Genomic DNA, 115,343 nt, shown 5'->3' on the forward strand with positions numbered 1-115,343 from the left:
AATCATTATAACTTATTTTAGAAAGAAAAACAATTACGAATGAAAGTTATTTTTATTTTATTTTTAAGACGTCTTTTGTTACAATAATAGCAGAGGTGATAGAATGGAACGTTTAGATGAAATTGTTAAATTAGTATCTGAATTTGAACGAATTGATGTCAATACTTTGTCTGACCGCTTAAAAGTGTCCAAAGTAACGATTCGTAAAGACTTGGATAAGCTGGAAACCAAAGGTCTGCTGCGCAGAGAGCATGGCTATGCTGTTTTAAATAGCGGCGATGATCTGAATGTCAGACTTTCCTTTCATTATGATACCAAGCGCCGAATTGCCCAGGAAGCAGCAAAAATCGTTCAGGATAATGAAACCATTATGATTGAATCTGGATCGACCTGTGCCTTACTAGCTGAGGAAATTTGCCGAACGAAGAAGAATGTCAAGATTATTACCAATTCTTATTTTATTGCGGATTATATAAAACAAACTGATTCTTGTAAAATTATCTTACTGGGCGGAGAATTTCAGAAAGATTCTCAAGTGACAGTAGGGCCTCTTCTCAAGGAAATGATCCGCTTTTTCCACGTAGAACATGCTTTTGTCGGAACAGATGGCTATGATGAAAATCTAGGCTTTACAGGCAAGGATCTGATGCGGAGTGAGGTTGTGCAGTATATGTCAGAGGCATCTGACCGGATGATTGTCTTGACGGACTCAAGCAAGTTCACCAGGAAAGGTACGATTAAGAGATTTGGCTTCAAGCAGATTGCTCAAGTGGTGACTGACAAGGCGATTCCGAAAGAGGCTGTTGAGCGCTTGAAAGCTGCGGATATCAAACTGACTCTGATCTAGCAGAGAAGGAGATAAGATGAAAAATGAAAGAAAAAAACTATTGGCAAAAATTGCTTATCTCTACTATATCGAAGAAAGAAGCCAGTCTGACATTGCGGCTGAGACAGGGATTTATCGCACCACCATCAGCCGAATGCTGGCAGAAGCGAAAAAAGAGGGCATTGTAAAGATTGAGATTGAAGACTTTGATACCCGCTTGTTCCATTTGGAAAACTATGTAAAAGAAAAATATAGGCTCAAGGGAATCGAAATTGTTAGTAACTTAGTAGATGAATCTCCAGCAGACCTAGAAGAGAGGTTGGCTCAAGCTGCTGCAGGTATGCTGCGTGGCCTGATTAAAGACAATGATAAAGTGGGATTTTCTTGGGGAAAGAGCTTGAGCCTTTTAGTAGAGCACTCCAGCAGCAAACATTTGACAAATGTCCATTTCTTTCCTTTGGCAGGTGGACCGAGTCATATCCATGCACGCTATCATGTGAACACCCTCATCTATAGCATGGCTGGAAAATACCATGGGGACTGCCGTTTTATGAATTCCACGATTATTCAGGAGAATGAGCAACTGACAAATGGAATATTGGCTTCTAAATATTTTGAAGATCTGAAAAGCAGCTGGCAGGAGCTAGATGTGGCTGTAGTTGGTATTGGAGGGCAGGTTGACACGGGAAATCGCCAATGGCTGGACATGCTGACCTCAGAGGATTTTCTTGCTCTAGAGAGTCAGGATGCTGTCGGAGAAATCTGCTGTCGCTTCTTTAATAAAAAAGGGGAGATGGTCTACCAGCATTTGCAAAATCGAACGATTGCCATCTCTTTGGAAAATTTGAAAAATGTGCCGCTTAGTTTGGCCTTTGCCTATGGCAGTCAAAAATCTGCTGCTATCTTAGCGGTGTTGCGAGCTGGCTATGTTAATCATTTGGTGACAGATGAAGCGACGATTCTAAAAATGCTAGACTTGGACGGAGATAGGAGTTTCCTCACTTCTTGATAGTAGCGGCATCTCAGGTGCAAGAGATTTCCAAGACGTAATTTAGGATCCCGTTTTTAATAGTGATTAGCACTTATATATGGAGGTGGGTTGTTGATTTGAAAAAGTTAATGAAACGAAAATTGACTAGTTTAGCCACAGGAGAGCTAGTCGCTGTGCTAGTATTTTGGATGAATTTTTTCCTTCTCAAAAAATGGATTCTTACTACTGGAGCTTTGATTTCTATTTCTTTCTCCTTGTTTGTACTGAGTTTTATTTTGATACAGGGCTCTGTTTTCTGGTGGATTTTGATAAAAAGGATTTCCAATCCAAGATTTGCTGAAAGATATACAGGCAAGATTTACAGAATACTAAAGATCTTAGACTTTATTTTACTAGGTGTAGGGGCCCTGATAATTATGTTAAATTACAGTGAATTTCCCACATCCATAATCTCTTTAGCAATTTGGTTTTTTGCTGTCATCGAGTGGATGAATTATTTTAAATTGCAATTATCCTACAGTCTGAATCCTGCTGTTTTATTGAAATACATCTTTCAGAGGAAATTGCGGAAAAGTAAAATAGCAAAGGAAATTGAGAAGGCCGTATAAAAAGATAAGTTTCGGTTTCTTAAAATAGCATATATGAGGAAGTAGAAGCAAATAGCTGCTGCTTCTTTTTTTGTGTCGAATCTGCTTATCGTTCTTATCTAATAGAGTGCCTTTGATTCGCAGATGAATACAGCTGTATAGGAGTTTTTTTGCGGAGGCCCTTTTTGCACAAATGTGCGAAATAATTTAAATAAGCTAATTTGTTCTATAATATATTGACGGACTGAGATAAAGGTGATACATTCTAGTTACAAACAAAAATAAATCACTTTCAAACAAAAGAACAGGTTTTTGTTAATTATAAAGATAGGAGCGGTTGTAACATATGGAAATGATTGTAGCAGATCAAATTATCATGGGTCTTATCTTAGACGCCGGTGATGCCAAGCAGCATATTTATCAAGCTTTATCACTAGCTAAAGATGGTAAGTTTTCAGAATGTGATGAGCAGATTGAGCTGGCAGATAAGGCGCTGTTAGAGGCCCATAACTTGCAGACCAAGTTCCTAGCTCAGGAAGCTGGAGGAACGAAAACAGAGATTACAGCGCTGTTTGTTCATTCTCAGGATCATTTGATGACCAGCATTACAGAGATTAATCTCATCAAGGAAATCATCGACTTGAGAAGAGAATTACAAGGGGAAAAATAAATCATCAGGAGGATGAAAAGATGGTTAAGATTGGTTTGTTTTGCGCGGCAGGTTTTTCAACAGGGATGTTGGTCAACAATATGAAAATAGCTGCAGCTGAAAAAGGGCTGGAAGCTGAGATTGAAGCCTACTCTCAGGCTAAGTTGGCTGATTATGCAGCGGATCTGGATGTCGCTTTATTGGGCCCGCAGGTAGCCTATACACTAGACAAATCTACAGCTATTTGCGACAGTTGCCATACTCCGATTGCAGTTATTCCGATGGCTGATTACGGTATGCTAGATGGCGAAAAAGTGTTAAACCTCGCTTTGAGTTTGTTGGATAAACATTAAAATCAAGGAGCTTCGTTATGTCTAAAGTGGATACTCAAAAAATCATTGCGCCGATTATGAAGTTTGTCAATATGCGCGGGATTATCGCCTTAAAAGACGGTATGTTGGCAATTTTGCCTCTTACAGTTGTGGGAAGTCTATTCTTGATTGTAGGGCAATTACCTTTTGAAGGTTTAAATCAAGCCATTGCTAGTGTGTTTGGGGCTGACTGGACAGAACCGTTTATGCAGGTTTATTCAGGAACCTTTGCCATTATGGGGCTGATTTCTTGTTTTTCAATTGGTTATTCTTATGCCAAGAACAGCGGTGTAGAGCCTCTGCCGGCAGGAGTGCTGTCTCTTTCTTCCTTCTTTATCCTTTTGAAATCCTCTTATATACCAGAAAAGGGTGAGGCGATTGCAGATGCGATTGCCAAGGTCTGGTTTGGCGGTCAAGGAATCATTGGGGCCATTCTCATTGGTCTGGCAGTTGGCAGTATCTATACGATTTTCATTCAAAAGCATATTGTCATCAAAATGCCAGAGCAGGTTCCGCAAGCGATTGCCAAGCAGTTTGAAGCCATGATTCCAGCTTTCGTTATTTTCTTGCTGTCGATGCTGGTTTATATTATTGCCAAGATAGCGACTGGTGGCGGTACCTTTATTGAGATGATTTACGATGTCATTCAGGTGCCTCTGCAAGGTCTGACGGGCTCTCTGTATGGAGCTATCGGTATTGCTTTCTTCATTTCTTTTCTGTGGTGGTTTGGTGTTCATGGGCAATCCGTTGTCAATGGCGTCGTAACAGCCTTGTTGCTGTCAAATCTGGATACTAATAAGGCCCTGCTTGCTGCAGATAAGCTGTCTGTCAGCCAAGGTGCCCATATTGTGACCCAGCAATTTTTGGATAGTTTTCTTATCTTATCGGGATCCGGTATCACTTTTGGAGTGGTCGTAGCCATGCTCTTTGCTGCCAAGTCCAAACAGTATAAGGCTCTGGGGAAAGTTGCTGCTTTCCCGGCAATCTTTAATGTCAATGAGCCAGTTGTCTTTGGCTTTCCGATTGTGATGAATCCGGTCATGTTCCTGCCCTTTGTTTTGGTTCCGGTTCTGGCTGCTTTGATTGTCTACATGGCGATTGCAGTCGGCTTTATGCAGCCATTCGCAGGTGTGACTTTGCCTTGGAGTACACCGGCTATCATTTCTGGATTTATGGTCGCTGGCTGGCAAGGGGCAGTCATTCAAATTGTCATCTTAGCCATGTCCGCCTTTGTCTATTTCCCATTTGTGAAGTTTCAGGATAAGATTGCCTACAATAACGAGTTGAAAAATGAAGAATAATCTGATTTTGATGGATAAAAACACAAAAGTTTCTTGGCTCAGATGGCACAAATGTGCAAAAAATCTTTAATTCAGTAATCGCCTATAAATGATTGAATTCTAGGATTTTGCATGTTACAATAGTTACGAAAGAAATAAATTAAATTTCATAAGAAAGGTCGTAGCCAAATGATCCAAGTAAAAGAAGTAGAAAGAACAACAATAAAAACAGACTATTTTGGCAGCTTAACAGAGCGGATGGATAAGTATCGGGAAGATGTTTTAAATAAAAAGCCCTATATTGATGCAGAGCGCGCTGTCTTAGCTACCAAGGCTTATGATAAGCATAAGGAAAAACCAAATGTGTTGAAGCGTGCTTACATGCTCAAAGAGATTTTGGAAAATATGACGCTTTATATCGAAGATGAAACGATGATCGTCGGCAATCAGGCTTCATCTAATAAAGACGCGCCTATCTTCCCAGAGTATACTTTAGAGTTTGTACTCAATGAACTAGATCTTTTTGAGAAGCGGGACGGAGACGTCTTCTACATCACAGAGGAAACCAAAGAGCAGCTCCGCAGTATTGCTCCTTTCTGGGAAAACAATAACCTCCGTGCGAGAGCTGGAGCTTTACTTCCAGAGGAAGTTCAGGTTTATATGGAAACTGGCTTCTTTGGCATGGAAGGAAAGATGAACTCTGGGGATGCCCACTTGGCGGTCAACTATCAAAAACTCTTGGCCTATGGACTGAAAGGTTTTGAAGAAAAAGCTCGCGCAGCTAAGGAAGCCTTGGATTTGACCGATCCGGCTAGTATTGACAAATACCACTTCTATGATTCCATTTTCATCGTAGTAGATGCTGTGAAAGCTTATGCGGAGCGTTTTGTGGCCTTGGCCAATCAGCTTGCTGAAAAAGCAGAGCCTAAGCGCCGTCAGGAGCTCTTAGAAATCGCTAGAATCTGTTCTAAAGTTCCGTACGAGCCAGCATCAACCTTTGCTGAAGCTGTTCAGTCTGTTTGGTTTATCCAGTGTATCCTTCAGATTGAGTCCAACGGACATTCACTCTCTTATGGACGCTTTGACCAGTACATGTATCCTTATGTCAAGGCAGATTTGGAAGCTGGACGTGAGACAGAGGCTAGTATTGTGGAACGCTTAACCAATCTCTGGATTAAGACGATTACCATTAATAAAGTGCGCAGTCAGGCCCACACATTCTCATCTGCAGGCAGTCCCCTTTATCAAAATGTGACAATCGGGGGCCAAACGAGAGATAAGAGAGATGCAGTCAACCCACTTTCCTACCTTGTCTTGAAATCTGTAGCTCAAACTCATCTTCCTCAGCCGAATCTGACCGTTCGTTATCATGCAGGCTTAGATGCTCGCTTTATGAATGAGTGTATCGAAGTCATGAAGCTTGGCTTCGGTATGCCGGCCTTCAATAATGATGAAATCATCATTCCGTCCTTTATTGCTAAAGGAGTTTTGGAAGAAGACGCATACGACTACAGTGCTATAGGCTGTGTGGAAACTGCTGTGCCTGGTAAATGGGGCTACCGTTGTACAGGTATGAGCTACATGAACTTCCCTAAGGTGCTCCTTATCACTATGAACGATGGGATTGATCCAGCATCTGGCAAGCGCTTTGCGCCAAGTTTCGGTCACTTTAAAGATATGAAGAGCTTTGCTGAGCTGCAAACGGCTTGGGACAAGACCTTGCGCCACTTGACCCGCATGAGTGTCATCGTGGAAAATTCTATCGACCTATCTCTTGAAAGAGAAGTGCCGGATATCCTCTGCTCAGCTTTGACAGATGACTGTATCGGACGCGGCAAGCATTTGAAAGAGGGCGGAGCTGTCTATGACTATATTTCCGGTCTTCAAGTCGGTATTGCCAATCTATCAGACTCACTGGCGGCTATCAAGAAGCTGGTCTTTGAGGAAGGCAGGCTGACTCCAGCTGAACTCTGGCATGCACTTGAAACGGACTATGCAGGTGAGCGTGGTAAAGAAATTCAAGAAATGCTGATTCATGATGCACCGAAATATGGTAATGATGATGATTACGCAGATAAGCTAGTGACAGATGCTTATGATATTTATGTGGATGAAATCGCTAAATATCCAAATACCCGTTATGGCCGTGGTCCAATTGGCGGTATCCGATACTCTGGAACATCTTCTATTTCAGCCAATGTAGGTCAAGGTCGCGGTACTTTGGCGACACCAGATGGCCGCAATGCCGGAACACCACTCGCTGAAGGTTGCTCTCCATCCCACAATATGGACAAGAACGGCCCAACCTCCGTATTGAAATCTGTTTCCAAATTACCGACAGACGAAATCGTAGGTGGCGTTCTGCTCAATCAAAAAGTCAATCCTCAGACCCTGTCTAAGGAAGAAGATAAAGTGAAACTTATTGCCTTGCTTCGTACATTCTTTAACCGTCTGCATGGCTATCATATCCAATACAATGTCGTTTCTCGGGAAACATTGATTGATGCTCAGAAGCATCCTGAAAAACACCGCGATTTGATTGTTCGCGTTGCAGGCTACTCTGCTTTCTTCAATGTGCTTTCCAAGGCGACGCAAGATGATATTATTGGACGTACGGAGCACACATTGTAAAAGAGGTCCAATTTATGGAATTCATGCTTGATACCTTAAATTTAGAGGAGATAAAAAAATGGTCGGAAGTCCTCCCCTTGGCGGGAGTGACTTCTAATCCGACCATCGCAAAAAAAGAAGGAAAAATAGACTTCTTCGAACGGATTCGCGCTGTTCGGGAAATCATAGGAGAAGGTCCATCTATCCATGTGCAGGTTGTTGCCAAGGATTATGAGGGAATCTTGAAAGATGCTACTGAAATTCGAAAAAAATGCGGCGATGCTGTCTACATTAAAGTTCCGGTCACACCGGCTGGGCTGGCAGCTATCAAAACTCTCAAAGCAGAGGGCTACAAGATTACAGCGACAGCCATTTATACAACCTTTCAAGGGCTATTAGCCATTGAAGCGGGGGCTGACTATCTTGCTCCTTACTATAACCGCATGGAAAATCTCAATATTGATTCAGATGCTGTCATCAGCCAGCTGGCTCAGGCGATTGAGCGGGATCATTCCGCCAGCAAAATATTGGCAGCTTCCTTTAAGAATGTTGGACAAATCAATCGTGCTTTTGCTGATGGGGCTCAAGCCATTACAGCTGGACCAGATATCTTTGCAGCAGCCTTTGCCATGCCGTCTATCGCTAAGGCAGTAGATGACTTTGCTACTGACTGGTCAGCAATTCACAATCAGGAATACATTTAAAAGGTATATATAATGCTCTATCTATAAAAAAGAAAGAGGTGTTCTATGAGAATTTTTGCAAGCCCGTCTCGTTATATTCAGGGAGAAAATGCCCTGTTTGAAAATGCAAAACAGATTCTTCAGTTAGGAAGCCATCCAGTCTTGCTTTGTGATGATGTGGTTTACCAGATTGTTGGGGAGAAGTTCCATGACTATCTTACTCGTTATGGTTTTCATGTGCTGCATGTCGCTTTTAACGGAGAAGCTTCTGACGCTGAAATAGAACGGGTCGTTGCTCTGGCTGAAAAAGACGGAGCAGACTTAGTTATTGGTCTAGGCGGTGGGAAAACGATTGACAGTGCGAAGGCGATTGCAGACATACTAGGACGTCCTGTGGTCATTGCGCCAACCATTGCCTCTACAGATGCCCCAACTTCAGCACTTTCTGTTATCTATACAGAAGATGGCGCCTTTGAAAAGTACATTTTCTATAGTAAAAACCCCGAACTAGTCTTGGTGGATACGAAAGTGATTGCTGGAGCGCCAAAACGACTTCTGGCTTCTGGGATTGCAGATGGTTTAGCGACTTGGGTAGAGGCGCGTGCCGTCCAGCAAAAAAATGGCACTACCATGCTGGGACAAAGACAGAGCTTAGCTGGTGTAGCAATTGCGAAGAAGTGTGAAGAAACCCTGTTTGCAGATGGCCTGCAGGCTATTGCAGCCTGTGAAGCAAAAGTCGTGACCCCAGCTCTGGAAAATATCATTGAAGCTAATACCCTTCTCAGTGGCGTCGGCTTTGAGAGCGGCGGTTTAGCAGCAGCCCATGCTATCCACAACGGCTTTACAGCTCTTACAGGCGATATTCATCACTTGACCCACGGCGAAAAAGTAGCCTATGGAACCTTGACCCAGCTCTTCTTAGAAAACCGTTCTAAAGAAGAATTGGAAAAATATATTCGCTTCTATCAAAAGATTGGTATGCCGACAACTCTGAAAGAAATGCATTTAGAAAATGCCAGCTATGAAGATTTGCTCAAAGTTGGTCAGCAAGCGACGATTGAGGGCGAAACCATCCATCAGATGCCATTTGAGATCTCAGCTTCTGACATTGCAGGTGCCATCCTAGCGGTTGACCAATATGTCAGGGATTTGGATAAATAAAAGCAAAATATAAAACAAGCCACCTTCCAACCGCAGGGTTGACAGCGTGGCTTGTTTTTTGGTGAGATTACCAGATGTAAGGAAAAACTCGGTATCTAACCTTTTGGCAATAAGCTTCGTAATTTTTCCCAAAGTGATTGCCTAAAGCTTTTTCTTCTACTCTAAGTCGAATGCTATATCCTAACACGAGTAAAATAAGACTGATAATGATTGTAAGAGGATTTAATGAGGTAATCGATAGGCCAAGGATAGACAAGATACTGCCAGTATAGGCAGGATTTCTTACAATAGAATAAGGGCCATGGTCTACTAATTGTTGACTATCGGTTGTTTGAACGGCCAGTGTGAAGTTTTTTCCGAGATAATTGACTGCATAGACCCGCAATGCGAACCCTGCTAGAGAGATGAGGATTCCAAGATAGATAGTGAGGCTGGGTAAGTGGGGGACAAAGTCGAGAAATTGTCCGTTTATCAAAAATAAGCAGCTGATAACACTGCCGATAATGATGTAGCGGCTCCCTTTATCTGCAGAGTCGTTTACATTGTTTGACTTAGTTTTATTTTTAATCCACATTTCTGTGCTAATAAAAATAACAAAGAAAATATAAGTGAAAATAGTTTGTAAATTCATGATTATTCCTCCGGTCAGAATTATACAACTTTTAATTTTAGAGGTCAATCAGAGATTAACTCTTTAGAAGTGAGTTATAGTTTTTGTCAGTGAAAACTGGATTCCATCTTTCAAAATCCCTTGAAAATGGTATAATAGAAACAGTACAAAAAATGGAGAAAAGAATGGCTTATTATAATCACAAAGAAATCGAACCCAAGTGGCAGAAATATTGGGCAGAGCACCATACATTTAAGACAGGTACGGACAAGGACAAGCCTAACTTTTATGCGCTGGACATGTTTCCTTATCCATCAGGAGCGGGACTCCATGTAGGGCATCCGGAGGGCTACACAGCGACAGATATCCTCAGCCGCTACAAGCGGGCTCGGGGCTATAATGTCCTGCATCCTATGGGCTGGGATGCCTTTGGTCTGCCGGCTGAGCAATACGCTATGGATACAGGCAATGACCCAGCTGACTTTACAGCAGAAAATATTGCCAATTTTAAGCGTCAAATCAATGCTCTAGGATTTTCGTATGACTGGGACCGAGAAATCAATACAACTGACCCTAACTACTACAAGTGGACCCAGTGGATTTTCACCAAGCTTTACGAAAAAGGCCTGGCTTATGAAGCTGAAGTGCCAGTAAACTGGGTTGAAGAGCTGGGAACGGCTATCGCCAATGAGGAAGTCCTGCCAGACGGCACATCTGAGCGCGGTGGTTATCCAGTTGTGCGCAAACCTATGCGTCAGTGGATGCTGAAAATCACGGCCTATGCAGAACGTTTGCTCAATGACTTGGAGGAGCTGGACTGGCCTGAGTCTATCAAGGATATGCAGCGCAACTGGATTGGTAAGTCAACAGGTGCCAATGTAACCTTCAAGATTAAGGACACAGACAAGGACTTCACTGTCTTTACGACTCGTCCGGACACCCTTTTTGGAGCGACCTATGCTGTTTTGGCTCCAGAGCATGCTCTCGTTGATGCCATTACAAGTGCAGAACAAGCCCAAGCAGTTGCAGACTACAAACACGCAGCCAGCCTCAAATCCGACCTAGCTCGGACTGATTTGGCTAAGGAGAAGACCGGTGTCTGGACAGGAGCTTATGCCATTAATCCTGTCAATGGCAAGGAAATCCCCATCTGGATTGCCGACTATGTGCTTGCAAGCTACGGAACAGGAGCCATCATGGCTGTTCCTGCCCACGATGAGCGCGACTGGGAGTTTGCTAAGCAGTTTGATTTAGAGATTATTCCTGTTTTAGAGGGGGGCAATGTTGCTGAAGCTGCTTACACAGAAGACGGTCCGCATATTAACTCTGGCTTCCTAGATGGCTTGGACAAGGCTGCCGCTATCGAAAAGATGGTTGCTTGGCTGGAAGCAGAAGGTGTCGGAAATGAAAAAGTCACCTATCGTCTGCGCGACTGGCTCTTTAGCCGTCAGCGTTACTGGGGTGAGCCGATTCCAATCATTCATTGGGAAGATGGTACTTCAACATCTGTCCCTGAAAATGAACTGCCACTTGTTCTGCCTGTAACCAAGGATATCCGCCCTTCTGGTACCGGTGAAAGCCCTCTGGCCAATCTGACTGATTGGCTGGAAGTGACTCGGGAAGATGGTGTCAAAGGACGCCGCGAAACCAACACCATGCCTCAATGGGCTGGTTCCAGCTGGTATTACCTGCGTTACATTGACCCGCACAACAATGAGAAATTAGCAGACGAAGACTTGCTCAAGGCTTGGCTTCCAGTTGATATTTACATCGGAGGTGCGGAGCACGCCGTGCTCCATCTTCTCTACGCTCGCTTCTGGCACAAGTTCCTTTATGATATCGGAGTGGTTCCGACCAAAGAGCCTTTCCAAAAACTCTTTAACCAAGGGATGATTCTGGGGACTAGCTACCGTGATAGTCGCGGTGCTCTAGTGGCGACAGACAAGGTGGAAAAACGCGATGGTTCTTTCTTCAATATCGAAACTGCAGAAGAACTGGAGCAAGCGCCTGCTAAGATGTCTAAGTCTCTGAAGAATGTAGTCAACCCAGACGATGTAGTGGAGCAATATGGTGCCGATACGCTTCGTGTCTATGAAATGTTCATGGGGCCGCTGGATGCATCTATCGCTTGGAGCGAAGAAGGGTTAGAAGGCAGCCGTAAGTTCCTTGATCGGGTTTATCGTCTCCTTAACTCTAAGGAGCTGGTCACTGAAAATAGCGGAGCTTTGGACAAGGTCTACCATGAAACGGTCAAGTCTGTCACAGAGCAGATTGAGGAGCTCAAGTTTAACACAGCCATTGCCCAGCTCATGATCTTTGTCAATGCAGCCAACAAGGAAGAAAAGCTCTATGTCGAATATGCCAAAGGCTTTATCCAATTGCTGGCGCCTTTTGCACCGCACTTGGCTGAAGAACTCTGGCAGGCAGTCGCTCAAACTGGCGAGAGCATTTCCTATGTAACTTGGCCAACTTATGACGAAAGCAAACTGGTCGAAGCAGAGGTCGAAATCGTAGTTCAGATCAAGGGTAAAGTCCGTGTTAAGCTAGTCGTAGCTAAGGACCTGAGCCGTGAGGAACTGCAGGAAATCGCTCTGGCAGATGAGAAAATCAAATCCGAAATCGCCGGCAAAGAAATCGTCAAAGTCATTAGCGTGCCGAATAAACTAGTTAATATCGTGGTGAAATAATTAGTTTGTTACAGCATTATAGTGATGATAAAGAAAGGAGTCGTTTAAAACGGCTCTTTTTTCAATGCCTTTCTTTCTCTTAAATAGTAGAACTTTTCTAATTTTTCGATTTTCTCTTGTATTAGCTAGGCACTTTATTTATAATGATTATAAATAAAAAAGAAAGAGAAAAGTTTAACAGTGGAAGAACATAAAATTGATACGAACTTTAGTGGTCGGCTGAATATCTTGCGAGCTGGGGTTTTAGGAGCTAATGACGGCATTATTTCCATAGCAGGTGTGGTTATTGGGGTGGCTAGTGCGACGGACGATGTCTGGATTATCTTTCTGTCTGGTTTGGCGGCAGTCTTTGCGGGTGCCTTTTCTATGGCTGGTGGAGAGTATGTTTCTGTTTCTACCCAAAAGGATACAGAAGAAGCTGCTGTTGCCAGAGAGCGGGAGCTATTAGAAAAAAATCCAGATATCGCTAGGCAGTCTCTCTATGCTGCCTATGTTCAAAATGGCGAGTGTGAGACTTCTGCCCAACTCATGACCAACCGAGCTTTTCTCCAAAATCCGTTGGAAGCCTTAGTGGTGGAAAAGTATGGCATCGAGATTGAGGAGTTCACTAATCCCTGGCATGCTGCCGTATCAAGCTTTTTAGCCTTTGCTGTTGGTGCGCTTTTCCCTATGATTACCATTATCCTGCTTCCAGCCAGCGTCCGTATCTGGGCAACCGTTCTAATCGTGGCCTTGGCCCTTTTGGGAACAGGCTATACCAGCGCTAGATTGGGCAAAGCACCACTCAAAAATGCTATGATTCGCAACCTCGTAATCGGCCTTCTAACCATGGCAGTTACCTATGCTGTAGGGCAGGCTTTTGCCATATAAGAATAAGAAAAATTGAAGTCAGTGCTTTTACTGACTTTTTGAGTTGTCAAATCTAGAGAAAAATCCAGCTTTAACTATTGTCTGAATGAGTTTAGCGCCCTTTTTCCTATTTTCTAATTCCAAAGTTCGAGAGAAAGAAGTGCGTGGCACTTCTTTTTTGTGAAAATTTTCCTTATATCAAGAAAACTTTTGGGAAATATGATATAATAGTTGCGTATAAAATATGAAAAGGAGTTTTTGTAACATGGCAAAACTTACTGTTAAAGACGTTGATTTGAAAGGTAAAAAAGTCCTCGTTCGTGTAGACTTTAACGTACCATTGAAAGACGGAGTGATTACGAATGACAACCGTATCACTGCCGCTCTTCCAACTATTAAATACATTATTGAGCAAGGCGGTCGTGCAATTCTCTTCTCTCACCTTGGCCGTGTCAAAGAAGAAGCGGACAAAGAAGGTAAATCTCTTGCGCCAGTAGCTGCAGACTTGGCTGCTAAATTGGGTCAAGACGTTGTTTTCCCAGGTTTCACTCGTGGTGCTGAATTGGAAGCAGCTATCAATGCTCTTGAAGATGGACAAGTTCTTTTGGTTGAAAATACTCGTTTTGAAGATGTGGACGGCAAGAAAGAATCTAAAAACAATCCTGAACTTGGTAAATACTGGGCATCTCTTGGAGATGGTATCTTCGTAAATGATGCATTTGGTACAGCTCACCGCGCACACGCATCTAACGTAGGTATCTCAGGCAACGTTGAAAAAGCAGTTGCTGGCTTCCTTCTTGAAAACGAAATTGCCTATATCCAAGAAGCAGTTGAAACTCCAGAACGCCCATTCGTAGCTATCCTTGGTGGTTCAAAAGTTTCAGATAAGATCGGTGTTATCGAAAACTTGCTTGAAAAAGCTGATAAAGTTCTTATCGGTGGTGGTATGACTTACACATTCTACAAAGCACAAGGTATCGAAATCGGTAACTCACTTGTAGAAGAAGACAAATTGGATGTTGCAAAAGCTCTTCTTGAAAAAGCAAACGGTAAATTGATCTTGCCAGTTGACTCAAAAGAAGCAAACGCATTCGCTGACTACACTGAAGTAAAAGACACTGAAGGTGAAGCAGTAGACCTAGGTTTCCTTGGTTTGGATATCGGTCCAAAATCAATTGCTAAGTTTGACGAAGCCTTGACTGGTGCGAAAACAGTTGTATGGAACGGACCTATGGGTGTATTTGAAAACCCAGACTTCCAAGCTGGTACAATCGGTGTCATGGATGCTATCGTGAAACAACCTGGTGTGAAATCAATCATCGGTGGTGGTGACTCAGCTGCTGCAGCCATCAACCTTGGCCGTGCAGACAAGTTCTCATGGATTTCTACTGGTGGTGGTGCATCAATGGAACTCCTTGAAGGTAAAGTATTACCAGGACTTGCAGCACTGACTGAAAAATAAGCAGTAAGTTTGGAATCTTTGATTTTGTAGAGAACAAGTACAAAACTGTAATAAGGAAAGGCTAGCGAAAGCTGGTCTTTTTCTTGTATTTTCATTGTTCATTTGAAGGAAGATAGAGTAAAGAAGAATAAAAATAGACAATATGCAGAAAAGTGTATAAATTTGTTCCAAGGTAAATAAAAGGAGCAAAAAATGCTTGCAAAACGAGGCAAAACTTGTTAGGATTAAGATACATATATATTCTGATGCTTAAAGAGAGTTAAATTAAACTGGAACTTCTGACAGGAGGTTTCAATTGTTTTGGATTTTCTGAAGGCATGGGAAAACTGCAGACTGTAAAAGTTAGCAGGGGGAGGAGAAAAATGAAGAAAAAAGAAGTTTTTGGTTTGCGGAAAAATAAGGCTGTTAAAACTTTATGCGGTGCTGTTCTAGGTGCGGCTTTTTTAACGTCAACGATGCAAGTAAGAGCAGATGAAGTGGTATCTGATACCAATGGTTCTGTCAATACTGAAATGGTAGGTACTGGAAATGCAGCGACCAATCTGCCTCAAGCTCAAGGGCCAGCCAGTCAGGCATCTCAAGAGAGTCAGGCGCGAGCAGGTCAGGCAGATGGTGGTGTGACAGTGATTGTTCCAACAGCTGGTTTAGATGAAAGCGTCAAAAAGGCTCAAGAAGCTGGGCTGACAGTGGTCAAAGACCCAGCTGTTGACAAAGGAGTGGCCCAGACTGCTCAAGAAACCGCAGAAAAAAAGGCAGGGATTGCAGCAGATTATCAGGCACAAGCAGTAGAGATTGATGCCAAAGTCAAGGAGTACAAAGACAAAGTATCAGTCTATGAGGCGGAAGTGGCTCGGATTAAAGCAGAAAACAAAGCGACTGCCGACCAATACGCTAAAGATTTAGCTGCTCATCAGGCAGAAGTAGATCGAATCACAGCAGAAAATGCTCAGCTGAAAGCAGATTATGAAGCAGCACTGAGCAAGTACAAAACTGATTTAGCAGCGGTTCAAAAGACGAATGCGGATAATGCGGCAGCCTATCAAGCAGCTAAAGCGGCCTATGATGCAGAATTAGCTCGTGTTCAAAAACTAAATGCGGAAACAAAGGCTAATTATGATACGGCTCTGGCTGCTTATGCTAGTGAGCTGGACCGTGTTCAGAAGGCGAATGCGGCGGCTAAGGCCCGGTATGAAAAAGCTTTAGCGGATACTCAAGCTGCCAATGCTAAGATTGTTGCTGATAATGAAGCTATTAAACAGAGGAATGCGGCTGCAAAAGCGGCCTACGAGGCAGCACTTGCCCAATATCAAACAGATTTAGCAACTGTCCGAAAGACGAATGTGGATAATGAAGCGGCATATCAAGCGGCTCAGGCAAATTATCAGGCAGAATTGGCCCGTATCCAAAAGGAAAATCAAGATAAAAAAGCTCAATATGAAGCAGATTTAGCAGCTTATGAAGCGAAAAAGACTCAAATTGAAGCTGAAAATGCAGCAGCTCAAAAAGAATATGAGCAAAAGCTAGCAGAGAATCAAGCTAAGAATGCCACTATAGCAGCTGAAAATGAAGAAATCAAGAAGCGTAATGCTCAAGCCCAAGCAAACTATCAAGCTCAGCTAGCCCAGTATAATGCTGATTTGGCTGTCTATAACACAAAATTAGCCAAGTATCAGCAAGATAAGGCTAAATATGATGCTGAACAGGCCAAGATTAAGGCTGGTCTGGCTCTCGCAGAAACAAAGAAGACTGAAGACGGGCATTTGAGCCGTCCAATTGCGCAAAGTCTGGTTTTCAAATCAGAACCTAATGCTGATCTGTCACTGACTACAAATGGTGAGTTCGTCAGCTATGCTGGCATGGAAGCCGCTGTGAAGAACACTGCAGAGTTTTCTAAGAAATTCTTCCAGTTGGACAACTTCAAAGTAACAGATATTCAAAATGCTAACTATCAGACCAATCAGCAGGAAAGCTTTGGTACGGTTGGTAAGTATGCAGACTATAGTTCTAACGTAACAAGTGGTAAAGGGCCAACTGAATGGTCTTCTGTCTTGTTGCGTCGTGGTGAGTCTGCTACAGCAACCTATACAAATCTCCAGGGGACTTATTATCGAGGGAAAAAAGTTTCTAAAATTGTCTATACTTATACCCTTGATCCAAGCTCTCAATTCCGCAATGATAAGGCCTGGTTAGGTATTTTTAAAGACCCGACAATGGGAGTGTTTGCTTCAGCTTATACAGGAAATTTTGAAGATGCAACCTCTCTCTTTGTGAAGACGGAATTTGTCTTTTATGATGATAAAGGCCAACCGATTAATTTTGACCAGGCCTTGATGTCCGTGGCTTCCCTCAACCGTGAAGCTAACTCTATCGAAATGGCCAAAGATTATACCGGAACTTTCAACAAGATTTCGGGTTCATCTATTGGTGAAAAGAACGGCCAAATCTATGCGACCGAGTCTGAAAACTTCAAAAAAGGAGTTGGCGGATCTCGCTTTACCATGTATAAGAATGCTCAGCCGGACTCAGGCTGGGACACTACAGATGCTCCTAACTCATGGTATGGGGCAGGAGCGGTGGAAATTTCTGGTACAACCAACAGCATGACGATTGGAACGATTTCCTCTTCTGAAGTGTTAGGCCAGCCAGAAGCTACTGATCCACGTAGGGCTGACAAACTAGCTCCTAAGAAACCAAATATTTGGTTTGCGATTAATGGTGATGTTCGAGCGAATGATCTGCCAATCATCACAGTAGAAGAACCGGAAGCGCCCGTAGCTCCTACAGCTCCTGCAGTGCCAAGCGAAGAAGCGCTTAAGCCTTTGGATCCAGCTCCAACTACACCAACACCGAAGGCTCTTCCAACACCTCCGGCAGCACCGACTTATGAAAAAGATCCGACGCCACCGACGCGTACACCGGATACACCAGAGCCTAGTAAGCCATCTGAGCCAAGCTATGAAGTGGAAAAAACTGTTCGGCCAGCAGTGGTAGAACCGACCTATGAAAAGGAGCCAACACCTCCGGCAACACCGACTTATGAGAAGGAGCCGGAAGCGCCAACTCGTACACCAGATACACCGGAGCCTAATAAGCCGGTAGAACCAACTTATAGCCCGCTGCCAACCTCACCAGCAGAGCCTGTTTATCAAAAAGAGCCAGCAGCGCCCGTATCTCCGACTGTGCATTATCATTATCATCTCTTGCAATCTCAACCGCAGATTAATAAAGAGATTCAAAATGACCAAGGCACCAATATTGATAAGACTCTGGTGGCTAAGCAGTCCGTCGTTCAGTTTGCTCTAAAGACAGAAGCTCTTCCAGCTGGACGCAGTGAAACGACTTCATTTGTCATTGCTGATCCGTTGCCAAGTGGTTATGAAGTTGACTTAGAAGCAACAAAAGCTGCTAGTGCAGGTTTTGACGTCAGCTATGATAAGGCTAGTCACACAGTAACATTCAAGGCAACTGCCGCAACATTAGCTACTTATAACGCTGATAGGACCAAAGAAGTTGCTACGCTCTTTCCGACGGTAGTCGGCCGAGTTCTCAATGATGGCGCAACCTATACTAATAATTTCACCCTGACAGTCAATGATGCCTATGGTGTCCGTTCGAACGTAGTACGCGTGACCACTCCAGGCAAGCCTGATGATTCAGACAATCCAAGCAATAATTACATCAAGCCAACCAAGGTCAATAAAAACAAGGCAGGATTGGTGATTGATGGTAAGGAAGTCTTGGCTGGTTCGACCAATTACTACGAGCTGACTTGGGATTTGGATCAGTATAAGGGTGACAAGTCATCTAAGAGCACGATTCAAAAAGGTTTCTACTATGTAGATGACTATCCAGAAGAAGCACTTGAACTTCGTCCGGAATCAGTCAAGCTAGTAGATGCGGATGGCAAAGCTGTGGCAGGTGTGACAGTGACCCACTACGAAAGCCTTGAAACAGCCCCTGCAGCAGTTCGAGAGCTCCTTCAAAAGGCGAATATCACTGTTAAAGGTTCTTTCCAACTCTTTGCAGCAGACGATGCCCAAGCCTTTTATGACCAATATGTCGTAACAGGTAAGTCTTTAACGATAACAAGCCCTATGGCAGTCAAAGAAGGAATGGGTCACACAGGCGGCAAATTCGAGAACCGAGCTTATCAAATTGACTTTGGAAATGGTTATGCGACAGACGTAGTCGTGAACAATGTTCCTAAAATCAGTCCTGAAAAAGATATTACATTGAGTCTTGATCCAACAAGTGCAGAGAACTTGGATGGCAAGGAACTGACTTTGGGACGGCATTTTAACTATCGTCTCATCGGAGGCTTGATTCCTGCTAACCACTCTGAAGGTTTGACAGACTATAGCTTTATGGATGATTATGACCAACGAGGAGATGAGTACACGGGTGCTTACAAAACCTTTGCCAAAGTGGACATCACGCTCAAAGATGGTAAGGTGATAAAGGCTGGTACAGATTTGACTGAGTATACAGCTGCGAATGTTGATCTTGAGAAAGGCTTGATTTCTATTCGTTTCAAGGAAGAATTCTTAGAGACTATTTCTTTGGATTCAGCTTTTCAGGCTGAAACCTATCTACAGATGAAGCGGATTGCTGCGGGTACTTTTGAAAATACCTACATCAATACTGTCAACCACGTAGTCTATGCTTCAAATACAGTTACAACAGTCACTCCTAAGGCACAGCATCTGCTTGTTTCGGATATAAACGATCCAAGAAGAGCCAATCCAACTCCAGCAGCTAAAAAGATTCCTGTTTCTCTTCTGCCAGAAACGGGAGCCAAAGATACAGTCTATCTTCCATATCTAGGTTTAGCAGCCATTATCGGTGCTTTAGGTCTAGGAAAATTGAAAGGTAAAGAAGATTGATAATGGATGAGGCTAGGGAATCCCTAGCCTTTTTATCTTTAAAAATACTGCAAAATCTTATGTAGCAAAAGTCTAAATCATTTGTAACATGACAAAAACATAACTCTAAAAAAACTGACATGTAAATGAGGTATGATTTTTTTATCATCAAATTATACGGAGAAAAACAGTTATGAAAAAAACATTTGCTAAAGCGACTCTTGGTTTAACTTCCACAGCTTTTTTGGCGACAATCGGCGCTCAAGCTGTTCATGCAGATTCTTATGTTGTCCAGCAAGGGGACTCTTTTTTTGCCATTGCTAGTGCCAATGGAATGAATCCTTACGAACTTGCTGCCAATAATGGAAAGACAATTTTTGATACGATTAACCCAGGAGATGTGCTGCAAGTAAATGGTACAGCTTTGGCTCAGACTTACAATCCTTACAGCGCTCCAGCTTATGAAGCGACAAGTGATGCTGCTTTGGTATCTGATACTGAAGATGTTGTCTTAAATACGCCAACTGACTATGGCAATTCTTACCCAATCGGCCAATGTACCTGGGGCGTGAAAGAAATGGCTCCCTGGGCAAGCAACTGGTGGGGCAATGCTAATACTTGGGCAATTAATGCTGGTGCTCAGGGTTATGCAACAGGAAATGTTCCAGTACCAGGTGCTATTGCAGTTTGGGATGGTGGCGAATACGGACATGTTGCTTATGTGACAGATGTGCAAAGCGACAGCTCAATTCAAGTTCTAGAAGCGAACTACAATCGCCAAAAGCAAATTAACAACTATCGTGGCTACTTTAACCCAAATGAATTTATGGGTGGCGTTACCTACATTTATCCAAACTAAAGATAATAAAAATGCGGCTGGGACAGATAATGTCTCAGCTTTTAAATAGTCGATAGCTCTTGATGCGGTAGCTGATAGGGCTTTTTCTTTGTGTGGGAAAAGTCCTGAGCAGAAAGAGTTTTTTTGAGACGAAATATGTTAAAATGAAGAGAGGGAGGATTTCCTGGAAGGAGACTAATGAGTTATTTCAATAAGTACAAGTTTGATAAATCGAAATTTCGTCTGGGCATGCGTACCTTTAAAACCGGTCTGGCTGTTTTCATCATTCTACTGCTCTTTGGGCTTTTTGGTTGGAAAGGCCTGCAAATTGGTGCTTTAACGGCGGTCTTTAGTCTTCGTGAGGATTTTGATAAGAGTGTCCACTTCGGGACATCGCGAATCTTGGGAAACAGCATCGGTGGTTTTTACGCTCTGCTCTTTTTCATTGTCAATAGTGTCTTTAAGGAGCAGTATTGGGTCACCCTCCTTTTAGTGCCGGTCTGTACCATGCTGACAATTATGACCAATGTCGCTATGAACAACAAGGCGGGAGTCATTGGCGGAGTATCTGCTATGCTGATTATTACCCTGTCCATTCGGCCGGAAGATACCATCTTGTATGTCTTTGCCAGAATCTTTGAAACCTTTATGGGAGTCTTTGTTGCAATTCTGGTAAATTCTGATATAGATCGGCTGCGAACCATCTTTGAAAAGAAAAAATAAAATCCGTGTAAGAAAATCTGACATTATTTCTTGACATAAGATTTATTTCGTCCTATAATAGTGCGTAGAGAGGAATTTGAATGAAGGAAAAAGAGTTTCGCCGAAACATGGCAGTCTTTCCCATCGGCAGTGTTATGAAACTGACGGACCTATCTGCCCGTCAGATCCGTTATTATGAAGACCAGAATCTGATTACCCCTGCTCGAAATGAGGGCAATCGTCGGATGTATTCTTTGAATGATATGGACCGTCTTTTAGAAATTAAAGATTATATTTCGGAAGGTTATAATATCGCTGCAATTAAGAGGAAATATGCTGAGCGTGAAGCCAAGTCCCACAAGACCATTAGTGAAAAAGATGTCCGCCGTGCTCTGCATCATGACATCTTGCAGCAAGGCCGTTTTGCTTCTTCTCTACCAACTTTTGGTCAGATGCGTCGACCATAGCTATTTTGTTTGAATTACAAGGAGAAATTTAATGTCTATTACAGCAGCTGATATCCGTCGCGAAGTAAAAGAGAAAAATGTTACCTTTATTCGTCTTATGTTCTCTGATATTTTAGGGACTATGAAGAATGTGGAAATTCCTGCCACGGATGAACAGCTTGACAAGGTCTTATCCAATAAAGCCATGTTTGATGGTTCTTCCATCGAAGGTTTTGTCCGTATCAATGAATCAGATATGTATCTTTATCCTGATTTGGATACTTGGACAGTCTTTCCTTGGGGGGATGAAAACGGTAGTGTAGCGGGTCTGATTTGCGATGTTTACACGACTGATCATGTACCGTTCCTAGGGGATCCTCGCAGCAACCTCAAACGCGCTCTCAAGCATATGGAAGAACTGGGATTCAAGTCCTTTAACCTCGGACCAGAGCCAGAGTTCTTCCTCTTTAAGCTGGATGAAAATGGCGATCCGACGCTGGAAGTAAATGATAAGGGTGGCTATTTTGACTTGGCGCCGACTGACTTGGCAGACAATACTCGTCGAGAAATCGTCAATGTCCTGACCAAGATGGGCTTTGAAGTAGAAGCTAGTCACCATGAGGTAGCTGTCGGCCAGCACGAGATTGACTTTAAGTATGATGAAGTACTTCGGGCTTGTGATAAGATTCAGATTTTCAAGCTGGTCGTGAAAACTATTGCTCGTAAGCATGGTCTGTATGCAACCTTTATGGCTAAGCCTAAGTTTGGCATTGCGGGATCTGGTATGCACTGTAACATGTCCCTCTTTGATCAAGACGGCAATAATGCCTTCTTCGATCCAGAAGATCCAAAGGGTATGCAGCTGTCAGAAACAGCCTACCATTTCTTGGGTGGTTTGATTAACCATGCCTATAACTACACAGCTATCATGAATCCAACGGTTAACTCATACAAACGTCTGGTTCCTGGCTATGAAGCACCAGTTTATATCGCTTGGGCAGGACGCAATCGTTCACCGTTGGTGCGCGTGCCGGCTTCTCGTGGTATGGGTACTCGCTTGGAGTTGCGCTCCGTTGACCCGATGGCCAATCCATATATTGCTATGGCTGTTCTCTTGGAAGTTGGACTGCACGGTGTTGAAAATAAAATCGAAGCTCCAGCACCAATCGAAGAGAATATCTATATCATGACTCCAGAGGAGCGTAAGGAAGCAGGAATTACAGACCTGCCATCAACTCTTCACAATGCCTTGAAAGCCTTAACAGAAGATGAAGTTGTGAAAGCAGCACTTGGCGAGCATATCTATACAAGCTTCTTAGAAGCTAAGCGTATTGAGTGGGCTAGCTATGCAACCTTTGTCTCTCAATGGGAAGTGGATAATTATCTAGATTTATACTAAGCATAGAGCAGGAGGATTGGTATATCCCCTGCTTTTTCGTGGAGGAGGAGAAAGATGGAAAAATTTCATGATTTTATTAAGCGGGTTTTTGATGAGCAATATGAGGCTTGTTTTGGTTCAGGTATGCTTGAAAAACTTGAACCTCAAGATTATTATCTAAGGCGGGAGGAAGATGGCCAGTTAATTGCCTTGCTCCATGCCCAACAGGTGTTGGCAAACATTCATATCAAGGCTTTGGTGGTGGATAAAGAACATCAGAAAAAAGGTTTGGGAGCCAGTCTGCTGGCAGAATTAGAAGAAAAGGCTGCAGAAGTTGGAGCTACTAATATTACCTTGTCCACTAAATCTTATCAGGCCAGAGATTTTTACATCAAGCAAGGCTATGAAATCTATGCCAGTCTAACAGATGTCCCGCAAAAGGGCATTACCAAATATCATTTTATCAAGCGCTTAGACGGAGCCATTCTCAAATAGATGGAAGCCAATTTGGCTTCTGTTTTTTAATATTCATTTGCATACATTCGATATGTATGTTAAAATAAAACTTAAGAAAAGGAGAGTAAATGATTACCAGTTTATACCCCGTTTTAATGAGCGAAGATGTCCATCAAGCTGCACAATTTTTCATTGACTATTTCCAATTTCAGGAATCTTTCCGTTCAGATTGGTATATTGGTTTAAAGAATATCGAGAGTGGTTTTGAGCTTGCTTTTATTGATAGCAAGCATGGGACAGTGCCACAAGCCTACCAGTCTGAGACGAGTGGCTTAATCATCAATATCGAAGTTGACAATGTGGATTGTCTTTATGAAGAATTGCGTCAGCAAGAAGAAATGGAGTTCCTTCTTCCCATTAAGAGTGAAGATTTTGGTCAGCGCCATTTCATTGTGAAAGCGCCGGGTTCTGTTTTGGTTGATGTCATTCAAGTCATTCCACCTAGCGCTGAGTTTGCGGCAAATTATTTGGAGAGTGAAGATGAATAAAAAACAGCAGGCCTCCTTAGAGACAAGCAAGAAAATATTAGCTATCGCCCGGAAACATTTTTCTTTAAAGGGTTTTTCAGAAACTTCCTTGGAAGAAATTGTAGATGAGTTGGGAATGACAAGAGGTGCACTTTATCACCATTTCGGGAATAAGAAAACTTTATTTACCGCCGTACTGACACAAATTCAGTCCGAACTGGGGTCTTATGTAGAAAAAAGCGCCCTGGAAGCACACGATTCTTGGGAGCAGTTGGTGGAAGGCTGTGTGGCTTTTGTTCGTTTTGCAACCTTGACCGAAAATAAACGCATTCTCTTGCTTGATGGTCCCAATGTCGTTGAGTGGAAAGAGTGGCGTCGTCAGGACGAGGCTAATTCTTTCTTTCATTTGAGAGAGCAATTAGACATTTTATCTAAAGAAGGGAAACTTATCTCTATTGATCTGGATATGGCAGCTCATATGATTTCAGGTGCCTTGAATGAGTTGTCTCTTTTTATGGTTGAGAAAGAGGAAGAAGCAGAAGTCAGAGAAGCAGTGAGAAGTCTGTTAAGGGGATTTAAAAATCATGGCGAAAAAGGTTAAAGATTATTATGATTTGGTTTATGCGGAGGATTTGAGCCGTCGCTTGCAAACAGTAACAGATAAATTTGATGCTCAGCATTTTATGTCTCTAGTTGAAAGCGACTTAGAGGCTTTGGAATTTACTCAGCGTCAGGAGCTGCTGGCAAAGAGTATCAAAGGATGCTTACCGCTTTCTTATGCTGATTCTCTGAAGGTTTTTGAGCAGATACTTGGTCCGGAGTTAGAGGGTGGCTTGGGTATGTTTTCAGAAGGCTACTGGTTGTGGCCGATTGGCAAATATGTAGAACTTTACGGAAGTCAGGAATTCAATCTGAGTGCAGCCTTCAGTAAGGAATTAACCAAGCGATTTACTGGAGAATTTTCCATGCGCCCCTTACTGGCTAATTATCCTAAAGCTACGATAGATTTACTGCTAGAGTGGAGTAAAGACGAGAATATGCGCGTCCGCAGGTTAGCCAGCGAGTGTATGCGGATTCGTCTGCCTTGGGCTAAGAAGCAGACTGTTGTCTTAGATTATTTTGATGAATTTACCGCTATTTTAAGGAATCTAAAGGATGATAGGGATAAGTCAATCCAAAAAAGTGTCGCTAATAATCTGAATGATTTATATAAAGAAGCTCCTGAAAAGTTTGAGTGTATCATTCAAGCTTGGCAAAAGGAAGAATTGAGTCCGAGTTGCGCTTGGATTATCAAGCATGCTTCGCGAACAAAAAATAAAGCAGAAAATAAGCCTTGCTAAATCTAGCAAAGCTTATTTTTTAGTTGTCTTCGTCTGGTGTAAGCACCATCGGAATGATAATAGGTTCGCGCTCAGTGCTTTCGTAGAGGAAAGGACGCAAGGCGTTGACGATAGCGCCGCTGACAGATTGAACGCTGGCATCTTTATTCTTGAGTGCAATGCGAATAGCATTGAAGAGGATGCGCTGGCTTTGGCGAATGAGGTCACCTGATTCGCGCATGTAGATAAAGCCGCGGCTGAGAATATCTGGACCGGCTAAAATCATCTTGGACTCAAAATCAACCGTCGCAACAGCCAGAACCACACCGTCCTCTGACAGGTCCTTACGGTCGCGCAGGACTGCAGCTCCGATTTCACCAATGCGGTTCCCATCAACATAAATATCCTGAGCGTTGAAGTTGCCGGCAATACGAGCTGAGTCAGCTGTCAGAGCCAGCACATCACCATTGCTCATGATGAAGATATTGTCTTTTGGTACTCCAGTATCAACGGCTAGGCCTGCATGGACTTTTTGCATACGGTATTCACCATGGACTGGCATGAAATATTTAGGCTTGATCAAGCGAAGCATGAGTTTCTGCTCTTGCTGGCCACCGTGTCCAGAGGTGTGGATGTTGTTAATCTTACCGTGAATCACTTCTACACCAGCCTCGGAAATGATGTTAATCAGCTTGTTAACGCTAGTCGTATTACCAGGGATAGGACTAGATGAGAAGATGACTGTATCTCCAGGCTGCAGCTGAACCTGACGGTGAGTACCATTGGCAATCCGAGACAGGGCTGCCATCGGCTCACCCTGGCTTCCGGTACACATAATCAGCACTTCACCAGCTGGGTAGTCCTTGAGTTCATTTGGTTCAATGAAGGTATCTTTAGGAACCTTGATATAGCCCAGCTCAATCCCGTTGACAATAGCCTTTTCCATGGAGCGGCCAAAGACCGCAATCTTACGACCGGTCTTGACAGCTGCATCTGCTGCCTGCTGGAGTCGGAAGATGTTTGAAGCAAAGGAGGCGAAAATAATCCGTCCGTGGATGCCTTCGATAATCTTCATGATAGACTGTCCGACCACTTTTTCGGAATTGGTAAAGGTCGGAACTTCAGCATTGGTGGAGTCAGATAGGAGACAGAGAACGCCTTCCTCGCCCAGAGCAGCCATACGGTGCAAGTCTGCAGGCTCACCGACTGGTGTAAAGTCAAACTTGAAGTCACCTGTACAGACAATCTTACCCTGCGGGGTATGGATGACAATTCCCAAAGGCTCTGGAATAGAGTGGGTTGTCCGGAAGAAAGTAGCTTTCAGATGCTTGAACTGCAGTTCTGTGTTTTGATTGATTTCATAGAGCTTGGTATCGCGCAAAAGTCCATGCTCTTCTAGCTTGCCCCGAATGAGGGCCAAGGCCAAAGGACCCGCATAGATCGGAACATTGGCTTGCTTGAGCAGGAAAGGAATACCGCCGATATGGTCCTCGTGCCCGTGGGTGATGAGAACAGCTTTTACGCGGTCAATATTTTCCACGATATAAGAGTAGTCAGGAATGACATAGTCAATTCCTAGCAGGTCGTCTTCTGGGAACTTGATGCCGGCGTCTACGATGATAATTTCATTTTGGTATTCAATCCCGTAGGTGTTTTTACCGATTTCGCCTAACCCACCAATCGCAAAAACGCCAACTTCTTTGGGTTTTAAGGTATATGCCATGGGTTAGAACTCCGTCAATTCAAAAGTGCCTGACTCTTTTTCGTATTCGAGGTGTTTGTCAGACAAGAGCTCGATAAATTCAATATTGTAAGGGGTATTTTCTTCGATGAGCTTACGAGCCTGAATGCGACCTTCCAACTCGCTGTCAGCTTGAATATCCAAATAGAGGGCACGTGTCTTTTCACGGCGCGGGCTGCGCTCTTTTGTTTCCTGATAAAAAACTTTGTAAATCATAAGATTCCTTTCTGTGATAAGGTCTAAAAAATAAAAGAAGGCAGGCGTTAGCGCATTTCTTCACATGATAAATTAAAAATGATAAATGGAAAGTGAGCGATTGCTGTGACTTCTGATAGGGCTTACTCAAATGAAGAGGCTAAAATGCTGTTTTAGCCTTGTATCTTATGGAAAAGTAAGAGTAATGAAATTGACCTGATGTTTAATTATTATTGTAATTATACCATAGAATGAGCTTAGGAAGCAAGTCGGGACGGTGAATTTCAGAGACGGTTTTTCAGCCAAAGCGGCTTGACAAAAAGAAAAATCAAGCGATGAACATTTGGTCACTTGATTTTGAGGGCTGCTTATTTGGCGAAATAGCCGTGCTTGCGGTACCAATCTACCACGTCAGCTAAGCTTTCTTCGAGAGGGCGATGCTGTCCGCCTAGCTCGCTCTCGGTTTTGGCAAAGCTAAAATTACTTTTGAGATATTCTTCGGCCATGAGATGAGCGAGCTCATTGGTAACCAAAATTGGTTTTTTGGTGAGCCGGTGGTAGAGCTCACTTGCTTGGGCATAGATTTTGACGAAAAGAGGGGAGATCTTGCGCTTGGGGGCGGGAACGCCAGTGATTTTTTCCAGTATTTGGTACAATTCTGTCATGGTCACTTGCCGTCCAACTGCCAGATAGCGCTCCTTTGAGCGTCCGTATTTCATGGCGCGGAGATGAATATCTGCTACATCTCTAGCATCCACCATATTATAGCTAGCCTTTAAGATACCTGGAAGTTTTTGCTCTACAAAATTGATAATCAGCTGCCCACTGGAGGTCGGACCAAGGTCTCTAGGACCCAACATTACACTCGGCAAGATAAAGCAACCGAAAACATTTGAATGCTTGTCCAAGAAATCACGAACGGCCTCTTCACTCAAAATCTTGCTGCGATAGTAATCAAAAGGAGTATCTTTTGAGCGAGACATGCTTTCATCGATTAGCTGATTGGCCTCACCTTCCAGTACGACACAGGAGGAAGTATGGACAAATTGGCGGATACCAGCCTCGTAAGCAGCTTCTAGGAGGTTATTTGTGCCTATAATATTAGTGTCGTAGAGCTCCTGCCAGTGCTTGCCGCCTTTATAATTATCGCGGAAAAAAGCAGCGGTATGAAAGAGGCTGTCGCAGCCTGCTAGATAGTCACGATAGCTTTCGGGCTCTAAAATATCCCCCTTGACAATCTGGATAGGCAGGTCGGCAAATTGTTTGCGCGCTTTTTCCTCGGAGCGAACGAGAGCGGTCACTTGAATGTTTTCTTTTAGCAGAGCACGCACGAGATTATTTCCTAAAAGACCGGTCGCACCAGTCACAAAAGCGTGGGTCATTGTTCTAGCTGGTTTTTGATTTGTAGGGTTTGGGGTCATCCGTTTTTCCTCCTTTTGCAAATAGATGATATATCATCTATTTAAGATTTTATATTTTTTAACTAAAATTGTCAACAATTTACCTAATCTAGTGTAAAATAGTATAGAAGTGATTTTTGAAAGGAGAGCAGCTTGGTAGCAGAAGGAATTCGATTTGGCTATTTGTTTAGAAGTGCAGAGAGCTTAGCGACGAGAGAATATGGGAAGTTGCTAGAGCCTTTGGGAATTACGCCCAATCAAAGCGAGGTCTTGCTCGTTTTGGGCGAACATGCTCCGCTGTCTCTCAAGGGCTTGGGGGAATCCCTGATTTGTGAGGAAAAAAGCCCTAGTCGCTTGGTGCAGGCTTTGATTAAAAAAGGCTTGGTCAAGAAGGAAATTTCTAGCAAGGACAAGCGCAGTTCTCGCTTGAGCTTGACTGCTGCTGGAGCGGATTTGCTGCCCAAGATTGCTGAGCAAGAAGCGATTTTTGGAAAACACTTGGCGCAGCAAGTGCCTAATTTGGAGGCTTTTAGCCAGATTTTAGAGGATTTTTTGGTAGATAGTTTCTACGAAGACAAATTAAAACGCCGCTCACTTTGGCGGCAAGAGGAAAAATAGAGGATAAGCATGAAGATTGCAGCTTTTGATACGTCAAGTAAGGCGCTGACGCTCGCGATTTTAGAGGACGAGACCTTGCTGGCGCAGATGACTTTAAATATAAAGAAAAACCACAGCATTACCCTGATGCCGGCTATTGATTTTCTGATGAATAGTCTGGACATGAAGCCGACGGATTTGGATCGTATCGTAGTTGCTCAGGGTCCGGGCAGCTACACAGGTCTGCGAATGGCGGTGGCGACAGCCAAGACTCTGGCTCATACCCTCAAGATTGAGCTGGTCGGTGTGTCTAGTTTGCTGGCTTTAGTCCCAGAGCAGGTGGAAGGTTTGGTCATTCCTGTCATGGATGCCCGCCGCAATAATGTCTATGCTGGCTTTTATCAGTCTGGTCAGTCTGTACGGCCGGAGGCTCATCTGCCATTGGCAGAGGTTTTGGAAATAGCTGGCGTTGCTGATCAGCCAGTCACCTTTGTCGGAGAGACTGCAGTGTTTGCGGAGCAGATTGAAGCTGCTCTTCCTGGGGTATCGGTTCAGCCGACTTTACCAGATGCGGCAGCTGTTGGTCGTCTCGGTTTGGACCTGCCAGCCCAGTCCATTCATGATTTTATTCCTAACTACCTCAAACGGGTAGAGGCTGAGGAAAATTGGCTCAAGACCCATCAGGAATCCAGTAATTCTTACATTCAGCGCCTATGATTAAGTTGAGAAAATGGAGCGACAGCTCGGATGTGGACGTGGCAGTTCTAGCAGAAGAGCTGGAACAGCTCTTATTTGCTGTCTATGAGGTCAGCCCTTGGACTGTGGGTCAATTGGAAGAGGTTCTGCATTCGGATGTGAACAGTTGTGCGCTGGCAGAAGATGAGAATCGTCTTGTCGGCTTTTTAGTCTGGCAGGAGACAGACTTTGAAGCGGAAGTCCTGCAGATTGCTGTATTGCCTAGCTATCAGGGACAGAAAATCGCGACAGCCTTGTTTGACTTTTTGCCAGCAGACAAAGAAATTTTCCTCGAAGTGAGGGAGTCCAACAAGCCAGCTCTGCTATTTTACAAAAAAGAAAAATTTAAAGAAATCGCGCGGCGGAAGGCCTACTACCATGCGCCGATGGAAGATGCGATTGTCATGAAAAGAGAGATACATGAAAGATAGATATATTTTAGCTTTTGAGACGTCTTGTGACGAGACCAGTGTGGCGGTTCTGAAGAATGAGACGGAGCTTTTGAGCAATGTTATTGCCAGCCAGATTGAGAGCCACAAGCGTTTTGGCGGAGTGGTACCAGAAGTGGCCAGCCGTCACCATGTAGAGGTCATTACGGTTTGCATTGAGGAGGCTTTGGCAGAAGCAGGGATTAGTGAGGAGCAAGTCACAGCGGTGGCCGTCACCTACGGTCCTGGTCTGGTTGGGGCACTTTTGGTCGGCTTGGCAGCGGCCAAGTCTTTTGCTTGGGCTCACGATATTCCCTTGATTCCAGTCAATCATATGGCTGGGCACCTGATGGCAGCCCAGAGCGTGGAGCCTTTGGAGTTTCCCTTGCTGGCTCTCTTGGTCAGTGGCGGTCATACTGAGCTGGTCTATGTCAGTCAGGCTGGTGACTATAAGATTGTGGGGGAAACTCGCGATGATGCGGTCGGTGAAGCCTATGATAAGGTCGGTCGAGTCATGGGCCTGACCTATCCAGCAGGCCGGGAGATTGATCAGCTGGCTCATGAGGGACAGGATATTTATGATTTTCCGCGGGCCATGATTAAGGAAGACAATCTGGAATTTTCTTTTTCCGGTCTCAAGTCGGCCTTTATCAACCTGCACCACAATGCCCAGCAAAAAGGAGAGGTCTTATCTAATCAAGACTTGTCAGCAAGCTTTCAGGCGGCGGTCATGGATATTCTCATGGCCAAGACTAAGAAAGCGCTGGAAAAATATCCAGTCAAGACTCTGGTCGTGGCGGGCGGTGTTGCGGCCAATCAAGGACTGAGAGAACGCTTGGCAGCTGAGATTCAGGATGTTAAGGTGATTATTCCACCGCTTCGCCTCTGCGGTGACAATGCTGGTATGATTGCCTATGCCAGTGTCAGTGAGTGGAACAAGGAGAATTTTGCCAGTTTGGACCTGAATGCTAAGCCAAGTCTGGCTTTTGAAACCATAGAGTAAAGGAGAAGAATGCGCGGACAGACATTTAAACAAGGGGCACAAGCGGCGGTGCCAACGGCTCTGGGCTATATTGGGATTGGTCTAGCCTGCGGCATCATGGCATCGCCTTATATGAATCCCTTGGAGATGGGGTTGATGAGTGTTCTGGTTTATGCCGGCAGTGCCCAGTTTGCTATGATTGGTTTATTTGCCCAGCAGGCACCGGTTTTGGCCATCGCACTGACTGTTTTTCTCATCAATATCCGGCATCTTCTGCTCTGTCTGCATGCATCGACCCTTTTTCGTAAGGCTAGCTTGATGCAGAATATTGTCATTGGCTCTTTTTTGACGGACGAAGCTTATGGGGTCTTGATGGGAGAGCAGGTGCATACAGAAGAGATTGCGGCTAGCTGGATGATGGGTAACAATTTCATGAGTTATACTTCTTGGATTTTGGGTACTATTTTAGGAACTGCCCTCGGCGCCCTTCTGCCCAATCCTGAGAGCTTTGGCCTAGACTTTGCCCTAGTCGCCATGTTTATTGGTATTTTCTCCTCTCAATTTACAATCATGCTGCGACGGGTCAAGATAAAGAAGCTCTTTTTCGTCTTGGGCGTGGTGGGCCTTGCCTACTTAGTCCTAACTATGCTACTTCAAAATTCGTTGGCGGTGCTTTTTGCAACCTTGCTAGGCTGTACGGTGGGGGTGATTTTGGATGATAAGTAAGTATATTTTGCTGGCCATTCTTTTGTCAGCCCTGGTCACTTGGATTCCGCGGGTTTTGCCCTTTATCCTAGTCAAGTACAAGGGGCTTCCGCCTATGGTAGAGCGTTTCCTCAAATATCTGCCAGTTTCCATTATCTTTGCCCTAATCCTGTCCAGTGTCACCAATGCTAAAATAGGTCAGCTGCCGAGTTTTAAATGGCTGGATTTAATGGCCATTTTTCCGACTAGCTATGTAGCTTTTAAGTATAAAAACTTAATTGCAACTGTTGTATTTGGTGTAGTCTTGGTGGCCTTGCTGCGTTATCTGGCTGGATTTCTTGGGCTGTAAAGAGATACAAGACAGATTGAATTGGTCGATTCGGTCTGTTTTTTTGCTGAATTCTAAGAATTATCTGAAAATATAATATTTTATGCTATAATGGAAGCAATAAAAATCATGGAGGTTCGGAAATGGCAGAAGCAGGTCATAAATTTTTAGCAAAATTAGGAAAGAAACGTCTTCGACCCGGCGGTAAGCTGGCAACAGACTGGCTGATTGAGCAGGGGCAGTTTTCCAGTGAAAAGAAGGTTCTAGAAGTTGCCTGCAATATTGGAACCACAACAATCGAGCTGGCTAAAAGATATGGCTGCCAGATTACTGCAGTTGATTTGGATAAGGCTGCGCTGGCTCAGGCTAAGCTTAATGGAGACAAGGCTGGTGTTGGTGAGCTCGTCACATTTGAGCAGGCTAATGCCATGAAGCTGCCTTATGATGATAATTCTTTTGATATCGTTATCAATGAAGCCATGCTAACCATGCAGACGGATAAGGGGAAGGCCAAATGTATGGAGGAGTACTACCGGGTGCTGAAGCCAGGCGGAGTGCTCCTCACACACGACGTCATGCTCAAGCAAAAAGATGAGAATGTCCGAGAAGAGCTATCTCGTGCGATTAATGTCAATGTGGGGCCTCTAACCGAGGGATCTTGGATTCAGCTGGCACGTTCTCATGCTTTTGACCGTGTGGACACCTTTGTCGGCGAAATGACCTTGATGAGCCTTCGGGGGATGATATATGACGAAGGACTGGGCGGCACACTGAAAATCTGCTTCAACGCCCTTAAAAAAGAGAACTACGGCCAGTTTATGAAGATGTTTAAGATGTTCCAAAAGAATCAAGAAAAACTGGGCTTCATAGCCATGGTTTCTCGTAAATAATGCTAGCCGCTTTGGAAAATCTAAAGCGGTTTAAAAAAATTTCTAAAAAAGCTTGACCCTGACCTTTGGTCAGGGCTTATACTATAGTGGTAAGGAGGTCTATCATGTACCATATCAAAGAAGCGGCACAATTGTCAGGCGTCTCTGTCAAAACCCTGCATCATTATGATAAAATCGGACTGTTAGTCCCAGCCAAATCAGAAAATGGCTATCGGACATACAGCCAAGCTGATTTAGAGAGGCTGCAGGTCATCCTTTACTATAAGTATCTTGGTTTTTCTTTGGAGAAAATAGCAGAGCTGCTGAGTCAGGATGAACAGGCTTTATTGCCGCATCTGGTTAGGCAGTTAGAGTATTTGCAGCAGGAAAGAGACCGCTTGGATACCTTGATTTCCACCTTGCAAAAAACCATCCAAGAAGAAAAGGGAGAAAGAAAGATGACAATGAAAGAAAAATTCGCAGGCTTTACCTACGAAGACAATCACAAATACCATCAAGAAGCCGTCGAAGAATACGGTCAAGAAGTCATGGCAGAAGCATTGACTCGTCAAAATGGACGAGAAGAAGAATCTGCCGCAGCCTTCAATCAAGTTTTTCAAAGTCTGGCAGAGAATATGCAACAAGGCTTGCCGATTGAAGCAGCAGAAAATCAGGAGCAGGCAGCGCGTCTCTTACAAGCCATTCGCACTTACGGTTTTGACTGCTCACTGCAAGTCTTTGCCCACATCGGTCAAGGCTATGTCCACAATCCAGAATTCAAGAAGAATATCGATCAATTTGGGTCAGGAACTGCCCAGTACACAGCAGATGTGATTGCTGCTTATGTGCGGACAAATGCGAAATAAATAGGCTAGGAATTTCCTAGCCTATTTATTTCTACTTCAAGTCATAAAGCCAGTCGTCACCGTCTTTATAGTAAAAGAATTCACTTAAATCGTCTTCTAAAAAAACACGCAGCATATCAGACATGTCACTTGTTGCTAGCTTTAAATGGGACAAATTTTTAAAATCTTCCCACCAGACCTTTCCTTCATCTGAGGATTGCAGCACACCGGAATAGTGCTTTGTCTTGTAGAGCAGGACGACATAACGAAAATCTTTATCATCATACCAATTCTTTATGCCACAAAGTTGAGGATTGAATATGGTTAATCCAGTTTCTTCTTTGACTTCTCTGATAACTGCATCGGTAAAAGATTCCCCCGTGCTCTACATGCCCGCCAGGAAAAGTGATACCAGGCCAGTCGGGACTAACTCGGTCTTGGACCAGAACTTTTTCTCCGTCATAAACCATGCATATGTTGACGAATTCGAGTGTTTCGCGTCTGTTCATCTTGTTCTCCCTTTAATTTTTAATCATACTGCAAGCTTCCTGCCACCCAGCCGGTACAGAGGGCAGATGTGATGTTGAAGCCGCCCGTGTGGGCATTGATGTCTAGGACCTCTCCAGCAAAATGGAGGCCGGGAACGAGTTTGCTTTCCAGAGTTTTGGGATTGATTTCTTTGAGACTGACACCGCCCTTGGTTACAAAGGACTTGGCCAGTGACATTTTGCCAGTGACAGGGATTGCTAGTTCTTTGATTTGCTTGATGAGGGCTTCTTTTTCACTGAGATTGAGTTGTTTGACTTTCTCGGGAAAGGGTTGGGCAAAAAAGTCTGCCATTCGCTCGGGCAGGAGAATCTTCAGGCAGTTCTTCAGGGATTTTTCCCGATGTTCTTCTAAAAAATCCGCCAGAGCCTGCTGACTCATCTGTGGCAAAAGGTCCAGATAGATGGTTTCACCACCCTTGACAAAGCTAGATAAGCGCAGGACTGCCGGACCTGATAGGCCAAAGTGGGTAAAGAGCAGATCGTGGGTGATGACATGCTTGCCATAGCTTAGGGTCACATCGTCCAGCGAAATCCCCTGAAGCGCTTTGTGAGGAAAGTCAGTCATAAGAGGACTTTCAGCAGCTTCCAGCTCAGTCACCGTGTGCTTGAAGTGTCGGGCAATATCGTGACCAAATCCTGTCGAGCCTGTTGAAGGGTAGGACTTGCCGCCAGTCGTCACAATCAATTTTTGGCAGGTCCAAGTATGATCGCTGGATCTGATAGTGAAAAGATTATCATTTTTTTTGACGGAGACGATTTCAGTATTGGTGATGACAGTGCCACCCAGCTCTGCAATTTTCTTTTCCAAAGCTTCGATAATAGTGCGGGACTTGTCTGTCGCTGGGAAAACACGGCCGTGGTCTTCGACCTTGAGTTTGACGCCGTTCTCTGTAAAAAAGTTGATGATATCATGGTTGTCAAACTGAGAAAAGACGCTGTAAAGAAAGCGCCCGTTGCCTGGAATACCGGCCATGAGGTCATCTAGGTTTCCGTTGTTGGTCACATTGCAGCGCCCGCCACCTGTACCAGCTAGTTTCTTACCCAGTCGTTTATTTTTCTCGAGGAGCAAGGTTTTCTGTCCGTAGAAAGAACTGGAAATGGCAGCCATCATGCCAGCCGGTCCTCCGCCGATGATGATTGTATCGAAATGCTTCATTTATGGTTTCCTTTCAGAGATAAGTTAGGCTAAGACTAGGTTGAGTTTTTTATCAGCTACTATTATCTAGGAGTTAGCCATTGCTTACCTGTTTATTTTGGCTGTGGTATCTTATTCGTTTTTAAGTCACTTAATCTGTCTCATTGTATCATAAAAAAGGGCTAAAAAGATAGGAGTCAGGCTCAAAAAATATTGTGAAATTTGACAGTTAAGGCTTGATATGATAAGATTTAGGTATATACAAACTAGAAAAAGTTTTTGAGGAAATTATGGCAATTGAAAAGACAGTCAGCGAGTTAGCCGAGATTCTTGGAGTTAGCCGCCAGGCGATTAACAATCGTGTCAAGGCACTGCCGCCAGAAGATACGGAAAAGAATGAAAAAGGAGTCACGGTGGTGACCCGCAGCGGCTTGATTAAGCTGGAAGAGATTTATAAGAAAACTATTTTTGAAGATGAACCTGTTAGCGAAGATGTGAAGCAACGCGAGCTGATGGAAATCTTGGTTGACGAAAAAAATGCTGAGATTGTGCGTCTCTATGAGCAGCTTCAGGCCAAGGACAGCCAGTTAGCTAAGAAAGATGAGCAGTTGCGCATCAAGGATGTCCAGATTGCTGAAAAGGACAAGCAGTTGGACCAGCAGCAGCAGCTGACAGCCAAGGCTATGAATGAGCGTGAAACCTTGCTGTTGGAGTTGGATGAAGCCAAGGAAAAGGTGCAGGAGCAAGAAAGCAAGGGCTTCTGGGCACGTTTATTTGGAAAATAAAAATAAGGTTGGGACATCTGTCTCAACCTTGTTTTAAATAAGAATCGCTTTTTAGCAAGTTTTGTATTGTTCACAACATAAAGGAGGAAAATGAAATCACAAAGACTGGGACTTTTACGTCTCTATCGTAATCTTGATAAAATTTTGTTGCTCTTTTTCACAGTCTTTATGCTCATGGAGCTGGCCTGGGTGCCTTTCAACTCCTTTGCAGCAGAGACTCTGCTCAAGCAGACAGGATACCTCTTCTTATCTTATACGAATGCCCTGAAGGTTCTGACTTCAAATGTCTGGGTTGGCTTAGCCTTTCTAGCGCTTTTTGCGGCCAACCTCTTTGTCGCTTATTTTCAGATTGGACTGATATTTATGGGGCTCCGCAATCTTCTGGACGAGGAGGAACGAAGCGCCTTTCAGTTTATTAAGAAAAGTTTTAAAGACAGCGGTTCGCTGATTTGCTACGCCCGACCCAGCAAGGTCCTCTTTATTGCACTGTATATGGGCTTTATCTTTCCCTTTCTGCGGCAAATTCTCAAAATCTACTACTTGAATAAAATTCTGATTCCAGAATTTATCGTGACCTATCTCAAGACGGCCTTATGGATGAAATTTTCAATCTATGCTTTAGGTTTTCTGCTTTTTTTGATAGCTGTCCGCCTGATGTTTTCCCTGCCCAAGCTCTTTTTTGAGCATTTCCGCCTACGTGATGCGATTCGGTATAGTTTGGAGAAGACCAAGGGACACTTGATTCGCTATACTTGGCAGCTGTTTTGGATACTGGCCAAGAGCTTTCTCTTCTTTCTTTTAAGCAGCATTCCGATTTTAGTGTTGCAGCAGTATGCGGATGGCCAGTCCAATCAGATAGCCTTGACAGCAGCGGTTGTCAATTACTGCCTCATAAAGCTGGCTTATTACTTCATGGTAGCCTACTTTCTGATTAAGTTTGTGGCTTTTCTGACAGACAGCAAACTGTCTGAGTATCGCTACAGGAAAGGCCTGCCTATCATGCGCTGGTTTATCCTTTTGGTCACTAGCTCTGTCTTTGCCCTTGAAGGCTTTGTCTATCTCAATCTGCCCTTGGAAAACGTCCCTCTGACTATCTCGCATCGTGGAGTTTCACAGGGAAATGGTGTCCAGAATACGGTTGAGTCGCTAGAGAAAACTGCCCTGCTCAAGCCGGATTATATCGAAATGGATGTTCAGGAGACTAAGGATGGCCAGTTTGTCATGATGCACGATGCCAATCTAAAAGCCTTGGCCGGCGTCGATGCCAGACCGCAAGAGCTGACTCTGCAAGAGCTGACGGCTTTAGATATTTCAGAAAATGGACACACTGCCAAAATTTCCAGCTTTGATGCTTATCTCAAACGAGCCAATCAGATGGGCCAGAGACTCTTGATAGAAATTAAGACCAGCAGCTTGGACTCAGACGATATGATGGACCGTTTCCTGAGCCAATACGGAGCCAACATCAAGGTTTATGGCCACCAGATTCAGTCTTTGGACTATCAGGTTATTGACAAGACAGTCCAGTATGATGAGAGCATACCGACCTTTTTTATCCTGCCCTACAATACTATTTTCCCACGGACACAGGCTTCTGGCTATACGATGGAGTACTCGACCCTCGATGAAAACTTTGTCGATAAGCTATGGACGACGGATAAGCAGCTTTATGACTGGACCATTAATGATGCAGATAGCATCGGCAAATCCTTCCGATTGGGCGTTGACGGCATGATTACTGATGATTTAGAGCTGGTGCAGAGCTCTATCAAGGAGCTGCAGAATAATCCTGACTATGCCCTGCTTTTGATGAGTAAGGCAGCGGATTTGCTTAATTTTGTGTAGTGGACTGATGAAGGAACGACTATAAATCAAAAAAGACTGAGATTCTTCAGTCTTTTTTGCTGGTTCGAGTATTGCTTGACTTATGTTTAGTCAAGAGGTAAGGTTATTTATCTTGCTTAAAAAGGCAATTTGCCTGCGAAAGCGCCCATTTTCTTCTGAGTAGCATCATCAATCTGAGCCAGCGCGTGATTCAGGGCCTGCGCAGTCATCTCTGACAGAGTTTCCAAATCTTCAGGATCCACAACTGCTGGATTGAAGTCAATGCTGACTACCTTTTTATCGCCTGTCAGCTTAGCAACGACTAAGTCTTGAGCTGATTTGCCGGTAAATTCTGTTGCAGCTAGTTCTGCCTGTCCTTTTTCCATTTGTTTTTGAAGCTTTTGTGCTTGCTTCATCATGCTTTGCATGTTCATCATAAGATTTTCTTTCCTTTCTCTCGCAAGGGCTAAGCCCTTGGTAATCTTCACTCTTCAAATTATATCATTTTTTGGAAAAGTGGCAAGAAGAACATTTCTAAGAGGTTTGACAAAAATTTGTCATTTATAGTAGAATGGTCATGAATCTATATACCAAGGAGAAGACAACTTGAAAAACAAGAAGATAAAAGCTTTGCTGTTAGTAGTGCTCTCATCCCTCTTCATCCTAATTGGCTGCAGTGGCAGTCCCAAAATTCAGGGAAAATGGAATGTACAGGATGCTAGCGGTGAACAAAAGACCATTGAAATAAAAGACAAGACCATTATTGTCAACGAAGAAGAGTATGAGTATACTCAAAATGCAGTTGGTTTTAAGAATGGAGTGAGTTATTACGGCCTGACTCGGAAAGATAATGGCGGAACATTTTCTATCGTCTTTCCTGAGAAAGATAAAAACATTGCTATTATGCTAATTCCTGACTCAGACGATGACTATCTCACAGGCAGTATGCTCTTTGCTATGAACCGCAAGGAAAAGCCAGATTATAAAAAATATGCAGAGGAATATCTCAATCTACAATAAAAGAAAAGCCCTTAGAAACTTCTGTTCTTAGGACTTTGTCTTCAATCTGAGGCGCTGAATTTCAGCGTCTTTTTCTTTTATTAATGTGATGTCATTGTTGGCAAATCCAGACTAGATTGCTCCAAATCTACCGTCAGCTGATAGTCGATCTTATCACGGACAGTATGCTCAAAGTCTGTAGTGTAGAGAACGAGGCGCAGTTGGTCTCCTTTTTTCATCTTATAGATGGTTGGTTGCAGTTCAAAGGAAAATTCCAGCCATTGGTCAGGAGTGACTTCTTCGACGCTCAGTAGATTGGTTCGATTTTGCAAATTGAGAAAACCTTTGGTGATGACGCGATGGGGCGTTTCGGCAAAGGGCAGTTCAACCAGATTGTCCAGCATATAGTAGCGGCCGTTGTCCATGACTCTAGGTTCAATAGGCGTAGGAATTGGTGTGTGTCGTTTAGCTAGTCCGAAGTCCAGCAATTGAGCAGAAATCAATCCCTTATCGGTGCTGGATTTGAGGCGAAGATTGAGCTGGGTCGCTCCGTTGAGAAAGAGGTCCTTTTCCAAGGTCCAGTCCAGAGTAATCTGGTTGACCTTACCTTCAAAAAGCTCAGTCTTAAAGCTTTGGTAATTTTTAGCAAAACGATTATAGTCTTCTTCTGGATATTGATTTTGGATAGATTGGCAGTCTTGGCCTAGTTGGAGCTGAAGTTTCTGCTCTTGTCCGCCGAAGTCTTCCAAGGTCAGCCAGTTTTGAGCTTGACTGTTGTCCTGCCAGATGACTGTTGGCAGCTCGAAGTCTGATTCACAACCCAGCAGTTTTTTGCTCAGCAGAGCATTGATAGACTCACGAAAGTCAACGGACTGCCAGTTGTTCATGTAAACATGGGCGCCGTTATGGAAGAAGAGATGTTTTTTGATGTGGGGCGGTAAGGCTCGAAACATATTATAGACATGAAGGGGCTTGACATTCCAGTCTTGAGAACCATGGGTGAAGACGACTTCAGCCTTGACCTTATCTGCATGGAGCAGGTAGTTGCGATCATGCCAAAATTGATTGTAATCTCCAGTTTGCCGGTCTAGGTCTTTGCGCTGTTGCTCTAGGCTCCGCTGATAATCATCATTATGACGCAGGTAGTCACCAGCCCTCAGGTTGCGGGAGTAGGTCAGTTCGGTCAGGGATTCAAAATCTTCTCCTGGATAGCCACCAGGACTAGTGACGAGGCCGTTTTCGCGGTAGTAGTTGTACCAAGAAGAAATCCCAGCTTCTGCGATAATGACTTCCAACCCGTCTACACCAGTCGTAGCCAATCCATTGGACATGGTGCCCAGATAGGAGATACCGGTCGTAGCCACTTTTCCGTTGGACCAAGTGGCCTTGATTTCCCGCTGGCGAGTGTGGTCGGTGAAGGCTCGGCAGCGGCCGTTGAGCCAATCAATAACGTTCTTATAGGCTTCGATCTGCTGATAGTCGCCGCTGGTCATCAGTCCTTCAGAGTCTTTAGTTCCCACGCCAGACACATAGAGATTAGCAAAGCCGCGGGGCAGTAAGTAATCATTGAGCGTGTAGGTGCCGATATGGCCTAATTTTTCCTCGGCTTCAGAGACTTCTTGGGTAGGAGCTGGCAAATCCAGCTGGAGCAATTTGAGCTCAGGATCTTGTACTGTGATTTGATGAGGCTCTTTTTTTGCTAAGTCCACATTCATATCATGAAGCGCCTTGTCGCTGGCGGGATCATTGGTTCCTTGATGATAAGGAGAAGCAGTCATGACGGCCGGAATTTTCCCTTGGTAACGAGGACGGATAATGCTGACCTTGACGAGATCCGGACGGCCGTCTCGATCAGTGTCCACACGTGATTCCACATAAACCACCTCACGGATGGCATCATGGCTGGAGAAGGTTGCCAAGCTCTTGCCGTTGAAGTAGTGGTGGGTATTGTCCTCAGGAATCAAACCCTCGCTGACTAGCTTATCAATCAGCAAATTACCATTTTTTGTCCGAGTGTTGAGCAGCTGGTAGAGATTCTCCAACAAGTCTCCAAAGGTAATGGGGAAGCCTGTTTCTTTGCGAAAGGCCTCAGCATCTGTAAAATCAATAAAGGGCGAGAACTCAAGCAGCTGAAAGGCCACAGTGTAAAAAACAGACGCCGTCAGTTCTCTGTCAGACTGGAAAAAGCTCAGCAGGTCTGTTTGGCTGTCAGCAGACCAGGATTTCAAGGGATAATCTGTATTTTTATAAGTGAAAAAGCTGGTGCGGAGAAAATCTTCAAGATTTTCCTTATCAGAGCGATTGCTGTCATAAAAAAAGCCTAATGCAGCTAATTCTATCAACATATTTTCCCGTTTCGTTTTTGCATAACTATACTGATTAAAACGCATATTCTTCCCTCTTTTTCTTATTTTTATAAAAAATGACCTTTACATTATCCATTATACTTGATAAAATAGACTTTGTCTAAAAAATATTTAAGGAGTATCACTAAATGGATTTCGAATGGGTCGTTAAATACGCCACAGAATTTTTAGGAACAGCTATCCTCATTGTCTTGGGGAACGGAGCTGTTGCCAACGTTGAATTAAAAGGAACTAAGGGACACCAGAGCGGTTGGTTGGTCATCGCTGTCGGATACGGCATGGGGGTTATGATTCCAGCTTTGATGTTTGGTAATGTGTCCGGTAACCATATCAACCCTGCCTTTACTTTAGGACTGGCTGTCAGCGGTTATTTCCCTTGGACACAGGTTGCACCATACATTGCAGCGCAGATTTTGGGAGCTATCTTCGGACAGGCCTTGGTCGTTGCGACCCACCGTCCTTACTATCTGAAAACTGAAAATCCTAACAATATCTTAGGTACTTTCTCTACTATCTCTAGCCTAGACCATGGCACGCCTGAATCACGTAAAGCAGCCTTGTTCAATGGTTTTATCAATGAATTTGTTGGTTCTTTTGTTCTTTTCTTTGCTGCTCTAGGCTTGACTAAGAACTTCTTTGGGGCAGAAGCGTTACAATATTTGAAACCATTTATTGAGCAATCTGGTCAGCAGTTGACAGATGCAGCAGTGAAAGCACAAGTGGCTCCGCATACTGCAGCTGGTCTTTCAGTCGCTCACTTGGCACTTGGTTTCTTGGTAATGGCTTTGGTAACCTCTCTGGGAGGCCCTACTGGACCTGGGCTGAACCCAGCTCGTGACCTTGGACCTCGTATCCTCCACTTCATCCTGCCAGAATCTGTTTTGGGCAAACACAAGGGTGATTCAAAATGGTGGTATTCTTGGGTTCCAGTTGTGGCACCGATTCTTGCAGGTATCACAGCAGTCCTCTTGTTTAAAACAATCTACGGATAAGCACATAAGATCAGAGTTGGGGGATTTCCCCAACTCTTTTTTCGAACGATAGAGAAGGTAAAGATGGAGATGCAAGTATCAAAATTTCATAAGGTCAGTGGCCGCAGAACCTTACTCTTTGGTCTTTTAGCCCTTGTTTTCGGCCTGATTATCATTGTCAATGGCTTCAGATTTACCAAGCTGGCCTTCGATTTTATTTCGCTTTATTTGACAGTTGTTGGCTTGATAAATATTGTTCTTCATGTTTTTACGCGCAAGAAAGAAGGGGCTGTCTGGCATAGTCTGCTTCAGATTGCAGTCGCTATGGGTATCAGCTGGCTCAACCGAATCAGTGATGTGCCTGTCAATATCGTGATTATCAGTTTGGGCAGCTACCAGCTCTTGACTGCCGGTATTTACGGAATGACCTATCTGCTTTATCGGCAAAATCATGTCAAGGGAGGTTTGCGCTATCTATTTGATGCCGTTCTATATGTTGGGATTGGACTGACCAGTATTCTTTCGCCTGCGACTGACGGACACTTACAGTTTTTGATTTTGGGAATCTATTTGATGATGCTGGGAATGTCCAATATCCGGGATGGCCTCTTTTTTGACAATGACTGGGAAAAACATCGGCTGCGTAGGCAAATTCGTATTAACCTACCTATTATTTTTGCAGCCTTTATTCCGGTAGAAAATCTGGAGCGCTTTAATCGACTGATTCAGGGAGATGCAGCTTCTGATCGTAAAAATGTTTATAGTCTTGTTAAGAATAGAGAAAAAAAGGCGGACTTGGAGGTCTTGGTCCATACTTCAAAGACAAGTTTATTAGGGGGCATTGGTCATGTAGATATTTGTTATCAGGGACAAGTGATTTCTTATGGCAGCTATGATGTTTTTTCTGAGCGATGCAAGGGCATGATTGGAGACGGTGTTCTCTTCAAGGTTCCTAAAGACGCCTATATTGAGCTTTGCAAAAGAGAAAGCAAGAAAACACTCTTTGGTTATTCTCTGGCTTTGACAGATAAGGAGAAGGAAGCGGTTGAGAAGCGCCTGGCTGAAATTGATCAGCTGTTAGTAGAATGGGAGCCGCCAGCAGAACTGAAAAATGGCCAGCCAACATACTCCTACAAGTTAAAGCATGAACTAGGAGCGCAGCTATATAAGTTTAAAACCAGTCGTTTCAAGACGTATTTTGTCCTGTCGACCAACTGTTGCCTGCTAGCAGATTCGATTATTGGACAGGCTGGGACAGATATTCTGGATATTCGTGGTATTATCGCGCCCGGTACCTACCAGTCCTATCTGCAGTACGAGTTTGAGTCCGCTAGGGGTTTGGTCATTGCTCAGACCGTTTACCAATAAATCCAAGTCCTTCTTGTTTTAAAAATTGTTTATTTGCGCATAATTTCTTGTCAAAAAGATGAAAATCCATTACAATAAAATGGTTTGGAGGAATTATGAGCGCGAATCATATTATTAGAATTATCCCTGTATTAAAGATCAATAATCGTCATTTAAATCAAGAATTTTTTGTAAATCAGCTGGGCATGAAGGCCCTTTTAGAGGAAGCTGCTTTTCTGTCCTTGGGAGATCAGACCAAGACTGAGAAACTGCAGCTGGAAGAATCGCCTAGTATGCGGTCGCGGCGAGTCAAAGGTCCTAAAAAATTAGCCAGAATCGTTGTCAAGGTTGCAGATGCTAAAGAAATCGAGTCGCTATTGGCTCAAAAGCCTGCTTGGACTAAGCTTTATCAAGGAGAGAAAGGCTATGCTTTTGAAGCTCTGTCACCAGAGGGCGACCTAGTTCTCTTGCATGCTGAAGATAATAGAGTAAATCTGCAAGAAGTCACGGCGGATCCTGAATTTGAAAAGCAAGAGGACTTCATCGGTCTTAGTCAATTTGAGATAGAAACAGTAGAAATTCGTGTGCCTGATGCCAATGCAGCCCAAGAATTTTACAGCAAGATTGAAAATGCGCTGGATTTCCTGACCTTTGCAGAAGCAGAGGGACAAGACTTGCAGGCAGACAATGCCCTAACTTGGGACTTGACTATGCTCAAAGCTCAAGTCAATCGTTTAGAAACCGCTGCGCTGCGTCCTATCTTTGAAGGACACGAGGTCTTTGTACCTAAGTCAGATAAGTTCCTGCTGAGTCAGGATTTTAGTAAGATTGAATTGTGGTTTGAAGCATGACTCTAGAAAACATCATCAGTAAAATCAAAGAACAGCTAAAAGACGGTATCTATCCCGGTGCTAGTCTGGCCTTGTATCAAGCTGGCCAGTGGCAGGAATTCTACTTTGGTCTAGCTGATCCGCAAGAAGGAAAGGCCACTCAAGCGGGTTTGGTCTATGACCTGGCTAGCGTCAGCAAGGTGGTCGGAGTTGGTACTCTGGCAGCCTTTTTGTATGAGCAGGGCAAGCTGGAACTGGATTTGCCCTTACAGCATTATTATCCGGCCTTTCATCAAGAAGATGTGACCTTGCGTCAGCTCTTGACCCACACATCAGGACTAGATCCCTTTATTCCTAATCGTGAACAGCTGACAGCTCCCAAGTTGAAAGAAGCACTCAATCATTTGACAGTGCTTGAAGATAAGACCTTTCGCTATACGGATGTGAATTTTCTGCTCTTGGGTTTTATGCTGGAAGAGATCTTCGGTCAGGCCTTGGATCAGATTTTTCAAAGTCAGATTTTCCAGCCTTGGGGTTTGACTGAGACAGGTTTTGGGCCAGTTCCAGGAGCTGTGCCGACCGTTCGCGGTGTCAAGGATGGTCAGGTTCATGATCCCAAGGCGCGTGTTCTAGGCATCCATTCTGGTAGTGCTGGCTTATTTTCAAGTCTCAGGGATTTGGAAATATTTCTGGAACATTATCTGCAGGATGACTTTGCGGCCAATCTGACCCAGAATTTTTCCAAAGAGCCTGGCAAAAGACGCAGTCTAGCTTGGAATCTGGAGGGCAGCTGGCTGGATCACACTGGCTACACAGGAACCTTTATCATGTATAATCGTAAGGAGCAAAAGGCGGCTATTTTCCTATCCAACCGGACCTATGAAAAAGACGAGCGGGCTCAATGGATCTTAGACCGTAACCAGCTGATGGACCTGATAAGAAGAGAACTTTAAAAGACTCCGGCTGCAAGCCCCGGAGTTTTATCGTGTCTGCCTATATAAATATCGGTCTCTAGCCCCAGTGATTTTCTCTTAATAAAAATCGCTTTTTTTGCCAAAGTATATTAAAATAAGATAGAGAGAATCTACAGACAAGAGAAGAATATGACAAAAGAAATCGGTGTCGGCAAGGCACATAGTAAAATTATTTTAATGGGAGAGCATTCGGTGGTCTACGGCTATCCGGCCATTTCCCTGCCCCTTAATCGTATTGAAGTGACCTGTCAGGTCTTTCCGTCTGAGCGGGCCTGGACCCTCTATGCTGAGGATACGCTGTCTATGGCTGTTTTTGCCTGTCTAGAACATCTCGGTCGGCAAGGGGCTAAGATTCGCTGTCAGGTGGAGTCCATGGTCCCTGAGAAGAGGGGAATGGGGTCTTCAGCCGCGGTTAGTATTGCAGCTATTCGGGCGGTCTTTGACTACTTTGAGGAAGAGCTGGATGACCAGACACTGGAGATTCTAGCCAATCGGGCAGAGATGATTGCCCATATGAATCCCAGCGGCCTTGATGCCAAGACCTGCCTTAGCGATGTAGCTATTAAGTTTATCCGCAATTTCGGTTTCAGTGAAATTGAGCTGGATCTGGATGCCTTTTTAGTGATTGCAGATACGGGCATTCACGGTCATACCCGCGAAGCCATCCGTGCTGTAGAAAGTCAGGGCCAAAAGGCTCTGCCTTTGCTGCAGGAATTGGGGAATTTAACGAAAATCCTTGAGAAAGCCATTTCTATCAAGGACCTGATGACAATGGGACAAGCTATGACCAAGGCTCATGAGAAGCTAGCCAAGCTAGGGGTTTCTTGCCAGAAAGCAGATGAGCTGGTAGCGGCAGCCCTTGAAAATGGAGCTTTGGGAGCTAAGATGAGCGGCGGCGGTCTGGGTGGCTGTGTCATTGCTCTTGTAGGAGAAAGAAGTCAGGCGGAGGCCTTAGCCGCCTTATTGAGAGAGAAAGGGGCCATTAACACATGGATCGAAAGCCTGTAAGTGTCAAATCCTATGCCAATATTGCAATTGTCAAATATTGGGGGAAGAAAGATGCAGAAAAGATGATTCCGTCTACCAGCAGTATCTCGCTGACACTGGAAAATATGTATACTGAGACGCAGCTGAGTCCTTTGCCGGATACAGCGACTGGAGATGAGTTTTATATTGACAGCCAGCTACAAAGCCCGGCAGAACATGCCAAAATCAGTAAGATTATTGACCGCTTCCGCTCTCCAGAAGATGGTTTTGTCCGCGTTGATACCAGCAATAATATGCCAACTGCAGCGGGTTTGTCTTCCAGCTCCAGCGGTCTGTCTGCCCTAGTCAAGGCCTGCAATGCTTATTTTCAGACGGGCTATCAAACGCAAGAGCTGGCCCAGCTGGCTAAGTTTGCTTCAGGATCGTCTGCTCGGTCTTTCTTTGGTCCGCTAGCGGCCTGGGATAAGGACAGCGGGGCCATTTATCCAGTCAAGACGGATTTGAAACTAGCCATGATTATGTTGGTTCTGCACGATGAGAAAAAGCCCATTTCCAGCCGCGACGGCATGGAGCTCTGTGCTAAAACTTCCACCATTTTCCCAGATTGGATTGCCCAGTCTGCCTTGGATTATCAGGCTATGCTGGGCTATTTACGAGATAATAATTTTGCCAAGGTGGGTCAGCTGACGGAAGAAAATGCTCTTCGGATGCATGCCACGACAGAAAAAGCTTATCCGCCGTTTTCTTATCTGACAGAGGAGTCCTACCAAGCTATGGATGCTGTCAGAAAGCTGCGGGACCAGGGCGAGCATTGCTACTTTACCATGGACGCGGGGCCCAATGTTAAGGTGCTCTGCTTGGAGGAAGACCTAGACCATCTGGTGGCTATTTTTGAGAAGGACTACCGGCTTATCGTCTCCAAAACAAAGGACTTGTCAGATGAAGACTAGTGCAAGAGTTCAAACCTGCGGCAAGCTCTATCTGGTAGGTGAATATGCAGTGCTGACGGCCGGTCAGCCAGCCATTATCAAGGCCATTCCTATCTATATGACGGGAGAAATCCAGGCAGCGCCTGACTATCGCTTGACATCAGATATGTTTGATCATAGTGCTAACCTAGAGCCAGACCCTGATTATGCCTTGATTCAGGAGACGATAGGGGTTATGAACACTTATCTGCTAGCCTTAGGCTACCAACTTCAGCCTTTTTCTCTGAATATTAGTGGCAAGATGGAAAGGGACGGCAAGAAGTTTGGGATTGGCTCCAGCGGTAGTGTGGTTATTCTGACTCTCAAGGCCATGGCAGGACTTTATGAGCTGGACTTAGAGCCAGAGCTGCTCTTCAAACTGGCTTCCTACGTCCTCCTAAAGCGAGGGGACAATGGTTCCATGGGAGATCTAGCCTGCATTGCTTATGAAGACCTGATTTACTACCAATCTTTTGATAGAGAGCTGGTCCGCAAGCGTATGGACAAAGTTGATTTACAGCAATTACTAGCAGAGGATTGGGGTTTTGAAATTCGCAGTATTAAGCCTTGCTTAGTCATGGATTTTCTGGTTGGTTGGACCAAGCAGCCAGCGATTTCTAAGGACTTGGTCAATCAGGTCAAGTCAGCTATTTCAGACTCCTTTTTGACAGGCAGTAGGACGCAGGTTGATGCTTTGGAGAGAGCTTTATTAGCAGGAGAGAAGCTTGCTATTCAGTCTAGTCTGGAAAAAGCTAGTCAGCTCTTAGAAAGGCTCAGCCCAGCTATTTATACAGTCAGGCTGAAAGCCCTAAAGGAAGCGGCAGAGGGAATGAACTGTGTGGCTAAGAGTAGCGGTGCCGGCGGTGGGGACTGCGGGATTGCTCTCAGCTTTGATGTCGCATCTAGCAACCAACTGATTCAAGCCTGGCAAGAAGCTGGCATTGAGCTATTATACAGAGAAAGGATGGGCCATGATGAGCCAGAATCGTAAGGATGACCATATCAAATACGCTTTAGAGCAGCGTCCGGGTTACAACAGTTTTGATGAAATGGAACTGGTTCACCGTTCTCTGCCCAAGTATGATTTGGCAGAGATAGACCTATCTACTCACTTTGCTGGCCGTGACTGGGAGTTTCCTTTTTACATCAATGCCATGACTGGTGGCAGTCACAAAGGCGGTCAAATCAATGAGAAGCTGGCTCGAGTGGCTGAAAGTTGCGGCCTTCTTTTTGTAACTGGCTCTTACAGCGCGGCCTTGAAGAATCCTTCTGATCCTTCCTATCGGGTGGCGGCTGGTCGGCCTAATTTATTGCTGGCTACCAATATTGGCTTGGACAAGCCTTATCAAGCCGCTCAGCAGGCAGTAGCTGATTTGCATCCCCTCTTTTTGCAGGTCCATGTCAATCTCATGCAGGAATTGCTGATGCCAGAGGGCGAGCGAGAGTTTCGTTCTTGGCGCCAGCACTTGACTGATTATAGTCAGCGGCTGGATCTTCCTCTAATTCTTAAAGAAGTTGGCTTTGGCATGGATTGCTCTACTGTCGAAGAAGCGCGCTCCTTGGGTATTCAGACTTTTGATATTTCCGGCCGTGGCGGCACTAGCTTTGCCTATATTGAGAATCAGCGGGGTGGCAATCGTGACTACCTCAATGATTGGGGGCAATCTACTCTGCAGAGCCTGCTAGCTCTTCAGCCATTGCGCGATGAGGTCGAACTCTTGGCTAGTGGAGGTGTCCGCCATCCTTTGGATATGATCAAATCCCTTGTCTTAGGAGCCAAGGCGGTTGGCATCTCTCGTACCATGCTGGACTTGGTAGAAAATCACTCATTGGAAGAGGTTATTGATATTGTAGAAGGCTGGAAATCGGATTTGCGACTTATCATGTGCGCCCTATCCAGCCGAAACTTGCAAGAATTAAAGAGTGTACCTTATCTACTCTACGGTCGGCTAAAAGAAGCTCAGGAACAGATTAAATAAATAGCATAAAGTCATAAAAAAAGGCCATTAAGGCCTTTTTACTTGTCCTGTTTTCGTAAGTCAGCTAGTATTTCCTGAGCAGCAGCTAAGTTGAAATTTTTCTTGGCTGTTAAGCGACTGGCTACAGCAGCGATTTCTTCGTCCTGAGCTCCAGCTTGTAATGCTAAAGATTTGGCTTGCAATTTCATGTGTCCGGCTTGGATGCCACTGCTGACCAGAGCTTTGAGGGCAGCGAAGTTTTGTGCCAATCCGACCGATACGATGAGGGAAGCCAAGTCCTTGGCCTGAGGCTGCCCTAGCAAGTCAAAGCTGGCTGTCACTGTGGGATTGAGGCCGATGGAGCCTCCCTTAGTTGCAATGGGCATGGGCAGGGTCATCTGACCATGAAGCTGGCGTTTGTCTGGGCCTGCCGTCCAAGTAGAGAGGCCGCGGTAGCTTCCTTCTCGGCTGGCATAGGCATGGGCACCGGCTTCTATAGCCCTCCAGTCATTTCCAGTAGCCAGCACCAAAGCATCAATACCATTAAAGATACCTTTATTGTGGGTAGCTGCTCGGTAAGGGTCGACCTTTGCTAATTTGCTGGCTAGCTGTATCTTATCCGCAAGAAGTTCCGCCTCAGCCTTATCGCGACTGAGAAAGCGATAGTCGATGACACAGCGGGCTGTTACTAGGCTATCTGTTGCATAGTTTGACAGGATAGCCATCAGACTCTTACCGCCAGTCAGATCTTCCAGAGGAAGGGTGAGGGCCTCCAGCATGGTGTTGAGCATATTAGCTCCCATGGCTTCCTGCGTATCTACAGACAGATAAAAAATGAGGAAGTCATCCTTTTGCTCCAGCCAAAGATCTCTAGCGCCACCACCACGGGCAACGATCGATGGATAGGCTTGGTTGGCCTGTTCCAGCAACTCTTTCTTTTTCATGAGAATATCTTTAATGGCTCGGTCTGCATTATCAACCTGATAGAGCGCGATTTGCCCAATCATCTGGCGTTTGTGAACCTCGGTCTCAAATCCGCCTGAACGTTTGATAATCTTAGCGGCAAAGCTGGCTGCTGCTACCACAGATGGCTCTTCTGTCACAAATGGAACTTGATAGCTTTTGCCATCCACCAGAAAGTCTGGCACCAGAGAGTAGGGCAGGGCTAGAGTGGCCAGCACATTTTCACTCATCTGGTTGGCTGTTTCCAGAGGCAAAGTCTGCTGACTGTCTAGCAGCTGCCAATGTTCATCTTGTAAAAGTCCCTTTTCTTTCAGCATCTGCAGCCGTTCAGCAGGATTTTTTTTAGAAAATCCAGTCCAGTTTACTTTCATGATGATTTCTCAACTTTGATGTACTTACGCTGGTGCTCTGCAATTTCCGCCAGAGCAAAGCTTTGGTCCTCATAGCCAGAGAAGCGGGCATTGCCCTCCGCATCCAGCTTAGCTTTTTCAAAAAAGATGCGCTCGTAGTCCGGGATGGAAAGAGCCTGACGCTGGTCTAATTCCTCTAGGCGTGTCTTGGATAGATGCTTTTCATAGCCCTCTACCAAATTGGCACTAAAGATTTCAGAGACAGCTCCGCTGCCATAGCCGAAAAGAGCAATCCGATCACCAGCCTTGAGGTTGTCAGAGTTTTCTAAAAGAGACAGGAGGCCTAGGAAGAGGGAGCCGGTATAGATATTTCCAACTTTTTGACTGTAGAGAATAGATGCTTCAAAATTCTTTCTAAGCTGGTCTTGCTGCTCTTGAGGAAGGCTTTTATCCATGATTTTATTGAGGCCTTTAAGAGCCAGTTTTGGATAAGGCAGGTGGAAGCAGTAGGCCGCAAAATCTTTGAGAGCCAGCTTGTGGCGCTTCTGGTACTCCGTCCAAGTTGTTTTTAAGCTATCCAGATACTGCTGGGTTGAATAGATCCCGTTGACATAAGGCGTTGTCGAGTAATTTGGGCGCCAAAAATCCATGACATCGCGTGTCTGAGCTACATTATCATCATTGAAAGCGAGGATACGAGGATTGCTGCTTATCAGCATAGAAATGGCTCCCGCTCCCTGCGTTGGCTCGCCAGGTGTGTTAATGCCGTACTTGGCAATGTCGCTAGCTAACACCAAAACTTTGCTGTCTGGATGTTTTTCAATATGGAGCTTGGCATAGTCCAGTGCAGCAGTAGCTCCATAGCAGGCTTCCTTAATTTCAAAGCTGCGGGCAAAAGGCTGGATACCCAAAAGGCCGTGGACAAAAACGGCCGCCGCCTTGCTCTGGTCAATCCCTGACTCAGTAGCCACAATGACCATATCAATCTTTTCTTTGTCCTCTGTTGTCAGGATGGGCTCTGCTGCCGCGGCTCCCAAGGTAACAATATCCTCAGTCAGAGGAGCAATGCTTAGTTCCTTGAGTAAGAGCCCCTTGCTAAGCTTGTCTGGGTCAGTTCCACGGGCTGCCGCTAAATCATTTAATTTTAAAACATAATTACTGGTCGCAAAACCGATTTTGTCGATTCCGATTGTCATTATAAGACCTCTTTAAATCCTTTTATTCTAGTATATTCCGAAGACTATTTTACCATACTTAGGAATAAAACTCTTACAAAAACATCTAATCTCAGCTAAATCAGGCTTAAGATGTATTTTCCAAAATAAAAACAGCAGATGGCTCTACTGTTTGTTTGCTGTGAGTTTGGTTTGGCGCTTTTTCAAGTAGTGGTAGAGCTTGAGTACGACAGTGCCGCTGGCCATGCCAATTGAGATGACCAAGGCTAGAATGACTACCAGAGTGGCGTGAATCATGGCCTGGCTATAGTCACCAGTGACAAAGAAAGCAGTCGTCCGATAGGAAATATAGCCTGGGACCAAGGGGGCTAGAATAGCCAAAATAAAAACAACAGCAGGCGTTTTGTAGATGATGCTGAGGATTTGGCTGATGCAGGAACCAAGGATAGCAGCCACAAAGGTTGCTATGATGACGTTGGTCGGTCCTTTGAGCAGGAGATAGAGCAGCCAAATAGCCATGCCCAGCACTCCGCCGGGAATCAGCATACTACGCTGGACGTTTAGAACGATTAGAAAAGTAATGATGGCCAGTAGGCTGGCAACGGCTTGCAGTAAGAAAGTCAAGATTGTCATAGGCTTATTTCATAATAAGGAGGGCGACAGAGGTACCTGCACCGAGAGCAAGAGTGATGAGGAGCGATTCAAAGAGCTTGCTCATCCCAGAGTTGATATGGTTGGTCATGATGTCACGCACAGAGTTGGTCAGAGCAATGCCGGGCACAAAAGGCATGACAGAGCCCGCAATAATCAAATCATCTGTGGAGTTAAAACCGGAATAGCGCGTCCATACATGAGCCAGTAGTCCGAAGACGAAGGCTCCAGCAAAAGCTGTCACAAAAGGAATGCGGATATATTTGTCAACATACAAAGAGAAAGCAAAGCCAAAGAAGGTGGCAATAGCAGCCCCCAAAGCATCGTAGAAGTTTCCGCCAAACATGATGGAGAAGAAGGGAGCACTGAGCGTTGCGGCAGCAATCAGTTGCTTGTTGTTATAGGGCAGCTCCTTAACTTTGAGGCAATTCAGCTCATCAAAAGCCTCTTGAAGGCTGATTTCTCCTGTTACCAACTGACGGGAGACCTGATTGACATCACAGACCTTCTCGATATTGTAGTTGGTCTTGAGATTACGCTTCATCCGTGAGACATTTGTATTTTCAATCGAAAAGAAAATAGCCACTGGCATTGCTAAGGCATTGCAGTCGATGATCCCTTGCGAATGAGCGATACGAATCATGGTGTCTTCCACCCGATAAGTTTCGGAACCGCTCTGCAGCAGCAGTGTCCCAGCCAGCATGATGACATCTACCGCCAGATTGAAATCTTTGGCTTCTTCCCTGATACCTTTCTCTGTCATTTCCCCAGTCCTTTTCCTAGTATAGCAATAGAACCATTATACCATAAAGCCTCTTAAAAATATCATCAAGTTGGCAGTCATTTGGAGTCTGAAATACAAAAAAGAAGATTGGGATTTCCAATCTTCTTTCAAATGGTTTGTAAGTCTTTAGTCGTTTATTAGCTCAAAGCATCGTCCATAGAGAGCACTTCGTGGAAGACACGTTGAGTCAATTCAGTCTTTTGCTCTGGAGTCAAGTACTTAGTGTTTACACAGTAACCTGAGATACGAACGATAACGTCTTCACCAGACATAATCTTATCGTAAACATCCTTCAAGTCCATAACGTTCAAGTTAACGTGCTGACCACCGTTTTCGAAGTAGCCATCCAGGATAGTAACCAAGTTGTCTACTTGTTCGTCGTGTGTCTTACCAAGCGCACGAGGTGAAACTTGAGTTGTCAATGAGATACCGTCAGCTGCGTAACTAAAGTCCAAGCTAGCAAGAGAGTTCAAGTTTTGCAACCAGCCACCTTTTGCCTTGTTAGATGGGTTAGCACCTGGTGAGAAGAATTCCAATTTAGACAAGTTCACGCTACCATCTTCGTTGAGGTACACTCCTTTATGGACTGGTGAGTTACCAGTTTGTTTAGAGTAAGCAACGTTAGATGTGATAGTCAAGAGTGATACTGTTGCTTCAGCGTTCTTGTAAAGTTTGTGGCTGCGCAGACGAGTTGTGTAAGCTTCTACCAACCATTCAGCCAGTTCGTTAGAGCGAGGATCATCTTCACCCCAACGTGGGTATTCTCCGATTGTTTCATAGTCGTAGATATAGCCATTTTCGTCGCGGATTGGTTTAACAGTTGCATACTTGATAGCAGACAAGGTATCAACAGTGTTGGCAAAGCCACAGATACCGAATCCCATGTTAGCGCGTTGGTAAGTTGGCAAGAAGGCCATTTGAACAGCTTCGTAGTTGTACTTGTCAGTCATGTAGTGGATGATGTTCAAGGCATCTACGTAAGTGTCAGTCAACCAGTCCAGAGATTTTTCAAAGTTCGCTTTAACTGATTCGAATTCAAGAACTTCGTCACGGATAGGCTCGATGTCAAATACCTTGTAGTCTTTATGAACATCGTCGTAACCACCGTTGAGACCTGTCAGAAGGGCTTTCAGCACGTTTACACGAGCACCAAAGTATTGGATGTTGTGGCGTTGTTCTTCATTTTCAGGGTCAAGTGGAGACACACAGCAAGAGATACAGCTCATTTCACCGTAGCCGTCTTTAGCCATTGTTGTTACACCTTCGTATTGGATAGAAGAGTGCTTGTGGCTCATGTGCATACAGTAGCGACGGAATGAGTATGGAAGTTTATCAGTCCAGAGAACGGTCAAGTTTGGCTCTGGAGAGTTACCAATGTTGTCAAGTGTGTTAAGGAAACGATAGTCCATCTTTGTAACACGGTGACGGCCATCGTTACCCATACCAGCCATAGAAGTAGTGATGAAGGTTGGGTCACCAGAGTAAAGTTGGTCGTAAGCTTTCGTACGAGCAAACTTCACTGTACGAAGCTTCATAACGAAATCATCAACAAATTCTTGGATTTCTGATTCAGTGTAAGTACCGCGAGCCAAGTCACGTTCAGCATAGATGTCAAGAACGATAGGCACACGTCCGAGAGAAGTAGCAGCACCGTTGATGACACGGCAGACAGCCATGAAGGCGATGTTAGTCCATTGGATAGCTTCTTTAACGTCGAAGGCAGGACGGCGAACGTCAACTCCGTAAAGGTCACCCAATTTTACAACTTCACCAAGTGCTTGGTATTGCAGGTTGATTTCTTCGCGCAGACGGATTGTTTCTTCGTCAATATCAGTCAAACCATTCCAGTCGCGAACTTTTTCAGCCATGAGGTAGTCAGCTCCATAAAGAGCAAGACGTGCGTAAACCCCGATGATACGTCCACGTGAGTAAGCATCTGGAAGACCAGTTACAGTGTGGGCGTGACGAGCACGGCGGATGTTAGAAGTGTAAGCACGGAAGATACCATCATTTACTGTAGTAACATATTTAGTAAAGATTTCATGAACAGCAGGATCTGGTTCGTATCCATTTTCTTTCAAAGTAGTTTCAGCCATGCGGATACCGCCTTTTGGCATGAAGTTCAATTTGAAGAGTTCGTCGTTTTGGATACCGTAAATCAGTTCGTTGTCCTTGTCAATGTAACCAGCGTCAATATCAGCGATAGATGCTGGACGAGTGTCCATTGGGAAACGAGTTTCTTCGTAGTGAGCTTTTGTTTCTTCTACGATTTTCTTGATGTGGAGTGAGCGCTCAGTAGGACCTGCCAAGAAGCTTTCATCTCCATCATAAGGTGTGTAGTTAGCTTGAACGAAGCGAGAAACACTTGCTTTCTCTTTCCAGTCTTCACCTTTGAAGCCTTCCCAAGCTTTGTCAAAAATATCTTGAGCTTCAACAACTGTTTTTACAACCATTTGATTTTCCTCTTTATTCTAGCAACATAAACTGTTACATTTATAAGTAAAGTATATCATACGGTAATCGGTTTCACAAACCATTTTCGGCAGAAAGAAAGACTTTCTTTTATAATACAGAAAGTAAAAAGTCGCGGATGTGTACTATAGATTTGAAAAACATAACTCTTTTCAAATATTTTGGAAAAATGGGTAAAAAAGTTATAATAAAAGTAATTAAAATGTCATACAAAAATTGCTGACGAAGAATCTTACGTTTAAAATACTTTTTACAAGAACGAAAAACTGTTTCAGATTTATTTGAGTAAAAGGGCTGACTTTGTGAAAGCTTGTAAGCTGAGATTGATGGCAGGAGAAAGGAGGAGGACATGCTGATTTTTCCACTGATTAACGATACATCTCGGAAGATTATCCACATTGATATGGACGCTTTTTTCGCTTCGGTGGAAGAGCGGGATAATCCTAAGCTAAAGGGGCATCCGGTCATCATCGGCAGCGATCCCCGCTTGACAGGTGGTCGTGGTGTCGTCTCCACCTGCAATTATGAGGCCAGAAAGTTCGGAGTTCATTCGGCTATGAGCTCCAAGGAAGCCTATGAGCGTTGCCCACAGGGGATTTTTATCTCGGGGAATTACGAAAAATATCAAGCAGTCGGCTTGCAGATCCGAGAGATTTTCAAACGATATACGGATTTGATTGAGCCAATGAGCATTGACGAGGCTTATCTGGATGTAACGGAAAACAAGCTTGGGATTAAATCTGCAGTCAAAATAGCCAAGCTGATTCAGCACGATATCTGGAATGAGCTGCAACTGACGGCTTCGGCAGGCGTTTCTTATAATAAGTTTCTGGCCAAGATTGCCAGTGACTATGAGAAGCCTCATGGTCTGACTGTTATTCTGCCTGAGGAAGCAGAGGCCTTTCTGGCGCCTATGGATATTGCCAAGTTTCATGGAGTTGGTAAGAAGAGCGTTGAAAAACTACATGGCATGGGTATTTATACCGGTGCAGATCTGCTCAAGATATCAGAAATGACCTTGATTGATAAGTTTGGTCGCTTTGGTTTTGATCTCTATCGTAAAGCGCGTGGCATCAGCAATAGTCCAGTCAAATCCAATCGTATTCGTAAGTCGATCGGGAAGGAGCGGACCTATGCCAAACTGCTCTATAGTGAGGAGGACATCAAGAAAGAGCTGACCCTGCTGGCACAGAAGGTAGAAAATAGCTTGACTAAGCATGACAAGAAAGGGCGAACTATCGTTCTGAAAATCCGCTATGCTGATTTCTCCACCTTGACTAAAAGGAAAAGTTTGAATCTAGCCACTCAAGACAAGGAGCAAATCGAGCGAACGGCTCATGAGATTTACGATAGCTTGGAAGAACAACCACGAGGTATTCGTCTGCTAGGACTGACAGTGACGGGGTTTGAATAAAGATAAAGGCTTGGTTCATTACCGGGCTTTTTTAGATATAGTTTTTAGTATGAGAGAGTTGCTTGTGACGAGTTTCTAAGTTGTCTGATAATTTTCATTGACTAAAAATAATCTTTTTTGAAAAAATACTGGACAAAGTTTTCTGTGTCTGTTATACTGAGTTTATAAAATAAAAAACCGTCTGGTCGGTTTTTAAAAAGAAAGGAGCAGAAATGAAGAAATCTGTAGTAGAAAAAACAAGCGATCACATCCTCAAGTTGAATCAGGAGATGGATCGGCAGCGGGAAGGTCAGAAAGAGTTTTTGCAGCAGCATGCAGAAAAGCTGAAAAAGATGTCACAGGGTGAGAATGGCATACGCTATTCTAAGTGGGGAGTCAAAGCTGGATATGCTGTCCTTGCTGGTGGCTTGCTGACTTCTGTCTTTAGCCCATGGCGAGGACTGGGTATTATGGCAGTAGGCGGTCTGAGCCTTGCTTCCAATCTCTGGCATATCCGGCGATTGCAAAATCAAGAAAGGAGCAAGTAGCAGAGAAATGGCCTGTCTTAAGCATCAGAGTCAGGACAACTTAGAAACTAAAAGCAGCAGGCAGTAGCTAAACGGTGCTGACATAGCTTTTAGCATTATTTAGTCTATCTTTGCTTTTTATTTTAGGCAAGGATTAAAAGACTACGTTTTCTATTTGGCGCAGGTCTTTATTTTTTATAACAAAACAAACCGAATGGTCGGATTTTAAAAATCTGCGTTTCAAAACAGGCAATCATCTGAAAGACTGAGAGTAAAGGATGCCTTTGTCCAGTTTTCGGATGACTTTTCACTATTCTACATTTGATAAGGAGTTATCGTATGAACAAACAAACACATGTAGAGCCAGAGACAAGGCATATCCTGCCCTTTCTGGCCTGGACTTTTGGCATTACCTGGGGAGCCTGGCTGCTTCAGTATATTTTAACCGCCCTGAAGCTGACCAGCGGGGCTGAGCCTTTGGGCTTTGCTCTCAATTTCATCGGGGGCTTCGGACCGACCTTGGGAACTTTTATCAGCCTCAAAATTTCTCATCCCAAGAAGATGCTGGACTTTATCTTCTCCCATGCCAAAGGCTGGTGGATTTACATGCTGGTCTTCTGTCTGGTTCGGGTTTTGACCCTTTTTATCGCTAATCCAGCCTTGCCGCCCCTGAATGCCATTCTGATGTTTCCCCTGGGCTGGACCTTTGTCACCTTTGCTGGAGGCGGCAATGAAGAGATTGGCTGGCGGGGCCTCCTGCAGCCGGCTCTGGAGAAAAAATTCTCCTTCCCTCTGGCAACTGTCATCACGGCTCTGGTCTGGGTGGCCTGGCATCTGCCCCTCTGGCTGATTCCGGGAACAAGTCAAAGTCAGGTTTCTTTGCCCTTCTATCTCTCCTTTGGAATCTTGCTCTGTTTCTGTCAGGCGGTTCTCTACAAGCAGACGGCCTCTGTCTTTGCCTGCATGGTCTTTCACGGCTGCATTAACTTTGCTCAGGCGACGATTGTCGGCAGTGCTACAAATGGTGGAAGGTATCTCAGCTTCCAAGCTGCTAATCTGGTCATGACCGCCCTGCTGGTCGGCTGGTGGTATTGGAAGGGCAATCGGAAAGGGGTTCAGAAAGATGCAGGCTAAAAATCTTGGCAATCGCTCTTCTGCCAAAGAAAAAGGAGTAATCATATGAAAACACAAACACATGTAGGGCCAGAACCCAAGCATATTTGGCCTTTCTTAGCTTGGACCTTTGGTATTAGCTGGTCTGCCTGGCTGGCTTCGGCTTTCCTGAGGATTCCTATTATTTCCCAGGTCTTAACCATCGCTGGTGTTTTTGGCCCGGCCATTGGAGCCAAACTGGTCTTAGGAAAATCGTTCAAGGAGCTCTTGGCTTCTATCGGATCGTCCCGAAAAAGGACTTGGGTCCATCTCTTGATTTTGACAATTCTTTATACCCTTTCCATAGTCTTTTGGAGCCCGCTCCTGCCTGGTTTTAGCCCCCTCAGGATTGCTCTGCTTTTTCTCATGACGACTTTTCTGACAGGCGGCAATGAAGAGATTGGCTGGCAGGGCTTCCTGCAGCCAAGTCTGGAGAAGATCCTGCCCTTCCCTTTGGCAACTGTAACAACTGGGTTAATCTGGTCTGTCTGGCATCTGCCCCTCTTCTTTACCCCCGGCAGCAGTCAGGCAGGGACTTCTTTTCTAGTCTTTACTGCCGCCTGCCTGCTTGCCCGTTTCTGGCTGGCGGCTCTTTACAAGGTCAGTCAGTCCATCCTTTACTGTGTTCTTTTCCACGGGGCCATCAATACCATTGGTGAAGGCATTTTCCTGGGGAAGGGGACGGAAAATCCGCTCTTTTTCCTAGGCTATATCTTGATGGCGGCTTACAGTATCTATCTTTGGTATCAAAGGGATCAGCAAGACAAGGCTTAAAGATATTTTTATGATTTTGTATTTCTCCGGCTTTTTTGTTAGAATAAAGCTATACTAGAAACAAAGGGGAACAGAATGGCGCAGCGAAAAGACAAATCCCAGGCCATGAGAGAAAAAATTTTAAATACAGCAACCCAGCTCTTTATCCAAAAGGGGTCCGAAAAGACCAGTATGCAGGATATTGCTCAGACGGCGGGCATCTCCAAGGGGGCTATCTATCATCATTTCAAGTCAAAAGATGAGATTGTCTTTGCGGTGATTAGGAGCCGGCAGGAGCTGATGGAAGAAGAGATGAAGCAGTGGCTCAAGGCTACGGAAAATCTGACTGGCAGAGAGCAGCTGCAGACCATCCTCAAGTCTAATCTGGAAAGTCAGACAGCCCGGGCTACGGACGGCATTGTGGGTGAGTATGAGAAGGACGCGGGCTTTATTTTGACCATGATGCGGGACAATCTGCGGATAGGCGCCCCTCTGGTCAGTGACATTATCAAAAAAGGGATGGCAGATGGCTCCCTTCAGACCCAGTGTCCGGACCAGGCTGCAGAAGTTTTTCTGCTGCTGGTGAATTTTTGGATGCATGGGACCGTTTTTGAAAGTGAGCCCGAAAGACTGCCGGAACGCTTCCACTTTCTGCAGTTTATGATGACCTCGGTCGGTCTGGATATCTTTACTGACGAGCTCCTGCAGCTCTTTAGCCAGAAAAATAAGACATAAAAAAAGGCGATAGGACAGAACTAAAAAATTTAATTCTGTCCCAGCCTTTTTATTTATGTGCTGAATATACTGTGGATATCTTCCTCGGTCAGGCCGATTAGGGGGTCGATTTTCAGAGAAAAGTTTTGAAAAGCAGGCTGAGCGTCTCCGCTTTATCCACTTTATGCTGGAATCCATTGGCATTGATATCCTTAGTGACGAGCTGATGGAGCAGACTTTGACATACTTAAAACGAAGCTAAGCGATGATTGGTACACCGAATTTTCCAAGTACAATTGTAGAAAGTCAATATAAAGAGGACAGCAAGCTGTCCTCTTTATAATTCAATATTTGGAAATTTGTCATGGATTTGATTTTTTAAACGAGTTAAAGCAAGATCTGTTTTAGAAACGTTTTGATGTCTTAGAGGCAGTTTCTCTTCGTTGCCATCTGAAAGAACAATCCGAATCTCATTTTTTCTGATGATGGGAAAGATAGAAATCATGAATGAATAGCTATGATGATAAATTGTTAGCGCATCATGTATGTCACATGTTTTAAAGCTAGATTTGTAACTGACCAGATGATTCTTGTAAAAGAAGACACGAATATCTGGGTCAACATAACCACCATTGTTTTCAATCTGATCCAGCGTTTCATTCAACTCGGGATAGAGTTTGAAAAAATCATTCAATCTTTTATGGTTTAAGTAATAACGAATGAACCCGATCAAAATGCAGAATATAGCAATATAGGTGAAGAAAGTGAAGGAAGTTGTTCCACCTTTTTGGAATTCTTTGTCATCAGAGAGAGTGATGTAGTATTTCAGTTGTTGGTTATTTTCATCATTAAATAGATACGATTTCATGATTTTAGCGTAATCAGGAATATCTGAAGCTGAGTGTACTGAGGCAATCAACCATTTTGGCTCTCCTCCTAAAGTATTCGCTTTTTCTAGTTCATCTACGAAGCGGCTAGTTGAAGAATCATTGCGCAGGCCAATATCGCTTTTCCTACCATTTTTATCTATATAAGATACTTTGTAGAAATAGGTTGAGTCATGCTCTTCTTTTAACTCAGCAACCGGTCCATCAATATGAGTGATTTGTATTGCTTGGCTGTAGGAGGTGTCAGAGATTTTTGCAGAAAGAATTTTTCCTTCTTTTCGCAGGGTTTCCACACTGATATCCTTAATTCTTGTTGATGAACGGGTACCAAATAAAATGAGACAGCATCCTACAAGCACCCATTTTATTAGAGAGGCATATTTATTGTATTTCATTAATATCTCCTTTGAAGAAAGTTAATTGTTGTTTTGTCTGGTCGTATAGCCACATTTTAGCATTATACACAGAGCAAAGAAGGGAGTCAAGGATTACTTAAAAATTCCCTTTATATCTTCTTCTCTTATCCCAATCATAGGGTCAATTTTCTGGAAGTTTTCCTCAGTTAGGACACAGTTTTCCACAGGCGCTTTCATTTTATCCACAGGATTGTGGATATTGCTCTCAGCTTGCGGAAAGTTACCAAAGCGCTCGATTAGATAGGTTTTACGGGCGGTGCCAGTGTTTTTTGCAGCATAGTCAAAGGCTGCTTTTTCCCCAAGTAAGATCAACTTGCTCTTGGCGCGGGTGATAGCAGTGTAGATGAGGTTGCGCTGCAGCATCCGGTGACTGCTCTTGGTGATGGGCAAGATGACCACGGGAAATTCACTGCCCTGAGACTTGTGGATGCTCATGGCGTAGGCCAGGCGAATCTTATACCACTCGCTACGCTGATAAACAAGTTCATTGCCATCAAAGTCAATGGTCAGCTCGTCCTGCTTGGAGTCGGTGTACTTAGCAGGCAGCAGATCGCTGATATAGCCTAAGTCACCGTTGAAGACATTGCTTTCGGCATCATTGACCAAGTGGATAACCCTATCTCCTTGGCGATACTGACAGTCGGGAGCTTCAAAGGTCAGTTCCTCTTTCTCGACAGGATTGATAAGATTTTGCATAAGATTGTTAATCTGGTCAATGCCGGCTGGCCCCCGATACATAGGTGCCAATACCTGAACATCTTGAGCAGGGATACCGTTGCGAATGGCAGCGCTAGCGATTTTCTCAATCATAGGCGGGATATGTTCATTTCTAGCTTCAAAATATGAGCGATCCGCTTTTTTCTCTGTAAAGTCTGCTGGTAAAATGCCCTTCTGAATCTGGCTGGCCAGTGTGACGATTGTAGACTCTTCGCTCTGCCGATAGATGGTTTCCAGCTTGGTCTGTGGGATAGTCGGTATCTGCAGCAAGTCTGCCAGAACCTGACCTGGACTGACAGACGGAAGTTGATCCGCATCTCCAACAATCAAGAGTTTGGTCTGAGAGGAGATATTGCTGAGGAGCTGATTAGCCAGCCAAGTATCCACCATGGAAAATTCATCCACAATGATAAAATCAGCATCCAGATAATCATCCAAATGACTGGTATCATCATCTCCAGTCATCCCCAAGTGGCGGTGGATAGTGGCGCTAGGAAGACCAGTCAATTCGTTCATGCGCCGAGCAGCACGTCCAGTGGGAGCTGCTAGCAGAATAGGCAGATCATTGACCTTTCGCAGATCCAAACCGCGAAGCTGGGCGTAGACTGCGATGATACAGTTGATAACGGTAGTTTTTCCAGTTCCCGGTCCGCCGGTTAGGATAAAGACCTTCTGATTGATAGCCTGACGGATGGATTCTTTTTGGATACTGTCATAGGAGATGCCGGAGTTCTCCTCCACATGCTGGATAGCCGCAGTAATGTTATCTGCGTCAAAGCAGTCTTGCTCTCCTTTTTCCAGCAGTCGGATCAGATTATTTTTTATTCCTTCTTCAGCAAAGAAGAGGCTGTTTTCAAAGATCTTGGTCTCTACATTTTGGACCTTATCTTCCTCAATCAGATTGGCCAGCTCATCAGCGACTAGACTAGGGTCCAGCTCCACTTGGCGTGAGCTTTCTAAGAGCTCGATGGTATGCTCGAGTAAATCACGAGCTTCAACATAGGTATCTCCCCGCTCCATAGACTGGGTCAGCAAGGTGTGGACAAGGCCAGCCCGAAAACGCTCAGGGGCGTCACTTTGGATTCCCAGCTCTTCTGCCAGATGGTCAGCAATTTTAAAGCCGATTCCCTGAATATCCTCTACTAGCTGATAGGGATATTTTTCGACAATATCCAGCGTTTCTTCCTTATAGGTATCCTGGATTTGAAAAGATAGCTTATTGGGAATGCCATAGGCTGCCAGCTTGGCTAGTACCATCTCAGTTCCGTAGTTGAGTCTGAGCTTGGCGACAAAGGCCTCGCGGTTCTTAGCTGCTAAGCCGTTTATCTGGGTCAGCTTTTCCGGCTCTGCTAAAATCTTGTCAATGGTGTCCTCAGTATCTTCTCCGTAGAGTTGGACGATTTTTTGAGCAGTCTTGACCCCGATTCCCTTGAAATGGTCACTGGAGAAGTATTTTACTAGGCCTTTGCTGCTGGGTTTTGCTCGCTCATAGCGGGAAATTTTCAGCTGTTGGCCATATTTGGGGTGTTGGACAAGACTGCCCCAGAAGGTGTAGTCTTCGCCTTCCATGACATCTGCCATAGAGCCGGTGACAATGATTTCAAAATCTTCAAAATCCTCGGCATCTGTATCCTCAATATCTAAGAGCAGTATGCGGAAAAAGTTGCTGGGATTTTCAAAAATAATCCGTTCGATCGTTCCTGAAAAGTAAAATTCCATAGTTTATAGGTTCTTCTTTTAAAACGAACTCAGCTGACGTTCAACTGAGTTCGGTATGCTTAATAGGTCTTAAAAGGCAGCAGTGGCCAGAAGCGGAACTTGGCTTCGCCCTGGATTTGTTCTTTTTGGAAGGTACCGACTTGGCGACTATCCTTGGAAACAATCCGGTCGTCACCCAGAAGTAGGTATTCATCATCCAGAAGCTTGATGGTGAAGACAGGGCTGCCTTCACTATCAACAGTGAAAGCTTGAGCCTGAGCTGCGAGTTTTCTGAAAAACACACCATTGTCATCATAATCATCCCCAGTATAAGTGGATTGGAGCTTGTCTTCTTTGAATTTTTTGATGTAGTCCGTCAGGTAAGGCTCGTCTGTTTTTTTGCCGTTGATGTAAAGAGTATCATTTTCATACTGAATAGTATCACCCGGCATACCGATAACCCGCTTGACAATCTCCTTGGTCGTTCCGTCATTATCTGTCTCAGTGGCGACAACGATATCAAATCGGTCAATAGACTGATATTTAAGCACAAGTAGATATTCCCCATTGGCCAGCGTAGGGTCCATAGAGTGGCCATCTACCTTTACAGGGGACCAGAGATAGAGCCGTGATAGGATAATGACAGAGATAAAGATGATAAAGAGCCCCCATTCTTTGAGAATGACAACGGCAGTATTTGATTTTTTCATAGGTTACCTTTCTAGAAGTTTTTGTGCTTTTTCAGTATTTTTAAAGTGGAGTTTAGCAGAATGCTGCAGACCAGCCATTCCGTAGGCTTGAAGAATCTGGCTGGCAACTTGGTCGCTCTTGCTTCCGGCTCCGCTAGGCAGGGTATAGCCTAACTCTTGACTGAGATTTTCTAGATTTTCCAGAAAGAGGTCACGAGCGATAATAGAGCTGACCGCAACAGCTAGAAACTTTCCTTCAGCCTTTTCAATCAGACTTACCGGATTTGGAAAATGATTTTTTTCCTGCTTTAGGTATTTATTGTAGTTTTGCTGGCTAGTAAAGGCATCGATAACAATTTTTTCAGGATTGATGACTTTCTGCAGCAGTAGGTAAATAGCTTGATTATGTAAGGCTACCTTGACAGAGACGGCGTTGTAGCCAGAAGCGATGACTTCGTTGTACTTCTCTGGCGATAGGAGCAGAGCTTGGTGGGCAATCTTTTCTTTCAAGACAGGTGCCAGTTGGCGAATCTTGCTATCGTTCAAGGTTTTAGAATCACCGACACCCAGTTTTCTTAGAAAGTCGTGCTGGTCTGGAGTGACGAAAGAAGCTACGACGGCTAGACCTCCAAAGTAGGAGCCGTTTCCGACCTCATCTGTCCCAATGAGGGCAAAATTCTGAGAAGCAGGACTAGAACTGGACTTGTCTGCTTGATGGCCCAAAAAGCCAGCGTAGTGAGCAGCTTTTGCCCCTTGAAAGAGAACTTTTCCGGAGCTAAAGACACTGACCGTCGCCTGATCCAGCCGGAAGAAATATTGAATATGCGAGTTCTTACTGGGAGCCAGCTGGCTCTGATATTTCTTAACAAAAGCCTGAATTTCTTGCTGTTTGGGACTGAGGGTGATACTTTCCATACCCCCTATTGTACCATAAAAAGGAAAAGTCGAAAGTCATAAGATTAAAAATCTTACAAAAATTTTGTAGGAGAGCACCGCTGCTTGCTATGTCAAAAACGATGAAAAAGAAAGTCCCTGTCTAGTTCCCAGTGTTTTTATAACTGACAAAGGGCTTCTTTTTTGATATAATACAATGAGGTGATTTTATGGCAAATTTGAATCGATATAAATTTACATTTGGAAACAAGACCTTAACTCTAACAACAGAACACGATAATCTCTTTATGGAAGAAGTGGAACGGGTAGCAAAGGAAAAATACAAGGCTATCAAAGAGCAGATGCCTGCGGCAGATGATGAAGTCCTGGCGATTTTGCTGGCGGTCAATAGCCTATCTACCCAGCTCAGCCGCGAGATTGAGTTTGACGACAAGGAAAAAGAACTAGAAGATTTTCGTCACAAAATGCTCAGTGATTTGAGAGAAAAGTCAGGTAAATAGAGGAGAAATAATGTTTTCTATTGTTATTTTACTAATATTGGCCTGGAGCTTTTATATTGGCTACTCGCGTGGTATTGTTCTGCAGGGCTATTATGCTGCTGCAACCATGGTTTCTATGCTGGTGGCTGGAGCTTTTTATAAGAGCTTGGCTAAGTTTATCAGCCTTTGGGTGCCTTATGCCAGTGCGACTCAAGGCTCTTCGACCTACTTTTTCCCTAGCTCCCAGCTTTTTCAGTTGGATCAGGTTTTTTATGCTGGTTTGGCCTATCTCATTATCTTTACGGCTGTCTACATCCTTGGGCGTTTTTTCGGGATTTTTGCCAATCTGATTCCCTACCCCAATAAGCTGGATACCAAATGGTACAATGTGACCAGCGGAGCCATCGCTGTTTGCATCTCTATTTTTGTTTTGGGAATGTGCCTGACTATTTTAGCGACGGTGCCGATGGAGATGGTTCAGGAGCGGCTCAACAGCAGCTTCATGATTCGCTTTATTGTCAAGTATACCCCTATCACATCCAATATCCTCAAAGATCTCTGGGTGAATCAAGTTATCGGATAAAAGACGACTCAGTTGGCCTGCTAGCTGGGTTCTTTTTTACTAGAAAAGAAAATTATGAACACAAAAATTTTAGAAACCTTAGAATTTAAGAAGATAAAAGAACTTTTTGCTCCCTATCTTTTGACTGAGCAGGGGCAGCTGGAACTGGGCCTGCTTTTGCCGACCAGTAAGAAGGAGACGGTAGCTTCAGCTTTTCTGGAAATGACAGATATGCAGCAGATTTTTGTGCAGCATCCGCACTTTAGTCTGGCCGCGACTCAGGATATCACTGCCTTGACCAAGCGGTTGGAGCTGGATAGTGACTTGAATATTGAGGAATTTTTGGCTCTCAAGCGCGTCTTGGCTGTGACTCAGGAGCTCAAGTCCTTTTATGAGGACTTGGAAAATGTGCACTTGGAAAAGCTGGACCGTCTGTTTGAGAATCTGGCTGTGTTCCCTAAGCTGCAAGGAAGTCTACAGGCTGTGAATGATGGCGGCTTTATTGAAAGCTTTGCCAGCGAAAGTTTGAGCCGTATCCGAAGGAAAATTCAAGAAAATGAAAACGAAGTGCGGGAAATTCTGCAGGAGATTCTCAAAAACAAGGGAGAGATGCTGGCGGATCAGGTAGTGGCCAGCCGGAATGGCCGCAATGTGCTGCCTGTGAAAAATACCTATCGTAACCGCATTTCTGGTGTGGTCCACGATATTTCTGCCAGCGGCAATACCGTCTATATCGAGCCTAGAGCAGTTGTCAATCTCAACGAAGAAATTGCCAGCAGTCGGGCGGACGAACGTTATGAAATTCAGCGGATTTTGCAGGAATTATCGGACCTCTTCCGTCCCCATGCAGCTGAAACTGCCAACAATGCTTGGATTATTGGACATCTGGATCTGGTGCGTGCCAAGGTCCGCTTCATGCAGGAGACGGGAGCGGTGGTGCCAGACCTGTCGGAAGAGCAGGATATCCAACTGCTCAGTGTCCGCCATCCCCTGATTGAAAATGCAGTGGCTAATGACTTGCATTTTGGACCAGACTTGACAGAGATTGTCATTACCGGGCCTAATACGGGTGGGAAGACCATCATGCTGAAGACCTTGGGCTTAGCTCAGATCATGGCCCAGTCAGGTCTGCCGATTTTGGCGGACAAGGGGAGCCGCGTCGGGATTTTCAGTCAGATTTTTGCAGACATTGGTGATGAGCAGTCCATTGAGCAGAGCCTGTCGACTTTCTCCAGTCACATGACCAATATCGTCTCTATTTTAGATCAGGTTGATAGCGAGAGTCTGGTTCTGCTGGATGAGCTAGGAGCTGGGACTGACCCGCAAGAGGGTGCCGCTCTGGCTATTGCTATCTTGGAAGATTTGCGGCTAAGGCAGATTAAAACCATGGCAACGACCCACTATCCTGAGCTCAAAGCCTATGGGATTGAGATGGACTGGGTAGAGAATGCCAGCATGGAATTTGATACAGATAGTTTAAGGCCGACCTATCGCTTTATGCAGGGAGTCCCTGGACGCTCCAATGCCTTTGAAATTGCTCGACGTTTGGGCTTGGCAGAAGTTATCGTTGGCCATGCCCAAGAGCAGACTGACACAGACAGTGATGTCAATCGGATCATTGAACGTCTAGAGGAGCAGACTCTAGAAAGCCGCAAGCGCTTGGATAATATCCGCGAAGTCGAGCAGGAAAATCTCAAATTTAATCGAGCCCTCAAAAAACTTTACAATGAGTTCAACCGCGAAAAGGAAACCGAGCTCAATAAGGCGCGATTGGAAGCCCGGGAAATCGTTGATTTGGCTTTGTCAGAGAGTGAGAGCATTCTCAAAAATCTCCATGATAAATCCAGTCTCAAGCCGCATGAGATTATCGAGGCCAAGGCTCAGCTTAAAAAGCTGGCACCAGAAACGGTTGATTTATCAAAGAATAAGGTGCTCAAACAAGCCAAGAAAAATCGGGCGCCCAAGGTGGGAGATGATATCCTAGTCACCAGCTATGGTCAGCGGGGAACCTTGGTCAAGCAGCTCAAGGACGGTCGCTGGGAAGCCCAGGTCGGTCTGATTAAGATGACTCTGGAAGAGCAGGAATTCAACTTACTCAAGGCTGAAAAGGAGCAGCAGCCTCAGCGTAAGCAGGTCAATGTGGTCAAGCGGGCTAATACTGCTGGACCCAAAGCCAGGCTGGACCTGCGCGGCAAACGCTACGAAGAGGCCATGGAAGAGCTCGATGCCTTTATCGATCAGGCCCTCCTCAATAACATGGCTCAGGTGGATATTATCCACGGTATTGGGACCGGAGTCATCCGTGAAGGGGTGACCAAATATCTCCGCCGCAACAAGCACGTTAAGTCCTTCGGCTATGCTCCGCAAAATGCTGGCGGCAGCGGTGCGACGATTGTGATATTTAAGTAAGAGGCCAGAAATGAAAATACAAACCTATGACTCGACTTATGAGAAAAGTTGGGTTTATACAAAAGCTTTGAGCTATCTCTTTTCGCCTTTCTTTGATGATATGAGCCGCAGCAAGGATGCTTTTACTGAAGAACCTTACCAAGATTCAGTTGAGCTCATAGCAGTGGAAGATAATCAGGTTGTAGGGCTTCTAGATATTGGGATTTACACCGAAGAAGCAAGCCATGCTTATCCATATTATCCGGGAGAAAAGATAGCTTACTTCGCTAATCTGGCTGTCCATCCTGATTTTCAGAATCAAGGTATAGCCAGTCAACTCTTTCAAACTGCTTGGGAGCAGCTGCATGAAAAGAAAGTTGAGGCCTTGATCATCTTTACCCGAGACGGAGAGCAGGCAAATCACCTCTATCAGAAGTGGGGCGGCAAGCTGATTTGCCAAGACTACTTGGTTGTAGGACGCCCCAAAGATCAAACACCGTTTTCTTTCAGTGTTGATAGGAAGCAGCAGACAATCTGTCTGACAGATAAGTCGGGAAATTCTTTAGGCTATTATCAAAGAGAAGGGCATTATATTGTCTCAAGGAAAGAAGATTTGGAGCATTTTGAGATTGATGAACTTTACAAAGAACATACCTATGTCTTGAAAATCGAATAAGGCATTGGAAGTTTCAGCGAAGAGATCACAGCAGGTTCTTTTATGAGGGCCTGCTTTTTGCTATAATGGAAGCAGCATAAAGTGTTTCGGAGGGAAAATAATGAGAATAAAGCATGCATCAGATTCCTGCACGACTATTTTGGTAGGCAAGAAGGCCAGTTACGACGGTTCAACCATTGTCGCTCGTACAGAGGATTCACAAAATGGGGTTTTTACGCCCAAGAAATTTGTCGTAGTGGAGCCACAAGACCAGCCCCGCCATTATCAATCAGTTTTGACATCTTTTGAGATGGATTTGCCGGACAATCCAGTCCGCTATACGGCAGTACCAGATGCAGTTCCTAAGGACGGGATTTGGGGAGCAGCTGGAATTAACAGCTACAATGTTGCTGTCAGCGCAACGGAAACGATTACGACTAATAGCCGCGTGCTGGGAGCTGATCCTTTGGTAGAGTCAGGTATCAGCGAGGAAGATATCCTTACGCTGGTTCTCCCCTATATCAAGACGGCACGAGAAGGAGTTCTTCGTCTAGGGAAAATCTTAGAAGAATACGGTACTTATGAGTCTAATGGGATTGCTATTTCAGATGTTAATGAGATCTGGTGGCTGGAGACCATTGGCGGCCACCATTGGATGGCGCGGCGCGTGCCAGATGATGCCTACGTGACCAACCCCAATCAGCTGGGCAGTGATTATTTTGAATTTGACAATCCTGATCACTTCCTCTGTCATCCAAATCTCAAAAACTTTATCAAGGAAAACTATCTCAATCTGAATTACTCGGACAAGGGCTTCAATCCCCGCTATGCTTTTGGCAGCCAGAAGGATAAGGACCGTCATTACAATACACCGCGTGCTTGGGACATCCAGCGTTTTCTCAATCCAGAAGTGGAACAAGATCCAAGGAGTTTCTTCATTCCTTGGTGCCGCAAGCCTTATCGCAAGATTACCATTGAAGATGTCAAGTATGTCCTGAGCAGTCACTATCAGGATTCGCCTTATGATCCTTACGGAGCAGAGGGCGACCGCCACAGCAGACGGGCCTTCCGGACTATTGGCATCAATCGGACCAGTCAGACAGCTATCTTGCAGCTGCGCCCTAATCAACCGCAGGCAACGACGGGTATCCAGTGGCTATCTTATGGCTCCATGCCCTACAATACAGCTGTTCCTTTCTTTACTCAAGTCTCAACAACGCCAGATTACTTTGCCAATACGACGGACAAGGTTTCGACAGATTCCTTCTACTGGGCCAATCGCTTGATTGCTGGTCTGGCTGATGCTCATTTTAGCAGTCATGTCAGTGATTTGGATGATTACCAAGAGCAGACTATGGCTTGGGGACATGAAATGATTGGTCGGGTAGACCGAGCTCTGGCCAAGGGCGAGGCAGTGGACTTTGAAGCTGAAAATCAAGCCATGAGCGACAAGGTGCAAGAAGCGACAGACCAGCTCTTGGAGAAGGTTCTCTTGGATGCCAGCAATCTCATGACCAACCATTTCTCACTAAGTGACTGAGGTGCTACCCGTAGCAAATATTTTTCTTTCTGATGTTTTTGGTGTAAAATGTTATCAAAAGTAAGCAATAAAAGGAGAAGATTTATGGTAGCAGCAGTTACAGATGCAACATTCGCAGAAGAAACAAAAGAGGGATTGGTTCTGATTGACTTTTGGGCAACTTGGTGCGGTCCGTGCCGCATGCAAGCGCCTATTCTGGAGCAGTTGGCAGGAGAAGTCCATGAGGATGAATTGAAAATCCTTAAAATGGATGTGGATGAAAATCCAAATACTGCCCGTGAATTTGGCATTATGTCCATTCCGACCCTTCTGTTCAAGAAAGACGGTCAAGTCGTGAAGCAAGTCGCAGGTGTTCACACCAAAGACCAGCTCAAGGCTATTATCGCGGAATTAAGCTAAGCAAGAAGCCTCTGGGCTTCTTTTTTGTATCAAAAAACGTTTACATGCTCAAAAATTTTCATAAAATATTGACAAAAGGCGAATGTTCTTTTAGAATAATAGAAAATTAATAATCAACACCGAACGAAGTTTTTCAGAAAGAGGCAGGCACCTCTGACTGTGAAATGGACGGAACTCTGGAGAGACCATGAATGGCACCGAAGGGGCAAGGCGGTTTAGAACCGCTCAAACTCTCAGGTAAAAGGACAGAGCGAAGAGGCAGGGCTTTCCCTACTCCAGCACATCCAGAGTACATGTTTTGCATGTGCTCTTTCTTTTTCTCGGTGTGAAAAGGAGCTTATATCATGTTGGAAATATTGAATCGTCTGGATTCTTTGGTTTGGGGTCCGCCCCTCCTCATTTTGCTGGTTGGTACCGGTATCTATCTCAGTCTGCGTCTGGGCTTGCTACAGATTTTTCGGCTTCCGCGTGCCTTTCGGCTAATTTTTGTATCAGACGAGGAGCATCAGGGCGATGTCTCTAGCTTTGCGGCTCTTTGTACGGCTCTAGCCGCGACGGTGGGAACGGGAAATATCATCGGAGTGGCAACAGCCATTAAAACCGGTGGACCGGGTGCCCTCTTCTGGATGTGGGTAGCTGCTTTCTTTGGGATGGCGACCAAGTATGCCGAAGGTCTCTTGGCTATCAAGTACCGCCGTAAGGATGCTCACGGAGCCATGGCGGGCGGTCCTATGCACTATATCCTATTAGGAATGGGGGAGAAGTGGCGCCCGCTGGCCATCTTTTTTGCCCTAGCTGGTATCTTGGTGGCTCTTTTGGGGATTGGGACCTTTACGCAGGTCAATTCCATTACAGAGGCCATGCAGAATACCATTCAGCTGCCTCCAGCTGTGACAGCCTCTATCTTGGCTATTTTAGTAGCTCTGGTTATTTTCAGCGGCATCCAGTCTATTGCTCGAGTATCGACCAAGGTTGTGCCCTTTATGGCAGCGATTTATATCTTGGGGACGGTGACGGTCTTGGTAGTCAATCTGGACCGATTGCTGCCGACTCTTCAGCTGGTCTTTAGTTCAGCCTTTAGTCAGACAGCTGCTGTCGGTGGCTTTGCCGGTGCGACCATCCAGATGGCCATTCAAAACGGGGTCGCGCGTGGAGTTTTCTCCAATGAATCTGGTTTAGGATCAGCCCCCATTGCAGCGGCGGCAGCTCGGACCAAGGAACCGGTAGAACAGGGCTTGATTTCTATGACCGGAACCTTCATCGACACCCTGATTATTTGTAGTCTGACAGGCTTGACGATTTTAATTACAGGAGTTTGGGATGGCAATCTTAATGGTGTGTCCCTGACTCAGGCAGCCTTTGCGAGTGTTTTTGCTAATTTTGGTCCGGTCCTACTTTCGGTCTTTCTGGTTCTCTTTGCCTTTACGACTATCTTGGGCTGGAACTACTATGGTGAGCGCTGTTTTGAATTTCTCTTTGGGGTGCGCTATATCCGCGTTTATCGCTTGCTATTTGTCCTGATGATTGTACTCGGTGGCTTTGTGGGTCTAGAGGCGGTCTGGATTATTGCAGATATTGTCAACGCCCTCATGGCCTTGCCAAACTTAATCGCTCTTCTAGTACTTTCTCCTATTGTCATCAGTGAAACAAAGAAATACTTTGACAAGCATCGAAAGAACTAATCTTCGCACATAAAAAAGCCTCTAGCTTTCTGTAATGATGGAAGTCTAGAGGTTTTTTGTCGAAATTAATAGCGTTTTTCTTTTGGCCAGCTGCTCATCTCGGCCACAGCTGTAAAGAGAACATCTGTAGAAGAGTTGAGGGCTGTCTCGCAGGAGTCCTGAATGACACCGATGACAAAGCCAACGCTGACTACCTGCATAGCCAAATCATTGGAAATTCCAAAGAGGCTGCAGGCGACCGGAATGAGCAGAAGAGAACCGCCAGCTACGCCGGAAGCCCCGCAGGCAGAAATTGCCGCTACAATACTGAGAACTAGAGCCGTTCCAAAGTCAACCCTGATACCCAGCGTGTTGACAGCAGCCAAGGTCAGGGTATTGATAGTAATAGCAGCCCCTGCCATGTTGATAGTGGCTCCCAAAGGAATAGAGACCGAGTAAGTCTCTGGATTGAGTCCCAGATCCCGACAAAGCTTCATATTGACAGGGATGTTAGCTGCTGAGCTGCGCGTGAAAAAGGCAGTTACGCCACTGACTCGTAGACAGCGCCAGACAAAGGGATAAGGATTTTTCCGCAGCATGATAAAAGTGATCAAAGGATTGATAATCAGAACCACAATCAGCATGCTGGCTATCAAGGCTAGCAGCAGGATACCATAGCTTTTTAGAGCCTGGAAGCCTTTCCCAGAAATGGTCGTGTAGACCAGGCCTAAAATACCAAGAGGGGCTAGATTGATAATCCACTCGACAATCTTAGAAGTGATATCTGCCAATGTTTGGAGCAGTTCCTTGCTGTGGTGGCTAGCTTCTCGCATGGCAATTCCCAAGATAACAGCCCAGGACAGGATACCGATATAGTTCGCAGTGATGAGGGCGTTGACGGGATTGTCCACCAGCTGAAGCAGAAGATTGCTGAGGACTTGTCCGATTCCATCTGGCGGAGAAACCTTTTAGGAGGACGAAGCCAACTCTATACTAATGGGAAAGAAAAAGTTGACCAGAACCGCTACCAAGGCCGCCGCAAAGGTTCCCAGGAGGTAGAGTAAGATGACTGTCTTCATATTGCTCTTTTGTCCTTTTTGCTGCTGCGACAGGGCGTTTGCCACCAGAGTGAAAACTAGGAGCGGAGCGATGGCCTTGAGGCCGCCAACGAAGATTTGGCCCAGAAGTCCGATGGCCTGTGCTTGGGGGAAGATGACAGCCAGCAGGACACCAATGCCAATACCGATGGAAATCCGCTTGATTAGATTGGTTTTATTCCAAATGGTGATGGAGCGATGGAGCATGTAAGTTCCTTTCTTGTCTTAGATACTTATTTTATTATACGATAGAAAGGGAGTGAAAGCAATGCTAGGTCGGACTAACCATTCTATGTCCGCGTCTATTGGTCTTTGTGGTATAATGGTAGTAATCTTTTTGGAGGTAGCCTATGTCTAAGACCGGAAATGTCTTTTCCCGCTATATACAGCAATTTGACTGGAGCAAGATTGCAGATGACCTCTTTTCCAAGTTGGTCTCTTTACTTCTGCTTTTTATCTTATTTTACATCGTTAAGAAAATCCTGCATTTGTCAGTGACCAAGATCATTGCCCCCTCTCTCAAGCTATCCAAGCAGGATGTAGCCAGACAGAAAACCATTACTCGGCTGATTGAGAATCTGCTTAATTATGTCTTGTATTTTCTCTTGATTTACTGGGTTTTATCCATCTTGGGACTGCCGGTTTCCAGCCTTTTAGCTGGTGCCGGAATTGCCGGGGTGGCCATCGGGATGGGAGCCCAGGGCTTCTTGTCGGATCTGGTCAATGGCTTCTTTATTCTTCTCGAGCGACAGTTAGATGTCGGTGACAATGTCCGCCTGACTAACGGCCCTATCAACATCGCTGGAACAGTAATCAGTGTCGGGATTCGGACGACGCAGGTACGGGACGCGGACGGAACGCTTCATTTTGTGCCCAACCGCAATATCATGGTTGTCAGTAATTTGTCTCGAGGCGATATGCGTGTTCTGATTGACATTCCCATTTATGCCCAGACGGATTTGGACGAGATTTACCGTATCATTGCCGAGGTCAATGAAGAAGCAGTGCCAGAACATCCAGAGATTCTTAAAGAGCCGAATATCTTGGGGCCGCAGATGGCTTCAAATGGCCAGTTCAACTTCCGTATCAGTATGATAGTGCAGGGAGGCATGCAGATTTCTATTTACCATATCTTCTACCGTCTTTACCACGAGGCGCTTTTGCGAGAGGGGATTGAGCTTCCGACGCTTGGACCTCTTTCAAAAGGCAAGTAATTATTGATTTAGAAAGGTCCATATGAATCAGCGAATTCAGCAGGAGATTGTCAGTGAGGACAATCTTGTTTACCGTTTAAAACGTCCTCTCCACAAGCAGGGTCTCTTTTGGGCAGCTCTGGTGTCTGGTATTATCATCTTTCTTCTGGCCTTGCTCAGCATTCTCCTCGTCATTACTACGATTGGCCTTATGGAGGAGAATGACCATCTCAAGTCTCTCACAGGCTACCATAACTCGCCTTTAGAGACCTATTCCAGCCATGCTTTTGAGAAAACAGTTGAATTTTCCAGTGGACTAAAGGTGACAGTTCATTCGGCAGTGGAAGACAGCAAGCGAGTCATGAGCGATGAGTCAACAGGAGTAGCTGTCGTTGCGACTATCACGGTTGAAAACACTTCTAGAAAGCCCATTCTGGTCAGTCCTTATGACTTTGGACTTTATGACAAGAAGGAAAATGTTTATATTTTGGACGGCTCAACCTTTGACAATACACAAATCGGCACCAATGTGGCGCCAGGCAAGTCTATCCGCTTTGACTTGGTTTTTGACGGGGAAGGCGGCGATGAGGATACCTATACCGTGACCTACGAAAATGCTAAGTGGCAAAAGGAGAAAAGCAAGCCAAAGCAAGAGAAAAAGAAGGAGCAATAGGGAAAATTATCCCATTACTCTAATGCCTTTGCTACTTTCCTCACTAGATTTGAAAGTGGAGGCAGCAAACTGTATAGATAAAAGAGGATTTGAGGCGAAAGTTTCAAATCTTTTTCTTGACTCTGACCTTAGAGGAGGGTGTATACTGGTGAAAATTAGAAAAGGAGATTACTATGAAGATCAATATGATTCGTTCAGATAAGGTTTATCAAGAGCTGCTTGAACTGCCCTTGGAAAAGAGAGAGGGATGTTTTCGAGCTAAATTGTTAGCGCCTTTTGCTCCTAAATACCAAACTCAGCACATTCCTTTAAAAGCGAAGTATCCTGGAGGATTTGATGCTCTTTTCCTACTTGGCTTTATGAATCAGCTGCCTGGAACTCTGTCAGAAAAGGATAGACCAGCTATCGACTCTCTGAGCTCTGATCAACTCTGGCAAGACTGCCAGGATACCATCAAAAGGAGTATTGGTCTTTTTGAGCAGGCTGGCTATGACTTAGAGGTTGAGGATTACTATTTTACTATTTTGTTAGGCAATCCAGAAAAGCCCATGCTACAGCTCAATAAGGGTTATAGCGGAGATGGTGGAATTCCAGGCTACCTCATGCTTAGTCTGCTGCCAAATGACTATACTTTACCACGAGTGCAGGCGGCGCTAGCCCACGAGTGCAATCATAATGTCCGCTTCCAATTTATCAAATGGAACCAGCAGACGACATTGGCAGACTGGGTAGTTAGTGAAGGATTGGCAGAGTCTTTTGCAGCTGAACTCTATGGTAAGGATCTCATTGGACCTTGGGTTACTTCAACCAGTCCAGAGCAGTTGGAAGAGATTAAGCCTATCATCTCAAGTCAGCTTCAGCTAACGGGGATGGCGGAAATGGCTCCTTATCTCTACGGTGATGAAATCGCTGAGATTCAAGGTCAAATACCAGTCGGTATGCCTTATGCTGCAGGCTATGCTTATGGCTATCATCTGATACAAGCTTATCTGAAAAAGACTGGTAAGAGCATTATTGAGGCTACGGTAACACCGACAGAAGAGATTTTAGAGGCGACAAAAGACTTTTGGAAATGACACATTTACTTGAAAATCTGTCAAAACTTGATATAATGTAGGTGATTTCTGGAGGTATCAGTATGCATTATAAAAGAATTGAATTAAAAGTCACAAATCAAGGTATCCATGAGCGCAAGATTTTTCAAGGTGTTAAAATTTTCAGCCGCAGCAAGCTGTCCAAAGATCAGAAAAGCATTCTGACGCAGAAGCTTTACCTGACTCCGAAGCAAAACATTGTTTACTATCAACGGACAGATGTCAACTATGACCAGAACTGGCATCATAATAAGGACTATTACGATCTAGTTTATGGTCAGTTGGACAGAGAGACTGTTTTTAAGGTTTGCCAAGATTTTGACGAACTAAGCCCTTTTCTGGAGAATGAGCTGCTGGAGAAGCTAAAAGAAAAGCAGGCAGCAGGCAAATTTTTTGAAAAATTAGATATATAAAAATCCGACTGCTTATAAAAGCAGTCGGATTTATTCTAGTTTGATAGTGCTTAAACAATACCTTGTGCAATCATAGCCTTGGCTACGTTTTCGAAGGCAGCAATGTTAGCACCAGCCAGATAGTCTTTGCCAAGTCCGTAAGTTTCAACGGTAGTTTTATCTGTGTTAGGGATGCTGGTCATGATGTTCTTGAGACAGCCAGAGTATACTGACATCTATTCATCTGATAAGAGGGATTTTATCATCCAGATATTCATAGCCGGGTGGCCAGCAGCGTTAGAAAGTGGTTGTTGCAGTGATGTAAAACCATAGTGCTGATAGATGGCCACGGCCGTAGCCAGTTCAGTAGAGGTTTCTAGATAAAGCTGTTCATAACCTGCTAGGCGGGCTTCTTGGAATATCCGCTTTATCAACCGGCTGGAATAACCTTTGCCACGACTGTTTTTAGTGACATACAGTTTTTGTAATTCAGCAATTTTATCAGACACAGGTGCAAAACCACCGCAGCCAACGAGATGACCTTCATCTTCCAGAACAAAGTAAGCTGCCCTCTCTTGCTGTTGATAATAGTCGGCCAAATGATCTAGATGAGAATCAAAGTAGACAGTTCCTGGTTTGTCAAGCCCGAATTCCTCTAGGCTGGCTCGAATGAGTTGTGCTACAGCCGGATTGTCTCTCACTTCCATTGACCGTAAGTTCATGATAGTCCTCCGATAGGATGTATCAACTAGTTAAACAATACCTTGCGCAATCATAGCATTTGCTACGTTTTCGAAGGCAGCGATATTTGCTCCTGCAAGGTAGTCAGTACCAAGACCGTATGTTTCAGCAGTTGTTTTAGCTGTGTTAAAGATGTTAGTCATGATGTCCTTGAGGCGGCCGTCAACTTCTTCGCGAGTCCATGACAGACGAAGGCTGTTTTGACTCATTTCCAATGCGGATACAGCTACACCACCAGCATTAGCTGCTTTGGCAGGTCCGTAGAAGATACCATTTTCTTTGTAAACAGCGATAGCATCTAGGTCGCTAGGCATGTTGGCACCTTCAGATACACAGATAACACCTTGAGAAACCAAGCGTTTAGCTGCGTCGCCGTTGATTTCGTTTTGAGTCGCACATGGCAGAGCAATATCATAGTTACCAGCGTAAGACCATACAGAACCTTCATGATAAGTAGCAGTTGGTTTCTCAGCTGCATATTCAGTCAAACGAGCACGACGTTTTTCTTTAACATCTGTAAGAAGGTCAAAATCGATACCATTTTCATCAATGACATAACCATTTGAGTCAGAAACAGAGATAACAGTTGCTCCCAGCTCAGTTGCTTTTTGGAGAGCGTATTGGGCTACGTTACCAGAACCGGAAATAACCACCTTCTTGCCAGCAAAGCTGTTACCATTAGCTTTCAGCATTTCTTCGGTATAGTAAACCAAGCCGTAACCAGTTGCTTCTGGACGGATCAAGCTGCCGCCAAATCCAAGGGGTTTACCAGTCAAGACACCAGCGTCGAATTGATTGAGGCGTTTGTATTGGCCGTAGAGGTAGCCGATTTCACGTCCGCCAACACCAATATCACCAGCTGGAACGTCAAGAGATGGGCCGATATGTTTTTGCAATTCAGTCATGAAGCTTTGGCAGAAGCGCATCACTTCAGCATCTGTCTTGCCTTTTGGATCAAAGTCAGATCCACCTTTACCACCACCGATTGGCAGGCCAGTCAAGACGTTTTTAAAGATTTGTTCAAATCCGAGGAATTTCAAGATCCCTTGGTTTACAGTTGGGTGGAAACGAAGGCCGCCTTTATAAGGACCAACTGTTGAGTTAAATTGTACGCGGTAACCACGGTTGACTTGTACTTTACCTTCGCGGTCAACCCAAGGAACACGGAAGCTGATAACGCGCTCAGGCTCAGTAATACGCGCTAGGATGTTTTCTTCAATGTATTCTGGGTGTTTTTCGAAAACGGGCTCCAGAGTATTGAGAAACTCTTCAACAGCTTGGAGGAATTCTGCCTCGTGTCCGTTGCGGGCTTTTACGGTCTCGAAAGTGCTTTGGATATATTCTTTAGCAGTTGTCATCTGTCATTCTCCTTTAAATAAAATAGTAAACCATCCTGTCGGAAGCTGCTTGCAGCTTGTATGACGAGGATGTGTTTAAATCTTTAAAACAGACATCTTTTAAATGTCATATTTTATTACATGGAACATTATAGCAGACTTTTTTTCCCTTGTAAAGAAAAAAGTTGAATTTTCTAAAAATTTCCACAATTTATTTTCTGAAATATTTCAGAAAGAAGATCAATCGAACTGCATATTTTCCGAACGTTAGTCAGGAATTTCCGGTTAAAAAAACGAAAAAGTGGAGTTTGGTGATATAATAGAGGAAATGAGCTAAAGGCACTCGCCTTCAGAAGAAAAAGGAGCGTTTTACTATGGTTTCGACATCTACACAAATTGCTGGTTTTGATTTTGATAATTGCCTGATGAATGCGGCTGGAGTTGCCTGCATGACAAAAGAGGAACTGGTAGAAGTCAAAGATTCTGCTGCGGGAACCTTTGTGACCAAGACAGCAACGCTGGACTTTCGTCAGGGGAACCCAGAACCGCGCTATCAGGATGTTCCGCTGGGGTCTATCAACTCCATGGGCCTGCCCAACAATGGTTTAGATTACTATCTTGACTACCTGCTGGAACTCCAGGAAAGCGAACCAAATCGCACTTTCTTCCTCTCTTTGGTCGGTATGTCGCCAGAAGAAACCCACACCATTCTTCAGAAAGTGCAGGCAAGTGACTTTAAAGGGATTACTGAGCTCAATCTCTCCTGCCCCAATGTCCCTGGCAAGCCGCAGATTGCCTATGACTTTGAAACGACGGAAAAGATTTTGTCAGAAGTTTTTGCTTATTTCACCAAGCCCCTAGGCATCAAGTTGCCTCCTTATTTTGACATCGTGCATTTTGACCAGGCCGCTGCGATTTTCAACAAATATCCGCTCAAGTTTGTCAATTGTGTAAACTCAATCGGAAACGGTCTTTATATAGAAGATGAGTCAGTGGTCATTCGTCCGAAAAATGGTTTTGGAGGTATCGGAGGACAGTACATCAAGCCGACCGCCCTAGCCAATGTCCATGCATTTTACCAACGCCTTAAACCAGAAATCCAAATCATTGGAACTGGTGGTGTCCTGACGGGCCGCGATGCCTTCGAGCATATCCTCTGTGGAGCCAGTATGGTGCAGGTAGGAACAACCCTTCATAAAGAAGGAGTCGCAGCCTTCGAGCGAATCACCGTAGAACTCAAGGCTATTATGGAAGAAAAAGGCTATGAAAGCCTGGAAGATTTCCGAGGAAAATTGAAGTATATTGAGGGGTAATTAAAATACGACTGTCTAAGATTGAAGAAAGCTCCATATTTGAAGACTTTCTTCAATCTTTTTTAAAGCGATGGGAATATCTGGGAACTACTAACCTCCGCATTTTAAATGATATCCTAAAACTGTGCGATACTATAAGTAAAATAAATTGATAAGATAGTGTGAAAGGGAAATTATGATGAATAAAAAATTCTTATGGAGTGTACTCAGTATTCTAGTACTTATGGGACTGGTTATCATAGGATTTAGTATGCACCAACACCAGAAGAAACAAGAGATGATACGCATTGCGATTAGTAAAGAAGCAAGAAAGGTTTATGAAGAACATATGAGAGCGAATGATCCTAATGCTTTAACAAGAGAAGGAGTTATTCAATCTTATGAAGTTGATACTGAGACGTTAGAATATAATCCGATGGGGGGACTGATGGTTCGATTGTATTTTAATAACAATAAAGAGTTGGACTTTCATTTTGGATTGATAAAAAATGACAATGGAGAGTATGAAACATATGGATATACCGTATCACCTAAATTATCAGCTTTGTTAAAGGAAAATGTAAAATGATCCAAAAATATATGAATGATCAAAATCTTCAGACGGCTATGACTGAAGGTAACGACAATTCTCTTAATCGTGAAGTAAAAGGTCGATATGGATAAAAAAGTGAGGTAAGTTGTCGGTGAGCAAACACACATGATATTATGCTACAATTTTGTTTCAATGTAGGATGGTGTCCTATTAAATCATTTTGTAGTATAATGAGGTAAAGGAGGATATGTAGAAATGAAGAAATTACTATCTATTTTGGGAGTTTTTGGAATTATTATTTTTATGGGAGGTTGTAGTATGAATAAGCAAGCGCAAGAAGATAAGCAAAGAGAAGAGATGCTTAAAGTTGTAAGAAGTGAAGAAGTAAAACAATTAATTGAAGAAGGGATAAAGAATTTAGATAGTCAGTATTTAACTGAAACGGGTATTATAAAGTCATATAAAATTGATTATAATTCCGCAGAAATTCATCCAATGGGTGGTATTGTGATTACTACATATATTAACAATGACAAAGATTTGTATATTAAAGATACTATCAATGAAGATTATGTATCAAAAAAATTAGAAATTGGTGGTAGCATTGTATCAAAAAAACTAAGTGATTTACTAAAGGGTGAATGATTATGGTGTATTTTACTGATAAACAAAGACTAAATATTGCTAAACAACAATATGTTGACACTGAAATTGATGGTGATGTTAGAATTGATAACAAAAAGATACTAATTGGTAAGGTTGCTAACTATCAAGATAATCATAATGGTAACGGTGAGCAGATTTATACGATTACTCCAAATGGTACAAAAGATAAACCTGATGAAGTCAAAGAAGTAACGGTCCTTTTTCGCGGTTCCACAGCTCCGTTTGATGGTTCTGATTGGACAACTGACTGGTTTCGTAATGACATTCCTATGGCTGCAAGAATATTAGGAAAAGTTGGTGATAGTGCGGATCCTCGTGCTCGTTATAATAATTTTGGTACAAAACAGTTGAAAGATTCTGCCCAAGCATTACAAGAGGTTATGAAAAAATATCCGAATGCTAAAGTAAATATTTATGGTCATTCTCTTGGATCTATGGATGCTCAATATGCTATGGCTAATTTATCTTCGAAGGATATTCAGAGAATCAATGGAGCTTGGCTTTACAATGGACCAAATACTTATTCTGCTCTAAATGAACAGCAGAAAAAGCGGGTTGACAGTATAAAGGGGCGAATTCGGAATTATATTGATCATAAAGACTTTATTGGCTTAGGATATGCTGATGTTGGAAGTGCTGAATCTGTTGGGATTGTGGGACACATCAATAGTATATCATCAAATAAAAACAGTGCCATTGAGAGGATTACAGACCAGCATATGTGGGGTGGCTATCAGTATGATAAGCAAGGGAATATCCTTCTAACAGAAGGAACGGAAGAAACTTATTATAAAGAATTATATAAGCATCAACTTAAATCAACTGAACTGTATATGTCAGAATTTGAACGACACAAACATGCGCTTGCATCAGGTGGTTACTCTACTAATGAGAAGATTTTTTTAGACAGTGAGCAATCTACAATTATTGCTTCTGGTCTTGACAGTATAGCTCTGGCAGGCTTGACAAGAATCAGTACGGCAAGAGATAAGGCTATAACGCAGATTGAAAATTTTTATGATTTATCTAAAACCACTTTAGAAACAACCTGTACTGCCTTGAGTGCTGGCGAGATTGAGACAATTTTAATTAGTGAGGGTGTGAGTAAGACGGATATCGTGGAACCTTTACGTAGTCATTTTGATGCTGAGGTTACAAAAGCAACAGCTATTGCTACTGCTTTTTCAAATGTCCGATCAGGCATCGAAAGTGCGATCAAAAAAATGACAGAAGAGGATGCCCAATTAGCAGGAGATTTTAATCAATGGAGCAAGATTTGATTTATCGTTCGTTAAGAGCGAAAGAGAGAGAATTAGAGGAGCTAGAAATCTTCTATCGGAGAGATAAGCGAGAGCTTGCTAATAAATGGAATGCTATTGATGAAATCTTTCGTTTCAGAACGACTTTGATTAATCAAGAAGCTGAACAAGCTCGTCAATTTGTGAGAACCATGAAAGTATCAGATTCTTCATTTCTAAATGGTTATTACAGTAAACTGACTGAATTTTTAGATGAGACTGAATTTGCTCATAAAATAGAACAAGGAAAGTTAGAAGTAGAAGAGGAAGATTTGCGAGAGGCTTTTTATAAAAAACGAGCCTTATACGAAGAAGATATTGAAGAATTAAGGAGAGGATATGCAAAAACCTTTGAGTGAACTGAATGCTTTTGGCGATACCAAGGATTTCATGAAGAAGCTTGAAACAAATCGCATTAAGCTCTTTTGGGTGCCAATGATGAAGGCAGAGAAAGAAAAGATTAAGAAAGCAGGTGAAGACGAAATAAGAAAGGCTGCTAAATCAACAAAAGAAACGATTGAGAATCTATATAATAAATTAGATACTTCAGAAAGTATGATGGGCGCTATGGCTAAAAAAGTGAAGCAAGTTGTCGGCGAGCAAAAAAATAAATATGATGAGATTCTGCCTAAGTGATAGTATTTATAGTCAACAGCAGAAATCATTTTTGAGTTGATCTACTATGAAATTTCCTTTCCTTTTATGAGAAAATAGACGCAAAGAAATGGGGTGTTTTTATGGCAGAAATTTATTTAGCAGGTGGGTGCTTCTGGGGTTTGGAAGAGTACTTTTCCCGCATTGAGGGTGTTGAGGAAACGAAAGTTGGCTACGCCAATGGACAGGTGGGATCAACCAACTACCAGCTGATTCACCAGACGGACCATGCAGAAACGGTTCATCTAATCTATGATGAAAAGCGGGTCAGTCTGCGGGAAATCCTGCTCTATTATTTCCGAGTCATTGATCCTCTGTCGCTTAATAAGCAGGGCAATGATGTTGGTCGTCAATATCGGACGGGCGTTTACTATACCAATCAAGCCGATAAGAGCGTCATTGAGCAGGTCTTTACTGAGCAGGAAAAGCAGTTGGGACAAAAGATTGCTGTTGAGCTAGAGTCTTTGCGCCACTATGTCCTAGCTGAGGACTATCATCAGGATTATCTCAAGAAAAATCCCGGTGGCTACTGTCATATCAATGTCAATGATGCCTATCAGCCCTTGGTCGATCCTGGCCAATATGAGAAGCCTACAGATGCAGAATTAAAAGAGCAGCTGACGGAAGAGCAGTACCAGGTGACTCAGAATAGTGCGACCGAGCGTCCCTTCCACAATGCCTACAATGCTACTTTTGAAGAAGGGATTTATGTCGATGTGACGACTGGAGAGCCCCTCTTTTTTGCTGGTGACAAGTTTGAATCTGGCTGCGGCTGGCCTAGCTTTAGCCGGCCTATTGCCAGAGAAGTTCTGCGATATTATGAAGACAAGAGCCATGGCATGGAGCGTATTGAAGTGCGCAGCCGTTCTGGCAATGCCCATCTGGGGCATGTCTTTACTGACGGCCCAGAAGCAGCAGGAGGCCTACGTTACTGTATCAACTCAGCAGCTCTGCGATTTATTCCAAAAGAAAAAATGGAAGCAGAAGGATATGGCTATCTGCTGACCTTCATGCAGTAAAAGGGCATAAAATCAACTCAAATGCTTCAAACAGTCATATAATTTTTTTATCACGGCGATAAATTATTTATATAAGCCAAGTCTCCTTTAACATGGTAAAATGAGAAGTAATCTTATAAAATAGAAGATTTAGAATTTTATCCATCAAAGGAGAATAAATGATGAATTTGAAAAAAATCTTTTCAGTAGGCTTAGTAGGCCTTGCAGCCTTGGGTTTAGCAGCTTGCGGAGGCTCTTCTAGTAAGGAGAGCAAATCAGCAAACGGACCTGTAACCGTCAAGGTTGGGGTGATGAGCCTGAGTGATACAGAAGAAGCGCGTTGGAACAAGGTTCAAGAGATTCTTGACAAAGAAAATGCAGGCGTTAAATTAGAATATACACAGTTTACCGACTACTCTCAGCCTAACCAAGCTCTGCTTGACGGTGATGTGGATATCAACGCTTTCCAACATTACAACTTCCTTGAAAACTGGAACAAAGAGAAGGGAGCAGACCTTGTGTCTGTTGCGGATACTTATATCGCACCGATTCGTCTCTACTCTGGTACAAAGGACGGCAAAAATAAATATACAGATGTGAAAGACATCCCAGAAAATGGTACGATTGCCGTTCCAAATGATGCGACAAATGAGAGCCGCGCCCTTTATCTTCTTGAATCAGCTGGCTTGATCAAGCTTGATGTTAAAGGTAAGGAACTTGCGACTGTTGCCAATATCAAAGAAAACAAGAAGAATCTGACAATTTCTGAGTTGGATGCTTCTCAAACGCCAGCTTCTCTGACTTCAGCAGATGCTGCAGTTGTCAATAATACTTTCGTCCGCGAAGCAGGCATTGACTACAAGAAGGCTCTCTTTAAAGAAGAAGCCAATGAAAACTCAAAACAATGGTATAACCTGATTGCAGCGAAAGCAGATTGGAAGAAATCAGACAAGGCTGACGCAATTGAAAAAATTATCAAGGCTTACCACACTGATGAAGTGAAAAAAGTTATCGAAGAATCATCAGATGGTATGGATCAGCCAGTGTGGTAATTTTTACCAGCAGAAAGTCATTGTATTGAATAAATGAAATGATTAAGAAGGGCGGAGATTAGCTTCTCCAGCCCTTTATCTGCTATTATGGTCATTTAGTTTGAACAGTATCTGGCTTTGGGTTAGGTCGGTAAAGATTGCGGCTTGTGGCATCACGTTTCCCTAGTTAAGCGACAGGCGGAAAGCAAACTAAAAGTCTATAGTGGCTAAATCTCATATTGGACAAATCAAGGAGTGAATCGGAAATTATGGGCAAAGAAATTATCAAATTGGATCACATTGATGTCGTTTTTAATCAAAAGAAGCAAGACATTAGGGCCGTAGAAGATGTGACCATTCATATTAATCAGGGAGATATTTATGGAATTGTAGGTTATTCTGGTGCCGGAAAGTCTACCTTGGTCCGTGTTATTAACTTGCTGCAGGTGCCGTCTGCCGGTAAGATCACGGTGGATGATACGGTTTTCTATGATCATCATCAGGTTCAGCTTACTGCGGCTGAGCTACGCCAAAAGCGTAAGGATATTGGGATGATTTTCCAGCATTTTAACCTCATGGCTCAGATGACAGCCAAGGAAAATGTTGCCTTTGCGCTCAAGCATTCACCTTTATCAGCTGCTGAAAAAGAGAAGAAAGTTCATACGCTTTTAGACTTGGTGGGCTTAGCGGATCGGGCGGACAATTATCCTGCCCAGCTGTCTGGCGGTCAGAAGCAGCGGGTGGCTATTGCGCGGGCCTTGGCCAATGATCCCAAAATTTTAATCTCGGACGAGTCCACATCCGCTTTAGATCCTAAGACCACCAAGCAGATTCTCGCTCTATTGCAGGATTTGAATCAAAAATTGGGTCTGACTATTGTCCTCATTACCCACGAAATGCAGATTGTCAAGGACATTGCCAACCGGGTAGCGGTTATGCAAAATGGTCGGCTGATTGAGGAAGGCTCAGTTCTGGATATTTTCTCTAATCCCAAGAATGAGCTGACTCAGGACTTTATCACGACGGCAACCGGTATCAATGAGGCTATGATCAAAATCAACCAGCAAAAGATTGTGCAAAACCTGCCGGAAAATTCCATTCTAGCCCACCTAAAATACTCAGGTGTGGTGACGGACACAGCCATTATAAATGACATTTACAAGCAGTATCACATATCTGCTAATATTCTTCACGCTAATATTGAGATTTTAGACCATGTACCAGTCGGAGAAATGGTCGTTATCTTATCTGGAGAGACCAAGCAACTGGCGGCGGTGCAGGAAAGTCTGCGCGAAACAGGAGTAGAGCTGCATGTTCTGAAAGAAGGGAGTAACTAATGCTACAGCTGATTCAACAATTTATGCCCAATGTTTATAGAATGGGCTGGTCTGGGCAGGCTGGCTGGGGAACAGCTATTTACCTGACCCTGTATATGACTATCATTCCTTTCTTTATCGGAGGGATTCTAGGCTTTATCGCCGGCCTCTTGCTCGTCTTGATAGGACCGAGAGGTATTTTGGAAAATAGACTTGTCTTTTTCGTCCTAGACAAGGTGACCTCTATCTTTCGGGCGATTCCTTTCATCATTCTCTTGGCCCTCATCAATCCCTTTACTCGGATTATTGTGGGAACTGGGATTGGACCGACTGCGGCCTTGGTGCCTCTCTCGCTGGCTGTTTTTCCTTTCTTTGCCCGTCAGGTTCAGGTGGTCTTATCCGAACTAGACCGAGGAGTCATTGAAGCAGCGCAGGCTAGTGGAGCAACCTTCTGGGACATTGTCGGTGTTTACCTTCGGGAAGGTCTGCCGGACTTGATTCGTGTGACGACTGTTACACTGATCTCTCTGGTTGGGGAGACTGCTATGGCTGGAGCGATTGGTGCCGGTGGACTGGGAAATGTCGCTCTGACTTATGGTTATCAGCGTTTCAACCATGATGTGACCATTCTTGCGACTATTCTCATTTTATTACTCATCTTCTTTATTCAGTTTGTTGGGGATTTCCTGACGCGGAAGATTAGTCATAGATAATGATTGACAACTAGGGCCTCAGCTGGGGCTCTTTTTTATGCCATAATTTTATAAAAAGACTTGCACAATTAGATTAGGCTTGTTATAATAGCTAAAATCTCTTGAAACCAAGTGTTGGGAAAGTGAGGATATGGCGGATGAAAGCTTATACAAATGTCAATCTGGTGACCTGTGACAGCGCATTTCATGTTTACCGGGACGGGCTGCTAGTGGTTGAGGACGACCGTCTTGCCTACTGCGGTTCCTATGATGAAAGCTGGCTAGGGAAATGCAGTGAAACAGTGGATTATGAAGGTGCTTGGCTCATGCCAGGACTGGTTAACTGTCATACTCACTCGGCCATGACCTTGCTGCGCGGGATTCGTGATGACAGCAATCTGCATGAATGGCTGGAGGACTATATCTGGCCAGCAGAAAGTCAATTCACGGAGGATCTAACGACCCAGGCTGTCCAGCTGGCTCTGGCTGAAATGATGCTGTCAGGAACAACGACTTTTAACGACATGTATAATCCTCAGGGAGTGGATGTTGACCGGATTTATCAGACTGTGCGGCAGTCTGGTATGCGTTGCTATTTCTCACCAACACTCTTTAGCTCAGAGGCGGAAACGGCAGAAGAGACTCTGGCTCGTACTCGGGCCATTATTGAGAAAATTCTCTCCTACAATGATGAAGATTTTCAGGTCATGGTGGCGCCTCATTCTCCTTATGCCTGTGACGAAGATCTGCTCAAGGGCAGTCTTGAGCTAGCGCGTGAGCTGGATTTGAAGCTTCATATCCATGTGGCGGAGACCCAGGAAGAAAATAAAATCATCTTGGAGCGCTATGGTAAACGGCCTCTGGCTTTCTTGAAAGGCCTAGGCTACTTGGAGCAGCCAGCCATTTTTGCTCACGGGGTTGAGCTGAATCCGTCTGAGCTTGCAGATTTGGCGGCTTCACCAGTCAGCATCGCCCACAATCCTATCAGCAACCTCAAACTGGCTTCCAGTGTGGCTCCGGTGACAGACTTATTAGCCGCAGGGGTGACCGTTGGCCTAGCGACGGACTCTGTCGCTTCCAATAATAATCTGGATATGTTTGAAGAAGGTCGGACAGCTGCCCTCCTTCAGAAGATGCGGGCAGGAGATGCGACTCAGTTTACGATTGAGCAGGCCTTGAAAGCTTTGACCATTGAAGGAGCCAAAGCTCTGGGCTTAGAGAAGAAAATCGGCAGTCTGGAAACGGGCAAACAAGCCGATTTCATTGTCATTCAACCTAAGGGACGACTTCATCTTTATCCTTTGGAAAATATGCTGTCGCACCTAGTGTACGCAGTCAAAGGCAGCGATGTTCAGGATGTCTACATTGCAGGACAGCAGGTTGTCCGAAACGGCCAAGTGCTGACCGTTGATGTAGGGAGTTTTGGGTAAGAATGAAAGTCGAGTTTCAGCTCGTTGATCAGCTCTTAGAATTGAAAAAATAGAAAATGAAGCAGGAGATTGGGAGAGATTGCCGCAATTTGAAGATTGTAGCATGCTTCTCCCAGCTTCTGCTTTTTGCTTTCCTTTTCTTTTGGCAGTAAAAATAGTACAATATAGTAAAGGTTGATGCGCTATTATTAAGCAAGAAAAAGCGGAGAAATGCGATGGATAAAAAATTTCTTTGGGAGAAGATTCAGACTTTTGTTCAGGAACTTTGGAAAAAGATATCGGGTTTTGCTGCAGAGTATACTCTCCTGACAGATGCCTACCAAGCTTGGCGGGATTGGATTAAGAAGTTGCCGCTTCCTCGTCCTAAGTTCTTTCAAAAACAGCTTAGCAATCGGCAGTTTGTCGGAGTGCTTTTGACAGTTGTTGGATTGTCTGCCGGCTTAATTCTGCTGTCAGAGCATGTGCAGGATTTTACCTTTCTGTCTCCTAGTAAGAAAGAGCAGCAGTCGGATCCCTCTCAGAATCAGATGGTTCGTATCATGGCGACTGGGGATTTGCTTTATCACGACGGCCTTTATCTGAGTGCTCAGAAAGAAGATGGAACTTATGATTTTTCTGAGAATTTCCACTATGCTAAGGAATGGCTTCGGCAGGGAGATTTGGTCTTAGGGGACTTTGAAGGCACGATTCGGCCTGACTATCCTTTGAATGGCTATCCGCTCTTTAATGCTCCAGAAGCCGTAGTTCCAGCAATCAAGGATACCGGCTATCAGGTGATAGACTTGGCTCATAACCACATTTTAGATTCTGGCTTGGAAGGTGTTTTGACTACAGCTCAGGCTTTTGAAAAAGAGGGAATCACTCCTATCGGTGTTTATCCTCATGAAAAACGCAGTCAGGCACCGCTCTTGATAAAGGAAGTCAAAGGCATTAAGATTGCACTGCTGGCTTACTCCTATGGTTACAATGGCATGGAGGGGCTGCTCAGTCAGGAAGACTATGACAACCTCCTGTCCAATCTGGATGAAGAAAAGATGCGAGCCGAGATTGAGCGGGCAGAAAAGGAAGCAGATATTACAGTCGTCATGCCTCAGATGGGGATAGAGTACCAGCTGGAGCCAACAGAGGAGCAGATGACTCTCTACCATAAAATGGTTGACTGGGGAGCAGATATCGTCTTTGGAGGGCATCCGCATGTGGTTCAGCCGGCGGAGATTTTAGAGAAAGACGGCCAGAAGAAGCTGATTATGTATTCTATGGGGAATTTTATTTCCAATCAGCGCATCGAAACCATGGAGGAGATTGAAAATGCTCATTGGACTGAGCGCGGAGTGCTGATGGATGTTACCATTGAAAAGACACCAAAGGGCACGCAGATAAAAAGTGCTCAGGCTCATCCGAGCTGGGTCAGCCGAGTTGAAAAGGTCGCTACTTCAGCAGATGGTCTACCTCTATATACTTATCAGACCTGGATTTTGGATGACTTTATCGAAGGTGGCAAGTATCGAGACAAACTGAACCAAGAAACCAGAGCACGGATTGATACCGCCTATCAGGAAATGAATTCTCATGTTGGACTGAATTGGCCGGGGCAATAAATTGCTTGAATATGAGTTTAGCCAGATTGGATTTTCCAATCTGGTTTTTGCTGTTTTAAAATTGAGGACTTTGTTATAATTAAAAAGGATTATAGAATTGTTAATGAATGAAACTGACCGCTTTCGAGCTCGTCTATTATTTTGACTTATTTTATTAGAAAGAGAATGAAATGCAATTTGGTTTGTGGCTGCTTTTGTATGTTATACCCATGTTTATCTTGTTTTTGTTGCTAGTTTGCTCCTTGGTCTTGCTGGTTTTCTGCCTGTTTCTGAGAAGAAATTTCTTCAAGGAAAAGCAGGGACGCAATTTGTTGCTAGCTATCTTTTGGTTGGGTATCTTCAATCTCCTGCTGAACTTGCTAGTATAGAAACGATGAGGTCGTAAGGAGAACAATCCAAATGAAATGACAGGGACTGGCTTTATCCTTGTTGGTTAAAACTAAATATTAATTGAAAATTAAAGAAAGGCGAAATATGAATTTTTTTGAACAACTTTTTCTTTTAATAGACTTTTTAATTCACTTTTTACCACTCTTGTTTATCTTTGTTATTTTTATCGTTTCATGGATAGTTTATATCTGTATAAAGAAACCTTTCTACAAAAGCATTTATGGAAAAGTGGTTAGTCTGCTTTTTTTGGGAACTTTGATTTGGAATCTGGTTTATTTTGGCGGAGAAGATCGGGGCGGCTCTTACCAGTTAGTAAAATTAAAGCCAGGTGAAGCTGTTTATGTAAAGATTAAAAAGCCTAATTTTGAGCTAATACAGGGTTCAGGAGTCAGTGTTTTAAAATTTAAAGATAAAACAGATGGGAAAATTAGAATATACGATTCTTATTTGAGAGAGCAAATAGGTGAAAATGAGTATATCTATGATGCAGAAAAAAAGTCTGTTCACTACTATAATGAAAAGGATGGGGGGATAACAATCCCAAACGAACAGGCTTTATCCGATTTAGGTGTTGAGTTTAACGAAAACTATAGCATTGATGTCAACTTTACCCAAAATAGAGCGTTTGTTTTTAGTGTAAGCGACAGTGATCAAGATATCACTGTCCAAAACGAATCAGATAAACCCATATCTTTTTATGTCAAAGCCTATCACAGAGTCTATGGCTCAGAAGGTAGGGACCCGGATTTAGAATGATATCTTACAAAACACGTTGCTATTTCTGTCCTTCTTGTGAAATTAGCATAAAAAACGAACACCTCAAAGTTCACTTAGCTTAGCAGGTATTCGTTTTTTATTTTCTAATTTAGCGCTTCATTTCTTCCGATACTGACTTGGTGTCATTTGGTAGTATTTTTTGAACTGGCGGTTGAAATTGGACAGGTTATTAAAGCCTGCTTGGCTGGAGATTTCCAGTACAGAGAGGTTGGAGTGTTGCAGGAGTTCGGCTGCCTTGCGCAGGCGGAATTGAATCAGGTACTCAATGCAGGAAACGCCCAGATGCTTCTTGAAGAAGTTCATGAAATGGGTGGAGCTGTAGCCACAGATGCTAGCCAGTTGGTCAATATTCAGGTCTTCTTGGTAGTGGGCATTGATGTAGTCGATGATGGAGCGAATCTTTTCTTCCTTGCGGTAGCCTTCTGGTGACAGGTCTTTGGAAATGACATAGCCATTCTCAAAGAGCAGGTAGAAGAGCTGGTTGAGCTGGGCTTTGAGTTGAAATTCGTAGTGAGATTTGCGGAAATAGCCTGTTTCCATAGCTGCTAAGAGGCACTGGCGAATCTCGGCATAGGCTGTATCCGTAGGCTTGATAACATGAGTCAAGTCCAACTGGCCATTGTAGAGGGGTTGCAGATAGTTGATGCTGGCCTGATCCATGGCAGAGTAGCCCATCAGATCCAGATGGAAATTAATGGCGTCCATATAATGGCGCTCGTCGTTGATGGGGTGGATGGAGTGCAGGGCATTGGGGCGAATCAGGATAATATCACCTTTTTCGCTGTTAAAGTAATCGTCGTCAATATGAAATTGTGCTTTTCCTTCGTGGACATAAATCATTTCAACATCGGTATGCCAGTGGAAAAGAATATCTGGATGACCATTTTCAGTGATGGTGCGGGTCAGAGAATAAGGGGTTCCTTGGTTTTTAAAAACGGTATTTTTATGTAGTTGGCCTAAATCAATCATGGGGACACTCTTTCGTAGAATAGTACAATTTATTAAGATAATTGTGTTAGAAAATATGTTTGACAACTATTATAATATAAATATAAAAAAAACGAAAGCGAGAAAATGCAAATGGGTAAATTTCCGCAGAATTTCCTCTGGGGCGGTGCAACTGCAGCCAACCAGTATGAAGGCGCCTATAATCTGGATGGAAAAGGCCTGTCTGTTCAGGATGTGACTCCAAAAGGCGGTGTGCCAGCTACGCCAGGTGATCGCAATCCTTTGATTACCGAGGAGCCGACAGCAGATAATCTCAAGCTGGAAGGGATTGATTTCTATCATCGTTACAAGGAGGACATTGCCCTCTTTGCGGAGATGGGCTTCAAGGTCTACCGAACTTCCATTGCTTGGTCTCGGATTTTCCCAAATGGGGATGAGCTGGAGCCCAATGAAGCTGGTCTGCAATTCTACGACAATCTCTTTGACGAGCTGGCCAAATATGGCATTGAGCCGCTGATTACCCTGTCTCACTATGAAACGCCCCTGCATTTAGCGCGTCAGTACAATGGCTGGGCCAACCGCGATTTGATTGGTTTCTACGAGCGCTATGTCCGCACGGTTTTTACTCGCTACAAGGATAAGGTCAAGTATTGGCTGACCTTTAATGAAATCAACTCTGTTCTCCATGCGCCCTTTATGAGCGGCGGTATTGCCACGCCAGCTGAAGAGTTGTCCAAACAAGACCTCTATCAAGCGGTCCATCATGAGCTGGTAGCTTCTGCCTTGGCAACGAAAATCGGTCATGAGATCAAACCTGATTTTAAGATTGGCTGTATGGTTCTGGCTATGCCAGCCTATCCTATGACACCTAAACCTGAAGATGTGCTGGCAGCGCGGGAATTTGAAAATCAAAACTACCTCTTCTCTGATATCCATGCGCGTGGGAAATATCCAGCCTATATCAATCGTTTCTTCAAGGAGAATGGTATTGAGATTCAGTTTGCGCCAGGCGACAAAGAGCTTTTAGCTGAAAATACTGTAGACTTTATTTCCTTCTCCTACTATATGAGTGTGGTTGCGGCTCATGATCCGGAAAATTATTCTTCCGGCCGAGGCAATCTTCTAGGTGGCATCCTAAATCCTCATCTGGCTAGCTCAGAATGGGGTTGGCAGATTGACCCAGTCGGCTTGCGCTTGGTGCTAAATAGCTTTTATGACCGCTATCAGCTGCCTCTCTTCATCGTGGAAAATGGTCTCGGTGCCAAGGATGTCTTGGTGGATGGTCCAACTGGCCCAACGGTTGAAGATGACTACCGTATTGATTATCTTAAACAGCACTTGCAGCAGGTAGGAGAAGCGCTGGAAGATGGCGTAGAATTGCTAGGTTACACAACTTGGGGCTGTATTGATCTAGTCTCAGCCAGCACGGCAGAACTCAGCAAACGTTATGGCTTTATCTACGTTGACCGCAACGATGACGGTAGCGGAACTCTAGCCCGCTACAAGAAAAAATCTTTTGATTGGTATAAAGAAGTTATTGCGACGAATGGAGACAGTCTCTATCAGGATTGAATGACTTAAACAAAATGGCTCCTTATAAAATAAACCAAGTCCTATCTGGCTTGGTTTTTCTATGTTTTAAGGAGGTAATTGGCTGAAGCCTCTTGATTTTAAAAGCAAGAGGAGAAAATGCAGTAGTTTGAGGGAAGCTGTCTCTATAAAAAAATTAAGAGTTTATTCGCAAAATTGCAGATATTTGAATCCGTTTACAAAAAACAAAGACACCTCAAATAAAATATGGTATAATATATTAAGAATATTTACTTCAGGAGGGGAAATCATGAGTAGGAAAATCCGTTTCATTTCTCTGCTTACTCTGTTGATTTGTTTTCTGATGGGCTGCAGTCTTTTTCAAAAGAACGGTGGAGGTCCGGGAGAGCAAGGCAGCCAATTTTCGGAAAGTGTTCGTAAGCTGAGAGAAAAATACAGCAAAAATACTCCTTATGATGTCCAAGAAAAGGTCATTCAGATTAAGGAAAATGAGCCTATTACCTTTCCGACAGAGGTACAAAAGCCTAACGATTTTGAGACACTGCCACATGAAGGACAGACCGAGTTGATTTCTTCCTTTGAAATTTATGGGGACAGCAACTTACGAGCTATTTTAGGGGGTGACTTTAAGATGAATGATAAGCGGCAGATAGTGATTGAGCCAGCTTATCATTTCTCTGCGACTAGAGTGGAGCCAAATGGAGAGCATACGGAATATGGTCTAGCCAAGCAAGGTGAGAGCTGGGGTGTTTTTGATACGCTCTATTTACTGCAACGGGATGATGAGCGCACAGGTAAAAAGCTTAAAAAACCAAAACTTTGGATCGTTAAGATAGATAAGAAAGGGCGCGACAAGCTAGCTCTGAAAACCAAGAGCAGTCTGCTCGGAGATGGTCGCCTGCAGCTGGAATGGACAGAGGTACCGGGAGCGGACTCTTATTCCATTATAAAAAGAGAGTATGTGACCATGCCTGGCAGTGATACGAAGACAGGTCTTTACAACTATAAAGAGGTCGATCGGGTCACTTCGACAGTCTATCGGACAGATTTGCCTACCCACTATGATAGCCGCAACGGCGGCCGTTCTGGTGATGATCCAATTCTTGCCAGACAACGGTTGCTGCAGGCTTACGACCAGGATTACAGTAAGAAAACGGTTGAGAAAAAGCCTTATGAACTCCTTGTTGTTCCCCTTAAAGACAAAGAAGCTTTAGGAACTATCAGCAATCCTATCTCATCTGATAGCTTTGCGAAACTGATGCCGAATCAAATTGATTTTCGGACTTTTTCTGACCAGGTTTCCGCCCTGCGGCAGAAGGGGAACATTCCTGAAGAAGCACCACTGCAGATGATGGATGGCCAGATTCAGAACTTTCCAATCGTCTATGAAAAAATTGAAAAAGAAGGCCGGGATGTCAGATGTCTGGTCTCTATCAAGGGCATGCCTACTGTCAAAACGGACTTTTTCATTGAACAGGCCAGTGTCGAAGAAGTGCAGCCTGTTGTAGATAGACATAATGAAAAGGTCAATAAAGAGGAAAGCAAGTCTGGTGTTTCAGAGAAATATATCAGCGTAGAGCAGGCTGACTTGGATCTCAAGGGTAAAACAGTCGTTCATGATGTTAGTGATATTGAGGAAAGAGTGGCAGCCAGAAGTGCAGCGCAGGAATATTTTGCCAAGGCTCTTCTGTCCGATGCCGAATATGTTGATTACAGTGAGTTTCCAGAGCTGAGTGAAGGAGATGTCAGTGAATTGCTTCACGATGTTTTAGAGCAAAATCCAGTCATTCAGCAGGGAGTGGTTCCTACCATTGATGCTAAGCAACATGTGGTAAGTTTTAAATACGATGCTAATGAAACAGCCAAATATAAGAAGGCCCGCAAAAAGGTCAAAGAGATTGTCAAAGACATCATCAAAGACCAGATGAGCGACCGAGAAAAGATTGAGGCGATTAATCAGTATATGATTGAGCATATTAGCTATGATAAGGTTGCTTACCAAGGCTTTTTGAATTACAAAACATCTATTGAGAATAAAGAATCAGAAGAAGCTATTTCAAAAGCGTTTAAAGATATGCAAGACGGTATTCGCAAGTATGAATCTAGTTTTGATATTACTGGTCCGCTATTTGAGGGTAAGGGAGTCTGTCAAGCTTACGCTGTAACCTTCCAGGCTCTTGCTCAGGAAGCTGGTCTCGAAACCATGTATGTGAGTGGAAATACAGATGATTTTGACCCGCATGCTTGGAACTTCGCAAAAGTAGATGGTCAGTGGCTGGCCTTAGATGTTACCTGGAATGACTCTGATGGAGACAGCACTAAAAAAGAAAATGAATACTTGCTATTGGCCATGGATAATCCACTCTACGCACAGAGCCACTATGCCTTTGACAGATACGAAGATGCTATTAAAGAATGATGCTCCAAATAGAAGCAATCTTTAAAAGATGCCTAAGTCTTGTAAGACAAGAAAGAAGCTAATCAAAAACCCTGAGATAACAGTATCTCAGGGTTTTTCTATGCTTTTATTTTTTCCAGCTTTCGACTTCTTTCTGGTGGTTTTTGATCCACTCTTTGGCTGCAGCTTCTGGTGAGCTGCCTTCGTTAATCTTAAGCATGACTTCTTCCATGTCCTTTTGAGTCCAGTTGAAGTTGTCTAGGACCTTATTGACTTCTGGTAAGTCCTTGTCTAGATTTTTCCGAGTCATAGTGTGGATAGCTTCCTTACCACCCATGGTTCCTTTAGGATCCTTGAGGTACTTAAGGTCATATTTGGAGAACATCCAGTGAGGTGACCAGCCGGTTACGATGATATCTTCTTTATTCTTAATAGCCTGATCCAGAGCAGTGGTCATGGCTCCTGTTGAGGAAGAAGAAAGATTCCAGCCACTGAGATTGCTGTATTCTTGCATAGTCTTCTCAGTCGCGGTCATGATACCAGCACCGGGCTCAATACCTGTGATGGTTTTCTTGGCTTGGTCTGACAGGTCTTCGATAGAGTCGGCGTCCATATAACTTGGTACGACTAGCCCTGTCTTAACGCCCTCAAGATTTGGCCCCAAGTCCACTAGCTTGTCCTTGTACTCCTCATAGAGAGCAGCGTGGGTGGTCGGCAACCAGGCAGAAACCATGGCATCGGCTTCGCCATTAGCAACGGACTTCCACATAACGGCATTGTCTAGCGGTGTGATGGTGACATCGTAGCCCATTTCCTTGAGAGCTTCCGCTACGACATTGGTTGAGGCAACTTCGGAGTCCCATTCAACATAGGCAAGGTTGACCTTTTCTTTTTTGCTTTGCTGGAGCTTGGTCACTTGATTTCCGACAAAGGCTGTCAGGATGACAGCAGCCAGAGCAGACCAGAGCATAATCTTGTTGCGTTTTTCCTTGGCAGTGACCGGTGATTTTTTAGCCAGAGGTTGGTTGAGCTTCTGGGTCAGGCGGTCAATGATAATGGCCAAGATAACCAGAGATACCCCATTGACAAATCCGGAACCGATGTCGGCATGCTGCAAGGCAGAGAGAACGCCGCGACCCAGTCCTGGTGCCCCAATCATAGAGGCAGTAACGACCATAGACAGAGCTAACATGATGGTCTGATTGACCCCAGCTAGGATGGTATTTTTAGCCAGAGGCAGCTCAACTTTGAAGAGCTTCTGCTTGCCAGTACCCCCGAAGGAGTCTGACGCTTCAATCAGCTCGGTCGGAATCTGACGAATGGCTAGATTGGTAAAGCGGACAGTCGGTGGCAGGGCAAAGATGACAGAGGCAAAGACCCCAGGCACCATACCGATACCGAAGAAGGCCACGGCCGGTATCAGGTAGACAAAGGCCGGCATGGTCTGCATAAAGTCCAGCAAGGGCTTGATAACTGCTTCGACACGATTGCTCTTAGCCATCCAAATCCCCAGTGGAATACCGATGATAATGGAAATGGCACTGGAGACGATAACCAAGGTCACAGTGTTCATAAGATTTTCCCAGAGGCCTTGGTTGTAAACAAAGAGTAAGCCTAGGAAGGTGAGCAGGGGCAGCCCCAGCTTACGCTTGGAAATCAAATAGGTAAAAATAGTCATGACTGCGATAAAGAGCAGGGGCGGAATGAAGAGCAGGGTGTCTGTCATCCCATTCATGATGGCATTTCCGATAGCCTGAAGGACCGAGAAAAGCCCGGAGAAGGTATCAGTTACCCAGTTAGTAAAGGACTCAACCCATTGAGAAACGGGGATTGGCTGTTGTAAAATATTCAAAATGCGAACCTCCCTTATTCTTCAGATTCAGTAGTATTGGCCAAGGCTTCGATGACTCGACCTTTGATAATAACGCCGACTAACTTGTCCTTATCATCTACAACGGCCAGAGGCGCTGGTGAATCGTAGATCAGCGGGAAAATATCGGTAATCAGGGTTTCCTGAGTGACCTTGCGGACGTTCTTATCAATCACTTCAGCCAGTGCTTGATGCTGCTTACGGGCATCTCGGGCGCCTTCGGCAGTCAGACTACCCTTGAGGTGCCGCTTCCTATCCACAGCCAGCAGCATACTGACCTCTTCTTTTTTCATGCGATTAAGGGCCACGGTTGGTCCGTCAATGTCAATGTTAGTAGTCAGTGGCGTTGTCATGATATTCTGGGCAGTCAAGACCTTGGAGCGGTCCACATCTTCAACGAACTCTCGAACGAAGTCGTTGGCTGGATTGGTCAGGATTTCCTCACCGGTGCCAATCTGCATAATCTGACCGTCAGCCATAATAGCAATACGGTCACCGATACGCAGGGCCTCATTAAGATCGTGGGTTATAAAGATAATGGTACGCTCATGCTCTGCTTGCAGATCCAGCAGCTCATCCTGCATTTCGCGGCGGATAAGGGGATCTAGAGCTGAGAAGGCCTCGTCCATGAGCAGAATATCAGGATTATTGGCCAAAGCTCGAGCTAAGCCAACCCGCTGCTGCATCCCGCCGGAGAGCTGATCGGGGTATTGGTCCTTGAAGGACAGGAGACCAGCATTGTCCAGAGCTTGTTCAGCTAGGCGCGTGCGCTCCTCCTTATCAACACCTCGGACTTCCAGACCGAACTCAGTATTTTCCAGAATGGTCCGATGCGGGAAGAGTCCAAAGTTTTGGAAGACCATATTGAGCTTGTGGCGGCGAACGTCCCGCAGCTCCTCTTCGTTCATTTTGGCCACATCTTGGCCGTCGATGTAAATGTCGCCTGATGTTGGGTCAATCAATCGGTTAAGCAGGCGGATAAGGGTAGACTTCCCACTACCGGACAGTCCCATGATGACAAAAATTTCTCCAGTCTGAACCTCAAAGTTTACATCGTAAACTCCGACAGTAGCACCGGTTTTTTCTAAAATTTCCGTTTTGCTTTTGGCTTGCTGCACCATTTCCAGTGCCTGCTTTTGCCTTTTGCCGAAAATTTTAGTCAAATGTTTTACTTCTAGTTTATTCAACGTATTTCTCCTTTTGCACAAGTGACTACATGTTTATTTTGATAAGTTGTCACTTAAAAGACCATCACAGTATAACATCGTGTGGTCACTTTGTCAAACCCAAAAGACCGTCAGACCGGCATTTTTCGGTTATTATAAAAAGGAGGATGATTTTCTAGAATATTTCTGAAAGTCGCAAAAAGCTTGTCAGACAGCGGATTCGCCTGTCTATTCTATTTTTTGGCAAAGAAAAAAACAAGCGCTGTTTCACTTGTTTGTTTCAATTTCATTAAAAAATAAATTATGCATCAAACCAACTGATAATTCGTTGCCAACAAAGTAGATGGTATTGCCGGCTTCCAGCTTGGTATAAGGACCAGGCGAGATTAGGAGTTGCTCTCCCTGCTGAACTGCGACAATGGTAGCGCCAGTCGAGTGCCAGATATTGAGCTCATTGATAGATTTTCCTAGGTTGATGGCGTCTGCTGAGAGCTGGAGCTCGTAGGGATTGAAAGGGAAGCGCTGCTGGACATCTTTGGTCCGACTGAGAAGCTGATTGAGCAGCTGGGAAAAGTTGGCAAATTCTTCCTCTTGGCGCTGGATGCTCTGGTGGAGTTTGGTTTTGAGGTCCTGCAGAGAGTTGACATCTTTATAGGTCTCAAGAAACTGTTGAGCTTTTTCCTTGGAGGAGATGAAGGCTCCACTGCCATGGCGGACTTCCATGATTTCCAGATCTACCAGCACATTAATAGCCTTGCGGGCTGTCTCAGGGGAGACATTGAAGTTGCTGGCTAGGGTAGAGCGGGCATAGATTTTGCTGCCGATAGGATATTTGCCGTCAACGATTCGCTCGGCAATGGCGACGGCAATCTGCTGGTAGCGTGGGAATGCGACTTCTTTTTTGCTCATGAGGACCTCCAATTTTACGACAGGAATATAGCTATGATTATAATATAAAACTGGAAGATTGAAAAGTGCCCATTGTAAAATCAACCGTCTTATCCGCCTCTTCATGCCTTTCTTTTTACTTTTTTAAGTAGTATAATATGTCTAAAAGTCAGAGGTCTTCTGGAAAGGGTGAGGGCATTTATGTCGCAATTTATCGTGGTATTACTGGGCTTTTTGGCGGTGCTAGTGCTTGTCATAGTCTTCGCTATTCGGAGAAAGATTCGCTTTAAGAAGCGTTTAGCTGCTGCTTGGGGAAGTCGTGAGCGGGTGGATTGCCGGCCAGACAGTGAGTCCAGTCTATATGAGTCCTTTTTGTTAGACGAAGAAGCTGGAACCTATGATAGTCTGGTGGACGACCAGACTTGGGGAGATTTGGACTTTTTTGATGTTTTTCAGGATATTGATACAGCATCCCAATCCAGTCTAGGTTCAGAGTACCTTTACAGCAAACTCCGCCTGTTGCATTTCGAGGCAGATCAGGAATTTGATGATTTGCAGGCATATTTAGCCCAACATCCAGAGGTGCGCATTCAGCTGCAGCTGCTTTTTTCTGAGCTTGGCAAGAAAAATCACAATCAAGCTAAGAAGCTGATCTATAAACCAGCTCAGGCGAATCACAAGGGAAGTTTTTACCTGTTTTTGGCTGCGATTCCGCTACTTTCCCCTTTACTCTATTTTATCAATCCTAGTCTGGGATATATAGTTCCCATCATCAGCATGGCCTTTAATATCGTTTATTCCATGGCCACGCGCTGGTCTCTAGAGATGAAGTTAGACAGCATGGGCTATCTGGTACGGATCTTCTATATTGGTGAAAAGATCGCCCGCCTGCCCTTGCCCCAGCAAGCTTCTCTAAAAGAAGCGGTGGCTTCTTTTAGCCGAACACGGCTTTTTGGAGAAGTCTTTCGGCCCCAGTCGGGTGCCTCTGAGCTGGAGATTTTCTATCTCTATATCAACTCCGTCTTGCTGATACCTCAGTTGGCTCAGGCCTATATCTCCAATCGTCTGGTCAAGGCCAATCAACAGGCTAGGCAAGTGCTGGAGATTCTAGGTCGCTTAGAGGCAGCGATTGCTGTACTTAACTACAAGGAAAGCCTGCCGATTTATGCGAAACCTAGCTTTACAAGCTCAGCTGGGATGAAGGGCAAGGGTCTCTATCATCCACTCTTAGAGCGACCTGTTAGCAATGATTTGGACTTTTCTAAGAATATGATGATTAGTGGCGATAATGCTTCTGGAAAATCGACTTACCTGAGAATAGCAGCTATCAATGCTATCTTGGCTCAGGGGCTAGGCTTTGCTTGTGCAGAGAACTTGACCTTGCAGCATGGTCATGTCTTGAGCTCAATGGATGTGACCGATGACATCGGCTCTGGGGATAGTTACTTTATCGCCGAGAGCAGGGCTATTGAGCGCATGATAGATTCCTTGGAAGAAGAGGGCTTGCACTACTTTTTCATCGATGAGCTTTTTAAGGGAACCAATACTGTTGAGCGGATTGGTGCAGGACTAGCAATCATTGATTGGCTAGCCCAGAAGCCCTGTCTTTACATGATTTCGAGCCATGATGTGGAGTTGGTAGCAGCCTCTGGTCAGCTCAATGCTCAATATCACTTTGACAGTCAATATATAGCAGGAGAGATTGTCTTTGACTATAAGATTAAGCAAGGCAGCGCTTTGACCAAGAATGCGGTTAATACACTAGAGAGCCTGAACTATCCAGAAGAGATCACGGATACAGCCAGGGAGATAATCACCGCCTACGAAGCCAGCGGCAACTGGAGCTTGCTGGGAAAGGGACAGTCCAAATTGGATGACAAAGATAGAAATGGATAAAAAGATGACTGTAAAGATGATAGCGACAGACATGGATGGAACCTTGCTAGACGGACAGGGACAGCTGGATTTGCCGCGTCTGGCTACTATTTTAGATGAGCTGGATAAGAGAGACATTCGCTTTGTGGTGGCTACTGGCAATGAAATTCCACGGATGCGACTGCTATTGGGAGATTTGGTAGAACGAATGACCTTGGTAGTCGCCAACGGAGCGCGGATTTTTGAAAAGAACCAGCTAAGCATGAGTAGCTTCTGGGAACCTGGATTGATTAGGGATGCGCTGGCTTACTTTGCTGGGCGTGAAAGGGAGCTTCAGCTGGTTGTGACCTCCGAAAGAGGCGGATTTGTCCAGGAGGGTACAGAGTTTCCCTTGATTGAAAAAGTCATGACTAAGGAAATGGCCCGGCTTTTCTATAAGCGTATGAATTTTGTTCCTAGTCTTCAGGATTATCCCTTTGACAAGGTCTTGAAAATGAGTATGATGGTAGAAGAGGCGGCAGCAGCAGAGCATGCTCGTCTGATTAATCAGCATTTTGCAGGCCGATTGAGCGCGGTTGCCAGTGGTTATGGAGCCATTGACATTCTCCAAGATGGGATGCACAAGGCTTGGGGCTTGCAGCAACTGATGGCTAAGTGGCAGATTCAAAGCTCAGAAATCATAGCTTTTGGCGATAGTGAAAATGACATAGAAATGCTTGAATTAGCTGGTATTTCTTACGCTATGGAGAATGTCGATGAGCGGGTCAAAAAGGTAGCAGATTACCTAGCGCCAGCCAATACAGAAGCCGGTGTTCTACAGGTGCTTGAGCAATACTTAGAAGAGGAAAAGGGATAATGGCAGTACAATTACTAGAAGAATGGCTTCTCAAGGAGCAGGCAAAATTGCAGCAAAACTACAGAGAGCTCAATCAACTCTCCGTCAAGGAGCCAGATATCATCTTTATCGGAGACTCCATTGTGGAATACTATCCGCTTCAGGAGCTCTTGCAGACGGATAAAAGACTGGTCAACCGTGGCATTCGGGGCTATAAGACTGATTTGCTATTAGAAAATCTGGATGTCCATCTCTTTGGGCAGGCACTGGATAAGGTCTTTATCCTGATAGGTACCAATGACATTGGCAAGGAGATGCCTCAGACAGAAACGCTGTCCAATTTGGAAGCCGTTATTCAGGAGATTTCTCGTGACTATCCTCTGGCTCAGCTCCAGTTGCTGTCGGTCCTGCCGGTCAATGAAGATCCAGCCTACAAGAGCACGGTCTATGTCCGCAGCAATGAAAAGATTCTGGCCCTTAATCAGGCCTATCGCCAGCTGGCCAGCGCCTACATGAATGTCCAGTTTATCGATCTCTACGATGCTTTTCTGGACGAGGAAGGCCAGCTGCGCCCAGACTACACAACTGACGGCCTCCATCTGACTATTGCTGGCTATGCAGCCCTGTCCAAGGCTTTGCAGGAATATTTGTAGTTTCTTCGAAAAAATACAGCTCTGTTTTTCCAGAACAGAGCTTTTTTGTTTTCCTTAACTTACAAAGTTTTTCTGTGAATGATGCTTGATTTCAAAGGGATTATGAAAATTATTATAAAACACATTGGACTTTGTGAAAAAATTTAGGGCTTTGTGTTATGTAATAGTTCTATATCATCTATGAGCATATTCTTATACAAGAGCGAAAAAACATGATAAATTGATAGAGTAAAGTTGCTTGAAGCGTTTTCATTCACAAGTGGAAATGTTTTCAATAACTGAAAATTTATTTTATTGAAGGGGAGTTATTATTATGACTCAAGGAAAAATTACTGCATCAGCAGCAATGCTCAACGTATTGAAAACATGGGGCGTAGATACCATCTACGGTATCCCATCAGGAACACTCAGCTCACTCATGGATGCTTTGGCTGAAGACAAAGATATCCGTTTCTTGCAAGTTCGACACGAAGAAACTGGTGCTCTTGCAGCGGTGATGCAAGCTAAATTCGGCGGCTCAATCGGGGTTGCAGTTGGTTCAGGTGGTCCAGGTGCGACTCACTTGATTAACGGTGTTTACGATGCAGCTATGGATAACACTCCATTCCTTGCTATTCTTGGATCACGTCCAGTCAACGAACTCAATATGGATGCCTTCCAAGAGCTTAACCAAAACCCAATGTACAACGGTATTGCTGTTTACAACAAACGTGTAGCTTATGCTGAGCAATTGCCAAAAGTTATCGACGAAGCCTGCCGTGCTGCTATTTCTAAAAAAGGTCCAGCTGTTGTTGAAATTCCAGTAAACTTTGGTTTCCAAGAAATTGACGAAAACTCATACTACGGATCAGGTTCTTATGAGCGTTCATTCATCGCTCCTGCTTTGAATGAAACTGAAATCGACAAAGCTGTTGAAATCTTGAACAAGGCTGAACGTCCAGTTATCTACGCTGGATTTGGTGGTGTTAAAGCTGGTGAAGTGATTACTGAATTGTCTCGTAAAATCAAAGCACCAATCATCACAACTGGTAAAAACTTTGAAGCTTTCGAGTGGAACTATGAAGGTTTGACAGGTTCTGCTTACCGTGTTGGTTGGAAACCAGCCAACGAAGTGGTCTTCGAAGCAGACACAGTTCTTTTCCTTGGTTCAAACTTCCCATTTGCTGAAGTTTACGAAGCTTTCAAGAACACTGAAAAATTCATCCAAGTCGATATCGACCCTTACAAACTTGGTAAACGCCATGCCCTTGACGCTTCAATCCTTGGTGATGCAGGTCAAGCAGCTAAAGCAATCCTTGATAAGGTAGACGCAGTTGAGTCTACTCCATGGTGGCGTGCAAACGTTAAGAACAACCAAAACTGGCGTGATTACATGAACAAACTCGAAGGTAAAACTGAGGGTGAATTGCAATTGTACCAAGTTTACAATGCAGTTAACAAATACGCTGACCAAGACGCTATCTACTCAATCGACGTAGGTAACACTACTCAAACGTCGACTCGTCACCTTCACATGACTCCTAAGAACATGTGGCGTACATCTCCACTCTTTGCGACAATGGGTATTGCCCTTCCTGGTGGTATCGCTGCTAAGAAAGACAATCCAGATCGCCAAGTATGGAACATCATGGGTGATGGTGCATTCAACATGTGCTATCCAGACGTGATCACAAACGTTCAATACGACCTTCCAGTTATCAACCTTGTCTTCTCAAATGCTGAGTACGGATTCATCAAGAACAAATACGAAGACACAAACAAACACTTGTTTGGTGTAGACTTCACAAACGCTGACTACGCGAAAATCGCTGAAGCACAAGGTGCAGTTGGATTTACAGTTGAGCGAATCGAAGACATCGACGCCGTTGTTGCAGAAGCTGTTAAATTGAACAAAGAAGGTAAAACTGTTGTCATCGATGCCCGCATCACGCAACACCGTCCGCTTCCAGTAGAAGTACTTGAACTCGATCCAAAACTTCACTCAGAAGAAGCTATCAAAGCCTTCAAGGAAAAATACGAAGCAGAAGAACTCGTACCATTCCGCCTCTTCTTGGAAGAAGAAGGGTTGCAATCACGCGCAATCAAATAATTCCTCTCGCCGAAAATCAAATGTAAACTGTGTCATCTTAACCTTGCCGTACAGCAGTACTGCCTGCGGTTCGATGTCTTGTTTATAACTTGATTTTCTTAGAGCGGAACTTGAAAAGATCGGAGCAATCCGGTCTTTTTATGGAGGATAGTAAATGAATTTAAATCAATTAGATATCATCGTTTCAGATGTTCCTCAAGTCTGTGCTGACTTGGAGCGTATTTTTGATAAAAAGGCAGACTATGTTGACGACAGTTTTGCTCAGTTCACGATTGGCAGTCATTGCCTCATGTTGTCCCAAAATCATTTGATTCCTTTGGAAAATTTCCAGACAGGAATCATTCTTCATATCGAGATTGAGGATGTAGACCAGAATTACCAGCGGTTGAAAGAGCTTGGTGCTGAGATTTTACACGGCCCAGCTGTAACTGATTGGGGTACGGAATCGCTGCTAGTTAAAGGCCCTGCTGGTCTAGTGATTGATTTTTATCGAATGAAATAGGATGCGTAGTCATTTGAAGTTAACCTTAGAGGAAGGAATAGCGAGATTGTGTCTCGACGAACAGAAATGTGATAGTACGGCATGTATAGTAGTAGATAAGGGAATTTGAAATTAGTTTGTACTCGATTAAAAATTATTAAAATGTAGAACTTTTCTAATATTCTGATTTTTCTTGAATTATTATTTTAATAGTTATACAATGTATTTAAAATAAAGCAAAGATAAAGAGATGGTAATATGAAAGTTATCACGATATATCTTAAGGTATTATACTGAAGATGGTAGTGTATATTTTAATATCAAAAATAATCATTCATTTTTGATTACGAATGAATTGAAGAAGAATATACAAGAAAATAAAACAACGGAAAGTGAATATATTGCCTATTTTGGAAGAGAATAAACATTTACTTGAAGAAAATGAGGTAAACAAATATTTAAAACAGATAGAAGATAGGAATAATGAGATTGTAATATTTGTTAAATTTATATAATAAAAATGGAGAGGAGTGCTAGCCACTCTCTTTTTCTAGGAGGGCATTGTGAATAAAATATTTCACTATCTGGACAAGAAAACGAAGTTTTATACTATCATTGGCGCACTGGCAAATGGAGGTTTGGCTCTTGCTCAACCCTTAGTCGTATCACAAGCCTTGTCCTTAAATCAAGGAGAATTGACTTATTCTAAAATTATACAGTTTGCTGTTTTTGGCTTTACAGTATACTTTGTCCTGTATAGCTTAATGCTCTTTTGTAATCATACACATAATGTTTTTCGTCGTGAAATTCAAATGAATATGAGGGCAGATTTATTTGGCAAGCTGATGACAAATAAAGATTTTAGCGAAGATGAAAAAATCACCATGCTCACACAAGATATGGAGTATTTGGGGGATAATTACTTAGAAAAATACGTCAATATCATTTGCTGGAGCTTTGTTGCATTACTAACAGCGATTTATATTATTTCGCAAAATTTGTTGCTAGGTAGCATTTTTGTCTTTTTCACTATTTTGCGTCCTATTCCTCAGTTCTTGATGAATAAAAGACTCAAACATACTGGTGATGACATGGCGCAAGGCAGAGTAGATGTTCATAATCAAGTATCTGATAGTATCCGAGGAGCACATACTCTACTCATGAACCAAGCAATTTCTGAAAATCAGAACAGATTTTGGAAGATTAATCTAAATTATCAACGAGCAATTCAAAAATTTTGCTTTACCCATAATATTATTTTCTTTTGCAACGGTTTCATGGTCTTTTTGAGCCAAGTTTTACCACTTGTTTTAGGTTTTTACTTTGCTATGGCTGGGCAGAAAGTGTCAGTGGCAAGTCTTGTTGCCATGTACATCGCAGCAGGTCAACTAGTGAGCCCTATTCAGACTATTATGTATGATGCTGTAGATATACAAGGGGCCAAAACGACAGCTGATAAGATTTTTGGAATATTAGAAATTGGAGATGTAAAACAGATAGATAAAAAAGATGCGCAAGAATTGCATGCCCTGCACATTAAAAATTTAAGTAAATCTTATGGTGACAGACAGCTTTTTACTCACTTAAACTTGGATGTTCAAGCAGGTCAGAAAGTTTTAATCAAAGGACCGAGTGGTTGTGGTAAGTCAACCTTGTTCCGACTCATTACTGGAGAAGAAATAGCAGATGAGGGAGAAATTATCGGCGTGACAACTGTTAATGAATGTACATCAAGTTTTGTATCCAGTATAGGAATTATTAACCAACACCCATTTCTCTTTAATGATACAGTGCGTTACAATTTGACCTTAGGACAAGAATTTTCTGAGGAAGAGCTGCTTGCTGTTTTGAAACAAGTCAAACTGGATTTTGAATTGACGGGTGGGCTGGATTTTATTATCAAGAATAACGGGGAGAATATTTCTGGGGGACAAAGGGTGCGGATTGAATTGGCACGCTTTCTTCTTCGTAGAAAAAATCTGTTGTTGGCTGATGAAGTAACAGCAACCCTAGATAAAGAAAACGCCCTCATGGTACGTGAACTACTATTTTCTCTTCCTGTTATGATGTTAGAAATTGCCCATCATATTGATGATGAAAGTAGATATCAACAAGTTGTAGATTTAGGAAAATATTGAATCTGGCTTAAAAGTCAGTTTTATCAGAAAATAAAGTAAATATTTCAGCAATAAAACACCCAGTATCAAGATTTTTCAATGCATAGTAATATGCGTTTTTCTGATTATATATACTTTTTCTAAACTCACTCTTCTTTCTTATCACAAGATTGTGATAGTTTACAACTTTATAACAAAAGATTTAAAGACTTGATTGTTTTGAAAGAAGATTATAAAACAAGATTCAGCAAAAATGAAAGAGGCTATAAAAATGTCTGAAAAACAAATGAAAATTCTGGGTTGGGTAGCGACCTTCATGTCTGTTATGATATATGTGTCTTACTTCCCACAAATCATGAACAATCTAGCTGGCCAAAAGGGGAATTTCATCCAGCCCTTGGTTGCAGCAATCAACTGCAGTCTCTGGGTCTATTATGGACTTTTCAAAAAAGAAAGAGATATTCCACTTGCAGCAGCCAATGCACCTGGGATTGTTTTTGGCTTAGTAACGGCTATCACAGCTTTGATTTAAAAGAAACAGGAGGAGACTGGTTTTCCAGTCTCATTTTTCTAATTTTTACGAGAACCTATTTTGGAGAATTGAAGATAGAATAAAAATAGAAAATCTGCTGGTTCAAATAGTGGAATAGTACCGCTATTTAGCATCATTTCACAAGTAAAGGTGTTGAGATTGGAGTATAATATAAGTAGATAAAGAATTAAAATAAGAAAGTGAGTAGAGATATGACCAAAAAACTGACTTTTCCTGATGGTTTTTTGTGGGGCGGAGCGACGGCTGCCAACCAGTGTGAGGGTGCTTATGATGTGGATGGTCGCGGGCTGGCCAACGTAGATGTGGTACCGATTGGTAAGGACCGTCTAGCCATCATCACGGGTAAGAAAAAGATGTTTGACTTTGAGGAAGGCTATTTCTACCCAGCTAAGGAAGCCATTGACATGTACCATCACTTCAAGGAGGACATTGCCCTCTTTGGCGAGATGGGTTTTAAGACCTATCGACTGTCCATTGCTTGGAGCCGGATTTTCCCTAAGGGGGATGAACTGGAGCCTAATGAAGCTGGCTTGAAATTTTACGAAGACCTCTTTAAGGAATGTCACAAGTACGGCATTGAGCCCTTGGTGACCATTACTCACTTTGACTGTCCCATGCACTTGATTGAGCAATATGGTGGTTGGCGGAGTCGTCTCATGCTTGAATTTTACGAGCGTCTCTGCCGCACTCTCTTTACTCGCTACAAGGGCTTGGTCAAGTACTGGCTGACCTTCAATGAGATTAACATGATCCTCCATGCACCATTTATGGGGGCGGGGCTCTGCTTTGAAGAAGGCGAAAATGAAGAGCAGGTCAAATACCAAGCGGCCCATCATGAGCTGGTCGCGTCAGCCATTGCCACCAAGCTGGCTCATGAGATTGATCCAGAAAATAAGGTCGGCTGTATGCTGGCAGCGGGGCAAAATTATCCTAACACCTGTCATCCACGCGATGTATGGGCTGGTATGGAGGAAGATAGGAAAAACTATTTCTTCATTGATGTGCAGGCGCGTGGTGAATATCCCAACTACGCCAAGAAAGCTTGGGAGCTCGAGGGCATCACTGTTGAAATGACAGAAGAAGACCTGCGGCTGCTCAAGGAGTATACGGTGGACTTCATTTCCTTCTCATACTACTCTAGCCGGGTAGCTTCGGGCGACCCTAAGGTCAATGAGCTGACCGAGGGCAATATCTTTGCTTCTCTCAAGAACCCTTATTTGGAAGCTTCTGAGTGGGGCTGGCAGATTGATCCTCTGGGCCTGCGCATTACGCTTAATACCATCTGGGATCGCTATCAAAAGCCTATGTTTATCGTGGAGAATGGTCTGGGTGCAGTGGATAGTCCGGATGAAAATGGCTATGTGGCTGATGATTACCGGATTGACTACCTGGCAGCCCATGTCAAGGCTATGCGGCAAGCCATCAATGAAGACGGCGTAGTTCTGTGGGGCTACACGACCTGGGGCTGTATCGACCTAGTATCAGCCGGTACTGGCGAGATGAAGAAGCGCTACGGCTTTATCTATGTGGACCGGGACAATGAAGGCAAGGGAACACTCAAACGCTCTAAGAAGAAATCCTTTGACTGGTACAAGGAAGTCATCGCGACTAACGGAGCATCTGTGAAATAGAAAAAAAGCTGAGATATGAATGTCTCAGCCTTTTTCAAGTATGTATGTTTTATAGGAACTTTAGTCTAACTGAATTTTAAATACTTTTCAAGATTCATTATTTCAAGAATTCCTTTATTTGCTGGGCGATTTCCTCTGGCTTATCGTCATGGATATAGTGGGAGCCTTCTAATGTTACAAGTTTGGCTTGGGCATTCTGCGCGACAAACTCTTTTTCCAGCTTGGGAGCTTCTCCGCCTTGTTGGACAGCTGCAAAGATAAGAGTTGGAATCTGCGGCACGGGCTCTTTGTTAATCGTTTCAACATTTTTCTTCCGATCCTTGACTTCGTTCATGACCGCCTGGGTGATTGACCGCCGGTGGAACAAGGCTTTAAAGATAGCTTTTTCCTGATCATTGAGAGCTCCAGACTTTATGGCTGGGCTGCTATTTACATCAAAGAAAATCGGTAGGCGAGCCAAGCCTAGCATTCCCCCTAGCTGGAAAGTCTGAAAAAGCAGGTCCATATGGTCGGACACCTCCCTATGAGGCATGGTCATATCTAGCCCGATAATAGCTTCTACTTCTTCTGGGTAATGATTGGCCCAGTGAATCGTTTCTAAACCGGCAATCGAATGCGGAACCAAAACATAAGGACCGGATATCTTAGCAGCTTTGAGGGCTTTACGGGTCTGCTCTACCTGTCTATCCAATGAGCGGTCATCGTTCCCATCATCGCTGTAACCATAGCCTAGACGTTCTACTACGACGATGCGATAATCGTCCTCCAGCTTGGAATAAAGAGCCTTGAAATCCAGAACCGGAGCATTGGTGGCCAGACCTGATAGGAAAACCAAGGTCTTCTTGCCCTTGCCAGCAGTGTAGACATTGAGCTTCTTACCCTCTACCTCGACCAGTTGGCCAATCGGCTTCTCAATGAGTTTGCTTTCCTGAGCTTTTTGAAAGCGGTGATAGAGAAAGAGAGCCAATAAGGCCAGAGCTAAGATTCCTACTAGCCAAGTGATTGTTTTAAGGATAAATATAAAGATTCTTTTCAACATAGAGATTCCTTTCTGTTCATCATGTTTTAGATTCGTATACTTTTATTTATAAGCATTACTACAAGCAGTCGTATAGTGATTTACACTAAAAGCGAATAGAAGTTTAATTAGGTAAAGTGATAAAAGAGCTGTCATACTGATTGGCAATTTACTGTAACTAATAAGAAGAATGCAACCCAACCCCGCCATAGAAGCACCAGTTAATGCTTGCTCCCTGCAATCTCTCGCATAGAAACTGCTCCAAAGCCCTTAGAGCGAAACAGCTCCCCTGCCACTTCTAAAATAGCTTGACGATTTTTTTCTTTTTTACTTACTTTCATATTATAATAAGTAAAATATAAAAAAACAAGAAAAAACTAAATACGCAGAATAAAACTAGGCCACTTTTCGATTTTAGTGAATATTAGTCACTCAGTTATGCCTTCGACTTCTCATAGAATTTTTGAAGAAGATTATGAAATAGGGAAGGGAACTCAGTTTTTTTCTCTTGCAATATATTTTTCATAATAGCGGTTGCTATCAAAAGGATAAGGAGTCTCTTTTGATTTGAACAGTTGCTCAGGGATAAGAATGACACTGCTTACAAGAACTGTTCCACTGATAATGGCTAAAATGATTATTGGCAAACTGGGGAGATTTGTAGGATACTGGCTCAGAACATAGTAGAGAGCATGAAGCGTAAAGACAACCGCTGTCGTAAAACCTGGGTTGTAAATGGTTCTTTTTCCCACTGTACGAAAACGTCGGTACATACTGAACCCAAAAATCAGGTGGCCAATCATTTCAAAAAAGCAAAAGATAAGATTCCAGATAACAATGATCTGATTGACACCGTAGAAAAGACAGACAATACCAATTAATTCAGCTAACATAATAGTCAGCATATCAGAAAATTGATTCATAGGATAGCGATCGGGCTGTTGAGAGCGCCGAAGCATGTTGTAGTTATAATGAAAACCGCCAGGAAATCTCCATTCCTCTAGACAGTGCAAAGGGAGCATGACATAGATTATAGCGACAAATCTGCTTCCAGCATCTAGTGTAGTCCAATGTGTGATAAGATATAAGAGAATACCGATTCCCATAGCAAAGAGAATGGGAATCCAGATTTTTAACCAAACAGAAATCAGTTTGAACATAATAACACCTCATTTATCAAAGTACCCACCACTGGTAGAGGGACCAGTAAAGGATATTAGCGACCACTGCCAAAGCAGATAGACTGGTCATGGCCGTCAGGAAGAGGCGTCCCTTGCTGATCTTTTCTCTGGATTTTCTGAAGAGCGGCAGCAGAGCCGCAGCGGTTAGTAGGAGTCCCAAGGCAGCAAAGAGCATGTAGCGCCAAGGAGCTAGAGAATCAAGGTCATCAGCCATCAAAGGTATCATAATCATTAGTAGGTTTAGGGGAACAGCCAGAATACCAAGAGAAGTCAGTAGATTCCAGACCTTCCAAGTGCGGTCTGTGCGCTCAACCGTTTTTCGGGAAATCAAGCGATAAGCTCCTAATAAAAGGCTGATGATGAGCGTTCCAAAACTATAGACAATTCCAAGAATGCCTAAACCTACGATGATATAGTCCTTATAGTAGTCGAAAGCAGAGATTTTTTCATAGTCTACCACAGCGACGGGAATTGTAATCTTTCCCTTGCTCTCATAGATGGTCCAAAAATTGGTACTCAAGATTCGGTTCTGAGCAGGATTGTCAATCTTCTCTATTGAGGGCATCATGAGTCTTAGAAAGGATAAGGGGCCATGGAGAAAGGTACGTGGAGAACGGTAGTAGCCTGGTGTAAACTGCTTTTGGGTATCTTCGTCAGCTGTTTTACGTCTTCCGAAAACCAGTTCAGGCATTTGGTAGTTGTAATTCTCTTCCATGCTTTGATTGGTCATGACTATGTAGCCGATGCCACTTTCCAAGTCTAGCATGAGACGAGAGCTGAAACCATCAGTATTGCCACCGTGGCCAATGATGCTGACTCCGTATTCGTTGATCCAGAAACCGTGGGCATTGCGGGCAATGTCTGTACCTGGATAGGTCGAAGTGGGATTGTAGAGAGTATTCCAAGTTTCTGGACGTTCAAAGAGAACCTTGCGCCCCAGCAGAGCCTGAGCAAATTTCTGTAAATCCTCCAAGGTACCGGCTGCTTGGCCAATTGAGTAGAGACCATATTCATAAAAAGCTGTCCCTAGTGAATTTCCCTTTGTATCATAGGCCTTAGACTCTTGGCGTTTTTTCTGGACATAGGGATTATCAGATAAGTTCGGTAGGAGAGCTGTCTTGTCCATGCCAAGCGGCT

At 44.0% G+C, this 115,343-nt stretch carries 106 protein-coding genes, 3 pseudogenes and 1 riboswitch (1 of these 110 running past the window's edge); of the genes and pseudogenes, 80 read left to right on the plus strand and 29 right to left on the minus strand.

Annotation, left to right across the window (positions count from 1 at the left end; all coding sequences use genetic code 11):
* Positions 1–103: 103 nt before the first annotated feature.
* The 9 genes from K1J09_RS03875 (at position 104) to K1J09_RS03915 (ending at position 9,158) form a co-directional block, all read left to right on the plus strand.
* A complete protein-coding gene (locus K1J09_RS03875) occupies positions 104–847 on the plus strand; it encodes a DeoR/GlpR family DNA-binding transcription regulator (protein WP_125336325.1) in 744 nt (247 codons plus the stop codon).
* Between the two features lie 16 nt (positions 848–863).
* Positions 864–1,835 carry a sugar-binding transcriptional regulator gene (locus tag K1J09_RS03880; RefSeq protein WP_223322923.1) on the plus strand — a complete coding sequence of 324 codons (972 nt, stop codon included), beginning with the start codon at positions 864–866 and terminating at the stop codon, positions 1,833–1,835.
* Between the two features lie 98 nt (positions 1,836–1,933).
* The gene (locus K1J09_RS03885) at positions 1,934–2,425 is read left to right on the plus strand and encodes a hypothetical protein (protein WP_185756513.1); all 492 of its coding nucleotides are present in this window, start codon (positions 1,934–1,936) and stop codon (positions 2,423–2,425) included.
* 325 nt (positions 2,426–2,750) lie between these two features.
* Complete coding sequence (locus tag K1J09_RS03890; RefSeq protein WP_002896659.1) at positions 2,751–3,074, plus strand: PTS lactose/cellobiose transporter subunit IIA; 324 nt, start codon at positions 2,751–2,753, stop codon at positions 3,072–3,074.
* A 20-nt stretch (positions 3,075–3,094) separates the two neighbouring features.
* Positions 3,095–3,406 carry a PTS sugar transporter subunit IIB gene (locus K1J09_RS03895; RefSeq protein WP_002896658.1) on the plus strand — a complete coding sequence of 104 codons (312 nt, stop codon included), beginning with the start codon at positions 3,095–3,097 and terminating at the stop codon, positions 3,404–3,406.
* A 17-nt stretch (positions 3,407–3,423) separates the two neighbouring features.
* Positions 3,424–4,725, plus strand: coding sequence for a PTS sugar transporter subunit IIC (locus tag K1J09_RS03900; RefSeq protein ID WP_125336327.1), 1,302 nt, complete (start codon positions 3,424–3,426; stop codon positions 4,723–4,725).
* Between the two features lie 168 nt (positions 4,726–4,893).
* Positions 4,894–7,335, plus strand: coding sequence for a glycyl radical protein (locus K1J09_RS03905; RefSeq protein WP_124764430.1), 2,442 nt, complete (start codon positions 4,894–4,896; stop codon positions 7,333–7,335).
* 14 nt (positions 7,336–7,349) lie between these two features.
* Positions 7,350–8,018, plus strand: coding sequence for a fructose-6-phosphate aldolase (locus K1J09_RS03910; protein ID WP_223322925.1), 669 nt, complete (start codon positions 7,350–7,352; stop codon positions 8,016–8,018).
* A gap of 45 nt (positions 8,019–8,063) precedes the next feature.
* Positions 8,064–9,158: a glycerol dehydrogenase gene (locus K1J09_RS03915; protein ID WP_002914442.1), complete on the plus strand. Its 1,095-nt coding sequence runs from the start codon at positions 8,064–8,066 to the stop codon at positions 9,156–9,158.
* 67 nt (positions 9,159–9,225) lie between these two features.
* Here K1J09_RS03915 and K1J09_RS03920 read toward each other — a convergent pair whose 3' ends face one another.
* Positions 9,226–9,789: a methyltransferase family protein gene (locus tag K1J09_RS03920; protein WP_004193558.1), complete on the minus strand. Its 564-nt coding sequence runs from the start codon at positions 9,787–9,789 to the stop codon at positions 9,226–9,228.
* A gap of 164 nt (positions 9,790–9,953) precedes the next feature.
* Between K1J09_RS03920 and leuS the strand changes: the two genes are divergently transcribed.
* From leuS to K1J09_RS03980, 12 genes are all read left to right on the plus strand, one after another.
* On the plus strand, positions 9,954–12,455 hold the full coding sequence (leuS, locus tag K1J09_RS03925) for a leucine--tRNA ligase (RefSeq protein ID WP_223322927.1): 2,502 nt from the start codon (positions 9,954–9,956) through the stop codon (positions 12,453–12,455).
* A gap of 180 nt (positions 12,456–12,635) precedes the next feature.
* Positions 12,636–13,325, plus strand: coding sequence for a VIT1/CCC1 transporter family protein (locus tag K1J09_RS03930; RefSeq protein WP_223322929.1), 690 nt, complete (start codon positions 12,636–12,638; stop codon positions 13,323–13,325).
* Positions 13,326–13,569: 244 nt separating this feature from the next.
* Positions 13,570–14,766, plus strand: a complete 1,197-nt coding sequence (locus tag K1J09_RS03935; protein WP_223322930.1) for a phosphoglycerate kinase — start codon at positions 13,570–13,572, stop codon at positions 14,764–14,766.
* A gap of 317 nt (positions 14,767–15,083) precedes the next feature.
* Positions 15,084–19,649, plus strand: coding sequence for an antigen I/II family LPXTG-anchored adhesin (locus K1J09_RS03940; RefSeq protein ID WP_270619107.1), 4,566 nt, complete (start codon positions 15,084–15,086; stop codon positions 19,647–19,649).
* A 172-nt stretch (positions 19,650–19,821) separates the two neighbouring features.
* Positions 19,822–20,487, plus strand: a complete 666-nt coding sequence (locus K1J09_RS03945) for a COG3942 and LysM peptidoglycan-binding domain-containing protein (RefSeq protein WP_004188880.1) — start codon at positions 19,822–19,824, stop codon at positions 20,485–20,487.
* Positions 20,488–20,664: 177 nt separating this feature from the next.
* The gene (locus K1J09_RS03950) at positions 20,665–21,189 is read left to right on the plus strand and encodes an FUSC family protein (protein ID WP_002898470.1); all 525 of its coding nucleotides are present in this window, start codon (positions 20,665–20,667) and stop codon (positions 21,187–21,189) included.
* A gap of 80 nt (positions 21,190–21,269) precedes the next feature.
* Entirely contained in the window at positions 21,270–21,635 is a 366-nt protein-coding gene (locus tag K1J09_RS03955; RefSeq protein ID WP_002898467.1) for a MerR family transcriptional regulator, read from the plus strand.
* A 31-nt stretch (positions 21,636–21,666) separates the two neighbouring features.
* Complete coding sequence (gene glnA, locus K1J09_RS03960) at positions 21,667–23,013, plus strand: type I glutamate--ammonia ligase (RefSeq protein WP_002896640.1); 1,347 nt, start codon at positions 21,667–21,669, stop codon at positions 23,011–23,013.
* Between the two features lie 54 nt (positions 23,014–23,067).
* Positions 23,068–23,487 (plus strand): GNAT family N-acetyltransferase, encoded by a 420-nt coding sequence (locus tag K1J09_RS03965; RefSeq protein ID WP_223322933.1) that lies wholly within the window; start codon positions 23,068–23,070, stop codon positions 23,485–23,487.
* Between the two features lie 89 nt (positions 23,488–23,576).
* Complete coding sequence (locus K1J09_RS03970; protein ID WP_223322935.1) at positions 23,577–23,996, plus strand: VOC family protein; 420 nt, start codon at positions 23,577–23,579, stop codon at positions 23,994–23,996.
* Complete coding sequence (locus K1J09_RS03975) at positions 23,989–24,576, plus strand: TetR/AcrR family transcriptional regulator (RefSeq protein ID WP_223322937.1); 588 nt, start codon at positions 23,989–23,991, stop codon at positions 24,574–24,576. The genes K1J09_RS03970 and K1J09_RS03975 overlap by 8 nt, the downstream gene beginning before the upstream one ends.
* Positions 24,560–25,315 (plus strand): DNA alkylation repair protein, encoded by a 756-nt coding sequence (locus K1J09_RS03980; RefSeq protein ID WP_223322939.1) that lies wholly within the window; start codon positions 24,560–24,562, stop codon positions 25,313–25,315. The genes K1J09_RS03975 and K1J09_RS03980 overlap by 17 nt, the downstream gene beginning before the upstream one ends.
* Before the next feature lie 19 nt (positions 25,316–25,334).
* Here K1J09_RS03980 and rnjA read toward each other — a convergent pair whose 3' ends face one another.
* The 3 genes from rnjA to K1J09_RS03995 all read right to left on the minus strand — a co-directional run bounded on the left by rnjA (position 25,335) and on the right by K1J09_RS03995 (position 28,651).
* Positions 25,335–27,017, minus strand: coding sequence for a ribonuclease J1 (gene rnjA, locus K1J09_RS03985; protein ID WP_002919758.1), 1,683 nt, complete (start codon positions 27,015–27,017; stop codon positions 25,335–25,337).
* 3 nt (positions 27,018–27,020) lie between these two features.
* Entirely contained in the window at positions 27,021–27,251 is a 231-nt protein-coding gene (locus K1J09_RS03990) for a DNA-dependent RNA polymerase subunit epsilon (protein ID WP_002896634.1), read from the minus strand.
* A 347-nt stretch (positions 27,252–27,598) separates the two neighbouring features.
* Positions 27,599–28,651, minus strand: a complete 1,053-nt coding sequence (locus K1J09_RS03995; RefSeq protein WP_223322941.1) for an SDR family oxidoreductase — start codon at positions 28,649–28,651, stop codon at positions 27,599–27,601.
* Positions 28,652–28,783: 132 nt separating this feature from the next.
* Here K1J09_RS03995 and K1J09_RS04000 point away from each other — a divergent pair, with 132 nt between their 5' ends.
* The 8 genes from K1J09_RS04000 to K1J09_RS04035 all read left to right on the plus strand — a co-directional run bounded on the left by K1J09_RS04000 (position 28,784) and on the right by K1J09_RS04035 (position 34,140).
* Positions 28,784–29,248: a MarR family winged helix-turn-helix transcriptional regulator gene (locus tag K1J09_RS04000; RefSeq protein WP_223322943.1), complete on the plus strand. Its 465-nt coding sequence runs from the start codon at positions 28,784–28,786 to the stop codon at positions 29,246–29,248.
* Positions 29,249–29,257: 9 nt separating this feature from the next.
* Positions 29,258–29,944, plus strand: a complete 687-nt coding sequence (gene tsaB / locus K1J09_RS04005) for a tRNA (adenosine(37)-N6)-threonylcarbamoyltransferase complex dimerization subunit type 1 TsaB (RefSeq protein WP_223322946.1) — start codon at positions 29,258–29,260, stop codon at positions 29,942–29,944.
* Positions 29,941–30,393 carry a ribosomal protein S18-alanine N-acetyltransferase gene (gene rimI / locus K1J09_RS04010; RefSeq protein ID WP_223322948.1) on the plus strand — a complete coding sequence of 151 codons (453 nt, stop codon included), beginning with the start codon at positions 29,941–29,943 and terminating at the stop codon, positions 30,391–30,393. Before tsaB ends, rimI begins: the two co-directional genes overlap by 4 nt.
* Positions 30,383–31,393, plus strand: a complete 1,011-nt coding sequence (tsaD, locus tag K1J09_RS04015; RefSeq protein WP_223322950.1) for a tRNA (adenosine(37)-N6)-threonylcarbamoyltransferase complex transferase subunit TsaD — start codon at positions 30,383–30,385, stop codon at positions 31,391–31,393. Before rimI ends, tsaD begins: the two co-directional genes overlap by 11 nt.
* Before the next feature lie 9 nt (positions 31,394–31,402).
* Positions 31,403–32,098 carry an AzlC family ABC transporter permease gene (locus K1J09_RS04020; protein WP_223322952.1) on the plus strand — a complete coding sequence of 232 codons (696 nt, stop codon included), beginning with the start codon at positions 31,403–31,405 and terminating at the stop codon, positions 32,096–32,098.
* Positions 32,088–32,426, plus strand: coding sequence for an AzlD domain-containing protein (locus tag K1J09_RS04025; RefSeq protein ID WP_223322954.1), 339 nt, complete (start codon positions 32,088–32,090; stop codon positions 32,424–32,426). The genes K1J09_RS04020 and K1J09_RS04025 overlap by 11 nt, the downstream gene beginning before the upstream one ends.
* A 122-nt stretch (positions 32,427–32,548) precedes the next feature.
* Complete coding sequence (locus tag K1J09_RS04030; RefSeq protein WP_223322956.1) at positions 32,549–33,295, plus strand: class I SAM-dependent methyltransferase; 747 nt, start codon at positions 32,549–32,551, stop codon at positions 33,293–33,295.
* Positions 33,296–33,399: 104 nt separating this feature from the next.
* A complete protein-coding gene (locus K1J09_RS04035) occupies positions 33,400–34,140 on the plus strand; it encodes a MerR family transcriptional regulator (protein WP_125377183.1) in 741 nt (246 codons plus the stop codon).
* A gap of 31 nt (positions 34,141–34,171) precedes the next feature.
* Here the strand turns inward: K1J09_RS04035 and K1J09_RS04040 are convergent.
* Positions 34,172–34,628 (minus strand): annotated as a pseudogene (locus tag K1J09_RS04040) (NUDIX domain-containing protein).
* Positions 34,629–34,647: 19 nt separating this feature from the next.
* A complete protein-coding gene (locus K1J09_RS04045; protein ID WP_223322958.1) occupies positions 34,648–35,823 on the minus strand; it encodes a BaiN/RdsA family NAD(P)/FAD-dependent oxidoreductase in 1,176 nt (391 codons plus the stop codon).
* Between the two features lie 269 nt (positions 35,824–36,092).
* On the opposite strand from K1J09_RS04045, the gene K1J09_RS04050 reads away from it, so the two are divergent.
* Both K1J09_RS04050 and K1J09_RS04055 read left to right on the plus strand, forming a co-directional pair.
* Positions 36,093–36,587, plus strand: a complete 495-nt coding sequence (locus K1J09_RS04050) for a DUF536 domain-containing protein (RefSeq protein ID WP_223322960.1) — start codon at positions 36,093–36,095, stop codon at positions 36,585–36,587.
* Between the two features lie 90 nt (positions 36,588–36,677).
* Positions 36,678–38,432, plus strand: a complete 1,755-nt coding sequence (locus tag K1J09_RS04055) for a glycerophosphoryl diester phosphodiesterase membrane domain-containing protein (RefSeq protein ID WP_223322962.1) — start codon at positions 36,678–36,680, stop codon at positions 38,430–38,432.
* 116 nt (positions 38,433–38,548) lie between these two features.
* On the opposite strand, the gene K1J09_RS04060 is transcribed toward K1J09_RS04055, so the two are convergent.
* Positions 38,549–38,848: a YbaB/EbfC family nucleoid-associated protein gene (locus K1J09_RS04060; RefSeq protein WP_002919734.1), complete on the minus strand. Its 300-nt coding sequence runs from the start codon at positions 38,846–38,848 to the stop codon at positions 38,549–38,551.
* 169 nt (positions 38,849–39,017) lie between these two features.
* On the opposite strand from K1J09_RS04060, the gene K1J09_RS04065 reads away from it, so the two are divergent.
* Positions 39,018–39,431, plus strand: a complete 414-nt coding sequence (locus K1J09_RS04065) for a hypothetical protein (RefSeq protein WP_002896620.1) — start codon at positions 39,018–39,020, stop codon at positions 39,429–39,431.
* 80 nt (positions 39,432–39,511) lie between these two features.
* Here the strand turns inward: K1J09_RS04065 and K1J09_RS04070 are convergent, their stop codons facing one another.
* Positions 39,512–41,800, minus strand: a complete 2,289-nt coding sequence (locus tag K1J09_RS04070) for a Xaa-Pro dipeptidyl-peptidase (protein ID WP_223322964.1) — start codon at positions 41,798–41,800, stop codon at positions 39,512–39,514.
* Between the two features lie 104 nt (positions 41,801–41,904).
* On the opposite strand from K1J09_RS04070, the gene gla reads away from it, so the two are divergent.
* The 8 genes from gla to fni all read left to right on the plus strand — a co-directional run bounded on the left by gla (position 41,905) and on the right by fni (position 49,832).
* Positions 41,905–42,768: an aquaglyceroporin Gla gene (gene gla / locus K1J09_RS04075; protein ID WP_223322966.1), complete on the plus strand. Its 864-nt coding sequence runs from the start codon at positions 41,905–41,907 to the stop codon at positions 42,766–42,768.
* Between the two features lie 63 nt (positions 42,769–42,831).
* The gene (locus tag K1J09_RS04080) at positions 42,832–44,115 is read left to right on the plus strand and encodes a DUF308 domain-containing protein (RefSeq protein WP_223322968.1); all 1,284 of its coding nucleotides are present in this window, start codon (positions 42,832–42,834) and stop codon (positions 44,113–44,115) included.
* A 95-nt stretch (positions 44,116–44,210) separates the two neighbouring features.
* The gene (locus tag K1J09_RS04085) at positions 44,211–44,945 is read left to right on the plus strand and encodes a CppA family protein (protein WP_223322970.1); all 735 of its coding nucleotides are present in this window, start codon (positions 44,211–44,213) and stop codon (positions 44,943–44,945) included.
* Positions 44,942–45,877 (plus strand): serine hydrolase domain-containing protein, encoded by a 936-nt coding sequence (locus K1J09_RS04090; protein ID WP_002916049.1) that lies wholly within the window; start codon positions 44,942–44,944, stop codon positions 45,875–45,877. The genes K1J09_RS04085 and K1J09_RS04090 overlap by 4 nt, the downstream gene beginning before the upstream one ends.
* A 150-nt stretch (positions 45,878–46,027) precedes the next feature.
* On the plus strand, positions 46,028–46,906 hold the full coding sequence (mvk, locus tag K1J09_RS04095) for a mevalonate kinase (protein ID WP_048772199.1): 879 nt from the start codon (positions 46,028–46,030) through the stop codon (positions 46,904–46,906).
* A complete protein-coding gene (mvaD, locus tag K1J09_RS04100; RefSeq protein WP_223322971.1) occupies positions 46,888–47,835 on the plus strand; it encodes a diphosphomevalonate decarboxylase in 948 nt (315 codons plus the stop codon). The genes mvk and mvaD overlap by 19 nt, the downstream gene beginning before the upstream one ends.
* Positions 47,825–48,844 (plus strand): phosphomevalonate kinase, encoded by a 1,020-nt coding sequence (locus tag K1J09_RS04105; protein ID WP_223322973.1) that lies wholly within the window; start codon positions 47,825–47,827, stop codon positions 48,842–48,844. The genes mvaD and K1J09_RS04105 overlap by 11 nt, the downstream gene beginning before the upstream one ends.
* Positions 48,825–49,832 carry a type 2 isopentenyl-diphosphate Delta-isomerase gene (gene fni, locus K1J09_RS04110; RefSeq protein ID WP_223323476.1) on the plus strand — a complete coding sequence of 336 codons (1,008 nt, stop codon included), beginning with the start codon at positions 48,825–48,827 and terminating at the stop codon, positions 49,830–49,832. Before K1J09_RS04105 ends, fni begins: the two co-directional genes overlap by 20 nt.
* 38 nt (positions 49,833–49,870) lie before the next feature.
* Here the strand turns inward: fni and K1J09_RS04115 are convergent, their stop codons facing one another.
* From K1J09_RS04115 to pflB, 5 genes are all read right to left on the minus strand, one after another.
* Positions 49,871–51,145 (minus strand): hydroxymethylglutaryl-CoA reductase, degradative, encoded by a 1,275-nt coding sequence (locus K1J09_RS04115; protein ID WP_223322975.1) that lies wholly within the window; start codon positions 51,143–51,145, stop codon positions 49,871–49,873.
* A complete protein-coding gene (locus K1J09_RS04120; RefSeq protein ID WP_223322976.1) occupies positions 51,142–52,320 on the minus strand; it encodes a hydroxymethylglutaryl-CoA synthase in 1,179 nt (392 codons plus the stop codon). Before K1J09_RS04120 ends, K1J09_RS04115 begins: the two co-directional genes overlap by 4 nt.
* 144 nt (positions 52,321–52,464) lie before the next feature.
* Positions 52,465–52,932: a threonine/serine exporter family protein gene (locus K1J09_RS04125; RefSeq protein WP_002916038.1), complete on the minus strand. Its 468-nt coding sequence runs from the start codon at positions 52,930–52,932 to the stop codon at positions 52,465–52,467.
* Positions 52,933–52,936: 4 nt separating this feature from the next.
* The gene (locus K1J09_RS04130; protein WP_002907316.1) at positions 52,937–53,713 is read right to left on the minus strand and encodes a threonine/serine exporter family protein; all 777 of its coding nucleotides are present in this window, start codon (positions 53,711–53,713) and stop codon (positions 52,937–52,939) included.
* 158 nt (positions 53,714–53,871) lie between these two features.
* Positions 53,872–56,187: a formate C-acetyltransferase gene (gene pflB, locus K1J09_RS04135; protein ID WP_002896602.1), complete on the minus strand. Its 2,316-nt coding sequence runs from the start codon at positions 56,185–56,187 to the stop codon at positions 53,872–53,874.
* Between the two features lie 368 nt (positions 56,188–56,555).
* Here pflB and dinB point away from each other — a divergent pair, with 368 nt between their 5' ends.
* The 5 genes from dinB (at position 56,556) to K1J09_RS04160 (ending at position 60,766) form a co-directional block, all read left to right on the plus strand.
* Positions 56,556–57,620, plus strand: coding sequence for a DNA polymerase IV (gene dinB, locus K1J09_RS04140; protein ID WP_002898384.1), 1,065 nt, complete (start codon positions 56,556–56,558; stop codon positions 57,618–57,620).
* 212 nt (positions 57,621–57,832) lie between these two features.
* Entirely contained in the window at positions 57,833–58,147 is a 315-nt protein-coding gene (locus tag K1J09_RS04145; protein ID WP_223322978.1) for a hypothetical protein, read from the plus strand.
* A gap of 318 nt (positions 58,148–58,465) precedes the next feature.
* Complete coding sequence (locus tag K1J09_RS04150) at positions 58,466–59,260, plus strand: CPBP family intramembrane glutamic endopeptidase (protein ID WP_168955922.1); 795 nt, start codon at positions 58,466–58,468, stop codon at positions 59,258–59,260.
* A 45-nt stretch (positions 59,261–59,305) separates the two neighbouring features.
* Positions 59,306–60,052, plus strand: coding sequence for a CPBP family intramembrane glutamic endopeptidase (locus tag K1J09_RS04155; protein WP_223322980.1), 747 nt, complete (start codon positions 59,306–59,308; stop codon positions 60,050–60,052).
* A gap of 75 nt (positions 60,053–60,127) precedes the next feature.
* The gene (locus K1J09_RS04160; protein ID WP_002901506.1) at positions 60,128–60,766 is read left to right on the plus strand and encodes a TetR/AcrR family transcriptional regulator; all 639 of its coding nucleotides are present in this window, start codon (positions 60,128–60,130) and stop codon (positions 60,764–60,766) included.
* Positions 60,767–61,082: 316 nt separating this feature from the next.
* On the opposite strand, the gene K1J09_RS04165 is transcribed toward K1J09_RS04160, so the two are convergent.
* The 4 genes from K1J09_RS04165 to rnhC all read right to left on the minus strand — a co-directional run bounded on the left by K1J09_RS04165 (position 61,083) and on the right by rnhC (position 66,067).
* Positions 61,083–62,027: a hypothetical protein gene (locus K1J09_RS04165; RefSeq protein ID WP_125377215.1), complete on the minus strand. Its 945-nt coding sequence runs from the start codon at positions 62,025–62,027 to the stop codon at positions 61,083–61,085.
* A 93-nt stretch (positions 62,028–62,120) separates the two neighbouring features.
* Complete coding sequence (recD2, locus tag K1J09_RS04170; RefSeq protein WP_223322982.1) at positions 62,121–64,484, minus strand: SF1B family DNA helicase RecD2; 2,364 nt, start codon at positions 64,482–64,484, stop codon at positions 62,121–62,123.
* Between the two features lie 59 nt (positions 64,485–64,543).
* The gene (gene lepB, locus K1J09_RS04175; protein ID WP_223322984.1) at positions 64,544–65,173 is read right to left on the minus strand and encodes a signal peptidase I; all 630 of its coding nucleotides are present in this window, start codon (positions 65,171–65,173) and stop codon (positions 64,544–64,546) included.
* A 3-nt stretch (positions 65,174–65,176) separates the two neighbouring features.
* Positions 65,177–66,067, minus strand: a complete 891-nt coding sequence (gene rnhC / locus K1J09_RS04180; protein WP_223322986.1) for a ribonuclease HIII — start codon at positions 66,065–66,067, stop codon at positions 65,177–65,179.
* Positions 66,068–66,255: 188 nt separating this feature from the next.
* Between rnhC and K1J09_RS04185 the strand changes: the two genes are divergently transcribed.
* The 7 genes from K1J09_RS04185 to K1J09_RS04215 all read left to right on the plus strand — a co-directional run bounded on the left by K1J09_RS04185 (position 66,256) and on the right by K1J09_RS04215 (position 73,751).
* Positions 66,256–66,546, plus strand: coding sequence for a hypothetical protein (locus K1J09_RS04185; protein ID WP_002896593.1), 291 nt, complete (start codon positions 66,256–66,258; stop codon positions 66,544–66,546).
* 10 nt (positions 66,547–66,556) lie between these two features.
* Positions 66,557–67,108 (plus strand): CvpA family protein, encoded by a 552-nt coding sequence (locus tag K1J09_RS04190; protein ID WP_002929159.1) that lies wholly within the window; start codon positions 66,557–66,559, stop codon positions 67,106–67,108.
* Positions 67,109–67,162: 54 nt separating this feature from the next.
* Complete coding sequence (locus K1J09_RS04195) at positions 67,163–69,496, plus strand: endonuclease MutS2 (protein ID WP_223322988.1); 2,334 nt, start codon at positions 67,163–67,165, stop codon at positions 69,494–69,496.
* 10 nt (positions 69,497–69,506) lie between these two features.
* Positions 69,507–70,151: a GNAT family N-acetyltransferase gene (locus K1J09_RS04200; RefSeq protein ID WP_125330888.1), complete on the plus strand. Its 645-nt coding sequence runs from the start codon at positions 69,507–69,509 to the stop codon at positions 70,149–70,151.
* Positions 70,152–70,251: 100 nt separating this feature from the next.
* Positions 70,252–71,670 carry a C69 family dipeptidase gene (locus tag K1J09_RS04205; RefSeq protein ID WP_223322990.1) on the plus strand — a complete coding sequence of 473 codons (1,419 nt, stop codon included), beginning with the start codon at positions 70,252–70,254 and terminating at the stop codon, positions 71,668–71,670.
* 84 nt (positions 71,671–71,754) lie between these two features.
* Positions 71,755–72,069, plus strand: coding sequence for a thioredoxin (trxA, locus tag K1J09_RS04210; RefSeq protein WP_002929164.1), 315 nt, complete (start codon positions 71,755–71,757; stop codon positions 72,067–72,069).
* Between the two features lie 166 nt (positions 72,070–72,235).
* Positions 72,236–72,328: riboswitch (glycine riboswitch) on the plus strand.
* A gap of 85 nt (positions 72,329–72,413) precedes the next feature.
* Positions 72,414–73,751 (plus strand): alanine/glycine:cation symporter family protein, encoded by a 1,338-nt coding sequence (locus tag K1J09_RS04215; RefSeq protein ID WP_223322992.1) that lies wholly within the window; start codon positions 72,414–72,416, stop codon positions 73,749–73,751.
* A 65-nt stretch (positions 73,752–73,816) separates the two neighbouring features.
* Here K1J09_RS04215 and sstT read toward each other — a convergent pair.
* Positions 73,817–75,034: pseudogene (gene sstT / locus K1J09_RS04220) on the minus strand (serine/threonine transporter SstT).
* A 143-nt stretch (positions 75,035–75,177) separates the two neighbouring features.
* Here sstT and K1J09_RS04225 point away from each other — a divergent pair.
* The 4 genes from K1J09_RS04225 (at position 75,178) to K1J09_RS04240 (ending at position 78,200) form a co-directional block, all read left to right on the plus strand.
* Positions 75,178–76,041 (plus strand): mechanosensitive ion channel family protein, encoded by an 864-nt coding sequence (locus tag K1J09_RS04225; RefSeq protein ID WP_223322994.1) that lies wholly within the window; start codon positions 75,178–75,180, stop codon positions 76,039–76,041.
* A 22-nt stretch (positions 76,042–76,063) separates the two neighbouring features.
* On the plus strand, positions 76,064–76,693 hold the full coding sequence (locus tag K1J09_RS04230; RefSeq protein WP_223322996.1) for a DUF4352 domain-containing protein: 630 nt from the start codon (positions 76,064–76,066) through the stop codon (positions 76,691–76,693).
* A 173-nt stretch (positions 76,694–76,866) separates the two neighbouring features.
* On the plus strand, positions 76,867–77,769 hold the full coding sequence (locus K1J09_RS04235) for a DUF2268 domain-containing protein (RefSeq protein ID WP_223322998.1): 903 nt from the start codon (positions 76,867–76,869) through the stop codon (positions 77,767–77,769).
* A 62-nt stretch (positions 77,770–77,831) separates the two neighbouring features.
* The gene (locus K1J09_RS04240) at positions 77,832–78,200 is read left to right on the plus strand and encodes an EXLDI protein (RefSeq protein ID WP_223323000.1); all 369 of its coding nucleotides are present in this window, start codon (positions 77,832–77,834) and stop codon (positions 78,198–78,200) included.
* Positions 78,201–78,250: 50 nt separating this feature from the next.
* Here the strand turns inward: K1J09_RS04240 and K1J09_RS04245 are convergent.
* The 3 genes and pseudogenes from K1J09_RS04245 to gdhA form a co-directional block, all read right to left on the minus strand.
* A pseudogene (locus tag K1J09_RS04245) lies at positions 78,251–78,400 on the minus strand (NADP oxidoreductase); the annotation flags it as partial.
* 15 nt (positions 78,401–78,415) lie between these two features.
* Positions 78,416–78,901, minus strand: coding sequence for a GNAT family N-acetyltransferase (locus tag K1J09_RS04250; protein ID WP_223323002.1), 486 nt, complete (start codon positions 78,899–78,901; stop codon positions 78,416–78,418).
* Positions 78,902–78,931: 30 nt separating this feature from the next.
* A complete protein-coding gene (gene gdhA / locus K1J09_RS04255; RefSeq protein WP_223323004.1) occupies positions 78,932–80,278 on the minus strand; it encodes an NADP-specific glutamate dehydrogenase in 1,347 nt (448 codons plus the stop codon).
* 353 nt (positions 80,279–80,631) lie between these two features.
* Here gdhA and K1J09_RS04260 point away from each other — a divergent pair, with 353 nt between their 5' ends.
* From K1J09_RS04260 to K1J09_RS04325, 14 genes are all read left to right on the plus strand, one after another.
* Complete coding sequence (locus K1J09_RS04260; protein ID WP_223323006.1) at positions 80,632–81,570, plus strand: dihydroorotate oxidase; 939 nt, start codon at positions 80,632–80,634, stop codon at positions 81,568–81,570.
* A gap of 178 nt (positions 81,571–81,748) precedes the next feature.
* Entirely contained in the window at positions 81,749–82,138 is a 390-nt protein-coding gene (locus K1J09_RS04265) for a DUF1310 family protein (protein WP_223323478.1), read from the plus strand.
* 219 nt (positions 82,139–82,357) lie between these two features.
* Positions 82,358–82,747, plus strand: coding sequence for a DUF1310 family protein (locus tag K1J09_RS04270; protein ID WP_223323008.1), 390 nt, complete (start codon positions 82,358–82,360; stop codon positions 82,745–82,747).
* Entirely contained in the window at positions 82,744–84,048 is a 1,305-nt protein-coding gene (locus tag K1J09_RS04275) for an Mbeg1-like protein (protein ID WP_223340963.1), read from the plus strand. Before K1J09_RS04270 ends, K1J09_RS04275 begins: the two co-directional genes overlap by 4 nt.
* Positions 84,033–84,425: a hypothetical protein gene (locus K1J09_RS04280; protein WP_223323012.1), complete on the plus strand. Its 393-nt coding sequence runs from the start codon at positions 84,033–84,035 to the stop codon at positions 84,423–84,425. Before K1J09_RS04275 ends, K1J09_RS04280 begins: the two co-directional genes overlap by 16 nt.
* Positions 84,406–84,702, plus strand: a complete 297-nt coding sequence (locus K1J09_RS04285; protein ID WP_128834605.1) for a hypothetical protein — start codon at positions 84,406–84,408, stop codon at positions 84,700–84,702. Before K1J09_RS04280 ends, K1J09_RS04285 begins: the two co-directional genes overlap by 20 nt.
* Before the next feature lie 101 nt (positions 84,703–84,803).
* Positions 84,804–85,739, plus strand: a complete 936-nt coding sequence (gene msrB / locus K1J09_RS04290; RefSeq protein WP_223323014.1) for a peptide-methionine (R)-S-oxide reductase MsrB — start codon at positions 84,804–84,806, stop codon at positions 85,737–85,739.
* Positions 85,740–85,897: 158 nt separating this feature from the next.
* Positions 85,898–86,770 carry a MetQ/NlpA family ABC transporter substrate-binding protein gene (locus K1J09_RS04295; RefSeq protein WP_223323016.1) on the plus strand — a complete coding sequence of 291 codons (873 nt, stop codon included), beginning with the start codon at positions 85,898–85,900 and terminating at the stop codon, positions 86,768–86,770.
* A 248-nt stretch (positions 86,771–87,018) separates the two neighbouring features.
* Positions 87,019–88,086 (plus strand): methionine ABC transporter ATP-binding protein, encoded by a 1,068-nt coding sequence (locus tag K1J09_RS04300; RefSeq protein WP_223323017.1) that lies wholly within the window; start codon positions 87,019–87,021, stop codon positions 88,084–88,086.
* On the plus strand, positions 88,086–88,778 hold the full coding sequence (locus tag K1J09_RS04305) for a methionine ABC transporter permease (protein ID WP_223323019.1): 693 nt from the start codon (positions 88,086–88,088) through the stop codon (positions 88,776–88,778). Before K1J09_RS04300 ends, K1J09_RS04305 begins: the two co-directional genes overlap by 1 nt.
* 137 nt (positions 88,779–88,915) lie before the next feature.
* On the plus strand, positions 88,916–90,187 hold the full coding sequence (locus K1J09_RS04310) for a TRZ/ATZ family protein (protein ID WP_223323021.1): 1,272 nt from the start codon (positions 88,916–88,918) through the stop codon (positions 90,185–90,187).
* Positions 90,188–90,402: 215 nt separating this feature from the next.
* A complete protein-coding gene (locus K1J09_RS04315) occupies positions 90,403–91,785 on the plus strand; it encodes a CapA family protein (protein ID WP_223323022.1) in 1,383 nt (460 codons plus the stop codon).
* Positions 91,786–91,969: 184 nt separating this feature from the next.
* Positions 91,970–92,170, plus strand: a complete 201-nt coding sequence (locus K1J09_RS04320) for a RhtB family transporter (RefSeq protein ID WP_223336023.1) — start codon at positions 91,970–91,972, stop codon at positions 92,168–92,170.
* Positions 92,171–92,259: 89 nt separating this feature from the next.
* Positions 92,260–92,931, plus strand: coding sequence for a hypothetical protein (locus K1J09_RS04325; RefSeq protein WP_223323024.1), 672 nt, complete (start codon positions 92,260–92,262; stop codon positions 92,929–92,931).
* Positions 92,932–93,048: 117 nt separating this feature from the next.
* Here K1J09_RS04325 and K1J09_RS04330 read toward each other — a convergent pair whose 3' ends face one another.
* Positions 93,049–93,921: an AraC family transcriptional regulator gene (locus K1J09_RS04330; protein WP_061602599.1), complete on the minus strand. Its 873-nt coding sequence runs from the start codon at positions 93,919–93,921 to the stop codon at positions 93,049–93,051.
* Between the two features lie 105 nt (positions 93,922–94,026).
* Here K1J09_RS04330 and K1J09_RS04335 point away from each other — a divergent pair, with 105 nt between their 5' ends.
* Together K1J09_RS04335 and K1J09_RS04340 are read left to right on the plus strand one after the other, a co-directional pair.
* A complete protein-coding gene (locus K1J09_RS04335) occupies positions 94,027–95,472 on the plus strand; it encodes a glycoside hydrolase family 1 protein (RefSeq protein WP_270619125.1) in 1,446 nt (481 codons plus the stop codon).
* Positions 95,473–95,740: 268 nt separating this feature from the next.
* A complete protein-coding gene (locus tag K1J09_RS04340) occupies positions 95,741–97,870 on the plus strand; it encodes a transglutaminase domain-containing protein (RefSeq protein ID WP_223323027.1) in 2,130 nt (709 codons plus the stop codon).
* 106 nt (positions 97,871–97,976) lie between these two features.
* Here K1J09_RS04340 and K1J09_RS04345 read toward each other — a convergent pair whose 3' ends face one another.
* From K1J09_RS04345 to K1J09_RS04355, 3 genes are all read right to left on the minus strand, one after another.
* Entirely contained in the window at positions 97,977–99,701 is a 1,725-nt protein-coding gene (locus K1J09_RS04345) for an ABC transporter permease/substrate binding protein (protein ID WP_223323029.1), read from the minus strand.
* Positions 99,702–99,715: 14 nt separating this feature from the next.
* A complete protein-coding gene (locus tag K1J09_RS04350) occupies positions 99,716–100,906 on the minus strand; it encodes a quaternary amine ABC transporter ATP-binding protein (RefSeq protein WP_223323031.1) in 1,191 nt (396 codons plus the stop codon).
* Positions 100,907–101,152: 246 nt separating this feature from the next.
* A complete protein-coding gene (locus tag K1J09_RS04355; RefSeq protein ID WP_223323033.1) occupies positions 101,153–101,794 on the minus strand; it encodes a GntR family transcriptional regulator in 642 nt (213 codons plus the stop codon).
* 180 nt (positions 101,795–101,974) lie between these two features.
* On the opposite strand from K1J09_RS04355, the gene K1J09_RS04360 reads away from it, so the two are divergent.
* From K1J09_RS04360 to K1J09_RS04395, 8 genes are all read left to right on the plus strand, one after another.
* On the plus strand, positions 101,975–103,669 hold the full coding sequence (locus tag K1J09_RS04360; protein WP_223323035.1) for a MutS-related protein: 1,695 nt from the start codon (positions 101,975–101,977) through the stop codon (positions 103,667–103,669).
* The gene (locus K1J09_RS04365; RefSeq protein WP_223323036.1) at positions 103,647–104,504 is read left to right on the plus strand and encodes a Cof-type HAD-IIB family hydrolase; all 858 of its coding nucleotides are present in this window, start codon (positions 103,647–103,649) and stop codon (positions 104,502–104,504) included. The genes K1J09_RS04360 and K1J09_RS04365 overlap by 23 nt, the downstream gene beginning before the upstream one ends.
* Positions 104,504–105,136, plus strand: coding sequence for an SGNH/GDSL hydrolase family protein (locus K1J09_RS04370; protein WP_223323039.1), 633 nt, complete (start codon positions 104,504–104,506; stop codon positions 105,134–105,136). Before K1J09_RS04365 ends, K1J09_RS04370 begins: the two co-directional genes overlap by 1 nt.
* Positions 105,137–105,449: 313 nt before the next feature.
* Positions 105,450–107,225, plus strand: a complete 1,776-nt coding sequence (gene spxB, locus K1J09_RS04375; RefSeq protein WP_061602591.1) for a pyruvate oxidase — start codon at positions 105,450–105,452, stop codon at positions 107,223–107,225.
* 154 nt (positions 107,226–107,379) lie between these two features.
* On the plus strand, positions 107,380–107,727 hold the full coding sequence (locus K1J09_RS04380) for a VOC family protein (protein ID WP_002896549.1): 348 nt from the start codon (positions 107,380–107,382) through the stop codon (positions 107,725–107,727).
* 542 nt (positions 107,728–108,269) lie between these two features.
* Complete coding sequence (locus K1J09_RS04385) at positions 108,270–109,844, plus strand: ATP-binding cassette domain-containing protein (RefSeq protein ID WP_002896547.1); 1,575 nt, start codon at positions 108,270–108,272, stop codon at positions 109,842–109,844.
* Positions 109,845–110,094: 250 nt separating this feature from the next.
* Positions 110,095–110,355 (plus strand): SemiSWEET family transporter, encoded by a 261-nt coding sequence (locus K1J09_RS04390; RefSeq protein ID WP_126435914.1) that lies wholly within the window; start codon positions 110,095–110,097, stop codon positions 110,353–110,355.
* Positions 110,356–110,567: 212 nt separating this feature from the next.
* Entirely contained in the window at positions 110,568–112,007 is a 1,440-nt protein-coding gene (locus K1J09_RS04395; RefSeq protein ID WP_223323041.1) for a 6-phospho-beta-glucosidase, read from the plus strand.
* Between the two features lie 97 nt (positions 112,008–112,104).
* On the opposite strand, the gene K1J09_RS04400 is transcribed toward K1J09_RS04395, so the two are convergent.
* From K1J09_RS04400 to K1J09_RS04415, 4 genes are all read right to left on the minus strand, one after another.
* Entirely contained in the window at positions 112,105–113,046 is a 942-nt protein-coding gene (locus K1J09_RS04400) for an alpha/beta fold hydrolase (protein WP_223323043.1), read from the minus strand.
* A gap of 200 nt (positions 113,047–113,246) precedes the next feature.
* Positions 113,247–113,366, minus strand: coding sequence for a TetR/AcrR family transcriptional regulator (locus K1J09_RS04405; protein WP_223323045.1), 120 nt, complete (start codon positions 113,364–113,366; stop codon positions 113,247–113,249).
* Positions 113,367–113,519: 153 nt separating this feature from the next.
* Positions 113,520–114,185, minus strand: coding sequence for an HXXEE domain-containing protein (locus K1J09_RS04410; protein ID WP_223323047.1), 666 nt, complete (start codon positions 114,183–114,185; stop codon positions 113,520–113,522).
* A gap of 16 nt (positions 114,186–114,201) precedes the next feature.
* Positions 114,202–115,343: the 3' portion of a serine hydrolase domain-containing protein gene (locus K1J09_RS04415; protein WP_223323049.1), read on the minus strand. 640 nt of this gene lie beyond the right edge of the window; the window shows 1,142 of its 1,782 coding nt (coding positions 641–1,782); the start codon falls outside the window, past its right edge; the stop codon is at positions 114,202–114,204.

It is taken from the genome of Streptococcus sanguinis, assembly GCF_019928825.1.
Taxonomy (GTDB): Bacteria; Bacillota; Bacilli; order Lactobacillales; family Streptococcaceae; genus Streptococcus; species Streptococcus sanguinis_L.

What these genes read in the sequence shown, in the direction of transcription:
- K1J09_RS03875 (WP_125336325.1), top strand. Translation starts at nt 104, where the DNA reads ATGGAACGTTTAGATGAAATTGTTAAATTAGTATCTGAATTTGAACGA.
- K1J09_RS03880 (WP_223322923.1), top strand. Translation starts at nt 864, where the DNA reads ATGAAAAATGAAAGAAAAAAACTATTGGCAAAAATTGCTTATCTCTAC.
- K1J09_RS03890 (WP_002896659.1), top strand. Translation starts at nt 2,751, where the DNA reads ATGGAAATGATTGTAGCAGATCAAATTATCATGGGTCTTATCTTAGAC.
- K1J09_RS03895 (WP_002896658.1), top strand. Translation starts at nt 3,095, where the DNA reads ATGGTTAAGATTGGTTTGTTTTGCGCGGCAGGTTTTTCAACAGGGATG.
- K1J09_RS03900 (WP_125336327.1), top strand. Translation starts at nt 3,424, where the DNA reads ATGTCTAAAGTGGATACTCAAAAAATCATTGCGCCGATTATGAAGTTT.
- K1J09_RS03905 (WP_124764430.1), top strand. Translation starts at nt 4,894, where the DNA reads ATGATCCAAGTAAAAGAAGTAGAAAGAACAACAATAAAAACAGACTAT.
- K1J09_RS03910 (WP_223322925.1), top strand. Translation starts at nt 7,350, where the DNA reads ATGGAATTCATGCTTGATACCTTAAATTTAGAGGAGATAAAAAAATGG.
- K1J09_RS03915 (WP_002914442.1), top strand. Translation starts at nt 8,064, where the DNA reads ATGAGAATTTTTGCAAGCCCGTCTCGTTATATTCAGGGAGAAAATGCC.
- K1J09_RS03920 (WP_004193558.1), bottom strand. Translation starts at nt 9,789, where the DNA reads ATGAATTTACAAACTATTTTCACTTATATTTTCTTTGTTATTTTTATT.
- leuS (WP_223322927.1), top strand. Translation starts at nt 9,954, where the DNA reads ATGGCTTATTATAATCACAAAGAAATCGAACCCAAGTGGCAGAAATAT.
- K1J09_RS03935 (WP_223322930.1), top strand. Translation starts at nt 13,570, where the DNA reads ATGGCAAAACTTACTGTTAAAGACGTTGATTTGAAAGGTAAAAAAGTC.
- K1J09_RS03940 (WP_270619107.1), top strand. Translation starts at nt 15,084, where the DNA reads ATGGGAAAACTGCAGACTGTAAAAGTTAGCAGGGGGAGGAGAAAAATG.
- K1J09_RS03945 (WP_004188880.1), top strand. Translation starts at nt 19,822, where the DNA reads ATGAAAAAAACATTTGCTAAAGCGACTCTTGGTTTAACTTCCACAGCT.
- K1J09_RS03950 (WP_002898470.1), top strand. Translation starts at nt 20,665, where the DNA reads ATGAGTTATTTCAATAAGTACAAGTTTGATAAATCGAAATTTCGTCTG.
- K1J09_RS03955 (WP_002898467.1), top strand. Translation starts at nt 21,270, where the DNA reads ATGAAGGAAAAAGAGTTTCGCCGAAACATGGCAGTCTTTCCCATCGGC.
- glnA (WP_002896640.1), top strand. Translation starts at nt 21,667, where the DNA reads ATGTCTATTACAGCAGCTGATATCCGTCGCGAAGTAAAAGAGAAAAAT.
- K1J09_RS03965 (WP_223322933.1), top strand. Translation starts at nt 23,068, where the DNA reads ATGGAAAAATTTCATGATTTTATTAAGCGGGTTTTTGATGAGCAATAT.
- K1J09_RS03970 (WP_223322935.1), top strand. Translation starts at nt 23,577, where the DNA reads ATGATTACCAGTTTATACCCCGTTTTAATGAGCGAAGATGTCCATCAA.
- K1J09_RS03975 (WP_223322937.1), top strand. Translation starts at nt 23,989, where the DNA reads ATGAATAAAAAACAGCAGGCCTCCTTAGAGACAAGCAAGAAAATATTA.
- K1J09_RS03980 (WP_223322939.1), top strand. Translation starts at nt 24,560, where the DNA reads ATGGCGAAAAAGGTTAAAGATTATTATGATTTGGTTTATGCGGAGGAT.
- rnjA (WP_002919758.1), bottom strand. Translation starts at nt 27,017, where the DNA reads ATGGCATATACCTTAAAACCCAAAGAAGTTGGCGTTTTTGCGATTGGT.
- K1J09_RS03990 (WP_002896634.1), bottom strand. Translation starts at nt 27,251, where the DNA reads ATGATTTACAAAGTTTTTTATCAGGAAACAAAAGAGCGCAGCCCGCGC.
- K1J09_RS03995 (WP_223322941.1), bottom strand. Translation starts at nt 28,651, where the DNA reads ATGACCCCAAACCCTACAAATCAAAAACCAGCTAGAACAATGACCCAC.
- tsaB (WP_223322946.1), top strand. Translation starts at nt 29,258, where the DNA reads ATGAAGATTGCAGCTTTTGATACGTCAAGTAAGGCGCTGACGCTCGCG.
- rimI (WP_223322948.1), top strand. Translation starts at nt 29,941, where the DNA reads ATGATTAAGTTGAGAAAATGGAGCGACAGCTCGGATGTGGACGTGGCA.
- tsaD (WP_223322950.1), top strand. Translation starts at nt 30,383, where the DNA reads ATGAAAGATAGATATATTTTAGCTTTTGAGACGTCTTGTGACGAGACC.
- K1J09_RS04020 (WP_223322952.1), top strand. Translation starts at nt 31,403, where the DNA reads ATGCGCGGACAGACATTTAAACAAGGGGCACAAGCGGCGGTGCCAACG.
- K1J09_RS04025 (WP_223322954.1), top strand. Translation starts at nt 32,088, where the DNA reads ATGATAAGTAAGTATATTTTGCTGGCCATTCTTTTGTCAGCCCTGGTC.
- K1J09_RS04030 (WP_223322956.1), top strand. Translation starts at nt 32,549, where the DNA reads ATGGCAGAAGCAGGTCATAAATTTTTAGCAAAATTAGGAAAGAAACGT.
- K1J09_RS04035 (WP_125377183.1), top strand. Translation starts at nt 33,400, where the DNA reads ATGTACCATATCAAAGAAGCGGCACAATTGTCAGGCGTCTCTGTCAAA.
- K1J09_RS04045 (WP_223322958.1), bottom strand. Translation starts at nt 35,823, where the DNA reads ATGAAGCATTTCGATACAATCATCATCGGCGGAGGACCGGCTGGCATG.
- K1J09_RS04050 (WP_223322960.1), top strand. Translation starts at nt 36,093, where the DNA reads ATGGCAATTGAAAAGACAGTCAGCGAGTTAGCCGAGATTCTTGGAGTT.
- K1J09_RS04055 (WP_223322962.1), top strand. Translation starts at nt 36,678, where the DNA reads ATGAAATCACAAAGACTGGGACTTTTACGTCTCTATCGTAATCTTGAT.
- K1J09_RS04060 (WP_002919734.1), bottom strand. Translation starts at nt 38,848, where the DNA reads ATGATGAACATGCAAAGCATGATGAAGCAAGCACAAAAGCTTCAAAAA.
- K1J09_RS04070 (WP_223322964.1), bottom strand. Translation starts at nt 41,800, where the DNA reads ATGCGTTTTAATCAGTATAGTTATGCAAAAACGAAACGGGAAAATATG.
- gla (WP_223322966.1), top strand. Translation starts at nt 41,905, where the DNA reads ATGGATTTCGAATGGGTCGTTAAATACGCCACAGAATTTTTAGGAACA.
- K1J09_RS04080 (WP_223322968.1), top strand. Translation starts at nt 42,832, where the DNA reads ATGGAGATGCAAGTATCAAAATTTCATAAGGTCAGTGGCCGCAGAACC.
- K1J09_RS04085 (WP_223322970.1), top strand. Translation starts at nt 44,211, where the DNA reads ATGAGCGCGAATCATATTATTAGAATTATCCCTGTATTAAAGATCAAT.
- K1J09_RS04090 (WP_002916049.1), top strand. Translation starts at nt 44,942, where the DNA reads ATGACTCTAGAAAACATCATCAGTAAAATCAAAGAACAGCTAAAAGAC.
- mvk (WP_048772199.1), top strand. Translation starts at nt 46,028, where the DNA reads ATGACAAAAGAAATCGGTGTCGGCAAGGCACATAGTAAAATTATTTTA.
- mvaD (WP_223322971.1), top strand. Translation starts at nt 46,888, where the DNA reads ATGGATCGAAAGCCTGTAAGTGTCAAATCCTATGCCAATATTGCAATT.
- K1J09_RS04105 (WP_223322973.1), top strand. Translation starts at nt 47,825, where the DNA reads ATGAAGACTAGTGCAAGAGTTCAAACCTGCGGCAAGCTCTATCTGGTA.
- fni (WP_223323476.1), top strand. Translation starts at nt 48,825, where the DNA reads ATGATGAGCCAGAATCGTAAGGATGACCATATCAAATACGCTTTAGAG.
- K1J09_RS04115 (WP_223322975.1), bottom strand. Translation starts at nt 51,145, where the DNA reads ATGAAAGTAAACTGGACTGGATTTTCTAAAAAAAATCCTGCTGAACGG.
- K1J09_RS04120 (WP_223322976.1), bottom strand. Translation starts at nt 52,320, where the DNA reads ATGACAATCGGAATCGACAAAATCGGTTTTGCGACCAGTAATTATGTT.
- K1J09_RS04125 (WP_002916038.1), bottom strand. Translation starts at nt 52,932, where the DNA reads ATGACAATCTTGACTTTCTTACTGCAAGCCGTTGCCAGCCTACTGGCC.
- K1J09_RS04130 (WP_002907316.1), bottom strand. Translation starts at nt 53,713, where the DNA reads ATGACAGAGAAAGGTATCAGGGAAGAAGCCAAAGATTTCAATCTGGCG.
- pflB (WP_002896602.1), bottom strand. Translation starts at nt 56,187, where the DNA reads ATGGTTGTAAAAACAGTTGTTGAAGCTCAAGATATTTTTGACAAAGCT.
- dinB (WP_002898384.1), top strand. Translation starts at nt 56,556, where the DNA reads ATGCTGATTTTTCCACTGATTAACGATACATCTCGGAAGATTATCCAC.
- K1J09_RS04145 (WP_223322978.1), top strand. Translation starts at nt 57,833, where the DNA reads ATGAAGAAATCTGTAGTAGAAAAAACAAGCGATCACATCCTCAAGTTG.
- K1J09_RS04150 (WP_168955922.1), top strand. Translation starts at nt 58,466, where the DNA reads ATGAACAAACAAACACATGTAGAGCCAGAGACAAGGCATATCCTGCCC.
- K1J09_RS04155 (WP_223322980.1), top strand. Translation starts at nt 59,306, where the DNA reads ATGAAAACACAAACACATGTAGGGCCAGAACCCAAGCATATTTGGCCT.
- K1J09_RS04160 (WP_002901506.1), top strand. Translation starts at nt 60,128, where the DNA reads ATGGCGCAGCGAAAAGACAAATCCCAGGCCATGAGAGAAAAAATTTTA.
- K1J09_RS04165 (WP_125377215.1), bottom strand. Translation starts at nt 62,027, where the DNA reads ATGAAATACAATAAATATGCCTCTCTAATAAAATGGGTGCTTGTAGGA.
- recD2 (WP_223322982.1), bottom strand. Translation starts at nt 64,484, where the DNA reads ATGGAATTTTACTTTTCAGGAACGATCGAACGGATTATTTTTGAAAAT.
- lepB (WP_223322984.1), bottom strand. Translation starts at nt 65,173, where the DNA reads ATGAAAAAATCAAATACTGCCGTTGTCATTCTCAAAGAATGGGGGCTC.
- rnhC (WP_223322986.1), bottom strand. Translation starts at nt 66,067, where the DNA reads ATGGAAAGTATCACCCTCAGTCCCAAACAGCAAGAAATTCAGGCTTTT.
- K1J09_RS04185 (WP_002896593.1), top strand. Translation starts at nt 66,256, where the DNA reads ATGGCAAATTTGAATCGATATAAATTTACATTTGGAAACAAGACCTTA.
- K1J09_RS04190 (WP_002929159.1), top strand. Translation starts at nt 66,557, where the DNA reads ATGTTTTCTATTGTTATTTTACTAATATTGGCCTGGAGCTTTTATATT.
- K1J09_RS04195 (WP_223322988.1), top strand. Translation starts at nt 67,163, where the DNA reads ATGAACACAAAAATTTTAGAAACCTTAGAATTTAAGAAGATAAAAGAA.
- K1J09_RS04200 (WP_125330888.1), top strand. Translation starts at nt 69,507, where the DNA reads ATGAAAATACAAACCTATGACTCGACTTATGAGAAAAGTTGGGTTTAT.
- K1J09_RS04205 (WP_223322990.1), top strand. Translation starts at nt 70,252, where the DNA reads ATGAGAATAAAGCATGCATCAGATTCCTGCACGACTATTTTGGTAGGC.
- trxA (WP_002929164.1), top strand. Translation starts at nt 71,755, where the DNA reads ATGGTAGCAGCAGTTACAGATGCAACATTCGCAGAAGAAACAAAAGAG.
- K1J09_RS04215 (WP_223322992.1), top strand. Translation starts at nt 72,414, where the DNA reads ATGTTGGAAATATTGAATCGTCTGGATTCTTTGGTTTGGGGTCCGCCC.
- K1J09_RS04225 (WP_223322994.1), top strand. Translation starts at nt 75,178, where the DNA reads ATGTCTAAGACCGGAAATGTCTTTTCCCGCTATATACAGCAATTTGAC.
- K1J09_RS04230 (WP_223322996.1), top strand. Translation starts at nt 76,064, where the DNA reads ATGAATCAGCGAATTCAGCAGGAGATTGTCAGTGAGGACAATCTTGTT.
- K1J09_RS04235 (WP_223322998.1), top strand. Translation starts at nt 76,867, where the DNA reads ATGAAGATCAATATGATTCGTTCAGATAAGGTTTATCAAGAGCTGCTT.
- K1J09_RS04240 (WP_223323000.1), top strand. Translation starts at nt 77,832, where the DNA reads ATGCATTATAAAAGAATTGAATTAAAAGTCACAAATCAAGGTATCCAT.
- K1J09_RS04250 (WP_223323002.1), bottom strand. Translation starts at nt 78,901, where the DNA reads ATGAACTTACGGTCAATGGAAGTGAGAGACAATCCGGCTGTAGCACAA.
- gdhA (WP_223323004.1), bottom strand. Translation starts at nt 80,278, where the DNA reads ATGACAACTGCTAAAGAATATATCCAAAGCACTTTCGAGACCGTAAAA.
- K1J09_RS04260 (WP_223323006.1), top strand. Translation starts at nt 80,632, where the DNA reads ATGGTTTCGACATCTACACAAATTGCTGGTTTTGATTTTGATAATTGC.
- K1J09_RS04265 (WP_223323478.1), top strand. Translation starts at nt 81,749, where the DNA reads ATGAATAAAAAATTCTTATGGAGTGTACTCAGTATTCTAGTACTTATG.
- K1J09_RS04270 (WP_223323008.1), top strand. Translation starts at nt 82,358, where the DNA reads ATGAAGAAATTACTATCTATTTTGGGAGTTTTTGGAATTATTATTTTT.
- K1J09_RS04275 (WP_223340963.1), top strand. Translation starts at nt 82,744, where the DNA reads ATGATTATGGTGTATTTTACTGATAAACAAAGACTAAATATTGCTAAA.
- K1J09_RS04280 (WP_223323012.1), top strand. Translation starts at nt 84,033, where the DNA reads ATGGAGCAAGATTTGATTTATCGTTCGTTAAGAGCGAAAGAGAGAGAA.
- K1J09_RS04285 (WP_128834605.1), top strand. Translation starts at nt 84,406, where the DNA reads ATGCAAAAACCTTTGAGTGAACTGAATGCTTTTGGCGATACCAAGGAT.
- msrB (WP_223323014.1), top strand. Translation starts at nt 84,804, where the DNA reads ATGGCAGAAATTTATTTAGCAGGTGGGTGCTTCTGGGGTTTGGAAGAG.
- K1J09_RS04295 (WP_223323016.1), top strand. Translation starts at nt 85,898, where the DNA reads ATGATGAATTTGAAAAAAATCTTTTCAGTAGGCTTAGTAGGCCTTGCA.
- K1J09_RS04300 (WP_223323017.1), top strand. Translation starts at nt 87,019, where the DNA reads ATGGGCAAAGAAATTATCAAATTGGATCACATTGATGTCGTTTTTAAT.
- K1J09_RS04305 (WP_223323019.1), top strand. Translation starts at nt 88,086, where the DNA reads ATGCTACAGCTGATTCAACAATTTATGCCCAATGTTTATAGAATGGGC.
- K1J09_RS04310 (WP_223323021.1), top strand. Translation starts at nt 88,916, where the DNA reads ATGAAAGCTTATACAAATGTCAATCTGGTGACCTGTGACAGCGCATTT.
- K1J09_RS04315 (WP_223323022.1), top strand. Translation starts at nt 90,403, where the DNA reads ATGGATAAAAAATTTCTTTGGGAGAAGATTCAGACTTTTGTTCAGGAA.
- K1J09_RS04325 (WP_223323024.1), top strand. Translation starts at nt 92,260, where the DNA reads ATGAATTTTTTTGAACAACTTTTTCTTTTAATAGACTTTTTAATTCAC.
- K1J09_RS04330 (WP_061602599.1), bottom strand. Translation starts at nt 93,921, where the DNA reads ATGATTGATTTAGGCCAACTACATAAAAATACCGTTTTTAAAAACCAA.
- K1J09_RS04335 (WP_270619125.1), top strand. Translation starts at nt 94,027, where the DNA reads ATGCAAATGGGTAAATTTCCGCAGAATTTCCTCTGGGGCGGTGCAACT.
- K1J09_RS04340 (WP_223323027.1), top strand. Translation starts at nt 95,741, where the DNA reads ATGAGTAGGAAAATCCGTTTCATTTCTCTGCTTACTCTGTTGATTTGT.
- K1J09_RS04355 (WP_223323033.1), bottom strand. Translation starts at nt 101,794, where the DNA reads ATGAGCAAAAAAGAAGTCGCATTCCCACGCTACCAGCAGATTGCCGTC.
- K1J09_RS04360 (WP_223323035.1), top strand. Translation starts at nt 101,975, where the DNA reads ATGTCGCAATTTATCGTGGTATTACTGGGCTTTTTGGCGGTGCTAGTG.
- K1J09_RS04365 (WP_223323036.1), top strand. Translation starts at nt 103,647, where the DNA reads ATGACAAAGATAGAAATGGATAAAAAGATGACTGTAAAGATGATAGCG.
- K1J09_RS04370 (WP_223323039.1), top strand. Translation starts at nt 104,504, where the DNA reads ATGGCAGTACAATTACTAGAAGAATGGCTTCTCAAGGAGCAGGCAAAA.
- spxB (WP_061602591.1), top strand. Translation starts at nt 105,450, where the DNA reads ATGACTCAAGGAAAAATTACTGCATCAGCAGCAATGCTCAACGTATTG.
- K1J09_RS04380 (WP_002896549.1), top strand. Translation starts at nt 107,380, where the DNA reads ATGAATTTAAATCAATTAGATATCATCGTTTCAGATGTTCCTCAAGTC.
- K1J09_RS04390 (WP_126435914.1), top strand. Translation starts at nt 110,095, where the DNA reads ATGTCTGAAAAACAAATGAAAATTCTGGGTTGGGTAGCGACCTTCATG.
- K1J09_RS04395 (WP_223323041.1), top strand. Translation starts at nt 110,568, where the DNA reads ATGACCAAAAAACTGACTTTTCCTGATGGTTTTTTGTGGGGCGGAGCG.
- K1J09_RS04400 (WP_223323043.1), bottom strand. Translation starts at nt 113,046, where the DNA reads ATGTTGAAAAGAATCTTTATATTTATCCTTAAAACAATCACTTGGCTA.
- K1J09_RS04405 (WP_223323045.1), bottom strand. Translation starts at nt 113,366, where the DNA reads ATGAAAGTAAGTAAAAAAGAAAAAAATCGTCAAGCTATTTTAGAAGTG.
- K1J09_RS04410 (WP_223323047.1), bottom strand. Translation starts at nt 114,185, where the DNA reads ATGTTCAAACTGATTTCTGTTTGGTTAAAAATCTGGATTCCCATTCTC.